Annotated in this window: 116 protein-coding genes and 4 tRNA genes (2 of these 120 only partly in view); 99 read left to right on the forward strand and 21 right to left on the reverse strand. The window is 69.6% G+C overall.

Annotated features, from left to right (window positions below):
- The 9 genes from rarD to SNA_RS37040 form a co-directional block, all read right to left on the reverse strand.
- Positions 1–434, reverse strand: the 5' portion of a protein-coding gene (rarD, locus tag SNA_RS37000) for an EamA family transporter RarD (RefSeq protein ID WP_044368761.1). 532 nt of this gene lie to the left of the window's left edge; only the first 434 of its 966 coding nucleotides appear in the window; it begins with the start codon at positions 432–434; the stop codon falls past the left edge of the window.
- A 277-nt stretch (positions 435–711) separates the two neighbouring features.
- Positions 712–1,809 carry a 2-oxoacid:ferredoxin oxidoreductase subunit beta gene (locus SNA_RS37005; protein ID WP_030069713.1) on the reverse strand — a complete coding sequence of 366 codons (1,098 nt, stop codon included), beginning with the start codon at positions 1,807–1,809 and terminating at the stop codon, positions 712–714.
- Positions 1,802–3,742: a 2-oxoacid:acceptor oxidoreductase subunit alpha gene (locus SNA_RS37010; RefSeq protein WP_030069711.1), complete on the reverse strand. Its 1,941-nt coding sequence runs from the start codon at positions 3,740–3,742 to the stop codon at positions 1,802–1,804. The genes SNA_RS37005 and SNA_RS37010 overlap by 8 nt, the downstream gene beginning before the upstream one ends.
- Positions 3,743–4,071: 329 nt before the next feature.
- Positions 4,072–4,743 (reverse strand): response regulator transcription factor, encoded by a 672-nt coding sequence (locus tag SNA_RS37015; protein WP_030069709.1) that lies wholly within the window; start codon positions 4,741–4,743, stop codon positions 4,072–4,074.
- 211 nt (positions 4,744–4,954) lie between these two features.
- Positions 4,955–6,289 (reverse strand): sensor histidine kinase, encoded by a 1,335-nt coding sequence (locus SNA_RS37020; protein WP_044368763.1) that lies wholly within the window; start codon positions 6,287–6,289, stop codon positions 4,955–4,957.
- 208 nt (positions 6,290–6,497) lie between these two features.
- Positions 6,498–7,754, reverse strand: coding sequence for a sensor histidine kinase (locus tag SNA_RS37025; protein ID WP_078970469.1), 1,257 nt, complete (start codon positions 7,752–7,754; stop codon positions 6,498–6,500).
- A gap of 181 nt (positions 7,755–7,935) precedes the next feature.
- Positions 7,936–8,301, reverse strand: coding sequence for a VOC family protein (locus SNA_RS37030; RefSeq protein WP_030069702.1), 366 nt, complete (start codon positions 8,299–8,301; stop codon positions 7,936–7,938).
- A 207-nt stretch (positions 8,302–8,508) separates the two neighbouring features.
- Complete coding sequence (locus tag SNA_RS38995) at positions 8,509–9,228, reverse strand: ATP-binding protein (RefSeq protein WP_063894114.1); 720 nt, start codon at positions 9,226–9,228, stop codon at positions 8,509–8,511.
- On the reverse strand, positions 9,225–9,467 hold the full coding sequence (locus tag SNA_RS37040; protein WP_052809032.1) for a hypothetical protein: 243 nt from the start codon (positions 9,465–9,467) through the stop codon (positions 9,225–9,227). The genes SNA_RS38995 and SNA_RS37040 overlap by 4 nt, the downstream gene beginning before the upstream one ends.
- A gap of 189 nt (positions 9,468–9,656) precedes the next feature.
- On the opposite strand from SNA_RS37040, the gene SNA_RS37045 reads away from it, so the two are divergent.
- The 25 genes from SNA_RS37045 to SNA_RS37165 all read left to right on the forward strand — a co-directional run bounded on the left by SNA_RS37045 (position 9,657) and on the right by SNA_RS37165 (position 38,042).
- The gene (locus SNA_RS37045) at positions 9,657–10,523 is read left to right on the forward strand and encodes a helix-turn-helix domain-containing protein (RefSeq protein ID WP_030069697.1); all 867 of its coding nucleotides are present in this window, start codon (positions 9,657–9,659) and stop codon (positions 10,521–10,523) included.
- Positions 10,520–10,723, forward strand: a complete 204-nt coding sequence (locus SNA_RS37050) for a DUF397 domain-containing protein (protein ID WP_030069695.1) — start codon at positions 10,520–10,522, stop codon at positions 10,721–10,723. The genes SNA_RS37045 and SNA_RS37050 overlap by 4 nt, the downstream gene beginning before the upstream one ends.
- A 187-nt stretch (positions 10,724–10,910) precedes the next feature.
- The gene (locus SNA_RS37055) at positions 10,911–11,249 is read left to right on the forward strand and encodes a hypothetical protein (RefSeq protein ID WP_030069693.1); all 339 of its coding nucleotides are present in this window, start codon (positions 10,911–10,913) and stop codon (positions 11,247–11,249) included.
- A gap of 93 nt (positions 11,250–11,342) precedes the next feature.
- Positions 11,343–11,654: a pore-forming ESAT-6 family protein gene (locus SNA_RS37060; protein WP_030069691.1), complete on the forward strand. Its 312-nt coding sequence runs from the start codon at positions 11,343–11,345 to the stop codon at positions 11,652–11,654.
- 90 nt (positions 11,655–11,744) lie between these two features.
- Entirely contained in the window at positions 11,745–12,236 is a 492-nt protein-coding gene (locus SNA_RS38775; protein WP_275042046.1) for a DUF6507 family protein, read from the forward strand.
- A gap of 12 nt (positions 12,237–12,248) precedes the next feature.
- Positions 12,249–14,699, forward strand: a complete 2,451-nt coding sequence (locus SNA_RS38780; protein WP_051877526.1) for a hypothetical protein — start codon at positions 12,249–12,251, stop codon at positions 14,697–14,699.
- Positions 14,700–15,173: 474 nt separating this feature from the next.
- Entirely contained in the window at positions 15,174–15,473 is a 300-nt protein-coding gene (locus SNA_RS44580; RefSeq protein WP_078970470.1) for a hypothetical protein, read from the forward strand.
- Positions 15,474–15,496: 23 nt separating this feature from the next.
- On the forward strand, positions 15,497–16,828 hold the full coding sequence (eccD, locus tag SNA_RS37080; RefSeq protein ID WP_030072112.1) for a type VII secretion integral membrane protein EccD: 1,332 nt from the start codon (positions 15,497–15,499) through the stop codon (positions 16,826–16,828).
- A 684-nt stretch (positions 16,829–17,512) separates the two neighbouring features.
- Positions 17,513–18,829 carry a CpaE/TadZ family protein gene (locus SNA_RS37085; protein ID WP_241779993.1) on the forward strand — a complete coding sequence of 439 codons (1,317 nt, stop codon included), beginning with the start codon at positions 17,513–17,515 and terminating at the stop codon, positions 18,827–18,829.
- Positions 18,826–22,926 carry a type VII secretion protein EccCa gene (gene eccCa / locus SNA_RS37090; protein ID WP_078970471.1) on the forward strand — a complete coding sequence of 1,367 codons (4,101 nt, stop codon included), beginning with the start codon at positions 18,826–18,828 and terminating at the stop codon, positions 22,924–22,926. Before SNA_RS37085 ends, eccCa begins: the two co-directional genes overlap by 4 nt.
- A complete protein-coding gene (locus SNA_RS37095; protein WP_044368766.1) occupies positions 22,923–24,413 on the forward strand; it encodes a DUF6177 family protein in 1,491 nt (496 codons plus the stop codon). Before eccCa ends, SNA_RS37095 begins: the two co-directional genes overlap by 4 nt.
- A gap of 185 nt (positions 24,414–24,598) precedes the next feature.
- On the forward strand, positions 24,599–25,000 hold the full coding sequence (locus SNA_RS37100; RefSeq protein ID WP_030062933.1) for an NADH-quinone oxidoreductase subunit A: 402 nt from the start codon (positions 24,599–24,601) through the stop codon (positions 24,998–25,000).
- A complete protein-coding gene (locus SNA_RS37105) occupies positions 24,991–25,641 on the forward strand; it encodes an NADH-quinone oxidoreductase subunit B (RefSeq protein ID WP_030062932.1) in 651 nt (216 codons plus the stop codon). The genes SNA_RS37100 and SNA_RS37105 overlap by 10 nt, the downstream gene beginning before the upstream one ends.
- Positions 25,638–26,834: an NADH-quinone oxidoreductase subunit C gene (locus SNA_RS37110; RefSeq protein WP_052809033.1), complete on the forward strand. Its 1,197-nt coding sequence runs from the start codon at positions 25,638–25,640 to the stop codon at positions 26,832–26,834. Before SNA_RS37105 ends, SNA_RS37110 begins: the two co-directional genes overlap by 4 nt.
- The gene (locus SNA_RS37115) at positions 26,831–27,796 is read left to right on the forward strand and encodes a complex I subunit 1/NuoH family protein (RefSeq protein WP_044368768.1); all 966 of its coding nucleotides are present in this window, start codon (positions 26,831–26,833) and stop codon (positions 27,794–27,796) included. Before SNA_RS37110 ends, SNA_RS37115 begins: the two co-directional genes overlap by 4 nt.
- Complete coding sequence (locus SNA_RS37120) at positions 27,796–28,395, forward strand: NuoI/complex I 23 kDa subunit family protein (protein WP_030062930.1); 600 nt, start codon at positions 27,796–27,798, stop codon at positions 28,393–28,395. The genes SNA_RS37115 and SNA_RS37120 overlap by 1 nt, the downstream gene beginning before the upstream one ends.
- Complete coding sequence (locus tag SNA_RS37125; protein WP_030062929.1) at positions 28,392–29,009, forward strand: NADH-quinone oxidoreductase subunit J family protein; 618 nt, start codon at positions 28,392–28,394, stop codon at positions 29,007–29,009. Before SNA_RS37120 ends, SNA_RS37125 begins: the two co-directional genes overlap by 4 nt.
- On the forward strand, positions 29,009–29,386 hold the full coding sequence (gene nuoK, locus SNA_RS37130; RefSeq protein ID WP_044368769.1) for an NADH-quinone oxidoreductase subunit NuoK: 378 nt from the start codon (positions 29,009–29,011) through the stop codon (positions 29,384–29,386). Before SNA_RS37125 ends, nuoK begins: the two co-directional genes overlap by 1 nt.
- On the forward strand, positions 29,383–31,380 hold the full coding sequence (locus SNA_RS37135) for an NADH-quinone oxidoreductase subunit 5 family protein (RefSeq protein WP_044368771.1): 1,998 nt from the start codon (positions 29,383–29,385) through the stop codon (positions 31,378–31,380). The genes nuoK and SNA_RS37135 overlap by 4 nt, the downstream gene beginning before the upstream one ends.
- Positions 31,381–31,483: 103 nt before the next feature.
- A complete protein-coding gene (locus tag SNA_RS37140) occupies positions 31,484–33,079 on the forward strand; it encodes a complex I subunit 4 family protein (protein WP_030062925.1) in 1,596 nt (531 codons plus the stop codon).
- Positions 33,079–34,644, forward strand: a complete 1,566-nt coding sequence (locus SNA_RS37145; RefSeq protein ID WP_044368774.1) for an NADH-quinone oxidoreductase subunit N — start codon at positions 33,079–33,081, stop codon at positions 34,642–34,644. The genes SNA_RS37140 and SNA_RS37145 overlap by 1 nt, the downstream gene beginning before the upstream one ends.
- A gap of 140 nt (positions 34,645–34,784) precedes the next feature.
- Positions 34,785–35,648, forward strand: coding sequence for a zinc metalloprotease HtpX (htpX, locus tag SNA_RS37150; RefSeq protein ID WP_044368777.1), 864 nt, complete (start codon positions 34,785–34,787; stop codon positions 35,646–35,648).
- 119 nt (positions 35,649–35,767) lie between these two features.
- A complete protein-coding gene (locus SNA_RS37155; protein WP_044368780.1) occupies positions 35,768–37,063 on the forward strand; it encodes a glycosyltransferase in 1,296 nt (431 codons plus the stop codon).
- 214 nt (positions 37,064–37,277) lie between these two features.
- Entirely contained in the window at positions 37,278–37,670 is a 393-nt protein-coding gene (locus SNA_RS37160; RefSeq protein ID WP_030062921.1) for a YccF domain-containing protein, read from the forward strand.
- A 150-nt stretch (positions 37,671–37,820) separates the two neighbouring features.
- A complete protein-coding gene (locus tag SNA_RS37165; RefSeq protein ID WP_030062920.1) occupies positions 37,821–38,042 on the forward strand; it encodes a hypothetical protein in 222 nt (73 codons plus the stop codon).
- Positions 38,043–38,475: 433 nt separating this feature from the next.
- On the opposite strand, the gene SNA_RS38785 is transcribed toward SNA_RS37165, so the two are convergent.
- Both SNA_RS38785 and SNA_RS37175 read right to left on the reverse strand, forming a co-directional pair.
- Positions 38,476–38,952: a hypothetical protein gene (locus SNA_RS38785; RefSeq protein ID WP_030062919.1), complete on the reverse strand. Its 477-nt coding sequence runs from the start codon at positions 38,950–38,952 to the stop codon at positions 38,476–38,478.
- Between the two features lie 466 nt (positions 38,953–39,418).
- The gene (locus tag SNA_RS37175; protein WP_030062918.1) at positions 39,419–39,907 is read right to left on the reverse strand and encodes a YajQ family cyclic di-GMP-binding protein; all 489 of its coding nucleotides are present in this window, start codon (positions 39,905–39,907) and stop codon (positions 39,419–39,421) included.
- Positions 39,908–40,097: 190 nt separating this feature from the next.
- Here SNA_RS37175 and SNA_RS37180 point away from each other — a divergent pair.
- Positions 40,098–40,179 (forward strand) — tRNA-Tyr (locus SNA_RS37180).
- A gap of 321 nt (positions 40,180–40,500) precedes the next feature.
- On the opposite strand, the gene SNA_RS37185 is transcribed toward SNA_RS37180, so the two are convergent.
- Positions 40,501–41,163, reverse strand: a complete 663-nt coding sequence (locus SNA_RS37185; RefSeq protein WP_030062917.1) for an NAD(P)H-binding protein — start codon at positions 41,161–41,163, stop codon at positions 40,501–40,503.
- 104 nt (positions 41,164–41,267) lie between these two features.
- Complete coding sequence (locus SNA_RS37190; protein ID WP_044368783.1) at positions 41,268–42,542, reverse strand: amidohydrolase family protein; 1,275 nt, start codon at positions 42,540–42,542, stop codon at positions 41,268–41,270.
- Between the two features lie 182 nt (positions 42,543–42,724).
- Here SNA_RS37190 and SNA_RS37195 point away from each other — a divergent pair.
- The 6 genes from SNA_RS37195 to SNA_RS37220 all read left to right on the forward strand — a co-directional run bounded on the left by SNA_RS37195 (position 42,725) and on the right by SNA_RS37220 (position 45,281).
- Positions 42,725–42,797: transfer RNA gene (locus SNA_RS37195), tRNA-Thr, on the forward strand.
- A gap of 43 nt (positions 42,798–42,840) precedes the next feature.
- Positions 42,841–42,913 (forward strand) — tRNA-Met (locus SNA_RS37200).
- An 89-nt stretch (positions 42,914–43,002) separates the two neighbouring features.
- Positions 43,003–43,167, forward strand: a complete 165-nt coding sequence (rpmG, locus tag SNA_RS37205) for a 50S ribosomal protein L33 (protein ID WP_003956487.1) — start codon at positions 43,003–43,005, stop codon at positions 43,165–43,167.
- Between the two features lie 101 nt (positions 43,168–43,268).
- Positions 43,269–43,721 (forward strand): MaoC family dehydratase N-terminal domain-containing protein, encoded by a 453-nt coding sequence (locus SNA_RS37210; RefSeq protein WP_030062914.1) that lies wholly within the window; start codon positions 43,269–43,271, stop codon positions 43,719–43,721.
- Position 43,722: 1 nt separating this feature from the next.
- Positions 43,723–44,157 carry a MaoC family dehydratase gene (locus SNA_RS37215; protein ID WP_030062913.1) on the forward strand — a complete coding sequence of 145 codons (435 nt, stop codon included), beginning with the start codon at positions 43,723–43,725 and terminating at the stop codon, positions 44,155–44,157.
- A 68-nt stretch (positions 44,158–44,225) separates the two neighbouring features.
- Positions 44,226–45,281: a UDP-N-acetylmuramate dehydrogenase gene (locus SNA_RS37220; protein ID WP_030062912.1), complete on the forward strand. Its 1,056-nt coding sequence runs from the start codon at positions 44,226–44,228 to the stop codon at positions 45,279–45,281.
- A 94-nt stretch (positions 45,282–45,375) separates the two neighbouring features.
- Here SNA_RS37220 and SNA_RS37225 read toward each other — a convergent pair whose 3' ends face one another.
- Complete coding sequence (locus tag SNA_RS37225; protein WP_044368786.1) at positions 45,376–46,395, reverse strand: adenosine deaminase; 1,020 nt, start codon at positions 46,393–46,395, stop codon at positions 45,376–45,378.
- Between the two features lie 196 nt (positions 46,396–46,591).
- Positions 46,592–47,836, reverse strand: coding sequence for a pyridoxal phosphate-dependent aminotransferase (locus SNA_RS37230; protein WP_030062910.1), 1,245 nt, complete (start codon positions 47,834–47,836; stop codon positions 46,592–46,594).
- 204 nt (positions 47,837–48,040) lie between these two features.
- On the opposite strand from SNA_RS37230, the gene SNA_RS37235 reads away from it, so the two are divergent.
- From SNA_RS37235 to truA, 47 genes are all read left to right on the forward strand, one after another.
- A tRNA-Trp gene (locus tag SNA_RS37235) sits at positions 48,041–48,113 on the forward strand.
- Positions 48,114–48,221: 108 nt separating this feature from the next.
- Complete coding sequence (secE, locus tag SNA_RS37240; RefSeq protein WP_030062909.1) at positions 48,222–48,518, forward strand: preprotein translocase subunit SecE; 297 nt, start codon at positions 48,222–48,224, stop codon at positions 48,516–48,518.
- A 71-nt stretch (positions 48,519–48,589) separates the two neighbouring features.
- Entirely contained in the window at positions 48,590–49,465 is an 876-nt protein-coding gene (gene nusG, locus SNA_RS37245; RefSeq protein ID WP_030062908.1) for a transcription termination/antitermination protein NusG, read from the forward strand.
- Positions 49,466–49,629: 164 nt separating this feature from the next.
- The gene (rplK, locus tag SNA_RS37250; protein ID WP_030062907.1) at positions 49,630–50,064 is read left to right on the forward strand and encodes a 50S ribosomal protein L11; all 435 of its coding nucleotides are present in this window, start codon (positions 49,630–49,632) and stop codon (positions 50,062–50,064) included.
- An 82-nt stretch (positions 50,065–50,146) separates the two neighbouring features.
- Positions 50,147–50,869 (forward strand): 50S ribosomal protein L1, encoded by a 723-nt coding sequence (gene rplA / locus SNA_RS37255; RefSeq protein ID WP_030062906.1) that lies wholly within the window; start codon positions 50,147–50,149, stop codon positions 50,867–50,869.
- Between the two features lie 148 nt (positions 50,870–51,017).
- Entirely contained in the window at positions 51,018–51,848 is an 831-nt protein-coding gene (locus SNA_RS37260) for an SCO4651 family lipoprotein (protein ID WP_051877021.1), read from the forward strand.
- Positions 51,849–52,138: 290 nt separating this feature from the next.
- Entirely contained in the window at positions 52,139–52,666 is a 528-nt protein-coding gene (gene rplJ, locus SNA_RS37265; protein WP_030062904.1) for a 50S ribosomal protein L10, read from the forward strand.
- A 112-nt stretch (positions 52,667–52,778) separates the two neighbouring features.
- Positions 52,779–53,162: a 50S ribosomal protein L7/L12 gene (gene rplL, locus SNA_RS37270; RefSeq protein WP_030062903.1), complete on the forward strand. Its 384-nt coding sequence runs from the start codon at positions 52,779–52,781 to the stop codon at positions 53,160–53,162.
- Positions 53,163–53,790: 628 nt separating this feature from the next.
- Positions 53,791–57,273: a DNA-directed RNA polymerase subunit beta gene (gene rpoB, locus SNA_RS37275; RefSeq protein ID WP_030062902.1), complete on the forward strand. Its 3,483-nt coding sequence runs from the start codon at positions 53,791–53,793 to the stop codon at positions 57,271–57,273.
- Between the two features lie 99 nt (positions 57,274–57,372).
- On the forward strand, positions 57,373–61,272 hold the full coding sequence (locus tag SNA_RS37280) for a DNA-directed RNA polymerase subunit beta' (RefSeq protein ID WP_030062901.1): 3,900 nt from the start codon (positions 57,373–57,375) through the stop codon (positions 61,270–61,272).
- Positions 61,273–61,502: 230 nt separating this feature from the next.
- Entirely contained in the window at positions 61,503–62,000 is a 498-nt protein-coding gene (locus tag SNA_RS37285) for a DUF1707 and DUF4190 domain-containing protein (RefSeq protein WP_030062900.1), read from the forward strand.
- A 377-nt stretch (positions 62,001–62,377) separates the two neighbouring features.
- Positions 62,378–62,749, forward strand: a complete 372-nt coding sequence (gene rpsL, locus SNA_RS37290) for a 30S ribosomal protein S12 (RefSeq protein WP_030062899.1) — start codon at positions 62,378–62,380, stop codon at positions 62,747–62,749.
- Between the two features lie 2 nt (positions 62,750–62,751).
- Positions 62,752–63,222, forward strand: a complete 471-nt coding sequence (gene rpsG / locus SNA_RS37295) for a 30S ribosomal protein S7 (RefSeq protein ID WP_004571813.1) — start codon at positions 62,752–62,754, stop codon at positions 63,220–63,222.
- A gap of 39 nt (positions 63,223–63,261) precedes the next feature.
- On the forward strand, positions 63,262–65,382 hold the full coding sequence (fusA, locus tag SNA_RS37300) for an elongation factor G (RefSeq protein WP_030062898.1): 2,121 nt from the start codon (positions 63,262–63,264) through the stop codon (positions 65,380–65,382).
- 158 nt (positions 65,383–65,540) lie between these two features.
- A complete protein-coding gene (tuf, locus tag SNA_RS37305; protein ID WP_030062897.1) occupies positions 65,541–66,734 on the forward strand; it encodes an elongation factor Tu in 1,194 nt (397 codons plus the stop codon).
- Between the two features lie 420 nt (positions 66,735–67,154).
- Entirely contained in the window at positions 67,155–67,463 is a 309-nt protein-coding gene (gene rpsJ, locus SNA_RS37310; RefSeq protein WP_004571821.1) for a 30S ribosomal protein S10, read from the forward strand.
- An 18-nt stretch (positions 67,464–67,481) separates the two neighbouring features.
- Positions 67,482–68,126 carry a 50S ribosomal protein L3 gene (rplC, locus tag SNA_RS37315; protein WP_030062896.1) on the forward strand — a complete coding sequence of 215 codons (645 nt, stop codon included), beginning with the start codon at positions 67,482–67,484 and terminating at the stop codon, positions 68,124–68,126.
- Positions 68,127–68,134: 8 nt separating this feature from the next.
- Complete coding sequence (rplD, locus tag SNA_RS37320) at positions 68,135–68,791, forward strand: 50S ribosomal protein L4 (RefSeq protein WP_030062895.1); 657 nt, start codon at positions 68,135–68,137, stop codon at positions 68,789–68,791.
- A complete protein-coding gene (rplW, locus tag SNA_RS37325; RefSeq protein WP_030062894.1) occupies positions 68,791–69,114 on the forward strand; it encodes a 50S ribosomal protein L23 in 324 nt (107 codons plus the stop codon). The genes rplD and rplW overlap by 1 nt, the downstream gene beginning before the upstream one ends.
- A gap of 40 nt (positions 69,115–69,154) precedes the next feature.
- The gene (rplB, locus tag SNA_RS37330) at positions 69,155–69,991 is read left to right on the forward strand and encodes a 50S ribosomal protein L2 (protein WP_006604876.1); all 837 of its coding nucleotides are present in this window, start codon (positions 69,155–69,157) and stop codon (positions 69,989–69,991) included.
- 12 nt (positions 69,992–70,003) lie between these two features.
- Positions 70,004–70,285 carry a 30S ribosomal protein S19 gene (rpsS, locus tag SNA_RS37335; protein WP_018090899.1) on the forward strand — a complete coding sequence of 94 codons (282 nt, stop codon included), beginning with the start codon at positions 70,004–70,006 and terminating at the stop codon, positions 70,283–70,285.
- A gap of 43 nt (positions 70,286–70,328) precedes the next feature.
- Positions 70,329–70,676, forward strand: coding sequence for a 50S ribosomal protein L22 (gene rplV, locus SNA_RS37340; RefSeq protein WP_004571827.1), 348 nt, complete (start codon positions 70,329–70,331; stop codon positions 70,674–70,676).
- Positions 70,676–71,494, forward strand: a complete 819-nt coding sequence (gene rpsC / locus SNA_RS37345; RefSeq protein WP_044368795.1) for a 30S ribosomal protein S3 — start codon at positions 70,676–70,678, stop codon at positions 71,492–71,494. The genes rplV and rpsC overlap by 1 nt, the downstream gene beginning before the upstream one ends.
- A 5-nt stretch (positions 71,495–71,499) precedes the next feature.
- On the forward strand, positions 71,500–71,919 hold the full coding sequence (rplP, locus tag SNA_RS37350; protein WP_004571829.1) for a 50S ribosomal protein L16: 420 nt from the start codon (positions 71,500–71,502) through the stop codon (positions 71,917–71,919).
- Positions 71,919–72,143 carry a 50S ribosomal protein L29 gene (rpmC, locus tag SNA_RS37355; RefSeq protein WP_030062893.1) on the forward strand — a complete coding sequence of 75 codons (225 nt, stop codon included), beginning with the start codon at positions 71,919–71,921 and terminating at the stop codon, positions 72,141–72,143. The genes rplP and rpmC overlap by 1 nt, the downstream gene beginning before the upstream one ends.
- Positions 72,143–72,424, forward strand: a complete 282-nt coding sequence (gene rpsQ / locus SNA_RS37360; protein WP_006604882.1) for a 30S ribosomal protein S17 — start codon at positions 72,143–72,145, stop codon at positions 72,422–72,424. Before rpmC ends, rpsQ begins: the two co-directional genes overlap by 1 nt.
- A gap of 99 nt (positions 72,425–72,523) precedes the next feature.
- On the forward strand, positions 72,524–72,892 hold the full coding sequence (rplN, locus tag SNA_RS37365; RefSeq protein ID WP_003998823.1) for a 50S ribosomal protein L14: 369 nt from the start codon (positions 72,524–72,526) through the stop codon (positions 72,890–72,892).
- A gap of 3 nt (positions 72,893–72,895) precedes the next feature.
- On the forward strand, positions 72,896–73,219 hold the full coding sequence (gene rplX / locus SNA_RS37370; RefSeq protein WP_030062892.1) for a 50S ribosomal protein L24: 324 nt from the start codon (positions 72,896–72,898) through the stop codon (positions 73,217–73,219).
- Positions 73,219–73,779 carry a 50S ribosomal protein L5 gene (rplE, locus tag SNA_RS37375; RefSeq protein ID WP_030062891.1) on the forward strand — a complete coding sequence of 187 codons (561 nt, stop codon included), beginning with the start codon at positions 73,219–73,221 and terminating at the stop codon, positions 73,777–73,779. The genes rplX and rplE overlap by 1 nt, the downstream gene beginning before the upstream one ends.
- Before the next feature lie 5 nt (positions 73,780–73,784).
- Positions 73,785–73,970: a type Z 30S ribosomal protein S14 gene (locus SNA_RS37380; RefSeq protein WP_003956452.1), complete on the forward strand. Its 186-nt coding sequence runs from the start codon at positions 73,785–73,787 to the stop codon at positions 73,968–73,970.
- Between the two features lie 238 nt (positions 73,971–74,208).
- On the forward strand, positions 74,209–74,607 hold the full coding sequence (gene rpsH / locus SNA_RS37385; RefSeq protein ID WP_030062890.1) for a 30S ribosomal protein S8: 399 nt from the start codon (positions 74,209–74,211) through the stop codon (positions 74,605–74,607).
- Positions 74,608–74,629: 22 nt separating this feature from the next.
- The gene (rplF, locus tag SNA_RS37390; RefSeq protein ID WP_030062889.1) at positions 74,630–75,169 is read left to right on the forward strand and encodes a 50S ribosomal protein L6; all 540 of its coding nucleotides are present in this window, start codon (positions 74,630–74,632) and stop codon (positions 75,167–75,169) included.
- A 3-nt stretch (positions 75,170–75,172) separates the two neighbouring features.
- Positions 75,173–75,556 (forward strand): 50S ribosomal protein L18, encoded by a 384-nt coding sequence (gene rplR / locus SNA_RS37395; protein ID WP_030062888.1) that lies wholly within the window; start codon positions 75,173–75,175, stop codon positions 75,554–75,556.
- A 46-nt stretch (positions 75,557–75,602) separates the two neighbouring features.
- Entirely contained in the window at positions 75,603–76,205 is a 603-nt protein-coding gene (gene rpsE / locus SNA_RS37400; protein ID WP_006604888.1) for a 30S ribosomal protein S5, read from the forward strand.
- The gene (gene rpmD, locus SNA_RS37405) at positions 76,205–76,387 is read left to right on the forward strand and encodes a 50S ribosomal protein L30 (RefSeq protein WP_030062887.1); all 183 of its coding nucleotides are present in this window, start codon (positions 76,205–76,207) and stop codon (positions 76,385–76,387) included. Before rpsE ends, rpmD begins: the two co-directional genes overlap by 1 nt.
- 1 nt (position 76,388) lies before the next feature.
- Complete coding sequence (gene rplO / locus SNA_RS37410) at positions 76,389–76,844, forward strand: 50S ribosomal protein L15 (protein ID WP_030062886.1); 456 nt, start codon at positions 76,389–76,391, stop codon at positions 76,842–76,844.
- Between the two features lie 227 nt (positions 76,845–77,071).
- Positions 77,072–78,385, forward strand: a complete 1,314-nt coding sequence (secY, locus tag SNA_RS37415; RefSeq protein ID WP_030062885.1) for a preprotein translocase subunit SecY — start codon at positions 77,072–77,074, stop codon at positions 78,383–78,385.
- Complete coding sequence (locus tag SNA_RS37420) at positions 78,385–79,041, forward strand: adenylate kinase (protein ID WP_030062884.1); 657 nt, start codon at positions 78,385–78,387, stop codon at positions 79,039–79,041. The genes secY and SNA_RS37420 overlap by 1 nt, the downstream gene beginning before the upstream one ends.
- A 121-nt stretch (positions 79,042–79,162) precedes the next feature.
- The gene (gene map / locus SNA_RS37425) at positions 79,163–79,999 is read left to right on the forward strand and encodes a type I methionyl aminopeptidase (protein WP_030062883.1); all 837 of its coding nucleotides are present in this window, start codon (positions 79,163–79,165) and stop codon (positions 79,997–79,999) included.
- 198 nt (positions 80,000–80,197) lie between these two features.
- Entirely contained in the window at positions 80,198–80,419 is a 222-nt protein-coding gene (infA, locus tag SNA_RS37430; RefSeq protein ID WP_014047798.1) for a translation initiation factor IF-1, read from the forward strand.
- A gap of 60 nt (positions 80,420–80,479) precedes the next feature.
- Positions 80,480–80,593, forward strand: a complete 114-nt coding sequence (gene rpmJ, locus SNA_RS37435) for a 50S ribosomal protein L36 (RefSeq protein WP_003956441.1) — start codon at positions 80,480–80,482, stop codon at positions 80,591–80,593.
- A 197-nt stretch (positions 80,594–80,790) separates the two neighbouring features.
- Positions 80,791–81,171, forward strand: a complete 381-nt coding sequence (gene rpsM, locus SNA_RS37440; protein ID WP_006604894.1) for a 30S ribosomal protein S13 — start codon at positions 80,791–80,793, stop codon at positions 81,169–81,171.
- Positions 81,172–81,235: 64 nt separating this feature from the next.
- Positions 81,236–81,640: a 30S ribosomal protein S11 gene (rpsK, locus tag SNA_RS37445; protein WP_004571845.1), complete on the forward strand. Its 405-nt coding sequence runs from the start codon at positions 81,236–81,238 to the stop codon at positions 81,638–81,640.
- Between the two features lie 27 nt (positions 81,641–81,667).
- Positions 81,668–82,294 carry a 30S ribosomal protein S4 gene (rpsD, locus tag SNA_RS37450; protein ID WP_030062882.1) on the forward strand — a complete coding sequence of 209 codons (627 nt, stop codon included), beginning with the start codon at positions 81,668–81,670 and terminating at the stop codon, positions 82,292–82,294.
- 115 nt (positions 82,295–82,409) lie between these two features.
- Positions 82,410–83,432: a DNA-directed RNA polymerase subunit alpha gene (locus SNA_RS37455; RefSeq protein ID WP_003956430.1), complete on the forward strand. Its 1,023-nt coding sequence runs from the start codon at positions 82,410–82,412 to the stop codon at positions 83,430–83,432.
- Positions 83,433–83,616: 184 nt separating this feature from the next.
- Positions 83,617–84,081 carry a 50S ribosomal protein L17 gene (gene rplQ / locus SNA_RS37460; protein WP_030062881.1) on the forward strand — a complete coding sequence of 155 codons (465 nt, stop codon included), beginning with the start codon at positions 83,617–83,619 and terminating at the stop codon, positions 84,079–84,081.
- A 123-nt stretch (positions 84,082–84,204) separates the two neighbouring features.
- Positions 84,205–85,065 carry a tRNA pseudouridine(38-40) synthase TruA gene (gene truA / locus SNA_RS37465; protein ID WP_030062880.1) on the forward strand — a complete coding sequence of 287 codons (861 nt, stop codon included), beginning with the start codon at positions 84,205–84,207 and terminating at the stop codon, positions 85,063–85,065.
- Between the two features lie 51 nt (positions 85,066–85,116).
- Here the strand turns inward: truA and SNA_RS37470 are convergent, their stop codons facing one another.
- Positions 85,117–85,989 carry a hypothetical protein gene (locus SNA_RS37470; RefSeq protein WP_044368933.1) on the reverse strand — a complete coding sequence of 291 codons (873 nt, stop codon included), beginning with the start codon at positions 85,987–85,989 and terminating at the stop codon, positions 85,117–85,119.
- A gap of 112 nt (positions 85,990–86,101) precedes the next feature.
- On the opposite strand from SNA_RS37470, the gene SNA_RS37475 reads away from it, so the two are divergent.
- The 4 genes from SNA_RS37475 (at position 86,102) to glmM (ending at position 90,503) form a co-directional block, all read left to right on the forward strand.
- Positions 86,102–87,730, forward strand: a complete 1,629-nt coding sequence (locus tag SNA_RS37475; RefSeq protein WP_030062878.1) for an ABC-F family ATP-binding cassette domain-containing protein — start codon at positions 86,102–86,104, stop codon at positions 87,728–87,730.
- A 244-nt stretch (positions 87,731–87,974) separates the two neighbouring features.
- Positions 87,975–88,418 (forward strand): 50S ribosomal protein L13, encoded by a 444-nt coding sequence (gene rplM, locus SNA_RS37480; RefSeq protein ID WP_030062877.1) that lies wholly within the window; start codon positions 87,975–87,977, stop codon positions 88,416–88,418.
- Between the two features lie 41 nt (positions 88,419–88,459).
- The gene (gene rpsI, locus SNA_RS37485; RefSeq protein WP_030062876.1) at positions 88,460–88,972 is read left to right on the forward strand and encodes a 30S ribosomal protein S9; all 513 of its coding nucleotides are present in this window, start codon (positions 88,460–88,462) and stop codon (positions 88,970–88,972) included.
- A 172-nt stretch (positions 88,973–89,144) separates the two neighbouring features.
- Complete coding sequence (glmM, locus tag SNA_RS37490; RefSeq protein WP_030062875.1) at positions 89,145–90,503, forward strand: phosphoglucosamine mutase; 1,359 nt, start codon at positions 89,145–89,147, stop codon at positions 90,501–90,503.
- A gap of 48 nt (positions 90,504–90,551) precedes the next feature.
- Here glmM and SNA_RS37495 read toward each other — a convergent pair whose 3' ends face one another.
- Positions 90,552–91,502, reverse strand: coding sequence for a DUF389 domain-containing protein (locus SNA_RS37495; RefSeq protein WP_030062874.1), 951 nt, complete (start codon positions 91,500–91,502; stop codon positions 90,552–90,554).
- A 13-nt stretch (positions 91,503–91,515) separates the two neighbouring features.
- On the reverse strand, positions 91,516–92,508 hold the full coding sequence (gene coaA, locus SNA_RS37500; protein ID WP_241779994.1) for a type I pantothenate kinase: 993 nt from the start codon (positions 92,506–92,508) through the stop codon (positions 91,516–91,518).
- 296 nt (positions 92,509–92,804) lie between these two features.
- Between coaA and SNA_RS37505 the strand changes: the two genes are divergently transcribed.
- The 10 genes from SNA_RS37505 to SNA_RS37550 all read left to right on the forward strand — a co-directional run bounded on the left by SNA_RS37505 (position 92,805) and on the right by SNA_RS37550 (position 103,703).
- Positions 92,805–93,074 (forward strand): hypothetical protein, encoded by a 270-nt coding sequence (locus SNA_RS37505; RefSeq protein WP_037788353.1) that lies wholly within the window; start codon positions 92,805–92,807, stop codon positions 93,072–93,074.
- Positions 93,075–93,322: 248 nt separating this feature from the next.
- Positions 93,323–94,936, forward strand: coding sequence for an IS200/IS605 family element transposase accessory protein TnpB (locus tag SNA_RS37510; RefSeq protein WP_030062871.1), 1,614 nt, complete (start codon positions 93,323–93,325; stop codon positions 94,934–94,936).
- A 21-nt stretch (positions 94,937–94,957) separates the two neighbouring features.
- Positions 94,958–96,805, forward strand: coding sequence for a glutamine--fructose-6-phosphate transaminase (isomerizing) (gene glmS, locus SNA_RS37515; protein WP_030062870.1), 1,848 nt, complete (start codon positions 94,958–94,960; stop codon positions 96,803–96,805).
- A gap of 31 nt (positions 96,806–96,836) precedes the next feature.
- Positions 96,837–97,205: a holo-ACP synthase gene (locus SNA_RS37520; RefSeq protein ID WP_030062869.1), complete on the forward strand. Its 369-nt coding sequence runs from the start codon at positions 96,837–96,839 to the stop codon at positions 97,203–97,205.
- Positions 97,206–97,324: 119 nt separating this feature from the next.
- Positions 97,325–98,749, forward strand: a complete 1,425-nt coding sequence (locus SNA_RS37525) for a bifunctional ADP-dependent NAD(P)H-hydrate dehydratase/NAD(P)H-hydrate epimerase (RefSeq protein WP_044368804.1) — start codon at positions 97,325–97,327, stop codon at positions 98,747–98,749.
- A 123-nt stretch (positions 98,750–98,872) separates the two neighbouring features.
- Positions 98,873–99,955, forward strand: a complete 1,083-nt coding sequence (locus tag SNA_RS39000) for a L,D-transpeptidase family protein (RefSeq protein WP_063752389.1) — start codon at positions 98,873–98,875, stop codon at positions 99,953–99,955.
- A 70-nt stretch (positions 99,956–100,025) separates the two neighbouring features.
- Entirely contained in the window at positions 100,026–101,339 is a 1,314-nt protein-coding gene (gene alr / locus SNA_RS37535; RefSeq protein ID WP_078970476.1) for an alanine racemase, read from the forward strand.
- Complete coding sequence (locus tag SNA_RS37540; protein WP_030062864.1) at positions 101,336–102,667, forward strand: alpha/beta fold hydrolase; 1,332 nt, start codon at positions 101,336–101,338, stop codon at positions 102,665–102,667. Before alr ends, SNA_RS37540 begins: the two co-directional genes overlap by 4 nt.
- Before the next feature lie 47 nt (positions 102,668–102,714).
- Positions 102,715–103,248 carry a tRNA (adenosine(37)-N6)-threonylcarbamoyltransferase complex ATPase subunit type 1 TsaE gene (gene tsaE / locus SNA_RS37545; RefSeq protein ID WP_030062863.1) on the forward strand — a complete coding sequence of 178 codons (534 nt, stop codon included), beginning with the start codon at positions 102,715–102,717 and terminating at the stop codon, positions 103,246–103,248.
- Between the two features lie 242 nt (positions 103,249–103,490).
- Complete coding sequence (locus tag SNA_RS37550; protein WP_241779995.1) at positions 103,491–103,703, forward strand: hypothetical protein; 213 nt, start codon at positions 103,491–103,493, stop codon at positions 103,701–103,703.
- A 71-nt stretch (positions 103,704–103,774) separates the two neighbouring features.
- Here the strand turns inward: SNA_RS37550 and SNA_RS37555 are convergent, their stop codons facing one another.
- Positions 103,775–104,341, reverse strand: coding sequence for a hypothetical protein (locus tag SNA_RS37555; protein WP_030062861.1), 567 nt, complete (start codon positions 104,339–104,341; stop codon positions 103,775–103,777).
- 111 nt (positions 104,342–104,452) lie between these two features.
- Between SNA_RS37555 and tsaB the strand changes: the two genes are divergently transcribed.
- The 3 genes from tsaB to tsaD all read left to right on the forward strand — a co-directional run bounded on the left by tsaB (position 104,453) and on the right by tsaD (position 106,798).
- The gene (gene tsaB / locus SNA_RS37560) at positions 104,453–105,112 is read left to right on the forward strand and encodes a tRNA (adenosine(37)-N6)-threonylcarbamoyltransferase complex dimerization subunit type 1 TsaB (protein WP_030062860.1); all 660 of its coding nucleotides are present in this window, start codon (positions 104,453–104,455) and stop codon (positions 105,110–105,112) included.
- Between the two features lie 80 nt (positions 105,113–105,192).
- Entirely contained in the window at positions 105,193–105,699 is a 507-nt protein-coding gene (gene rimI, locus SNA_RS37565) for a ribosomal protein S18-alanine N-acetyltransferase (RefSeq protein WP_044368806.1), read from the forward strand.
- On the forward strand, positions 105,692–106,798 hold the full coding sequence (tsaD, locus tag SNA_RS37570) for a tRNA (adenosine(37)-N6)-threonylcarbamoyltransferase complex transferase subunit TsaD (RefSeq protein WP_030062859.1): 1,107 nt from the start codon (positions 105,692–105,694) through the stop codon (positions 106,796–106,798). Before rimI ends, tsaD begins: the two co-directional genes overlap by 8 nt.
- Before the next feature lie 23 nt (positions 106,799–106,821).
- Here the strand turns inward: tsaD and SNA_RS37575 are convergent, their stop codons facing one another.
- Positions 106,822–108,066, reverse strand: a complete 1,245-nt coding sequence (locus SNA_RS37575; RefSeq protein WP_030062858.1) for a class I SAM-dependent methyltransferase — start codon at positions 108,064–108,066, stop codon at positions 106,822–106,824.
- Between the two features lie 82 nt (positions 108,067–108,148).
- On the opposite strand from SNA_RS37575, the gene SNA_RS37580 reads away from it, so the two are divergent.
- Positions 108,149–109,045 carry a polysaccharide deacetylase family protein gene (locus SNA_RS37580; protein WP_051877019.1) on the forward strand — a complete coding sequence of 299 codons (897 nt, stop codon included), beginning with the start codon at positions 108,149–108,151 and terminating at the stop codon, positions 109,043–109,045.
- On the opposite strand, the gene SNA_RS37585 is transcribed toward SNA_RS37580, so the two are convergent.
- A complete protein-coding gene (locus tag SNA_RS37585) occupies positions 109,036–110,430 on the reverse strand; it encodes an FtsW/RodA/SpoVE family cell cycle protein (RefSeq protein WP_044368811.1) in 1,395 nt (464 codons plus the stop codon). The genes SNA_RS37580 and SNA_RS37585 overlap by 10 nt on opposite strands.
- 480 nt (positions 110,431–110,910) lie before the next feature.
- Between SNA_RS37585 and groES the strand changes: the two genes are divergently transcribed.
- Positions 110,911–111,219: a co-chaperone GroES gene (gene groES, locus SNA_RS37590; RefSeq protein WP_004955293.1), complete on the forward strand. Its 309-nt coding sequence runs from the start codon at positions 110,911–110,913 to the stop codon at positions 111,217–111,219.
- 144 nt (positions 111,220–111,363) lie between these two features.
- Positions 111,364–112,843, forward strand: partial view of a chaperonin GroEL gene (gene groL / locus SNA_RS37595; RefSeq protein ID WP_030062855.1) — the 5' portion only. It continues 143 nt past the right edge of the window; 1,480 of the gene's 1,623 nt are visible here — the first part of the coding sequence; the start codon lies at positions 111,364–111,366; its stop codon lies beyond the right edge, outside the window.

Genomic DNA, 112,843 nt, shown 5'->3' on the forward strand with positions numbered 1-112,843 from the left:
GTCATCACCACGACGGCGAGGGCGCCGATGGCCACCGCCGCCCACTGGAGCGGCCGCAGCCGCTCGCGCAGCACCAGCACGCCGAACGCGATGCTCACCAGCGGGTTGATGAAGTAGCCCAACGAGGCTTCGAGCACGTGCCCGTCGTTGACGGACCAGATGTAGAGGAACCAGTTGGCCGAGATGACCAGGGTGCACACCAGGATCAGCCCGAGGCGCTTGGGCTGACGCAGCAGCGCGGGTATCCAGGCCCAGCGGCGCAGCACGGCCAGGAGGACGATCGCGACGGGCAGCGACCACACCATGCGGTGGGCGAGGATCTCCGACGGCGCGGCGGCGTCCAGCAGATGCCAGTACAGGGGCAGCAGACCCCACATGGTGTACGCGGCCAAGCCGAGGGCGAGTCCCGTGCGCTGATCGTTTCGAGACGGCATATCGCCCTCCCTGTGGTGCGGTGACGACTCAAGGAAGGTAGCGCCGCACGCCGCCGCTGTCATGCCCGTATCGCCATACGGTCATGGCGGGGGGAGCGGCCCGCGAGCGCCTTCGCGAGCGCATCCGCCCTACGGTGACACCGCGCGCCGCGAAATGCGCCGCCTCGGGGCCCGGCGGACGGCCAACCGCAGACGGGCACCCAGCACGCACAGATGCCCGTACGCAACGCCGTAAGACGTTCGCGTACGGGCACCCGTGGAGGTGGCGCAGAGTGGCTCAGCCGACCACGGTCCAGGTGTCGTTGCCGGCGAGCAGGGCGGCGAGGTCGCCCTTGCCTTTCTGCTCGACGGCGGAGTCGAGCTGGTCGGACATGAGGGTGTCGTAGACCGGGCGCTCGACATTGCGCAGCACGCCGATGGGGGTGCGGTGCAGGGTTTCCGGGTCGGCGAGCCGGGAGAGGGCGAAGGCCGTGGTGGGGGAGGCGGCGTGTGCGTCGTGCACCAGCACGCCGTCGGTGCCCTCCTCCAGGACGTCGATGACCTTGAGGTCGCCGGTGGCCGGGTCGCGGACCACGCCCTTGGAGCCCAGGCCGTCCGGAGCCGGGGCGCCGAAGCGGATCGGCTCGCCGTGTTCCAGGCGGATGACCGCCTCCAGGGCCTGGTCCTTGTCCTTGAGGACCTCGAAGGCGCCGTCGTTGAAGATGTTGCAGTTCTGGTAGATCTCCACCAGCGCCGTGCCGGGGTGGGCGGCGGCCGCGCGCAGCACCGAGGTCAGATGCTTGCGGTCGGAGTCGACGGTGCGGGCCACGAACGACGCCTCGGCGCCCAGGGCCAGTGAGACCGGGTTGAACGGTGCGTCCAGCGAGCCCATCGGCGTCGACTTGGTGATCTTGCCGAGCTCGGAGGTCGGGCTGTACTGGCCCTTGGTCAGACCGTAGATGCGGTTGTTGAACAGCAGGATCTTGAGGTTGACGTTGCGCCGCAGGGCGTGGATGAGGTGGTTGCCGCCGATGGAGAGCGCATCGCCGTCACCGGTGACGACCCATACGGACAGATCGCGCCGCGAGGAGGCCAGGCCGGTGGCGATGGCCGGGGCGCGGCCGTGGATGGAGTGCATCCCGTAGGTGTTCATGTAGTACGGGAAGCGGGAGGAGCAGCCGATGCCGGAGACGAAGACGATGTTCTCCTTCGCCAGGCCGAGCTCGGGCATGAAGCCCTGGACGGCGGCGAGGACGGCGTAGTCACCGCAGCCGGGGCACCAGCGCACTTCCTGGTCGGACTTGAAGTCCTTCATGGACTGCTTGGCCTCGGCCTTGGGCACCAGGGAGAGCGCCTCGATCTGTGCGGGCTTCTCCTCCGGGATCGTCTCAGTCATTGATGGCCTCCTTAAGGACCTCCGCGAGCTGCTCGGCCTTGAACGGCATGCCGCTGACCTGGGTGTGCGAGCGCGCGTCGACGAGGTACTTGGCGCGCAGCAGGGTGCTGAGCTGTCCCAGGTTCATCTCCGGCACGACCACCTTGTCGTAACGCCGCAGGACCTCGCCGAGATTCCTCGGGAAGGGGTTGAGATGGCGCAGATGCACCTGCGCGATGCGCTCCCCCGCGCCCCTTACGCGCCGTACCGCCGCGGTGATCGGCCCGTAGGTCGAACCCCAGCCCACGACCAGGGTGTTGGCCTCGCCGGACAGGTCGTCGACCTCCAGGTCGGGGACCTCGATGCCGTCGATCTTGGCCTGGCGGGTGCGCACCATGAAGTCGTGGTTGGCGGGGTCGTAGGAGATGTTGCCCGTGCCGTCCTGCTTCTCGATGCCTCCGATCCGGTGTTCCAGGCCCGGCGTGCCCGGGATGGCCCAGGGTCGGGCGAGGGTGCGCTCATCGCGCTTGTAGGGCCAGAACGCCTCGGTGCCGTCGGCCAGCTCGTGGTTGGGGCCGGAGGCGAACTGGACGCGCAGATCGGGCAGTTCGTCGACCTCGGGAATCCGCCAGGGCTCGGAACCGTTGGCCAGATAGCCGTCGGAGAGCAGGAAGACGGGGGTGCGGTAGGTCAGCGCGATACGGGCCGCATCCAGCGCCGCGTCGAAGCAGTCGGCGGGCGTCTTCGGCGCCACGATCGGCACCGGGGCCTCGCCGTTGCGGCCGTACATCGCCTGGAGCAGGTCGGCCTGCTCGGTCTTGGTGGGCAGGCCCGTCGAGGGGCCGCCGCGCTGGATGTCCACGATCAGCAGCGGCAGCTCCAGGCTGACCGCGAGCCCGATGGTCTCCGACTTCAGCGCCACACCGGGGCCCGAGGTCGTGGTGACCGCCAGCGAGCCGCCGAACGCCGCGCCCAGCGCCGCGCCGATACCCGCGATCTCGTCCTCCGCCTGGAACGTCCGCACACCGAAGTTCTTGTGCTTGGACAGCTCGTGCAGGATGTCGGAGGCCGGGGTGATCGGGTACGAACCGAGGTACAGCGGCAGATCCGCCTGCTTCGAGGCGGCGACCAGCCCGTAGGACAGCGCGAGGTTGCCGGAGATGTTGCGGTACGTGCCGGTCGGGAACGCCTTGGTGGCCGGCGCGACTTCGTAGGACGTCGCGAAGTCCTCCGTCGTCTCACCGAAGTTCCAGCCCGCCCTAAAGGCGGTGACGTTCGCCTCCGCGATATCCGGCTTCTTGGCGAACTTCGCCCGCAGGAACTTCTCGGTGCCCTCCGTCGGCCGGTGGTACATCCACGACAGCAGGCCCAGCGCGAACATGTTCTTGCTGCGCTCGGCCTCCTTGCGGGAGAGGCCGAACTCCTTGAGGGCCTCGATCGTCAGCGTCGTCAGCGGCACCGGGTGGACGTTGTACGCCTCCAGCGAGCCGTCCTCCAGCGGGCTGGTCGCATAACCGACCTTGGCCATCGGGCGCTTGGTGAACTCGTCGGTGTTGACGATGATCTCCGCGCCCCGGGGGACGTCGCCGATGTTCGCCTTCAGCGCCGCCGGGTTCATCGCCACCAGGACGTTCGGGGCGTCACCCGGGGTGAGGATGTCGTGGTCGGCGAAGTGCAGCTGGAAACTGGAGACGCCCGGCAGGGTGCCGGCGGGCGCCCGGATCTCGGCGGGGAAGTTCGGCAGCGTCGACAGGTCGTTGCCGAACGATGCCGTCTCGGAGGTGAACCGGTCGCCGGTGAGCTGCATGCCGTCACCGGAGTCGCCCGCGAAGCGGATGATCACCCGGTCCAGGCGCCGGACTTCCTTGCCCTCCCCACCGTCACCGGGCGCGCGCTGTTCGCCGACAAGCGCACCGTCGGTCTTCTCGGCTGGGCTACTGACCTGGCTGGTCACTGCTTCGGACCTCCCTCGAGGGGTGCGGCTTCCCCGCCGGAGGCAGGGCTCGGGACGCGTCGTACCGACCGGTCGTCCCCTCTCCATCGTACGTGGGTAAGGGTCGCCTTCCCTGGGGCGGTCACATAATGGACGCCGTAATGAGACACCGTACTGGCATGGTTTGTCATGAAATCACCGCCCCCGTCATCCCTTCTTCATGACGCTCCGGACTCGTCCAATGGTTCTAGGTCCGAGGTCCTGGTCCCCGGGCATCCCCTCTGCGGCGCCGCTACGGCACCTCTGCGGCCTGCATGTCTGACAGAGTGTCAGGTATATCAAGACTGGATTCAGGAGCCGAGGTACGTGAGCACCGCCAGCACCCGGCGGTGATCCCCGTCACTCCGGTCCAGGCCCAGCTTGAGGAAGATGTTGCTGACGTGCTTCTCGACCGCACCGTCGCTGACCACCAGCTGCCGGGCGACCGCGGAATTCGTCCGCCCCTCGGCCATCAGCCCCAGCACCTCCCGTTCCCTCGGCGTCAGACGCCCCAGCACGTCCTGCTTACGACTGCGCCCCAGCAGCTGCGCGACCACTTCCGGGTCCAGCGCCGTACCGCCCCCGGCGACCCGGACCACCGCGTCGACGAACTCCCGGACCTCGGCCACCCGGTCCTTGAGCAGATAGCCGATACCCCGGGTGGAGCCGGCCAGCAGCTCCGTGGCGTACTGCTCCTCGACGTACTGCGACAGCACCAGCACGCCCAGCTGCGGGTACTCGCGGCGCAGCCTGATGGCCGCCCGCACCCCTTCGTCGGTGTGCGTCGGCGGCATCCGTACGTCTGCCACCACCACGTCGGGCAGTGCATCCTCGGCCGCCAGCTCCCCGATCACCTTGATCAGCGCTTCGGCGTCTCCGATACCGGCCACGACGTCATGCCCGCGGTCGGTCAGCAACCGCGTCAGCCCCTCCCGCAGCAGCACCGAATCCTCGGCGATGACCACCTGCACCCTGTTCTTCATGGTTCTGGTTCCCCCGCTTCTCGTACAACCCCGGCTGAGGTTCCAGCATTCCAGCAGGGGGGTTGGTGCGGGGGAGCTGTGGATAACTTCCGCTTCCGGTCTCGGCTGCGGGGGTGGAGGCCGGCGGGCAGGCGTCCGTCCCGGCCTCGGTCCCCTCCCGGTCTCGGCCGCGGTCCCAGCCCCGGCCTCGCCCGTAGGGGAGCGGGTGCCCCTACCGTCCCCGCCACGGCAGCTCGGCCGATACCGAGGTCGGGCCCCCGTCCGGGGAATCCACCACCAGCAGGCCGTCCACCGAACCGAGCCGCCCGGCCAGCCCCGCCAGGCGGCCGCCCGCGTCGGTGGTCGCGCCGCCCTGGCCGTCGTCGGTCACCCGCAGTACGATCCGGTCCGCCGCCCGCCAGACGTCGACCGTGGCGCGGGTGGCCCGCGCATGCCGGGAGACGTTCTCCAGCAGCTCGGAGACGGTGACGTAGGCGAGGGCCTCGATCGCGGCGGCGGGCCGTATGGGCAGGTCGACGGAGGCGGCGACCGGCACCGTGCAGCGCGCGGCCAGCGCCGACAGCGCCGGGCCGAGCCCCCGGTCGGTCAGGATCGCCGGATGGATGCCGCGAGCCAGCGCCCGCAGCTCCCGGAGCGCGACCTTCACCTCGCCGTGTGCCTCGTCCACCACCCGCGCGGCGGCCTCCGGGGCGTGCGCCGACTTCTCTCGGGCCAGCTTCTCCTTCGCCAGCTCCAGGTCCCTCGCCAGCGAGGTCAGCCGGGCCTGCGCCCCGTCGTGCAGTTCCCGCTCGATACGCCGCAGATCGGCCGCCGCCGTATCGACCATCACCCCGCGGTCCGACTCCAGCTCCGAGACCCGCCCGGCGAGAGCGGACGGCCCCAGCAGTCCGCGCACCATCACCCGGTCCACCTGCGTCAGCCCGTGGACCAGCCAGGGCCCGGCCAGCACCATCAGCAGCCCGAGGGCGCTGACGCCCCCTATCTCCCCGGGCGAAGCGAGGTAGAAGCCATGGCCGTCGTGGTCGCCCCACACCTGGATGCCGGGCACTCCCAGATACGCGGGGAACGTCCACCGCCACAGCGGATAGCTCAGCAGGGCCCAGCCCACGGACCAGAAGACCGTGGCGAGCACGAAGGAGAACAGCGCCCACGGGAAGTGGAAGAGGCAGTAGAGCAGGTGCCGCCAGGACACACCGCTCTTCAGGACGGCCCCTATCCACCCCAGCGGCCCCGGTTTGGCGGCCCGCACCGGCGCCGGCTCGGCGACCTCCAGCCCCAGCAGCGCACGGGCCCGGCCGCGCTCCACCACCCCCAGCGCCCGGCAGCCCGCCAGCCCGCCGGCCAGCACCACGATGCCCAGGAACGTGATCAGCAGCCCGGCGCCGGTCGCGATCACCGCCACCGCATAGGCAAACAGCAGGGAGGCGATCGGCAGGCTGAGAAACAGATAGAGGAATTCGCGCCAGGCCCACCCGGAGAACGGGGCGCGCAGCCCCACGGGCACGTGGGAGCCGCGGGGTGGGGAGGGTGCGTGTGCGAGGTCCATCGTGTGGTGGTCCGTCCGTCTGTCCGTTGGTGTTCCGCTACGACTGGTGTTCCGCTACGACCAGCGTCCGCGGCCGGCGCCGCCCGCGCCATGAGGCTCAGCACCCTCTTCACCTGGGGTTATCCCCACCATCGCCGGACCTGTGGGCGAATGCTGTGCCGGCCCGTACGGACCGATCCCTCGGCGCGTGCCCGTCACCGCGTGCCCCTCAGCGCGTTTCCGTACGCGCCATACCCACACGCCCCGTCCCCGCCCGCCCCCGCCACGGCAACTCCGCCGTCACCCGCGTCGGCCCGCCCATCGGCGAGTCCAGTACGAACCGCCCGTCCACCGACCCCAGCCGCTCGGCGAGCCCGGCCATCCCGCTCCCGCCGTCCAGCCGCGCCCCGCCCCGCCCGTCGTCCGCCACCCGGATCAGCAGACGGTCCCCGACCCGCCGCACCTCCACCGACGCCCTACGCGCCGCGCTGTGCTTGGAGACGTTCTGGAGCAGCTCGGAGACGGTGAAGTAGATGATCCCCTCGATGGCGGGCGCGGGCCGTTCGGGCAGGTCCACGGAGGCGGCGGTGGGCACCGTGCAGCGCCCGGCCAGCGAGGCCAGCGCCGGGCCGAGCCCCCGGTCGGTCAGGATCGCCGGATGGATGCCACGGGCCAGATCCCGCAGCTCCTGGAGCGCCAGCTTCACCTCGCCGTGCGCCTCGTCGACCATCGCCGCCGCCGCGTCCGGGTCCTCCAGCAGCTTCTCCTTCGCCAGGCCGAGCCCCATGGCCAGCGCCACCAGCCGGGCCTGCGCCCCGTCGTGCAGATCCCGCTCGATACGCCGCAGATCGGCCGCCGCCGTGTCGCTGACCGTCATCCGGTCCGCCTCCAGCTCGGCGATCCGCCGCTCCCACTCGTCGGGGGGCGCCAGCAGTCCACGCACCATCGCCCGGTCCACGTTGGACAGCCAGCGCGCCAACCAGGGCAACGCCGGCCACCCCACGAGAAGCGCGACCAGCGTGACCACGAAGCTGAGTACGGCCCAGGGCAGCCGTACGAACGCGAACAGCGCATGCCGCCAGGCCACCGGATCCTTCACACCCGCCCACAACCAGGGGAAAAACCCCCGCTCGCGCGCTCGCAGCCGACTCGGCTCCTCGATGCGCACCCCGAGCAGGCGCCGCGCCCGCGCCCGTTCCAGCTTCCCGTACCACCGGCACGCCACCAGGCCACTCGCCAGCAGCGGCAGCCCCACGACGGTGACGGACAGCCCGATACCCAGCGCCAGCCAGACCACCAGCACCACGAACGCGAGCACGTTCAGCGGCAGGTTGAGCAGCAGATAACCGATCTCCCGCCACGTCCAGCCGCTGAGCGGTGTGCGCGGCGGCGGAAGCGGGGCGTCGCCTGAGGAGGCGTCAGTGGTGCCGTCGCAGGAGCCGTCAACTCTTCCGTCACCGGCGCTGTTGGGGGAGCGTTCCGTCATACGCCCAGCCTGCCCGGCCGGGGGCCCGGCTGCCATGGGGCGGCCGGGGAGCCGGGGGTGGGGTTTTCCCCATCATGGCTGGGCGGTCCGCCTTCTTCTGAAGCGACCGTCGACGGTGGCGGCGGCCTGCGGTCTCCGTATGCCGTCCTGCCGTCGACAGGTCAGCCTCCTGGACTGGCGCTCACGGCCGATGGCAAACGGCCTCGACGTTGTTCCCGTCGGGGTCGCGGACAAAGGCTCCGTAGTAGGACTCGTGGTATTCCGGCCAAAGCCTGGGCGCGTGCAGGACCTCGGCGCCCGCCGAGAGAGCCGCTGCGTAGAAGCCGTCCACGGCGGAGCGGTCGGCCGCGGAGAACGCTATGTGCAGCTCGCGTGCAGGCGCGGGGTCGGTCGCCGGAACCAGCCACAACGGGTGGCCCGTGACCCCGAAGCTGATGTTCTCGCCGAACTGCTTCTTGCGCTCGCCACCTAACGGAGCGAGCACGGCGTCGTAGAAAGCGGCGCTGGCCGCGATGTCCTGTACCTGGATGGCGACATGATCCAACATGCGTCAACCCTCCTCTTCCGCACGGGGGTTGTCGTGTCATTTTCCCTTCGTCCGCTCGCCGACCGGGCGCAGCGGCACCGGCCCGCGCGGCCCTCTAGCGGGGCAGGGCGTTCGCGAAGGCGAGCACCTCCTTCGAGCACCTCCTTGTTGTAACGGTCCGGATCGCTCATGTAGAGGCCGTGTCCCGCGCCGTGAGGTGGGCTCCCGTCATACGCCCAGCCCGGCGAGGGCGATCTCGGCCCAGACGGTGTGCCCGTCGTCCGTCCTGTCCTGTCCCCACCGCTCGCTCAGCGCCGCGACGATCGGCAGTCCGCGCCCGCGCTCCCGCATCGCGCTCGGCCCTTCGCATACGACCGCCCGGCCTTCTCCCTCGTCGCTCACCCCCACCCTCACCACCGGGCCCGAGCGCGTCAGCTCGACGACGAGGAAACGGCTGTCGCTGTGCTCCAGCGCATTGGCGACCAGCTCTCCGGTGACCGCCTCCAGGTCGTCGGCCGCTCCCCGGGGCAGCCGCCACGACCGCGCCACGTCCCGTACGAAGCGACGGGCGGCGCCCGCGGAGACGAGCTCCCCACCGGGCAGCGAGGCCAGCGCCGAGGCCGTCGGCTCGTCGAGGTCCTCGCCCGACTCGTCGTCATCCGCGGGTGCGAGCCGGATCCCCCGGCTCTCGGCAATGAACAGCGCATCGTGCAGCGCCTCCACCAACTGTGCGCAGAGGCAGCGGAGTTCGGCGACCGCTGCCGGCCCGCACTCCGCGAGGACCCTCCGCCCGTGCCCGAGCACCCTCCCCGCGAGGCCGAGCTGCACGGCCTCGATCCGGTTGGCCAGCCGCGATACGGGTCCGGTGCCGTCGGTGGACAGATAACAGGGCCGTCCGTCTCCGGTGGTCCGGGGCAGCACCCGCACGTCCGGGTCGTCGCCGTTCATCGCGCCGCCTCCGCGACGAGGGTGTGGAGGTAGGGGCGGACCAGCGCGGTGGCGTCGCCGTCGATGGGGATGTCGACGGCGTACGGGCCGGGGCGGCGGATGCGGTGGGTGGTGTTGCAGGCCGGTGGCGTGGGGCGCACGGGGCGGGGTGGGTGTCCGGACGATGTGGCGCGGTGGCGGCCGCGGGGGGCGAAGAGGGTTTGGAGGCGCGTGAGGGTGCGGTGGATGAGGTCGGTCATCTTCTCCACTCCTAGGTTCGGGTTGCGCACAGTGGTCGCATGTGCCCGTGCCGTGACATCTCCTAGCGTGGGAGCCGAAAATTTTCGGCGCAATATTTCGGTGAAAATTTGAGCCTGAAGGGTGAAAGCTGGCATATGCCGAGGGAGTTGACGTGTGTACAGTCGCTCGCGAGAGGTGGTGGTCGACTCATGGCGGACGCCAAGCCGACGCTGATGCGCAGGCGACTGGGGCTCGCGCTCCGGGCCCTCCGTCAACGTTCGGCCCTGAGCCTGCAAGAGGCGGCGGAGCGGCTGGGGATGTCCGGCCCGCCGGTTCTCAGCAAGATCGAGAACGGCAAAATGCGGGTGCAGCCTGCTGCCTTGGATGGATATTTCACCACCTACGGCGTCGCGGACGAGCGGCGGAAGGGCGAGATCCGAACGCTGGCCAGGATGGCGTCCTCGTCGCGCAGTGCGAATCTGTTCAACCAGTACCGCGGTGCCGTTCGTGATCCGTTCGCCGATTACCTGGAGCTGGAGGAAGTAGCCACTCACGCCGACTGGTACGCATCCCAGTTGGTTCCTGGCCTGCTTCAGACCCCCGACTACGCTCTCGCGGTTGTTGAGGGCAGCGGTAAGTGGCATACGGCTCGCGAGGTTCGCACCTTTGTCGAACTCCGTATGCAGCGGCAGCAAGTGCTGCGCCGCGAACGGCCGTTGGAGATGTGGTGCATCCTTGACGAAGCGGCGCTCCGCAGGCAGATGGGAGGTGCTCGGGTCATGGCTGAGCAGCTGCGTCATCTTCTGGAGACCGCGGAGGAAGTCGCTGGCGTGAACGTGCAGGTGCTGCCGTTCAGCACAGGCGCTCACACCGGGATCGACGGAGCCTTCACCGTCTTCCGATTCGACGCCGGCGACCCGCTGGTCGTCGTGGAATCCCTGACCACCTCCCAATATCTGGAGGAGGACGCACATGTGGGGCGCTACGACGTGACCTTCAACCACCTGCGTGCGCGGGCACTCGACACAGTTCCCTCGCGCGACTTCATCCATAAGCTCATCAAGGAGGAAGCGTGACCATCGAGATACGTGCGAGCGCCGCCCAATGGCTCAAGAGCAGCTACAGCTCGGGTGGGGACAACTGCGTCGAGGTAGCAAACCTCCCCGCCCTCAGCCGTGTCGCCGTCCGCGACTCCAAGGACCCGGACGGCCCCGTCCTGGCCTTCCCCACGCCCGCGTTCGCGGCGTTCGTCGGGCGGGTCCGGGGTACCGACTGACGGCCGTCGTCCCCCATAGCGACCGGAAACCGGTGGATTGTCAGTGGCGTCTGGCATGGTGAAGGTGTTGCTTCGTCCGCCGACGCAATCGGTTTGCGTGCGCTGGTGCGGTGCCGGTTGGGTGGTGGACAAGGACGGCAACGTGAGGGGCCAGGGGGCTCGTAGGTCAACGGGGAGGGTGAGCAGCATGGGGCTCAAGTTCGACATGGGCAGCCAGACGCTGTCGACGCTGTCAGGGCAGACGCAGGGGTCGTCGGAGGACCTTGGCGCGCTCGTCAAGCAGCTGGTGGCGGCGGCGCAGCCGTTGGAGGGCAAGTTCAACGGTGCGGGCAAGATCGCCTTCGACAATTTCAAGCGCAATTCGGACGAGATCGCGGCGTCGCTGAACGGTGCTCTGCGGTCGATCCTGGGCGGTCAGAAGGGCATGGACCGGTCGTTCGTCGCCGGTGAGCACGAGGCCGCGGACAACGCACGGCAGTCGATGTCGTCGGCCAACTTCGACGCGGCCCGTTTCTCAGGCCGCTGAGCCGACAGCCCATACACGGCACAGTCAAGGCAAGAACCGGTAGGGGAGCGAGCCCGTGGGGCTGCCGCCGGTTTCCACGGGGAGGATGAGGACATGACGGCTGGCGCGGACCGGCGGAGCTATGACACGGGTGCCTCGGCCGAGGCGCAGACGAATCTGCAGTCGGTGATTGCCCGGCTGGAGTCCCTGATCGGTGAGCGTGACCGCCAGGTGAAGGCGGCCATGGCGGACTTCTCCGCCGATGGGGTGTCCGAGCAGTACCACGGTGCCGAGCAGCGCTGGAACCGTTCGGCGACCGAGGTGCGCTCGATCATCCATCTGCTGCGCTCGACGCTGGAGAAGAACGACGGCACGGCGCACACGGCGTTGCAGCGGGCGAAGGCCGCGGTCGACGGCATCGGCTGACGCCATCGGCGGCATGCGAGCGTCCATCGGTGGTTGAGGTTGCACGTACGGGCAGGGGGGAGCCTGGCCCGGGGGATGGGAGCGGTAGGGATGACGGGGTGGGACCTCACGCCTTCGGGCGTGAACCATGTGCTGGACAAGACCAGCCGCACGGCAGGCGAACTGGGTGAGCAGATCTCCGCGTACGGCGGCCCGAAGGGCGATCTTCTCAAGGCCGCCCACGCGGTGGGCACACTCCAGATGGCAGGTGAGAAGCCGCCGTCCGGTCACCCCGGCCCGGACGGCAAGCCCGCACCGACCGGGCTGCTGGCCAGCGCCCTGGCCGAGTTCGCCGCAAAGACGCAGGACGATCTGACGTTCCTGCTGGCCCGGACGAAGAAGTCGGTGGACGGCGCGGCGAACGCGGCGCGCGAGTACCTCGAGGGCGACGAGCGGATGGCCTCGCATGTGCTGCAACAGGCCGTAAAGGCACCCGACCTGCACCCGCACAAGCACGCCGGCCACGGCCACGGCAGCGCACACGACCACGGCGGTCGGCACGACGACGGCGGCACTCACGCCCATGGCGGCGGCGGAAAGTAGGGGGACTTACACGTGAGCGCCGACCACATCGATCCGTCCGGCATCCTCACCTACACGGGCAACTTGGAAGAGGTGGAAGCGCGCGCCAAGGCGCTGAAGAAGGAAGCGGGCGCGATCCGCGACAAGGGCGCGGATGTCCACTCTTCCTTCCAGGGGCTGCGGGCGTACTACTCGGCGCCGGAGGCGGAGCAGCTGTTCGCCTCGACCAAGCCGGTCGCCACCAAAGCGCATCACTTCGCCGACGAGCTGGAGAAGGTCGGCGCAGCCCTGGACACCTTCGCGGCCGAGGTACGCCCGCTGGTCGCCAGGCTTCACAAACTCGAAGGAGCTGCGTCCCACTTCGTCGCCGACATCAAGCAGGACGAGGACTGGCAGTACGACCCGGTCAAGGTCGCCGTCAACAAGCAGCTGATTCAGGAGGTCTCCGCGACCGTCCAGGCGTTCTGGGCGGCGGAGGTGGCGGCCGCCAACAAGATCACCGCTCTTGTTTCCCACGGCACCCACTGGACCCTTGGCGACGGTACGAAGAAAAAGGGCGGCCACACCTACGGCCTGACCAAGGAAGCGATGTCCTCGGCGGGCGATACGCCGTGGGGCAAGGTCGTCGACCAAAAACGCCACTGGTACGACCCCGGTGCCGTGGTCAGCTGGGTCAAGAACTTCGTCTGGGACGGCACCGTCGTCGACGGCATGTGGGGCACCCTCAAGGGACTGTGGTCGCTGACGCCGTGGGGCGACAACTTCGGCGCCGCGTGGAAGAGCATGGGCCACCTGGCCACCGTGACAACCGTGCCACTCCTGCTGCCCCTGGTTCCCCTGCTCCCCGATGGCAGCGTCAAGTCCTGGATGACGGACAGCATGAAGACGAGCGTTGAGGTCGGCAAGTCCATGGTCGCCTGGGACCAGTGGGACAAGAACTCGGGCCGGGCAGCGGGAGCATCGTTCTTCAACATCGGGACCCTGATCGCCACCCGTGGCGGCAGCGGCGCCGTCAAGACGGGCGCCGAAGCGGCCGGGGCGGGCGCCAAGATCGCCAACGCGGCCGCCCGGGTCGGCAGAGTCACCCACTACATGGACCCGACCACCCACATCGTCAACGCCGTCGGCGCCGCCGCCAAGCTCACCAAACTCGATGCGGCGATCGGCAGCGCCTTCAAGGCCGTCAAAACCAGCACGGCCCTCGACCACCTGCGCGAGACCTTCACCGTCACCGCCAAAACCAGCCCCTCAGGCGCGGTACACCTGCCCAGCGGCCAGCCCGTGCACCTGGACGGCCCCCTCCCGGACCTGCCCCCCGGCAAAACCGCCATCCACCTCGCCGACGGCGCCGGCAAGGTCCCGCCGGGCTCGATGATGTACGACCGCAACACCTTCCTCACCCCGGACAGCAAGGTGGTCGACGCCCACGGCATCCCCAAGACGGGCTCCGACGCGATGGCCGAGCTGTCGGCGAAGAACCGGGCAATTCTGGGCAGCACCCCGCCCGAGAAGGCTGATGTACCAGCAGTTCACGAGCTGGCCCGTGTCGGTGCCGATGTGCCTGCGTGGACCGAGGCCACGGTCCGCGCAGGAGACCTGGGAAACCCGTCTTCAAATGGGCCGGGCGCCGGTGACACCACGGCCAGCGCACAGCACGATGCGCCGAGTCCGAATGGGCCGGGTGAGAGCAACGCACCTGAGAGTATTCCTGGGCACAGTTCGGGAGGGCACTCTTCGCTGGACTCGTCTGTTAGTTCAGGGGGCGTCCATGATCCAGTACATGGCGGAACCAGCGTCGACGGATCAAATGGCGGAAGTTCGGCTGTATCGGATGGGCATACGCCCGATCCTGGCGGCGTTCCTCACGTTCCGGACGGTGATGGCGACGTCGTGGTGCCCGTAGAGGCGTCAAATGAGGGGCACTGGGGCCCGAAAGACGTGGAAGATCAAATTAATAAGCTTGACGATCGGCAAGGTGGCGAGGGCCACGCACCTGGTCGCCACCTCTATCCAAAAGATGATGCCCTGATCCGGCGTTTGGGTACTCCGATGGCCGACGGAAGCGGAAATCTGAAACTATACGGACCGGCCTCTCCTAATGTCGGACACGTGAAGTCGGAAAACAACGTAGATCCGCTGACCGGAACAACGACTGACGGAGTTTCGGGGGGTGTGCACAGGGTTGGCGGGTGTGCCACGCGTTTCGATAATGCGGAAGACCTGGTGAAGGTAGACGCTTATGCCCGCAAGTACATAGCGGAGCACGGAACCCCGCCGAGCCACGAAATCCCTATCTCCGGCATATTGGGCCCGGATGGACATAAGAGGCTGTCTGGATTCTACCGAAACCCGCAAAAGCCAAGCGAATTTCTGCCCGTCGACTTCGAAGGCGGGACGATTAAGGCGGTATACAAGTACAAGAAGGACTACGGGTACTACCTCGTCACGATGTATCCTAATCATGCACCCGGTCGGCATCCATAGCATTGGCGTACTGATGAGTAGAGAATTCGAGAACTTTGTTCAGATCTATCTTGATCTCGAATGTGCGTATGACACAAAGGAGGGATTGCATGACACTCTTCACTCCTTCAAGCCCTCCTATGTGGAGGCCGTCCGGAAAGAGATGGAGGCTGTCCTTGGGGAACGCAGTATGTCCCTGAGTGACTATGAGGGTCTGACGTCTATTGAATTCGAAGATGAGGACTCTCTTTATGAGTACCTGGATGGTATCTACCGGCACTTGTTTGGCGGGCTGAGTCACCAGCCGGCTCCGCCTGTCTAGTTCATGAAACTCGCCTCGGGATCGTCGGGGCAGATGGACCCCGGTGGCTGGCTCCTTTGAGCCGCAGGGCTTCCGTTGCCAAGCTGGATCGCCGACCACGTGGTGGACACCCCGCCGCACCCGCGCCGTATCGTGTCCCCGCAGGGAGCAGGGGAGAGCTGAGGAGGGGCGCCGTGGCGCGGGACTACGACAGTCAGTTGTTGGAGTCGGTTTCCGTGCGGCGGCGGAGGTTGCGGGATGCGTTGATGTTCGGGGGGCAGCGGACTCGGCGGAGTCTGGATGAGAGTTTTGGGAAGGTTTTCGGGGGGATTGCGCTTGCGGCCGTGGTGTGTGCCGGGTGTGTGGGGTGGTCCTTCGTTGCGGCCAAGATGGGGAGCGGGGCGCGGGTTCCCGGGGTGGGTCCGAATCCGGTAGGGGCGACGAGTCCGACGGGTCCCATGGGCGGTAACGCGGGGAATTCTTCGGCATGGTGAGTGTGAGTACGGGAGTGGCGGGGATGGAGTCGGGAGCCGTGCCGCGGACCGTACTGAGTCGGGTGACGCTGGTCGGGGAGCGGCGGCGGGTTGATTTGGTGTTGCCCGCGCAGGAGCCCATTGGCGTGTTGCTGCCGGATATTTTGCGGCTGCTGGGCGACCGGCCGGGCAAGGAGCCGTTGTTGCGGCGGTTGGTGACGGCCGAGGGGGCCGTGCTGTCGCAGGATGACTCGCTGGGATCGGCGAATGTGCCGGACGGAGCGGTGCTGCGTCTCGTGCGGGAGCACGAGACGCCGGCGGCGCCGGTGGTGCATGACGCGACGGATGTCGTTGCCGATGACTTGGATGTGCGGAGCTGGCGTTGGGGGGCGCGGAGCCGGAGCTGGACGGCTGGGGCGGCGAGTGTGGTGCTGGCCTTGGTTGCGGGGACGGCGGCGGCCAGTTGGTACGGGCCGGGTGACGCCGCGGTCTGGCTGGGTGTGGTCGGTGTGCTTGCCGTGGCTGTCGGAGCCATCAGTGGGTGGCTCGGGCGGCGGGCGATGGGGACCGCGTTGGTGCTGGTGGGGGGTGCGCTCGGCGCGCTCGCCGCGTGGGAGGCGGCGTCGACGGGTGCGGTGCGGCTGGCGGGCGTCGGGCTGTCCGTCGCCGCGGTGCTGGCGTTGCTCGGGGTGTGTACGGAGCTGGGGCGCGGTGGGCTCGTCGGGGCGGCGACGGTTGCGTTGGCGGTGGGCGCCTGGGAGGCCGGGCTGGCGGTGACCAGCGTGGCGCGTACGGGCGTTGCGCTGGGCGTGGTGTCGGTGGTCGTGCTCGGATATCTGCCGCGGCTGGCGCTGATGGCGGCCGGGCTGACGCGGCTTGATGATCAGCGGTCCGGTGGTACGCCGGTGAGTCGGCATCAGGTGGCGACCGCTCTCGGGGCGACGCATCGTGGGCTTGCGCTGGCCACCGTTGCCATGGCGCTCTCCGCCGGTGCGGCGGGGGTGCTCGCCCTCGGCCCGGGGGACGGCTGGTCGGTCGCTGCCGGGGCCCTGTTGTGCGTCGTGATGCTGTCGCGGGCCCGTGCCTACCCGCTGGCGGTCGAGGTCGTCGCCCTGCTGGCCGCCGGGACGGCCGTGGGGGTGTGTTTGGTGATGCGATGGGCGGCGGCGGGGACGGGCGATCGTTCGGCCGCGCTGGTCGTGTTGTGTGTGCTGGCGGTGCTGCCGCTCGGGGCGCTCGCGGTGCGGGTGCCGGAGCATGTGCAGGTCCGGCTGCGTCGGCTGGTGAATCTCGTCGAGTCGGTCAGTGTGGTGGCGCTGATCCCGGTGGCCCTCGGGGCGTTCGGGGTCTACAGCCGGCTGCTGCACACGTTCTGAGCCGGAAGGCGGCGAGGGAGCATGGCAGCAGACGGAGACGGAGTACGCGGAGCTGGCGAAGGGAGCGGGCCGGTGCAGGGCGACTGGCAGCGCGATCTGTTGCGCGAGCTCGGTGGGGGAGCGGGGACGAACGCGGGAGCGGGGGGCGAGGGCGGCCCGGCGACGCTCAACCTGTCGGCCGCGGAGATGAAGGCCGCGCTGGCGACCGCGGACATGACCACGGACGCGAACGCTGACGCAGCTGCGGGAACGACCGGGGGCGCAGCTGCGGGAACGACCACGGAAGCGACTGTGGAGGCGGGGGCAGCGACCGCGGAAGCGGGAGGAGCGGCGCCTGCCGCTGCGGGCACCAGTGTGTGGGACAGCCCCACGTCCTCCTCCAGGGCGGAGCCGGTCATGGGCACGGCCGGCGCCGCGGCACCCGGCCGACCCACGCCGTTGACGCCGACGCCGACGCCGACATCGGCATCGGCATCGACGCACACCACCGGGTCCGCGCCGGGCGGTCCGGTGTACCCGCCTGCGCCCCCCGTTCCGCCGTCGGCGCCCTTCGTTCCGCCGCCGGCGCCGCCTGCCGCCGCGCCACAGCAGGACCCTGCGGTCGCGCACCACGCCGTTTCGGTCGCGCATCACGCCGCCCCCGGCCCCATGCCTGCCCCCAACCCCATGCCTGCCCCCAACCCCATGCCTGCCCCCAACCCCATGCCCGCCCCCGTTCCGGCCGCGCGCCCCGCACCGGAAGCCATAGGGGAAACGGCGCCCGCCGCACGCCCTGCACCGCAGGCCGTACCCGAAGCCATACGGGAACCGGCCCCCGCTCCGGCTCCCCACGCCGCGCCTTCCCCGCACCCCGCCGCGCCCACCCCACCCCACGGCTCCGCCCCGCCACGCAACACCACCCCCGCCCGCCGCTCCACCCCCACCCCCGTCTCCGTCCCCGTCGTCCCGCCCGAGCTGGACGCCCTGCGGCACAAACCGCGGCACGGAGACTCCATAACCCAGCGGGCGGGGCGGGCCGTGCGGCGGGCGATCGCCTCGTCGCCCGTGGCCGAGACCGCGGACGTCACCCAGGCCGCGTACGCCATCCAGCAGCCGGTGACCACCGGCCGGCAGCTCTCCGTGACGAGCATCCGGGGCGGCGCGGGCAAATCCACGGTGGCGGCGCTGTTGGCCCTCACCTACGCGCACTACCGCGCCGATCCGGTGCTGGCCCTCGAAGCCGATCCGGCGCTCGGCACGCTGCCGCACCGGCTGGGTGCGCGGGAGGTGCGCTGGTCGGGGACGGACCTGGCCGGGATCGTCGATCCCTCGATGCTGATCACGGACCTGACGGGGTATCTGATTCCGTTCCCGGGCGGTGGCTGGCTGCTGCCCGGGAGTCAGGGCGCCATCGGCACCAGGCTGGAGATCGACACCTACCGGGTCGTGATGACGTCACTGCGGCGGTACTTCGCGACCACCGTCGTCGACTGCGAGACCCTTCCCGCCGAGGTGGCGCGTACCGCCCTGGTGACGACGCAGGCGCGGATCATGGTCTCCCCGGCGACCCCGGAGGGAGTGGCCGCCACCCGCTCGGTCCTGGACTGGGTCGGCGGGGTGCACCCCGGGTTGCTGCCCACGACGGTGGTGGTGCTCAACCAGATCGCACCCGATACCGGGCTCGATACGCGGAAGGCCGCCGACCTGCTGGGCGCCGGCGGCGCAGCGGTGCTGCCGCTTCCGTACGACCGCCATCTCGCGGCGGGCGGGGCGATCCGTACGGAGCTGCTCGGCGAGCGGACGCTCCGGGCGGCCGCGCGGATCGCGGCCGAGGCGATGAACCGCGCGGTCTCCCGAGGACAGCGCCGCCCGGCGCCGGGCCACGGCGCCCCGTCGACGCACGGCACCCCGTCAGGCCCGTCGAGCCCGTCAGGCCCCTCGGCCCCCACAGGTCCGCCGGCCCCCACAGGCCCTTTGGCCCCCTCCACCCCCGCCAACCCCTACGGCGGTCCGCCCCGGTGAGTACGCGTATGGTGCACCGCCCGGCCCGTACCACCCGGCCGCTGCCGGGGCCGGTCGAGCGCAGGATCGAGCCGCCGCCCAACCTTCCCGAGGGCAAGTCCGGTTCGGTGGCGACATCGCTGCTGCCGATGGCCGGCGTGTGCAGTTCGGTCGTGATGATGACCATCGTCCGCAACAGCCAGTTCGCCGCGCTCGGCGCGATCGTGCTGGTGGTGGCGGTGCTCGGGGGCGTGTTACTGCTCTTCTCGCAGCGTGGGCGGGCGCAGCGGCAGCGGCGCACCCAGCGCGAGCGGTATCTGGAGTATCTGGAGGGGCTACGCGAGGAACTGGGCGCCGAGGACCGCGCCCGGCGGGCGGCGGCCCGGGTGCTCGCCCCGCCGCCGGAGGCGCTGTACGACCTGGTGCGCGATCCGGCGCGGCGGTGGGAACGGCGGCGTACGGACGCGGACTTCCTGGAGGTGCGCGTCGGGACCGGCTCGGTGCCCGTCCGCGTGCTCACGGTGGAGCGGCAGGGCAGCAGTGTGCTCACACCGCCCGATCCGTTCATGCTCAATGAGGCGGCCGGGTTGCAGGAGCGGTTCGGTACGGCGTCGGAGATGCCGCTGACGGTTCCGCTCGACCGGGCGGGCAATGTCACCGTCGTCGGCGAACGGGACGCGGTGCTGCGGGCCGTGCGGACGCTCGTCGTGCAGGCGGCGGTCTCGCATGCGCCCGATGACGTGGCGATCGCCGTCGCCTGCCCCGAGGAGCGGCTGGCCGACTGGGAGTGGGCGAAGTGGCTGCCGCATGTGCTGGATCCGACGGAGTGGGACGGTCCGGTCAGCGCCCGTCGTATCGCCACCGGCACCGCGGAGCTGGGCGCCTCTCTCGCCGCCGAGCTGCGCGAGCGCGCGACGTACGCGGCGGAGGTGCGCCGCGGGCTGGCGGGCAAGGACGCCCTCGGGCTGACCAAGAGGCTGCTGGTCATCAGCGACGGGTATGGAGAGGCGGCGCGCGAACTGCCGCGCCCCGATGAGGCGGTGGCGCTCCAGGACATGGGCGTCACCGTGCTGCATCTGGTGGCCGAGCAGGTGGAGGAGCCGGGGGAGGTGTCGCTGCGGGTGACGGTCGCGGGCGGGAGGCCCGGGGGCGTTGCGGTGCAGGACCTGCGGCAGGAAGCGGACCCGGGAACGCCCCCCGTACACGGCACCCTGGACGACGTCACCGCCGCCGGCGCACACGGCCTGGCCCGGATGCTCGCCCCGTTGCGGCTCTCCGCGGAGTCGGCCGCCGCGGGTACCCCGCTGTCCGGCCCGGTGGACTTCACCGAACTGCTGGGCGCGGCGGACCCGCGCGAGCTCGATGTGCCGAGGCTCTGGGAGCCGCGCGGGGAGCAGGCGTTCCTGCGGGTGCCGATCGGGCTGAACGACGACCGCGAGCCGGTGCTGCTCGATCTGAAGGAGTCCGCCGAGCTGGGCATGGGGCCGCACGGGCTGTGTGTCGGGGCCACCGGATCCGGGAAGAGCGAACTGCTGCGCACGCTGGTGCTGGCCCTGGTGGCCGGTCATCCGCCCGAGGACCTGTCGATGGTGCTGGTCGACTACAAGGGCGGTGCCACCTTCGCACCGTTCGCCGCGTTGCCGCATGTCGCGGGCGTGATCACGAACCTGGAGAACCGCGCGGGACTGGTCGAACGCGTCCACACCAGCCTCGCCGGGGAGGTCAGGCGCCGTCAGCAGGTCCTCAAGGACGCAGGCGATCTGCCCGATATCTCCACCTACCGCGCCGCCCGTGCGCAGCGGCCCGAACTGCCGCCGCTGCCGCATCTGTTCGTCGTGATCGACGAATTCGGCGAACTGCTCACCGCAAAGCCCGATTTCATCGATCTGTTCCTCTCCATCGGCCGGATCGGCCGGTCGATCGGGGTGCATCTGCTGCTGTCCAGCCAGCGCATCGAGGGCGGCAAGCTGCAAGGGCTGGACACCTATCTCTCCTACCGGCTGGGGCTGCGGACGTTCTCGCCGGACGAGTCGCGCACCGTGCTGGACACCCCCGACGCCTTCCATCTGCCGCCCATCCCCGGCTTCGGCTATCTGAAGGTCGACACCAGTCACTACGAACGCTTCAAGGCGGGCTATGTCTCGGGGCCCTGCCGCGGCCCGGTGGCGCAGGACGACGCCGACGAGGGCCCGGCCGTGCTGCCGTACCCCGCGTACAACACGCTCGCCGTCCCGGAGTCCGGGACGTCCGGGGGCGGCACCGCGCCCGTGCCCGCGCGGCGGACCGCCGGGCCCAGCCTGCTGTCGGTGATGGTCGGTCAGCTCGCGGACGCGGCGCCGCCGGTACCGCAGATCTGGCTGCCGCCGCTGCCGGACGCCGTTCCGCTGGACGCCGCGGCGGGCCCGCTCGCCATGGACGGCACCCGCGGGATGCAGCTGGCGCGCCGCCCGCACGAGCCGATGCAGGTGCCGCTCGGCCTGCTCGACGATCCGGCCCGGCAGTGGCAGGGGCCCTGGACCGTGGATCTGACGGCCGCGGGCGGGCATCTCGCGGTCATCGGCGGCCCGCAGAGCGGCAAGACGACGCTGCTGCGCACCCTCATGCTGTCCCTCGCGCTCACCCACACCCCGCAGGACGTCGGCATCTACGGGCTCGACCTGGCCGGCGGCGGGCTGCCGGGCATGGCCGGACTGCCGCATGTCGGCGGGATCGCCGGCCGGATGGACCGGGAGCGGGCCGCCCGTACGGTCGAAGAGGTGCGGGCGATGCTCACCGCCCGCGAAGAGCTCTTCCGCGCGCACGGCATCGACTCCGTCGGGCAGCTGCGGCGGATGCGCGCCCGGGGTGCCCTGGACGGCCTGCCCGGTCTCGCGTCCACCGACATCGTGCTGGTCGTGGACGGTTTCGGCGAGCTGCGCGAGGAGTTCGAGGAGCTGGACGAGGCCATCGGCGATCTGCTCAAACGCGGCAGCGGATACGGCATCCACGTGGTGGCCGGGATGCTGCGCTGGAACGACGTACGGATCGCGGCGCAGTCCGCATTCGGCAGCAAGATCGAACTGCGGCTGAACGACCCCGGCGAGTCCATGATCAGCCGGAAGCTGGCCGAGACCCTCGCGCCGGAGGAACGCGGCCGGGCGCTCACCGACGCCAAGCTGTTCGCGCAGGTCGCGCTGCCCCGTATCGATGCCCTCGGCACGGTCGACGACCTCGGCGAGGCGGCCGAAGCGGCGGTACGGACCGTGCGCGCGGCCTGGAGCGGGGAGGAGGCGGCGCCCGTACGCGTACTGCCGGCGCACCTGCCCGCGGCCCGGCTGCCGCTGCCGGCCGAGGAGCCGCGGCGGGTCCCGCTCGGCCTCGACCAGGCGGCGCTGCGGCCGGTCGCCCTCGACCTGTTCGGCCGGGACCAGCATCTGCTGGTCTTCGGCGACGGCGAGTGCGGGAAGACCAATGTGCTGCGGCTGGTGACGCACGGGCTGATCGAGCGCTACGGCGACGACGAACTGGTCTTCGCCGTGATGGATCCGCGGCGCCAACTGCACAGCCTGGTGCCCGAGGAGTACCGCGGCGGGTATGCGCACAACGCGCGCCTGGCGACCGGGCTGTCCTCGGCCATCACCCAGGAACTGCACAAGCGGCTGCCCGACGATGCGGTGCCGCCCGAGGTGCTGGCGGCGGGCGGCGCGACCTTCACGGGCCCGCGCATCGTCGTCCTCGTCGACGACCACGACGTCCTCGCCTCGGCGGGCGCGCAGCCGCTGGAGCCCTTCCTGCCCTATCTGCCGTCCGCCGCGGACATCGGGCTGCACTTCGTCCTCGCCCACCGGGCCGCCGGTGCGTCCCGTGCGCTGTACGAGCCGTTCCTGATGACGCTGCGGGAGAGCGGGACGTCGGCGCTGGTGATGGCCGGTGACCGGGGGGAGGGGCAGCTGTTCCCCGGCGTGTACCCGTCCGACCAGCCCGCCGGGCGCGGTGTGTTCGTTCGGCGCGGCGAGCGCGGCCGTCTCATCCAGACGGCCATGGCGGCTGAGCCGGACCCTGCCCCCGGGGAATCCGGGCGGGCGGCCGAGAGGAATCGGGCGGCCGAGAAGAACCGAGAGGAACGGGCCGGCGCGTGACGACGGATGTGATCGCTCTGACCGAGCGGATGCCGGATGTGTGGGCGGTGGCGGCCGGCCTGATGGCGGGCGGCCCCGACTCCCAGGTGTCCACCGAGGCCGACGGCGCGGTGCTCCAGCTGTCGGACGGCGAGGGCAGGCCGCTGGCCTCCATCGAGGCGCCCCTTCTGGTGCACACACCGGGCGAGGCCGCTCGGCTGCTCGGGCCTGAGTACGCGGCGGTGGGGCAGGGGCGCCCGCTGTGGTGGACGGAGATCCGGGCGGCCACCGGTGCGCGGGGCGCCGACCGGCTCGCCGGGGTCATCGCGAGCCGCCTGGTGGGCCGGCTGGGCGGGGCGGTGTGGCCTCGTACGGCCGCCGTCGAGGAGTACGGGGCGGCGGTCCCCGACGTCGCCGCGACCGACCGGCAGCCCACCGGGCAGCCCGCGGTCGATGTCCTCACCGACCGGGCGGCCGTGATCATCCTCGACCGGCCGGTGGTCGCCATGACGGCCTGGCTGGCGGACGCGGTGCGGGCGACGGCCGGCGAGCGCGCGCTCCAGATCGTCACCCCGCCCGGCGCGCGGCTCACCCTTCCGGTGCGCACGGCGCTGGCCGGGCTCCCCAACCGCTGGGTCGTCCAGGACGGCGAGGGCGGCTACTACGACGGCCTGTCCGGCTCCGCGGTGGAGTGGAAGGACGGGCAGTTCACGGCGGACGGTGTGGTGGCGGACGCGTTCGTCCGCGGGACGTTCGCGGAAGGGGCGCCAAAGCGCGGGGAAACGGCCGCCGGGCCGGGCGGTCCCGCGCCGGGCGGCCAGCTCCTGCTCTCGTTGCGCACCCATCACCCCGCCGACGACGATCTGCTGCTCGGCGGCGCGCTGGAGGACATCTGGCAGCACGTCACCGGTGCCCCGCCGGCCGGCTGGGGCACCGAGGAACCGGCCGCCTCGCGCTGGTCCCGCAAGGAGCTGACGGCCCTGGTCCGCGAGCGCGCGCCCGAGCCCACCTGGCTGGTGGCCGTGGGGCAGCCGGAGCGGCCCGCCGTGGCGACGCTGCGGGTGCGGCGGACGAGCGAGGGCGTGGAGGAGGACGTGACGGTGGCCTTCGGCTTCTCCGGTGAGACGGACGTCCCACTGGGTGAGCTGCCCGCGCTTGCCGAGCGCCTGGTGGTCCGGCACGGCCTGGAATCCCTGCTCGTCCAGCAGCGCGCCGCGCGCCGCGATCTGAGCGTGCCGGCGCAGCTGGAGATCCCGCCGCTGCCGGTGGCGTTCGTCCTGGGGAGCGAGGCGGTCCGCGAGACGGGGGTGGCCCGCGCCCGCCGTTCGCCGCTGCCGGACCCGCCGCAGCAGCTCGGCCCGGCGGCGACGGCCGGTTTCCACTACCCCCTGGGCACGGGCGGCGCGGAGGCCCTGGAGCGGCTCATGGCGTATCTCCGGCCGCCCGGTGCGGCGGACGGCGGGCCCGAAGCCGGAGGCGCTGCCGCCCGCCCCGCGTCCGAGGAGTGAGACACCTCCTGAGACAAACCGGCCCGCCGTCTACGCTGCCGGCCACCCAGGTAGGGCGAAGTGGGGACAAGCCCACCGTCCGCGACGACGCGGCTGCTCAACGGGACGGGGCAGGGCCTAGACTCCGGACCGTAAAGATTGTCGAAAGTCGTTGAACAAGCGCAGTCAGGGAGCGAGGGGCGGACGTGCCGGACACGACCGTACGCACCACCATCGCCGCGGAGTATTTCCAGGGCTATGCGGTCGTGGGACTCATCGCCGTGGTCGGGGTGCTGTTCGTGGCCGTGGCCTTCGGGGCCGGGCGGCTGCTGCGGCCCGTCGTGCCGACGCCCGAGAAGCTGCTGACGTACGAGTGCGGGGTCGACCCGGTCGGCGAGGGCTGGGCACACACCCAGGTCCGCTACTACGTCTACGCCTTCCTCTACGTCATCTTCGCCGTTGACTCGATCTTCCTTTTCCCCTGGGCGACGGTCTTCGCCGCCCCCGGCTTCGGCGCCGTGACGCTGGTGGAGATGTTCATCTTCCTCGGCTTCCTCGCCGTCGGCCTGCTCTACGCATGGAAGAAGGGCGTCCTGGAATGGACGTGACCCCCGCCGCCACCGGATCCGCCGGCCCCGCCGCCGCGTCCGAAGGCGCCGCCCCCCAGTTCCTGCCCGAGCCCCGTCGCCTCGGCACGCTGGCCCGGCTCGCGCCCGAACCGATGAAGGTGGTCCTCAACTGGGGCCGCCGCTACAGCCTGTGGGTCTTCAACTTCGGGCTGGCCTGCTGCGCCATCGAGTTCATCGCCGCCTCCATGGCCCGGCACGACTTCATCCGGCTCGGCGTGATCCCCTTCGCGCCCGGCCCGCGCCAGGCCGACCTGATGGTCGTCTCCGGCACGGTCACCGACAAGATGGCGCCCGCGGTCAAGCGGCTCTACGAGCAGATGCCGGAGCCGAAGTACGTCATCTCCTTCGGCGCCTGCTCCAACTGCGGCGGCCCCTACTGGGACTCGTACTCCGTCACCAAGGGCGTCGACCAGATCATCCCGGTGGACGTCTACGTACCGGGCTGCCCGCCGCGGCCGGAAGCGCTGCTCCAGGGCATCCTCAAGCTTCAGGAGAAGATCGCGCGGGAGTCGCTGGGGGAGCGCTACCGGCACGGCGGTGCCCGGCCCTCGGCCGCGGCGCTGCGCAGCGGGCTGGTCGCGCCGCCCGCCTCCAAGACGGCGGGGGAGGAGGCCCGATGAGCGAGCAGCGGCCCGAGCAGCAGGCCCCGGTCGGCGAACCGGTTGGCGAGCCCGCCGCCGAGCCCGTTGCCGAGGCCGCCCCTGAGCCGGTTGCCGAGCCCGCCCCCGAGCCCGTCGTCGGGTGGCTGCCGCGGCCCGCGAGCGAGATCTTCGGGGCGGGGGCCACGGCCGACGAGGCGTACGAGCTGCTGACGGTCGACGTTCCGGCGGACGGCTGGATCGCCGCCCTGACGGCCGCCCGGGACGGCCTCGGCTGCACCTATTTCGACTGGCTGAGCGCCGTCGACGAGCCCGGCACCGGCTTCCGGATCTGCGCGCACCTCGCGGATGTGGCGCACCCCGGCGGCGTACGCCGGCTGATCGTCCGGACGACCGTGCCGCACGACGCCGCCACGCTGCCCACCGCCGTGGGCGTCTACGCGGGCGCGGGCTGGCACGAACGCGAGACCCACGAGATGTTCGGCGTGGACTTCACCGGCCACCCGCATCTCGTCCCGCTGCTGCTCCCGGACACCTTCGAAGGGCATCCGCTGCGCAAGGACTTCGTGCTGGCGGCGCGGGTCGCCAAGGCATGGCCCGGCGCGAAGGAGCCGGGCGAATCCGAGCACGGCGGGCCCAAGCGGCGGCAGATGCTGCCCCCGGGCGTCCCGGACCCGAACGAATGGGGCCCGCTCAAGGGCCAGCTGCCGCCTGCGCCCGCGCGACCGGCGCGGGGCGCGCGCGCGGCGGGCGCGGCCGCGGGGGAGCGCCCGGCCCGGCGTACCCGTACGGCGGGCGCGGGCTCGGCGAGCCGGCAAGCGGAGGCCCCCGAGGCTCCGGCGGCCGCGGCGCGTGCCGAACGTCCGGAGCGTTCGGCACGGCGCACCCGCTCGGTGAGCGAAGGCTCGACGAGCCAGCAGCAGGCGACGGAAGCCGCGGGGGCTCAGACGCCGGCCGAGGAAGCCACCCCCGCCAAGGCGGCTCCTGCCGAGGCGGCTCCTGCCGAGGCGGCTCCTGCCGAGGCGGCTCCTGCCGAGGCCGCGCCCCCACGCTCCTCGGACGCGCCCTGGCACCACGCCCGCCCGGCCTTCGACGAGCCGGAGCAGAAGCCGGAGCCCGAGCAGAAGCCGGAGCCGGAGCCGGAGAAGCCGAAGCCCGCACCGCAGCCGCAACAGGACCACCCCCAAGACCCGGCAGGAGGCGACCCCGCATGAGTGACACCCTCGGCATCGCGCTGCGCCTGCTCGCCGTCTTCGTCGTGTTCCTGGTGTTCCCGCTGGTCATCGGGCAGACCGAGCACAAGGTCATGGCCCATATGCAGGGCCGCCTCGGCCCCATGTACGCGGGCGGGTTCCACGGCTGGGCGCAGTTGGTGGCCGACGGCGTCAAGTTCGCGCAGAAGGAGGACATCGTCCCGGCGGGCGCCGACCGGCGGATCTTCCAGCTCGCGCCGGCCGTCGCTCTGCTGCCGTACCTCCTGGTCCTGATCGCCATACCGGTCGGCCCGCACGGCGCCGTGGGCCAGGTCGTGGACGCGGGCATCTTCTTCGTGCTCGCCGTCATGGGCGTCGGCGTGCTCGGCTCGCTGATGGCGGGCTGGGCGTCGGCGAACAAGTTCTCGCTGCTCGGCGGCCTGCGAACGGCCGCTCAGCTGCTGGCGTACGAGCTGCCGATGCTGCTCGCCGCCGCCTCCGTCGCGATGGCCGCCGGCACGCTCTCCCTGCCCGGCATCCTGGACGCCTTCCACTGGTGGTGGGTGCCGTGGCAGATCGTCGGCGGCGCCGTCTTCTTCACCGCGGGGCTCGCCGAGCTCCAGCGGCCGCCGTTCGATATGCCGGTCGCCGACTCGGAGATCATCTTCGGCGCGTACACCGAGTACACCGGACTGCGTTTCGCGCTCTTCCTGCTCGCCGAGTACGCGGGCATCGTCGTTCTCTGCGCGCTGACCTCCGTCCTCTTCCTGGGCGGCTGGCACGGCCCGTTCGGCCTCAACGGCCTGGGCTGGCTGTGGACGCTGCTGAAGACCGCCGTCCTCGCCTTCGGCGTCATCTGGCTGCGCGTCACCTACCCGCGGCTGCGCGAGGACCAGCTGCAAAAGCTCGCCTGGACGGTCCTGATCCCGCTCGCCCTCGCCCAGATCGCCCTCACCGGCGTCGTCAAGGTGGTGATCTCCTGATGGGCATCCCCGGACGCGGCCTCGCCAAGGGCCTGGCCGTCACGCTGCGCACGATGACGCGGAAGTCCGTCACCGCGCAGTACCCGGACGTCCAGCCCGACCTCCCGCCGCGCACCCGCGGCGTCATCGGGCTGTTCGAGGAGAACTGCACGGTGTGCATGCTGTGCGCCCGCGAGTGCCCGGACTGGTGCATCTACATCGACTCCCACAAGGAGACGGTGCCGCCCGCCGCACCCGGCGGCCGCGAGCGCAGCCGCAATGTGCTCGACCGTTTCGCCATCGACTTCGCGCTGTGCATGTACTGCGGCATCTGCATCGAGGTCTGCCCCTTCGACGCGCTCTTCTGGTCACCGGAATTCGAGTACGCCGAGACGGACATCCGCGAGCTGACGCATGAGCGCGACCGGCTGCGCGAGTGGATGTGGACGGTGCCCGAGCCGCCCGCGCTCGACCCGGCGGCCGAGGACCCCAAGGAGCTCGCCGCCGCGCGCAAGGCCGCGGACAAACTCGCCGCCCAGCAGGCCGCCGAGGCCGAAGCCGCCGCCCGGCCGGAACCGGCCCAGGACGCCCGGCAGGACACCAAGGAGGAGGGAACGTGACGCTCGCCGCCACCGCAGCCGCGCACGGCTTCCTTTCGCCCACCGGTGTCGAGATCGCCTTCCTCCTGGTCGGCATCGCGACCCTCGGCGCGGCCCTGATCACCGTCACCACCCGCCAACTGGTGCACGCAGCCCTCTGGCTGGTCGTCGCCCTCGGCGGGATCGCCGTGGAATACCTCCTGCTGACCGCCGAATTCATCGCCTGGGTGCAGGTACTGATCTACGTCGGTTCCGTGGTCGTCCTCCTGCTCTTCGGGCTGATGCTGACCAAGGCGCCCATCGGCCGTTCCCCGGACGCCGATTCGGGCAACCGCTGGGCCGCGCTCGTGGTGGCCCTCGCCTCCGCGGGCACGCTGGTCTGGGTCGTCGTGGACGCCTTCCGCGCCACCTGGATCGACCTCGACGGCGCCGTCCAGGGCTCCACCGCGACCTTGGGACGCACCCTCTTCCAGTACTGGGTGCTGCCCTTCGAAGCGCTGTCCGTCCTGCTGCTCGCCGCGCTGGTCGGGGCGATCGTGCTGTCCCGCAAGGGCGGCGAGGGCAAGGCCCCGGCCGCCGACCTGCGCAGCGGCGCCGCCCGCACGGGGACCGCCCCGCGAGAGGAGCAGCACTGATGCATCTCGCCTATCCGGCCGTCCTCGCCGTCCTCCTCTTCTGCACCGGTCTGTACGGCGTGCTCGCGCGCCGCAACGCGATCCTGGTGCTGATGTCCGTCGAGCTGATGCTCAACGCCGTCAACCTCAATCTCGTCGCCTTCGACGTCTGGCTGCGCGACACCCTGCACGCCGGCCAGGCGCTGACCCTCTTCACCATCGCCATCGCCGCCGCCGAGATCGGCATCGGCCTGGCGATCGTGCTGCTCGTCTACCGCAACCGCGGCAGCTCCGACATCGACCGGCTCCGCGATCTCGCGGAGCGGCCGGACGGCGGCGACGCCACGGGCCACGGCGCGCAGCCGCAGCCGGACACCGAGGCGGAGGCCGCCGCGTGACGCTCACGACCACCGCTGTGCTCGTCCCCCTTCTGCCCTTCCTCGGGTCCGTCGCGGGCTTCCTCCTGGGGCGGCGCGCGCCCGGTTTCGTCCGCCCGCTGGCCGTGCTGCCGACGCTCGCCACGGCCGCCCTCGCGGTCTGTGTCGCCGTCGGACAGGGCGGCGGTCCGGCCACCGACGTCGCCACCCGGCTCACGCCGACCGGCTCGATCCCCATCGACCTGGCCCTGCACATCGACGGCTTCGCCGCGCTGATCGGCGTTCTGGTCGGTGTCGTGGCGGCCTGTGTGCAGATCTACTCCACGGGCTATCTGCGCGACGATCCGCGCTACCCCTCCTACGCCGCGCTGGTCTCGCTCTTCACCTCCGCGATGCTGCTCGTCGTCTACACCGGCGACCTGATGGTGCTGCTGGTCGGCTGGGAAGTCATGGGCATCTGCTCGTACTTCCTCGTCGGCCACTACTGGGAGACCGAGGCCGCCCGCGCCGCCTCCCTCAAGGCGTTCCTCGTCACCAAGCTCGGCGACGTCCCCTTCCTCTTCGGCATCTTCGCGCTGGCCGCGGACGCCGGAACGTTCCGGATCACCGGCATCCTCGGCAAGGTCGCCGACGGCGGCCTGCACCATCCGACGCTGATCGCGCTGCTGCTGCTGGGCGGCGTCGCGGGCAAGTCGGCGCAGTTCCCGCTGCACACCTGGCTCCCGGACGCCATGGCCGGCCCCACGCCCGTCTCGGCGCTGATCCACGCCGCGACGATGGTGGCCGCCGGTGTCTATCTCGTCGCCCGGCTGCTGCCCGTCTTCGCCGCCTCCGCGGCCGCGCTGGTCGTGCTCGCCGTCATGGCCGCGATCACCATGGTCGGCTCCGGTCTGGCCGCGCTCGCCCAGGACGACATCAAACGCGTCCTGGCCTATTCGACGGTGGGCCAGCTCGGCTACATGCTCGGCGCGCTGGCCGTCGGCGACCGCGGCGCCGCCGTCTTCCACCTCCTGACGCACGGTGCGTTCAAGGCCCTGCTCTTCCTCGGCGCGGGCGTGATCATCCACGCCGCCGGGACGAACTCGCTGGCCGCGATGTCCCGGATGGGCGGACTGGCCCGGCGGATCCCCGACGCCTACTGGACCGTGACCGTGGCGCTGCTGGCGCTCGCCGCGATCCCGCCGTTCGCCGGCTTCTTCTCCAAGGAAGCCGTCCTGGGCGCCGCCGAACACGCCGCCCACGGGCAGGCACACGGCATTCCCGGCGCGGTCGGCTGGACGGTGCTGATCTCCGGAGTGCTCACCGCCCTCCTCACCGCGGCTTATGCCACCCGCCTGTGGCTGCTCGCCTTCAACGGCCGCGGCGCCGAGGTCCCCGACCACGGCAAGCAGCCGGTCGTCATGAACGCCATGCTGTGGGTCCTCTTCGTCCCGACCGTCGCGCTCGGCCTGGCGGGCCCGTACCTGCCCACCTGGTTCGACGGCCGCTCCCTGAACCCCGCGCTCACCACCTCCGTCGTGGGCACCGGCGTCGCCCTCATCGGCGGCCTGGTCACCTACGCGGCCTGGCGCCACACCAGCGCCCGCGCCGCCCGCGCCCCCCTCGGCGCCGTCGCCGTCGCGCCCGACGCGGCCCCCGGCCTGGCCGAGGAACTGGCCATCGAGAGCCACACCCCCGCCTACGGCGGTATCGCCGGCGCCCCGGACCCGGCCGACCCCGGCCGGGTCCTCCTCGGCCCGCTGCACCGCCACGCGGCCGTCGGCTTCCACCTGGACGCCGTCTACTCCGCGCTGTTCGTCCGGCCCGTACGGGCCGCCGCCCAGCTCGTCCGCTTCCTGGACCGCGAGGTCGTCGACACCTACGTCCGTGGCGCGGGCGCCGCCCCGCGCTGGCTGGGCGCCGCCGTCCGCCGCGCCCAGACCGGCAATGTGCAGACCTACCTCGGCGCCCTGCTCGCGGGCTCGCTCGTGCTGGCCGTCGTCGCGGTCCTCGTCGCCACGGGCACGGGAGCCTGACCGATGGCGCATCACACCCGCGGGGCCGACGCCCCACACCGCCGGCCGAGCGCCGCCCCGAGCACCACCCCGAGGAGGGCCTGACCCCGTGAACCCCACCGCATTGCAGTACCTCCTCGCGGCGGTCGTCGGCCTCCCCCTCCTGGGCGCGGTCGCCGCCCTGCTGCCGTCCCCGCCCGGCCTGAGGGGCCGCAACCCCGACCAGGCCGTACTGCGCCACGGAGTGACCGTCACCGGCGTCGTCCTGGCCGCCGCCCTCGCGCTGGCCGTCGGCTTCGACCGCGGCCACCCCGCCCGTATGCAGGCCACCACCGACCTCAGCTGGATCCCGGCGCTCCGCATCCACCTCCACCTCGGCGTCGACGGCATCTCGCTCCCCCTTCTCGTCCTGACCGCGCTGCTGACCTTCCTCTGCGCCCTCTACAGCTACTTCGCCATGCCAACGGGCCCGTCACCCAAGGCATTTGTCGCCCTGCTGCTCACCCTTGAGGCCGGCACCCTGGCCACCTTCGCCGTCCTCGACCTGATGCTCTTCTTCCTCGCCTTCGAGATGGTCCTCATCCCGATGTACTTCCTCATCGCCCGCTGGGGCGGCGCCGGAAAGCAGGCGGCGGCCTGGAAGTTCATCCTCTACACGCTGCTCGGCTCGGTCGTGATGCTGCTCGGCCTCCTCCTCATCGGCGTGAAATCCGGCACGTTCGACATGGTGGCACTCGCCACTGACAACGGCCCGAAAGCCCAGCTCAGCCACACCGTCCAGCTTCTGGCCGTGCTCGCGATCGGCATCGGACTGGCCGTCAAGTCCCCGATGTGGCCGCTGCACAGCTGGCTGCCCGACGCCCACACCGCGGCCCCCACCGTCGGTTCCGTCCTGCTCGCCGGCGTCCTGCTGAAGATGGGCACCTACGGGTTCGTCCGCATCGCCCTGCCGATCACGCCCGAGGGCATGCACACCTTCGCGCCGTACCTCGCCGCGTTCGCCGCCATCGGCATCATCTACGGATCCCTCGCCTGCCTCGCCCTCGTCCGCAAGGGTGCCGCCGGCGACCTCAAGCGGCTGATCGCCTACAGCTCCGTCGGCCACATGGGCTTCGTCCTGCTCGGCATCGCGACCATGACCCCCACCGGCGTCAACGGCGCGCTGTTCGCCAACATCGCCCACGGCCTGATCACCGGCCTGCTGTTCTTCATGGTCGGCGCCCTCAAGGACCGCACCGGCAGCACCGACCTCGACGCCCTCGCGGGCACCACCGGCGCGGCCCTCTACGGCCGCGCCCCCCGCTTCGGCGGACTGCTCGCCTTCGGTGCCGTCGCCTCCCTGGGCATCCCGGGCCTGGCCGGCTTCTGGGGCGAGATGCTGGCCATGTTCGGCGCCTTCCGCCCGGCCGCGGGCCTGAGCCGCCCCGCCTTCCTGACGTTCATGGTCCTGGCCGGCCTCGGCACCCTGCTGACCGCCGGCTACCTGCTGCTCGTCGTCCGCCGCGTCTGCATGGGCGGCCACCTGACGGCCGAGGCGGCCCCGGGGGAGGAGCCCCTGGCCGTCGAAGGCCCCGCCGTCGCCCTCCCCGACCTCGCGCGCCACGAATACGCGGCCTGGTCCCCCCTCGCCGCCCTCACCGTCCTCGCCGGACTGTGGCCCGCGGCCCTCCTCGGCCTCACCAACCCGGCCGTCCAGCAGCTCCTCGGAGGCGGTAACTGATGAGCCCGACGATCCTTCTGGCCGCCGGGAACCCGCTGGCCTCCCTGGCCCAGTCCGTCGACTGGGTCGCCATCGCGCCGCCCACCATCGCCGCGGCCGTCGCCCTGGCGGTGCTCGTCGCCGATCTCTTCGTGCCCGCCACCAGGAAGCCGCTGCTCGGCTGGGTGGCCATCGTCGGCCTGGTGGCGGCCGCGCTGTCGCTGCTGCCCCTCCTGGACGGCGGCCGGCGCACCTTCTGCCTCACCGGCCACCCCACGGTGTGCAGCTACGTGGCCGACCCGTTCGCCCTGGTCATCCAGTTCCTGGTGCTGGCCGGCGCGCTGCTGACCGCCCTGCTGTCCGTCGACACCCTCAAGGACCACGACCTGCCCGCCGGCGAGTACTGGTTCCTGCTGCTGTCCTCCGCGGCCGGCGCGGCCCTGCTGCCCGCCTCCCGGGACCTCGCCACCCTGGTCATCGCCCTCGAAGTGGCCTCGCTGCCCGCCTTCGCCCTGGTCGGCCTGCGGCGCGGCGACCGGCTCTCCTCCGAGGCGGCCCTGAAGTTCTTCCTCTCCTCGGTGGCCGCCACCGCCGTCATGCTGCTCGGCGTGAGCTTCCTGTACGCCGCCACCGGGAGCCTGCACCTGTCCCGGGTGGCGCACGCCCTCACCCACCTGCCCGACCCCCGCCTGGCCACCCTCGCCGGCGCCGGCGTCGCGCTCTCCCTCGTCGGCTTCGCCTTCAAGACCGCGGCCGCCCCCTTCCACTTCTGGGTCCCCGACACCTACGTCGGCGCGCCGCTGCCCATCGCCGCCTACCTCTCGGTCATCGGCAAGGCGGTCGGCTTCTCCGGCCTGATCCTCATCACCGTCGAGGGCTTCCCCTCGTACGCCGACGTGTGGGGCCCGGCGCTGGCCGTCCTGGCCGCGCTCACCATGACCGTCGGCAACGTCGCCGCCCTGCGCCAGGACCCGCACCGCGCGCACAGCGCCGTACGCCTGCTGGCCTGGTCGTCCGTCGGCCAGGCCGGCTACCTCCTGGTCCCCGTCGCGGCGGCCGGCTACGTCGACAACCCGGGGCACGCCATCGGCTCCACCGTCGCCTACGCCCTCATGTACGGCGTGGTGAACCTCGGCGCCTTCGCCATCGCCGCCCTGGTGGCCCGCAGCCGCCCCGCCAACCGGATCACCGACTACCGGGGCCTGTACGCCCGCCGCCCCCTGGCGGCGCTCGCCCTCGGCTTCTTCCTGCTCTGCCTGGCGGGCCTGCCGCCCGGCATCATCGGCCTCTTCGCCAAGGTCACGGTCTTCTCCTCGGCCGTCGACGCGGGCCTGGCCTGGCTCGCCGTGGTCATGGCCGTCAACGTCGTGATCGCGCTCTACTACTACCTCCAGTGGACGGCGGTCCTCTTCCGGGGCGCCGAGGCGGCAGAGGGAGCCGTGGCCCCGGAGGGACCCGAGGACGCCCCGCGCGCCGCCGTCCCGGCCGCCCTGACCACCGCCATCGCCCTCGCCGCCGTCCTCGGCATCGTCCTCTCCGGCGCCCCGCAGCTCGTCCTGCGCTTCGCCTCCGGGGCGCTCCTGTAGGCCCCGAGCCCTCCACCGGGCACCACGCCGGCCGGGGAACCACCTCCGCCCATCTCGCGTTGACCAGTGCGTAAGGGTCCACTGGTGAGTGGAGAAACGCAGCACAGGGTTCCCCTGCCGCACCGCTTGGAGGGCGTACGGTGCACCGCCGGCACAACGGGCTCAGGACCGCCGTACTCCTCGGGGGCCTGTCCGCCCTCATCATCGTCATCGGCGGCCTCTTCGGCCGTACGGGTCTGATCGTCGCCGTCCTGGTGGCTCTGGCCACCAACGCCTACGCCTACTGGAACAGCGACAAACTCGCCCTGCGGGCCATGCGTGCCCGCCCCGTCGGCGAATTCGAGGCCCCCGCGCTGTACCGCATGGTCCGCGAGCTCTCCACGGCCGCCCGGCAGCCCATGCCCCGCCTGTACATCTCCCCGACCCAGGCCCCCAACGCCTTCGCCACCGGGCGCAACCCCCGCAATGCCGCGGTCTGCTGTACGGACGGCATCCTCCAGCTCCTGGACGAACGCGAACTGCGCGGCGTCATCGGCCATGAGCTCAGCCATGTCTACAACCGCGACATCCTCATCTCCTCGGTGGCCGGCGCGCTCGCCTCCGTGGTGATGTTCCTCGTCAACTTCGCCTGGCTGATCCCGGTGGGACGGTCCGAGGACGACGAGGGCCCCGGCCTCCTGGGCATGCTGCTGATCATGATCCTCGGCCCGGTGGCGGCCTCCCTCATCCAGCTGGCCGTCAGCCGCTCCCGCGAGTACCAGGCCGACGCCTCGGGCGCCCGGCTCACCGGCGACCCGCTGGCCCTCGCCTCGGCCCTGCGCAAGCTGGAGGTGGGCACCCAGCAGCTGCCGCTCCCGCCGGAACCGCGGCTCGAAACGGCGAGCCACATGATGATCGCCAACCCTTTCCGCGCGGGCGAGGGCCTCTCCCGGCTCTTCTCCACCCACCCCCCGATGCACGACCGCATCGCCCGCCTCGAAGACATGGCGGGCCACCGCCCCTGACGACGCCCGTCGTCACCGCGACCGGCCGGGCTCGTTGCTGGTGACATGACCGTTCACACATCGACCCCTGTCGCCGGACCCGGCCTGGCCGCCGCCCCGTCTCCTGCCGTTGCCGTCTCATGAAGGCTTTGCTGGTGACCCATGGCTCGCGCGGCGACGTCCAGCCGTATCTGGCGCTGGCGGGCGGCTTGACGGCGGCCGGTCACGACGTGACGTTGATGGGGCCGTACGCCTTCTCGGAACTGGCCGCCTCGGCAGGGGTGCCCTACGTTCCGATCGCCGATGGCCCCCTTGAGCTTCTCGCGGATCCTGTCGTCCAGAGAGCCAACGAGGATCGCCGCGGGCTTCGGGGCGTGGTGCGGGGAGTCCGGTGGCTCGGGCGTAACCGGCCGCACTACCTGAAGCTCCTGGAAGATCTGACGGCCAAGGTCAAAGGGCAGCCTCGCCCCGACGTTGTGGTGTTCGCACCCTGGATGCCGGCGCATCACCTCGCCGAGTGGCTGAGGGTGCCTGCGGTGCCGGTGTGCCTTCAGCCTGGTTGGGTGCCCACGCCTGACCTGGTCAATCCGCACCTGTCCGGGCGACGGGTGCCCTCGTCCCTGAGCAGGGCCTCCTACGTTTGCGCCGAGTGGCCGGTTCGTCTTCTCTACGCCCCGGCACTTTCCCGTCTGCGCCGCGAATCGCTGGGGCTGTCGGGCCGCGGGAGCAAGCTCAGCATTCTGTCCCGGCCCGACGGAAGGCCGGCCACCGTATTGCAGGCATTCGACCCCTGTGTGCTGCCCGGCACTCCCCGATATCCCCCCACCACACACACCACGGGTTTTTGGCATCAGCCGGCCAAGGGCGAATGGCGCATGCCCGCGGACCTGCGCTCGTTTCTCGATGCGGGCAACCGGCCGGTGTACATCGGATTCGGCAGTATGGCCGGGAGCCGTTCCGCCGAGAGGAGCAGGGCCGTTCTTGCGGCCGTCCGTCAGGCCGGGGTCCGTGCGGTGATCGCCACCGGATGGGGTGGGGTGACGGTTCCCGAAGAGGAGCAGGGCCGAGCCGTCGACGAGGTGTTCTTCGTGGACCAGGCGCCGCACGAACGGCTTTTTGCGCATATGGCCGCGATCGTTCATCACGGCGGCGCCGGAACCACCGCATCGGCCCTGCGATCGGGCCGTCCGCAAGTCGTGTGCCCTTTCACTTTCGACCAGCCGTTCTGGGCGCAGCGAATGCACGCCCTCGGTCTGGCACCGGCACCTTTGGCGCAGTACGACCTCACTGCGGGCCGTTTGGCCGCCTCATTGCACCGTGCGGTGAACGACCGCGAATTGACCGAAGGCGCCGAGCAGTTCGGCCGCCGCATTGCCGCCCGGAACGGGGTGGAAAAGGCCGTCGAGGTACTCGAAACCGTTGTGGCGTCCGTCTAGAACGCGACCCGGAACATGGCCCGGAACGCGACCCGGAACACGGCCCGGAACACGGCCCGGAACACGGCCCGGACACGAAAAGGTCGGGTACGCCCGGCCCCGGTAGTGTGAGAAGAGGTCCGATTGTGGTGCCGTCGCCGCAACGGTCCGCGGCGGAAAGCGCGTCTACCAGCCCAGACCGTTGTTCCGAAGCGCCCGTGGAAGGCTGCCGATCATGAAGCTCATCCTTAACCTCATCTGGCTCGTGCTGAGCGGCTTCTGGCTGGCGATCGGCTATGTCGTCGCAGGCATCATCTGCTGCATTTTGATCGTCACCATTCCCTTCGGGATCGCGTCCTTCCGCATCGCCGGCTACGCCCTGTGGCCCTTCGGCCGCACCACCGTCGAGCGGCGCGACGCCGGCGCCGGATCGGTGGTCGGCAACATCATCTGGCTCGTCTTCGCGGGCTGGTGGCTGGCCCTGGGGCATATCGTCACCGGTGTCGCGCTGTGCGTGACGATCATCGGGATCCCGTTCGGCATCGCCAATTTCAAGATGATCCCGATCTCCCTGCTGCCGCTCGGGCGCGAGATCGTGCCTACCGACCAGCCCTTCGCCACCCGCTGACCACGAAGGGCGGGTGCTCCGGGCACCGCCTCGACCGGCTGGTGATCCAACGAGAAATCGCGTGGGAAATCGCTTTCTGACCTGGGCCTTCACGGAGTGGCAGCGTCAGCGTGGGGTGGATGTCCGCTCACTGGGCGCATACTGACGCTAATGACGAAGCCAGCCGTAACCCGGCGCCATCTGCCCTCCAGCCCCTTCAAGCCCCCGGTCACACCGCCGCTCAAGCAGTTTGCGATGGGCGACCGGGTCACACACGATGAGCACGGCCTCGGCCGGGTCATCGGTATCGAGGACGAGACCGCAGTACTTGTCGACTTCGGTTCGCTACAGGTACGGATCGCCAGCCCGTACGGCAAGTTGACCAAGCTCTGAGACCCGTGCGGCGGTCGGGGCGTCCGAGGATGAACCTCCTCATTCCCGGCGCCGGAACCCATCGCCGCACGGTTCTGCCACCGCAACCGAGAGAGACGACGACCCATCGACACGACTTCGCTGTTCTCCGCACCCGAAACGGTGCTCCCGCACGCCGCGACGACATCGCCACCTCCGACGACGGACCCCTTCCAGCCCCCGGACTTCGACGAGGCCGCCGCAGGGTCTCCCACCACCGCGGCCGTGGACCCCGGCACCCGGGTCCAGCTGCGCGCCCCGTTCACGCCGGTCACGTAGTTCCCGGCAACATCATCCGGATCGTCCTCGCGGGCTGGTGGCTGCCCCTGGGCCGCGAGACCGTCCCCACCGACCAGCCCTTCGCGACCCGCTGACGAAGCCCGCGACGCCGACCGGCCCCGCCCCTCGCGGGCTTCTACGCCCGCGCCCGTACGAGCCCCCGGGGCCCCACGAACCGCTTGAACCCCAGCGGTTCCACACCCTCCAGACCCGCGATGAAGCGCATCACCGCACCGCCCTCCTGGAGGCTGGACTCGACCGTGCGCTGATGGGCGTCCGGATCCGTCCACTCGCTGTAATTGACGACCTTCCGGCCGTCCTCACGGAGATGGAAGTGCGAGGCGAAGGCGCCCGCGCCGCCCTGACGGCCGTCGAAGCGGTCCATCAGGCCGTCGACGAGCCGCCGGGCCGCCTCGTGCCCCGACGTCCGGAAGGCGACCCGTACGACGCAGCCGGGCGTCCCCTGCGCCTCCCCGCCCAGCAGGCTCCGGTACAGCCGAAAGCGCTCCGGGCCCGTATCGCCGACGCCCCCCACGCCGTCCAGGACCGCCGCGATCCGCTCCCGCAGCCCGGTCCCCCCCGGCGTTCCGCACGAATTCCTGGCGCGCCGCATGACTGGTCCACTGGCCGTAATTGAGCACGCTCCGGCCGTCCGTTCCGGTGAACAGCACCCGCGACAGGAAGCCCGCCGGAAGCGGCGTCTCCCTCCACACGCGGGCCACACCGTCCACCACGGCCCGCTGCCGCTCGGGGCCGCCCGCGTCCCACTCGCTGATCAGGACGGCACCGGCATCCGGCCGCCGGACCTCGGGAAACATATCGGCCAGAAGGCCGCCCTGCGCGCTCCGGCCGTTCTTGACTGAAGCCTCTGAAGCCTCTGAAGTCCCTGACGTCTCTGAAGTCATGGCGACACCCTGCAACCTCAACCAAGATCGAGGTCAAGCACCGCCCGTAGAACGGCCCCGAACACACCGGTGGGGCGGGACGCCGAAGCGCACCGCCCCTCCACAGGACGCCGTTTCCCAAACCCCGGAAAACGGACGGTCACCGGCTTCCGGCTACCGCCGACCAGCTACCGCCTACCGGTAGTTCACAAACTGAAGGGCGAAGTCCAGGTCCTTCCCCTTCAGCAGCTGCTGCACCGCCTGGAGGTCGTCCCGGCTCTTCGAGCTGACCCGCAGCTCGTCGCCCTGCACCTGCGCCTTGACGCCCTTCGGGCCCTCATCGCGGATGATCTTGGCGACCTTCTTGGCGTTCTCCTGCGAGATCCCCTCCTCGATCGAGGCGGAGATCCTGTACTCCTTGCCCGACGCCTGCGGCTCGCCGGCGTCCAGCGCCTTCAGCGAGATCCCCCGCTTGACCAGCTTGGTCTCGAAGATGTCGAGTACGGCCTTCACCCGCTCCTCGGCGTTGGCCCGCATCTCGATCTTCTCGCCCGACCAGGCGATCGCGGCGCCCACGCCCTTGAAGTCGTAGCGCTGCGAGATCTCCTTGGCGGCCTGGTTGAGCGCGTTGTCGACCTCCTGCCGCTCGACCTTCGAGACGATGTCGAAACTGGAGTCGGCCATCTTGAGTTGGCTCCTCATACATAGATCCGTCAGGGGCGCGGCCCATCCCGGACCGCCAGCCAAGCCTAGCCACCCGGCCAAGATCCAGCGCTTCGGAATCGAGTGGCGGACCACCCCCAGCCATCGGGTATGGTTTACGTCGTTGCCACGGAGCGCCGCCCCACAGCGGATCTCCCGACAACAAATCCCTGGCGGTGTGCCCGAGCGGCCAAAGGGAGCAGACTGTAAATCTGCCGGCTTCGCCTTCCCAGGTTCGAATCCTGGCGCCGCCACACGGAACAAAGGGCCCGTGACCTGCACTCAAGCAGGTCACGGGCCCTTTGTCGTACATCTGGGCCGTCCGCGGCCTCGCCTCCACCCGTGAGGAATGTGGCCTACCCCGGAATCGAGCCGAGCCAGGCCGGCAACGCTGCGTGACGAAGGCCATACGGCCGCCACGCTGCGCCCGGAAGAGCCGACCGGGGCGTTGCCCGCCGCACACCCGCCGCACACCGCCCCCCCACTCCACCACCCGCACCACCCACTCACCCCGCCAAGTGATGCGACGTCACCTCATCAGTGCCCTATCCGTTCAGTGCCCTATGAGTGCCCCATCAGTGCCCCGCCACGTTCCGCACCGCCTCCGCCGCCGGTACATCGCCCTCGATGAGCTCCAACGTCCGCCCCGCGGTGGCTGGTTGGGCGAGCAGTTCCGCCAGGACGGCGGCCACGTCGTCGCGGGTGACGTCGCCCCGGCCGGTCGCATCGGCCAGGGTCACCAGGCCCGTTCCGGGGTCGTTGGTCAGCCGGCCCGGACGCAGGATCGTCCAGTCGAGCCCGGCGCGGGCCCGTACGTCGGCGTCCGCGGCGCCCTTGGCCCGCAGATACGCGGCGAAGACCGGGTCGGTGCCCTCCGGCGGTTCGCGGTCCGCGCCCATGGAGGAGACGACGAGGAAGCGCCGTACGCCCGCCGCCTCGGCCGCGTCCGCGAACAGCGCCGCCGCGCCGCGGTCCACGGTGTCCTTGCGCTCGGTGCCGCTGCCCGGACCGGCGCCCGCCGCGAACACCGCCGCATCCGCGCCCTCCAGATGCCGCGCGACATCCTCGACCGTCGCCGACTCCAGGTCGCAGACGACCGGTTCGCCGCCCGCGGCCAGCACGTCGCCGGCCTGTTCCGGCCGCCGGATGATGCCCGCGACCTCGTCCCCGCGCCCGGCGAGCAACCGCTCCAGCCGCAGCGCGATCTGACCATGTCCACCTGCGATGACAATGCGCATGATGCCGACCGTACGCCGCACCGTCCGCGCACCGTGCGGGACCGGCCGGTGCGGCGCAAAGCCGTGAGGGGCCCCGGGGCCGCGGAGAGGCGCCTAGGGACGCTCTAGGGACGCTGCGACTGCCGCGGCAGCTCCAGCGCCACCTCCGCCGCCGAGTCGCAGTACTCGCGGACCGCGCTGGTACGGGCCACGACGCGGCCCCGGTGCACCACGACCCGGCTGTAGGCCAGGGAGAGCACCCCGGCGATCCGCTCGCCCCGTACGGCCAACAGCTCGGCAGGAAAGCCCGCCTCGACGCGTACCTCGGGCAGGCCCAGCGTGGCCCGCGCGGCCGCGCTCACCGTCTCGTACGCGGCCTCCGGGGTGGCCTCCCCGAGGGATGCCAGGAGGTAGGCGGCCTCCAACGGATCGCCGCGCCCCACCGGGTTCGCCACATCGCGCAGCGCGCCGCTGCCCGCCGCCACCCGCACCCCGGCGGCGCGCAGCAGCCGTACGGGGGCGGGGCGGGCCACCCGTGAGCCATGGCGTTCCAGGCCGGTGCAGTCGCCCTGCGGCAGGCAGATGACGGCGACATCGGCGGCCGCCAGCTGTTCGGCGACCCGGGCGGCCACGCTGCGCGGCATCCGGGCCATCCCGGCGCACGGCCCCAGGGCCACGCCCGGCCGCAGCCCGCCGGCCATCGCCGCGAAACGGGACAGCCGCGCCGGATCGTCGCCGTCGGTGTGCAGATCCACCGGGCAGCCGTGCTCGCCCGCCACCTCCAGGACCGTCTCGACGTACCCCGCCGGATCCGGGTCGAGGTCCGGGCAGCCGCCGATGACCGTGGCGCCCATCTTGACGGCGTCCCGCAGCATCGCCAGCCCGTCCGCGCCGGCCACCCCGGTCAGCACCCGCGGTACCGCGACCGCCGCCAGATCGGCGAGCCCGCGCAGCGACCGGCGGGCCTGGAGCACCGCCTGGAGCGAGCGCAGCCCTTGGACGTCGCCGATGCGGACATGGCTGCGGGAGGCGGTGGCGCCGTGGCCGAGCTGGAGCAGCGCCGCCTCGGTCGTGCGGCGCTGGACCTCCTCGGGGGAGTCGGAGGCGGGTCCGTCGGTGTCCGCGGTCAGCGCGGTGTCGCAGTGGGCGTGCGGTTCGGCGGGGGCGGGAAGCAGGAGATAGCCCGCGAGGTCGACGCGGGAGCCCTGCGGGGCGAGGCTGCCGGCCGTCCCGACCGCCTCGATGCGTCCGCCGCCCAGCCGCACGTCCACCGTCCGGCCGTCGGCCAGCCGGGCGCCGCACAGGACCAGTGCACCGGCGTCCGACCGGGCCTGCCGGCCGGTGTTCGGCTTGCCCCGTTTTCCCGGCTGAGGCTGCTGCGGTGAACTGCTGTCGGACATCGCGCTCCTCGAAGGCACCGGCGTGCAAGATCACGCAGCGGTTCTCCGAGCGTAGGGCGCAGCCGGGAGAGCTTCGCGCAGGCGCGAAATAGTCGTACCGGTGTGGTGCGGGGGGCCGTTGGTGCGCCGCCGGGATACGGATTTCACCTTTGGCTGCGGGCCGTGTAATGTCTTCATCGCTCGCCCCAATAGCTCAGTCGGCAGAGCGTCTCCATGGTAAGGAGAAGGTCTACGGTTCGATTCCGTATTGGGGCTCTGATGACGAGGTTCCCGCCTTCGGGTGGGTTCCCCGCATCGCAGCGGTGTAGCTCAGTCGGTAGAGCAAGCGGCTCATAATCGCTGTGTCACCGGTTCAAGTCCGGTCACCGCTACTGACAGTAGCCGATTGTGGGGTCGGTCCTCCGATCGGCTACTCTTTTATGCGTTAGTCCGACCATCTGTCCGTCCAAGGAGCACTCACGTGGCTGCCACCGACGTCCGCCCGAAGATCACGCTGGCCTGCGTGGAGTGCAAGGAGCGGAACTACATCACCAAGAAGAACCGGCGCAACAACCCGGACCGTCTTGAGATGAAGAAGCACTGCCCCCGCTGCAACTCGCACACCGCGCACCGCGAGACGCGATAAGCAGGCGCGCTTCTCGTAAAGCACTGTCGTGAGGCCGTCCCCAATTTGGGGGCGGCCTCACGGCGTTGATCACGTACCAGTACAGGGAGGTTGCGAGCCCCATGGCGCTCGACCCGTCTTTTGTCGGACGCACGTACCCGCCCACCGACCCGTACGAGGTCGGCCGGGAAAAGATCCGCGAATTCGCCGAGGCGATCGGGGACGCCAATCCGGCATACACCGATACCGAAGCCGCCAAGGCGCTCGGGCATCTCGATGTGATCGCCCCGCCGACATTTGTGTTCGCCATCACCTTCAAGGCGGCCGGAACGGTCGTCCGGGACCCGCAACTGGGCCTGGACTACAGCCGGGTGGTCCACGGTGACCAGAAGTTCGCCTACACCCGGCCGGTGCGCGCCGGTGACCGACTGACCGTCACCTCCACCATCGAGGCGGTCAAGACGATGGCGGGCAACGACATCATCGACATCCGCGGGGACGTGCACGACGAGGCGGGCGAGCACGTGGTGACCGCCTTCACCAAGCTGGTCGCCCGCGCCGCCAAGGAGGGCTGAGATGAGCGCCAAGATTTCCTACGACGAGGTCGAGGTCGGCACCGAACTCCCGGCGCAGTCCTTTCCCGTGACCCGCGCCACCCTCGTCCAGTACGCGGGCGCCTCCGGCGACTTCAACCCGATCCACTGGAACGAGAAGTTCGCCATAGAGGTCGGGCTGCCCGACGTCATCGCGCACGGCATGTTCACCATGGCCGAGGCGATCCGCGTGGTGACGGACTGGACCGGCGACCCCGGTGCCGTCGCCGAGTACGGCGTGCGCTTCACCAAGCCGGTCATCGTCCCCAACGACGACAACGGCGCGCTGATCGAGGTCAGCGGCAAGGTCGCCGCCAAGCTGGACGACGACGCCCGTACGGTGCGCGTCGACCTCACCGCCACCAGCGCGGGCCAGAAGGTGCTGGGCATGTCCCGCGCCGTGGTCCGGCTGGCCTGAGCCGGTACGGGCACGGGGCGGGGGCGGCCGGAAAGGGATTGTCGGCCCGCCCCCGTACCCTTGGGCGCGTGCAGGAACTCAAGGACGCTCCCCTCGCCCCGCTGACCACCTTCCGCCTCGGTGGCCCGGCGACCCGCCTCGTGACGGCCACCACCGACGACGAGGTGATCGCCGCCGTCCGCGCGGCCGACGACGCCGGCACCCCGCTGCTGATCATCGGCGGTGGCTCCAACCTCGTCATCGGCGACAAGGGCTTCGAGGGCACCGCCCTGCGCATCGCCACCAGCGGCTTCGACCTGGACGGCACGACGCTGACGCTGGCCGCCGGCGAGAACTGGTCCGACGCGGTGGCCCGTACGGTCGAGGCCGGGCTGGCCGGTATCGAGTGCCTGGCCGGCATCCCCGGCTCGGCCGGTGCCACCCCGATCCAGAACGTCGGCGCCTACGGCCAGGAGGTCTCCGCCACGATCACCGAGGTCGTCGCCTACGACCGCCGGGCCGGCGAGACCGTCACCCTCGCCAACGAGGAGTGCGCCTTCTCCTACCGCCACAGCCGCTTCAAGCAGCACCCGGAGCGCTTCGTGGTGCTGCGGGTGCGCTTCGTGCTGGAGGACGCAGGCGGGCTGTCCGCGCCGCTGAAGTACGCCGAGACCGCCCGGACCCTCGGCGTCGAGGCCGGAGACCGGGTCCCGGCGGCCGTCGCCCGTAAGACCGTCCTGGCGCTGCGCGCGGGCAAGGGCATGGTGCTGGACCCGGACGACCACGACACCTGGTCGGCCGGCTCCTTCTTCACCAACCCGGTCCTCACCGATGCCGAGCACACCGCCTTCCTGGAGCGCGTTCGCGACCGCCTCGGCCCCGATGCCGCGCCGCCCGCCTTCCCGGCGGGCGACGGCCTGGTGAAGACCTCCGCCGCCTGGCTGATCGACCGCGCCGGCTTCACCAAGGGCTACGGCGAGGGCCCGGCCCGTATCTCCACCAAGCACACCCTCGCCCTGACCAACCGCGGCACGGCCACCACCGAGGACCTCCTGGCGCTGGCCCGCGAGGTCCGCGACGGCGTCCGCGCGGCCTTCGGGATCACCCTCGTCAACGAGCCCGTGACGGTCGGCGTCAGCCTCTAGACAGCGCGGCCGCCGGGAACGTCACACAGGCCGCCGGAAGCCGCGAGGAGGACGTCTGGAGGCCGTGGCGGGGCCGCCGCGGCCCCGGTGCGGCCTACGCCGCCAGCCAGGCGTCGATGCCCGCCAGCAGCCGTCGCCGCTCGCTCTCGGGCGCCTGGGAGGCGCGGACGGACTGGCGGGCCAGCTCGGCCAGCTCCGTGTCCGAGAAGCCGTGCACACCGCGGGCGATCTCGTACTGCGCGGCCAGCCGCGCGCCGAACAGCAGCGGATCGTCCGCGCCCAGCGCCATCGGCACCCCGGCCTCGAAGAGCGTCCGCAGCGGTACGTCCTCGGGCTTCTCGTACACCCCCAGCGCCACATTCGACGCCGGGCAGACCTCGCAGGTCACCCCGCGGTCGGCCAGCCGCCGCAGCAGCGCGGGATCCTCCGCCGCCCGGACGCCGTGCCCGACCCGCCCGGCATGCAGATCGTCCAGACAGTCCCGTACGCTCGCCGGCCCCGACAGCTCACCGCCGTGCGGCGCCGCCAGCAGACCGCCGGCCCGCGCGATGGCGAAGGCCCGGTCGAAGTCCCGGGCGAAGCCGCGCCGTTCATCGTTGGACAGACCGAAACCGACCACGCCCCGGTCGGCGTAGCGCACCGCGAGCCGGGCGAGCGTACGCGCCTCCAGGGGGTGCTTCATGCGGTTCGCGGCCACCAGGACGCGGATGCCCAGCCCGGTGTCCCGCGAGGCCCGCTCGACCGCGTCCAGGATGATCTCCAGCGCCGGGATCAGCCCGCCCAGCCGCGGCGCGTACGAGGTCGGGTCGACCTGGATCTCCAGCCACTCCGAGCCGTCCCGGACGTCCTCCTCGGCGGCCTCGCGCACCAGCCGCTGGATGTCCTCCGGCCTGCGCAGACAGGACCGGGCGAGGTCGTAGAGCCGCTGGAAGCGGAACCAGCCGCGCTCGTCCGTGGCCCTCAGCCGCGGCGGCTCGCCGCCCTTGAGCGCGTCGGGCAGATGCACGCCGTATTGGTCGGCGAGCTCCAGCAGGGTCGTGGCCCGCATCGAACCCGTGAAGTGCAGGTGCAGGTGGGCCTTTGGCAATTGACGCAGATCACGAATGCGCTCCATTGGCAGATCTTGCCGTACGGAAGCGGTGCGGCGGTAGGGCCCGGCCCCGAACGAAGGGTCTGCCGAAAGCGCGAGCGGGCACCCGGAAGGTTCCGGACGCCCGCTCGAACAACCATCAATTGCGTCACCCACGGCGGCAGCAACCACCTCCGCGAGAGCGATGGGGGTCCCCCCGCGCCTTAAGCGTGGGGGAGGTTCAGCCGCGAGAAACAGCCTCCGCCAGCAGCTTCTGGACCCGCGAGATGCCCTCGACCAGGTCCTCATCGCCCAGCGCATACGAAATCCGCAGGTAGCCGGGGGTACCGAAGGCCTCGCCCGGGACGACGGCGACCTCCGCCTCCTCCAGGATCAGCTCGGCCAGCTCGACGCTGGTCTGCGGGCGCCTGCCGCGGATCTCCTTGCCCAGGAGGTCCTTGACCGACGGGTAGGCGTAGAACGCGCCCTCCGGCTCGGGGCAGAACACACCGTCGATCTCGTTGAGCATCTGCACCATCTTGCGGCGGCGGCGGTCGAAGGCCACCTTCATCTCCTCGACGGCCGTCAGGTCACCGGAGACCGCCGCGATGGCCGCGGCCTGCGCGACGTTGGAGACGTTGGAGGTGGCGTGCGACTGGAGGTTCGCGGCGGCCTTGATGACGTCCTTGGGGCCGATCGCCCAGCCCACCCGCCAGCCGGTCATCGCATACGTCTTGGCCACACCGTTGACGACGATGCACTTGTCGCGCAGCTCGGGCACGACCACCGGCAGCGAGGAGAACTGCGCCTCGCCGTAGACCAGGTGCTCGTAGATCTCGTCGGTCAGTACCCACAGGCCGTGCTCGGCGGCCCAGCGGCCGACCGCCTCGACCTGCTCGCGGGGGTAGACCGAGCCGGTCGGGTTCGACGGCGAGACGAAGACCAGGACCTTGGTCTTGTCCGTACGGGCGGCCTCCAGCTGCTCGACGGTCACCCGGTAGCCGGTCGTCTCATCGGCCACCACCGGGACCGGCACACCGCCCGCGAGCTGGATCGACTCGGGGTAGGTGGTCCAGTACGGGGCCGGGATGATGACCTCGTCGCCCGGGTCGACGATGGCCGCGAACGCCTCGTAGATGGCCTGCTTGCCGCCGTTGGTGACCAGGACGTTGGCGGCCTCGATCTCGTAGCCGGAGTCGCGGCGGGTCTTCTCGACGATCGCGGACTTCAGCTCGGGGAGGCCGCCGGCCGGGGTGTAGCGGTGGAACTTCGGGTTGCGGCAGGCCTCGACGGCCGCCTCGACGATGTAGTCGGGCGTGGGGAAGTCGGGCTCACCGGCGCCGAAGCCGATCACCGGGCGCCCGGCGGCCTTGAGGGCCTTGGCCTTGGCGTCGACGGCGAGGGTGGCGGACTCGGAGATCGCACCGATGCGGGCGGAGACCCGGCGGTCGGTGGGGGACGATGCGGAAGGAGTGGCAGCGCTCATGGAGGCATCGTCGCAGACCGTCCCCGGGCCCGTTGCACGGGTTTGCGGGCGTGGTCCGGGGCGCACCGGGAGCGTTCCGGGAGGTTTCTGTTCGACGCCCGGCGATTGACCACGTACACTCGCTGACCGTTGGCTCCCAACGGGTCGCTGCGCCGCACGCACATAGTGCAGTCGGTCGTATGCGGTAGGTTGGGGGAACCACAAAGGGTCGTAGCTCAATTGGTAGAGCACTGGTCTCCAAAACCAGCGGTTGGGGGTTCAAGTCCCTCCGGCCCTGCTACACGCACTTTCTTCACCAAGGTGCGTGCACGCGTACGTATGAAATGCACCGCCGTGCGGCTCAACCGGGCGCGGCACGGCCACGACCCGGATCAGGTGAGGACGAGTGACGGACGCCCTGGGCTCCATCGACATGCCTGAGCGCGGTCGTTCCGAGGACGAGACCGCGGAATCCCAGAAGAAGCCCCGCCGTGGCGGCAAGCGCGGCAAGAAGGGGCCTTTTGCGCGTCTCGCGCTCTTCTACCGCCAGATCGTGGCGGAGCTCCGCAAGGTCGTGTGGCCCTCGCGCAGCCAGCTGTCGTCGTACACCTCCGTGGTGATCGTCTTCGTGGCCATCATCATTGGTCTCGTAACCGTGATTGACTTGGGAATCAACCGAGTAGTCGGGTACGTCTTCGGCTGATCCCGCGGAGGGTGCCTCTGCGGGTGGCCCTTCGCACGTATAACCCCTTGAAGCAAGGAAGAAGCAGCCACGTGTCTGACCCGAACCTGAACGACGCCGCCAAGCCCGTCGCGGCCGCAGAGGCCGAGGTTGACGAGGCCGTCTCGGCCGAGGTCGAGGGCGATGACACCGCTCTGGAGATCGTCGAGAACGCGGACGGCGCCGATGAGATCGACGCCGAGGACGCTGCTGCCGGCGAGCCCGCCGAAGAGTCCGCGGTCCACGTCGAGGAGGACGCCGAGGCCGTCGCCGAGGCCGCCGAGGACGAGGCCGAGGAGGAGCAGGAGCCGGTCGACCCGGTGGCCGCCCTCCGTGACGAGCTGCGTGGCCTCCCCGGTGAGTGGTACGTCATCCACACCTACGCGGGCTACGAGAACCGCGTGAAGACCAATCTCGAGCAGCGCGCCGTTTCGCTGAACGTCGAGGACTACATCTTCCAGGCCGAGGTGCCGCAGGAAGAGGTCGCCCAGATCAAGAACGGCGAGCGCCGTACCGTCCGCCAGAACAAGCTCCCCGGCTACGTGCTGGTGCGCATGGACCTGACGAACGAGTCCTGGGGCGTGGTGCGCAACACCCCGGGTGTCACCGGCTTCGTCGGCAACGCCTACGATCCCTACCCGCTGACGCTGGACGAGATCGTCAAGATGCTCGCCCCGGAGGCCGAGGAGAAGGCCGCCAAGGAGGCCGCCGCGGCCGAGGGCAAGCCGGCGCCGTCGCGCAAGGTCGAGGTCCAGGTGCTGGACTTCGAGGTGGGCGACTCCGTCACCGTCACCGACGGTCCGTTCGCGACGCTCCAGGCGACGATCAACGAGATCAACGCCGACTCGAAGAAGGTCAAGGGCCTGGTCGAGATCTTCGGCCGGGAGACCCCGGTCGAGCTCAGCTTCGACCAGATCCAGAAGAACTGATTCGCACCAACAGCCACCGGCCGGGTCAGGCGGGCTCGCGAGAGCCTGCCTGACCTGCTCGGTTTTTGGCCGCACGACCATACCCGTTATCGTTGTGCGGTATGCCTCCATCCGGATGACCGGATCGCGGGGCGAATCACCTCTCACTAGGACCCGGAGAGAGCATGCCTCCCAAGAAGAAGAAGGTCACGGGGCTTATCAAGCTCCAGATCAGTGCCGGCGCCGCAAACCCGGCCCCGCCGGTCGGCCCCGCGCTGGGTCAGCACGGCGTCAACATCATGGAGTTCTGCAAGGCCTACAACGCCGCGACCGAGTCGCAGCGTGGCATGGTCGTGCCGGTGGAGATCACGGTCTACGAGGACCGTTCCTTCACCTTCGTCACCAAGACCCCGCCGGCCGCGAAGCTCATCCTGAAGGCCGCGGGCGTGGAGAAGGGCTCCGGCGAGCCGCACAAGACCAAGGTCGCCAAGATCACCCGCGACCAGGTCCGTGAGATCGCCACGACCAAGATGCCCGACCTGAACGCCAACGACCTGGACGCCGCCGAGAAGATCATCGCCGGCACCGCCCGTTCCATGGGCGTCACGGTCGAGGGCTGATCCCCAGCCTTTTCCGGCATTCCGTGGCAGGGCCAGGCGCTGGTCCGCACCACGACTCCACCCCACTGCATCAGGAGCAGAAGTGAAGCGCAGCAAGACTCTTCGCAACGCGGACGCGAAGATCGACCGGGAGCGTCTGTACGCCCCGCTCGAGGCCGTCCGCCTCGCCAAGGAGACCACGTCCGTCAAGTTCGACGCGACCGTCGAGGTCGCCATGCGTCTGGGTGTCGACCCGCGCAAGGCCGACCAGATGGTCCGTGGCACCGTGAACCTCCCGCACGGCACCGGTAAGACCGCCCGGGTCCTGGTCTTCGCGACCGGTGACCGTGCTGCGGCCGCGGAAGCCGCCGGCGCCGACATCGTCGGCTCGGACGAACTGATCGACGAGATCTCCAAGGGCAACCGCCTGAACGAGTTCGACGCCGTCGTCGCCACCCCGGACCTCATGGGCAAGGTCGGCCGCCTCGGCCGCGTGCTCGGTCCGCGTGGTCTGATGCCGAACCCGAAGACCGGCACCGTGACCCCGGACGTGGCCAAGGCCGTGACCGAGATCAAGGGCGGCAAGATCGAGTTCCGCGTGGACAAGCACGCGAACCTCCACTTCATCATCGGCAAGGTGTCCTTCGACGACACCAAGCTGGTGGAGAACTACGCCGCGGCGCTCGAGGAGATCAACCGCCTCAAGCCGTCCGCCGCCAAGGGCCGCTACATCAAGAAGGCGACCGTCACCACCACGATGGGCCCCGGCATCCCGCTGGACGCCAACCGCACCCGCAACCTCCTCGTCGAGGACGAGGCCGTCTGATCTCGCTGATCGGCGCCTCCTAGCGAGCGTATGCACCGTCAGGCCCCGCTTCTCCCTTGTGAGAAGCGGGGCCTGACGCATGCGTTGTCGGTGCTCTGCACTACAGTCACCCCGAGGTCCATAGAGGAAAACTAAGGGGGATCCTCAAGTGCGCAGCACGCGAATCACCGCCGCCGTGGCGGGGGTTGTCATCCTGGTCGGCGGACTCTCCGCCTGTAACGGCAAGAGCGACGACAAGGCCGGCGGCAGCACCGGCGGTAGCAGCAGCAGTGGCGGCAGCAGCGGCGGCAGCGGGGCCCAGGACCCGTCCAAGAGCCCGATCGACGCGCTGAAGGCCGCGCAGACGGCGACCGACGCCAAGAAGTCGGTGAAGCTGGACGGCACCACCAAGACCGCCAACGGCACCCAGACCACCAAGGGCGGGGTGGACTGGAGCGACGGCACGCAGATGCGCGTCGAGGCCACCATGCCCGGCAGCAAGACCGGAAAGCCGATGAAGATGCTGTACACCAAGGACGCGGTGTACATGAACATGGGCATGGCCATCGGCGGCAAGCCGTGGATGAAGTACTCGTACGACGCCCTGGCGAAGCAGACCACCAGCGGCTCGCTGCTGAAGGAAGCCCTCACGACCGCCAACCCGAGCGGCCCGATCGAGTGGATGACCGCGGCCAGCGACCTCAAGGTCGTCGGCAAGGAAGACGTCCGCGGCGTCCAGGCGACCCACTACACCGGGACGATCACGACGGACGTGCAGGCCAAGAGGCTGAGCCCGCAGGCCCAGGCGGCCATCAAGAAGCAGCTGGCGCAGTCCAAGGTGAAGAGCGAGACGCTCGACATCTGGATCGACTCCAACAACCTGCTGGTCAAGAAGCAGGAGAAGTTCGGCGCCACCACCGGCGAGGTGTACTACACGGGCTACGGCACCAAGGTCGACATGACCCCGCCGCCCGCGAGCCAGGTCATGGAACACCACTGACCGGCCGGGAGCGGGGCGTCGAGGCGCCCCGCTCCTTCCGATTTGCCTGACGGCGGGACTCTCCCGTACCGTACGCAGGAAGCCAAAGACCGCTGGTTGTCTCCGCGCGTCCGATAACGGGCGTGTGGTGGCCGAAGGATCCGCTAGCTGCGGACGGCCTGCGCAGGTGTCAGTGGAAGTACTCCCAGACGGTTCGCCGTTCGAGTCCGCCCCGTGCGCCTGCGCCGGGGCGTTTGTTTTGCCCAGCCCCTTCTGCGCGGTCCTCATCACCCGGAAGGAGGCCGAGGCTCATGGCGACGTCCGACAAGATCGCAGCTGTTGAGGAGATCACGGAGAAGCTCCGTAACTCCAACGCGGCTGTTGTGACCTCTTACACCGGACTGACTGTGGCGCAGCTCAAGCAGCTGCGTCGTTCGCTCGGCGAGAACGCTCAGTACCGTGTGGTGAAGAACACGCTGACCAAGATCGCGGCCAATGAGGCCGGGATTCAGCTGGACGAGCACCTCAGTGGCTCGACGGCTGTCGCCTTTGTGACCGGTGACCCGGTCGAGGCGGCGAAGGGTCTGCGTGACTTCGCCAAGGACAACCCCTCTCTCGTCATCAAGGGCGGTGTCCTTGAAGGCAAGGCGCTGTCCGCCGACGAGATCAAGAAGCTTGCGGACCTCGAGTCCCGCGAGGTTCTGCTCGCCAAGCTGGCGGGCGCCATGAAGGGCAAGCAGTCCCAGGCTGCCGCGCTCTTCCAGGCGCTTCCCTCGAAGTTCGTCCGCACCGCGGAGGCGCTTCGTGCCAAGCAGGCCGAGCAGGGCGGTGCCGAGTAATTCGGCTCGCACATTGATCGCCGCCGTCTAGGCGACGGTCACAGCGGGCCCGACGTACGCCCGCCTCACATGTACATCCGGCACCAGCCGAATTAGTGGAAGGACCGCCACCATGGCGAAGCTCACCCAGGACGAGCTGCTCGAGCAGTTTGAAGGCATGACCCTCATCGAGCTCTCCGAGTTCGTGAAGGCGTTCGAGGAGAAGTTCGACGTCACCGCTGCCGCCCCGGCCGCCGTTGCCGTTGCCGGCCCGGGTGCCCCGGCCGCCGAGGCTGCTGAGGAGCAGGACGAGTTCGACGTCATCCTCACCGGCGCCGGTGACAAGAAGATCCAGGTCATCAAGGTCGTGCGCGAGCTGACCTCCCTGGGTCTGAAGGAGGCCAAGGACCTCGTCGACGGCACCCCGAAGCCGGTCCTCGAGAAGGTCGCCAAGGACGCCGCGGAGAAGGCCGCCGAGGCCCTCAAGGGCGCCGGCGCCTCCGTCGAGGTCAAGTGACCCCACTGAGCCTCGGGCTCACGTCCTGAGCGCCTGAGGGCGCACCTGGACAACTGCGAAGGGCGATCACCCATGCGGGTGGTCGCCCTTCGGCATGCTCGCCACGGCTGCATTGCCTCGCGCCGGAGTGCGAGTATGGTGATCTTCGTTGCCCGGACGTGGCCCCATGTGACGATCTCCCCGAGGTGCGGGGCCTTGACGAACCGCACGCGGCGCGCAATTCTCGGGACGCGACGCTGAAGCGATCCAGGGTTCGAGGCATGGATCGCGGACGAAGAGGGAAGCATCGGTGTGCGCCACTGGCGCAGGGCTTTCGGCAGGCGCAGGGCATTGGGCGAAGAGATGAACAACGAGGGGCCGCTCCGGCGAGGAGGACAGGCCCTCCCGGAGGGAGAAGATCGGTATCACGGCGTTGAACCGGTCTCCGGAAACTCGCTCTGGACATCAGTGTGCCAAGTGGCTACACTGACCCTTTGCGCTGCCTGTTAGCTGCTCCCTGCCCGTCACCAGGGGCATACCCGAGCCCGAGCATTGCTGAATGATACGCCCTGACCTGGGGTTTCTCTCACTTTGTTCGTTCGGGACCGGTACGCGCGTAGTGAGTCCGAGCCCTCGGAAGGACCCCCTCTTGGCCGCCTCGCGCAACGCCTCGACTGCCAATACGAACAACGGCGACAGCACTGCCCCGCTGCGCATCTCTTTTGCGAAGATCAAGGAGCCCCTCGGGGTTCCGAACCTCCTTGCGCTGCAGACCGAAAGCTTCGACTGGCTGCTCGGCAATGCCGCATGGAAGGGTCGCGTCGAGGCTGCGCTGGAGAGTGGGCAGGAAGTCCCCACCAAGTCCGGTCTCGAAGAGATCTTTGAGGAGATCTCGCCGATCGAGGACTTCTCCGGGTCGATGTCGCTGACGTTCCGCGATCACCGCTTCGAACCCCCGAAGAACTCGATCGACGAGTGCAAGGAGCGCGACTTCACGTACGCCGCTCCGCTGTTCGTCACCGCCGAGTTCACCAACAACGAGACCGGCGAGATCAAGTCTCAGACGGTCTTCATGGGCGACTTCCCGCTCATGACGAACAAGGGCACCTTCTGCATCAACGGCACCGAGCGTGTCGTCGTCTCGCAGCTGGTCCGCTCGCCGGGTGTGTACTTCGACAGCTCCATCGACAAGACGTCCGACAAGGACATCTTCTCCGCCAAGATCATCCCGTCCCGGGGTGCCTGGCTGGAGATGGAGATCGACAAGCGCGACATGGTCGGTGTGCGCATCGACCGCAAGCGTAAGCAGTCCGTGACCGTCCTGCTCAAGGCGCTCGGGTGGACCACCGAGCAGATCCTCGAGGAGTTCGGCGAGTACGAGTCCATGCGCGCCACCCTGGAGAAGGACCACACCCAGGGCCAGGACGACGCGCTGCTGGACATCTACCGCAAGCTGCGTCCGGGCGAGCCGCCGACGCGTGAGGCCGCGCAGACGCTGCTGGAGAACCTCTACTTCAACCCCAAGCGCTACGACCTCGCCAAGGTCGGCCGCTACAAGGTCAACAAGAAGCTCGGCGGCGACGAGCCGCTGGACGCCGGTGTGCTCACCACCGACGACGTCATCGCCACGATCAAGTACCTGGTGAAGCTGCACGCCGGGGAGACCGAGACGATGGGGGAGTCGGGCCGGACGATCGTCGTCGAGACCGACGACATCGACCACTTCGGCAACCGCCGTCTGCGCAACGTCGGCGAGCTCATCCAGAACCAGGTCCGTACGGGTCTCGCCCGTATGGAGCGCGTCGTGCGCGAGCGCATGACCACCCAGGACGTCGAGGCGATCACGCCGCAGACCCTGATCAACATCCGGCCGGTCGTCGCCTCCATCAAGGAGTTCTTCGGCACCAGCCAGCTGTCGCAGTTCATGGACCAGACCAACCCGCTGTCGGGTCTGACCCACAAGCGCCGTCTGTCGGCGCTGGGCCCCGGTGGTCTCTCCCGTGAGCGGGCCGGCCTGGACGTCCGTGACGTGCACCCCTCGCACTACGGCCGCATGTGCCCGATCGAGACCCCTGAAGGTCCCAACATCGGTCTGATCGGCTCGCTGGCCTCCTACGGCCGGGTCAACGTCTTCGGCTTCATCGAGACGCCGTACCGCAAGGTCGTCGACGGCCAGGTCACCGAGGAGGTGGACTACCTCACCGCCGATGAGGAGGACCGCTTCCTGATCGCGCAGGCCAACGCCAAGCTCTCCGAGGACATGCGGTTCTCCGAGCAGCGTGTGCTGGTCCGCCGTCGTGGCGGCGAGGTCGACCTCGTCCCCGCCGACGAGGTGGACTTCATGGACGTCTCGCCGCGCCAGATGGTGTCGGCCGCGACCGCCATGATCCCGTTCCTCGAGCACGACGACGCCAACCGCGCGCTCATGGGATCGAACATGATGCGCCAGGCCGTTCCGCTGATCAAGGCGGAGTCGCCGCTGGTCGGCACCGGTATGGAGTACCGCTGCGCGGTCGACGCCGGCGACGTCATCAAGGCCGAGAAGGACGGTGTGGTCCAGGAGGTCTCCGCGGACTACATCACCGTCGCCAACGACGACGGCACGTACACCACGTACCGCGTCGCCAAGTTCACCCGCTCCAACCAGGGCACCTCCTTCAACCAGAAGGTCGTCGTGGACGAGGGCGCGCGCGTCATCGAGGGCCAGGTCCTCGCCGACGGTCCGTCCACCGAAGAGGGCGAGATGGCCCTCGGCAAGAACCTGCTCGTGGCGTTCATGCCGTGGGAGGGTCACAACTACGAGGACGCGATCATCCTGTCGCAGCGCCTCGTGCAGGACGACGTCCTCTCCTCGATCCACATCGAGGAGCACGAGGTCGACGCCCGTGACACCAAGCTCGGCCCCGAGGAGATCACCCGGGACATCCCGAACGTCTCCGAGGAGGTCCTCTCCGACCTCGACGAGCGCGGCATCATCCGGATCGGTGCCGAGGTCGTGGCCGGCGACATCCTCGTCGGCAAGGTCACGCCCAAGGGTGAGACCGAGCTGACCCCCGAGGAGCGCCTGCTCCGCGCGATCTTCGGTGAGAAGGCGCGCGAGGTGCGCGACACCTCGCTGAAGGTGCCGCACGGTGAGATCGGCAAGGTCATCGGCGTCCGCGTCTTCGACCGCGAGGAGGGCGACGAGCTGCCCCCGGGCGTGAACCAGCTGGTCCGCGTCTACGTCGCCCAGAAGCGCAAGATCACGGACGGCGACAAGCTCGCCGGCCGCCACGGCAACAAGGGTGTCATCTCGAAGATCCTGCCGGTCGAGGACATGCCGTTCCTGGAGGACGGCACCCCGGTCGACATCATCCTCAACCCGCTGGGTGTCCCGTCCCGAATGAACCCGGGGCAGGTCCTGGAGATCCACCTCGGCTGGCTCGCCAGCCAGGGCTGGAAGGTCGAGGGGTCCGAGGACTGGCAGCAGCGGCTCCAGGCGATCGGCGCCGACAACGTTGCGCCGAACACCAACGTCGCCACCCCGGTCTTCGACGGTGCGCGCGAGGACGAGCTGGCGGGTCTGTTCGACTCGACGCTCCCCAACCGCGACGGCGAGCGGATGGTCAAGTCCTCCGGCAAGGCCCAGCTGTTCGACGGCCGCTCCGGCGAGCCGTTCCCGGACCCGATCTCGGTCGGGTACATGTACATCCTCAAGCTCCACCACCTGGTCGACGACAAGCTGCACGCCCGCTCGACCGGTCCGTACTCGATGATCACCCAGCAGCCGCTGGGTGGTAAGGCTCAGTTCGGTGGCCAGCGCTTCGGTGAGATGGAGGTGTGGGCGCTGGAGGCTTACGGCGCCGCATACGCCCTCCAGGAGCTGCTGACCATCAAGTCCGACGACGTCACCGGCCGCGTGAAGGTCTACGAGGCCATCGTCAAGGGCGAGAACATCCCCGAGCCCGGCATCCCCGAGTCCTTCAAGGTGCTCATCAAGGAGATGCAGTCCCTGTGCCTCAACGTGGAGGTGCTGTCCTCGGACGGCATGTCCATCGAGATGCGCGACACCGACGAGGACGTCTTCCGCGCTGCGGAGGAGCTCGGCATCGACCTGTCCCGGCGCGAGCCGAGCAGCGTCGAAGAGGTCTGACGGGAGTTTGGCCGGGGAGCCCGTGAGGGTTCCCCGGCCGGCCCCAAGACCCCCGTTTCAGACCCCAAGACTTACAACCCTGAGAGGGATTGACGCATAGTGCTCGACGTCAACTTCTTCGATGAGCTCCGGATCGGTCTGGCCACCGCTGACGACATCCGTCAGTGGAGCCACGGCGAGGTCAAGAAGCCCGAGACCATCAACTACCGCACCCTCAAGCCCGAAAAGGACGGACTCTTCTGCGAGAAGATCTTCGGTCCGACCCGGGACTGGGAGTGCTACTGCGGTAAGTACAAGCGCGTCCGCTTCAAGGGCATCATCTGCGAGCGCTGCGGCGTCGAGGTCACTCGCGCCAAGGTGCGTCGTGAGCGGATGGGCCACATCGAGCTGGCCGCTCCCGTTACCCACATCTGGTACTTCAAGGGCGTCCCGAGCCGGCTGGGCTACCTGCTGGACCTCGCGCCCAAGGACCTCGAGAAGGTCATCTACTTCGCCGCGTACATGATCACGTACGTGGACGAGGAGCGCCGCACCCGCGATCTGCCCTCGCTGGAGGCCCACGTCTCCGTCGAGCGCCAGCAGATCGAGCAGCGCCGTGACTCCGACCTGGAGGCCCGCGCCAAGAAGCTCGAGACCGACCTGGCCGAGCTGGAGGCCGAGGGCGCCAAGGCCGATGTGCGCCGCAAGGTGCGCGAGGGCGCCGAGCGTGAGATGAAGCAGCTGCGCGACCGTGCGCAGCGCGAGATCGACCGTCTCGACGAGGTCTGGAACCGCTTCAAGAACCTCAAGGTCCAGGACCTGGAGGGCGACGAGCTGCTCTACCGCGAGCTGCGGGACCGCTTCGGCACGTACTTCGACGGTTCGATGGGTGCCGCTGCCCTGCAGAAGCGCCTGGAGACCTTCGACCTCGAGGAGGAGGCCGAGCGCCTCCGCGAGATCATCCGTACCGGCAAGGGCCAGAAGAAGACCCGTGCGCTCAAGCGCCTCAAGGTCGTCTCCGCCTTCCTGCAGACCCGCAACAGCCCCAAGGGCATGGTGCTGGACTGCATCCCGGTGATCCCGCCGGACCTGCGTCCGATGGTGCAGCTGGACGGTGGCCGCTTCGCGACCTCCGACCTGAACGACCTGTACCGCCGCGTCATCAACCGCAACAACCGCCTGAAGCGGCTTCTCGACCTCGGCGCGCCCGAGATCATCGTGAACAACGAGAAGCGCATGCTCCAGGAGGCCGTCGACGCGCTCTTCGACAACGGCCGTCGTGGCCGCCCGGTGACGGGCCCCGGCAACCGTCCGCTGAAGTCGCTGTCCGACATGCTCAAGGGCAAGCAGGGCCGCTTCCGTCAGAACCTGCTCGGTAAGCGAGTCGACTACTCGGCGCGTTCCGTCATCGTCGTCGGCCCGCAGCTCAAGCTGCACCAGTGCGGTCTGCCCAAGGCCATGGCGCTGGAGCTCTTCAAGCCGTTCGTGATGAAGCGTCTGGTGGACCTCAACCACGCGCAGAACATCAAGTCGGCCAAGCGGATGGTCGAGCGCGGCCGCACCGTCGTGTACGACGTCCTCGAAGAGGTCATCGCCGAGCACCCGGTGCTGCTGAACCGTGCGCCCACCCTGCACCGCCTCGGCATCCAGGCCTTCGAGCCGCAGCTGGTCGAGGGCAAGGCCATTCAGATTCACCCGCTCGTCTGCACCGCGTTCAACGCGGACTTCGACGGTGACCAGATGGCCGTGCACCTGCCGCTGTCCGCGGAGGCGCAGGCCGAGGCCCGCATCCTGATGCTGTCCTCGAACAACATCCTCAAGCCGGCCGACGGCCGTCCGGTCACCATGCCGACCCAGGACATGGTGCTCGGCCTCTTCTTCCTCACCACGGATGAAGAGGAGCGCAAGGTCATCGGCGAGGGCCGCGCGTTCGGCTCGGCCGCCGAGGCGATCATGGCGTTCGACGCCAAGGAGCTCTCGCTCCAGGCGAAGGTCGACATCCGCTTCCCGATCGGTACGGTTCCGCCCCGTGGCTGGACCCCGCCGGTTCCGGAGGAGGGCGAGCCCGAGTGGCAGCAGGGTGACAGCTTCCGGCTGCGTACGACCCTGGGCCGCGCGCTCTTCAACGAGCTGCTGCCCGAGGACTACCCGTTCGTCGACTACTCGGTGGGCAAGAAGCAGCTCTCCGCGATCGTCAACGACCTGGCCGAGCGCTACCCGAAGGTCATCGTGGCGGCGACGCTCGACAACCTGAAGGCGGCCGGTTTCCACTGGGCGACCCGTTCCGGCGTCACCGTCGCCGTTTCGGACATCGTCGTGCCGGAGGCCAAGAAGGCCATCGTCGCGGGCTACGAGGCCCAGGACGAGAAGGTCCAGAAGCAGTACGAGCGCGGTCTGATCACCAAGGACGAGCGCACTCAGGAACTGATCAACATCTGGACCAAGGCGACCAACGAGGTCGCCGAGGCGATGAACGAGAACTTCCCCAAGACGAACCCCATCTTCATGATGGTTGACTCGGGTGCCCGAGGAAACATGATGCAGATGCGGCAGATCGCCGGTATGCGTGGTCTGGTGTCGAACGCGAAGAACGAGACCATCCCGCGTCCGATCAAGGCGTCGTTCCGCGAGGGTCTGTCCGTGCTGGAGTACTTCATCTCCACCCACGGTGCCCGTAAGGGTCTGGCGGACACCGCCCTTCGTACCGCCGACTCCGGTTACCTGACCCGTCGTCTGGTCGACGTCTCCCAGGACGTCATCATTCGCGAGGAGGACTGCGGCACCGAGCGCGGCCTCAAGCTGCGGATCGCCTCGAAGGACGCCTCCGGCGTGCTGCGCAAGGCGGACGACGTCGAGTCCAGCGTCTACGCCCGCATGCTGGCCGAGGATGTCGTCGTCGACGGCAAGGTCGTCGCCCCGGCGAACGTCGACCTCGGTGACGTGCTCATCGACGCGCTGGTCGCCAACGGCGTCGAGGAGGTCAAGACCCGCTCGGTCCTGACCTGTGAGTCGGCGGTCGGCACCTGTGCCTACTGCTACGGCCGTTCGCTGGCCACCGGCAAGCTGGTCGACATCGGTGAGGCGGTCGGCATCATCGCCGCCCAGTCCATCGGTGAGCCCGGCACCCAGCTGACGATGCGTACCTTCCACACCGGTGGTGTGGCCGGTGACGACATCACCCTGGGTCTGCCGCGTGTCGTCGAGCTCTTCGAGGCCCGTACGCCCAAGGGTGTCGCCCCGATCTCGGAGGCGGCCGGCCGCGTCCGGATCGAGGAGACCGAGAAGACCAAGAAGGTCGTCGTCACCCCGGACGACGGCAGCGACGAGATGGCGTACGGCGTCTCCAAGCGTGCCCGTCTCCTGGTGGGCGAGGGCGACCACGTGACGGTCGGCCAGCCGATGACCGTGGGTGCCGTCAACCCGCACGACGTGCTGCGGATCCTCGGCCAGCGTGCCGTCCAGGTCCACCTGGTCGGCGAGGTCCAGAAGGTCTACAACAGCCAGGGCGTGGCGATCCACGACAAGCACATCGAGATCATCATCCGGCAGATGCTGCGCCGCGTGACGATCATCGAGTCCGGCGATGCGGAGCTGCTGCCGGGCGAGCTCGTGGAGCGCACGAAGTTCGAGGGCGAGAACCGTCGCGTCGTGGCGGAAGGCGGCCACCCGGCCTCCGGCCGTCCGCAGCTGATGGGTATCACCAAGGCTTCGCTGGCGACGGAATCCTGGCTGTCGGCCGCCTCCTTCCAGGAGACGACCCGAGTGCTGACGGACGCGGCGATCAACGCCAAGTCCGACTCGCTCATCGGCCTCAAGGAGAACGTCATCATCGGTAAGCTCATCCCGGCCGGTACGGGCCTGTCCCGCTACCGCAACATCCGGGTCGAGCCCACCGAGGAGGCCAAGGCCGCGATGTACTCGGCCGTCGGTTACGACGACATCGACTACTCGCCCTTCGGCACCGGCTCCGGCCAGGCGGTCCCGCTGGAGGACTACGACTACGGTCCGTACAACCAGTAAGCCCGGTCCGTACGGTTCGCCCGTACGGCAAGCGACAGGGCGGTCACCCCGGTGGGGTGGCCGCCCTGCGGCGTGTGGGGCGTTCGGCCGGGCGAGGGAACTTGTCCTCCCATCTCTGCGTCTGTGATGAGAAGATGGGGAGAACTGTCGAGCGGGGGGAGGTTCGCGAAGTGGCATTCCAGCCGTGGCAGGGTGGGCAGCCCGTCCAGCCGGCGAATCAGATGCCGGCGATGCGTGCCTCGCACGCGGATCGCGAGCGTGCGGTCGATGTGCTCAAGGCCGGATTCGCCGAAGGGCGGCTCCAGCAGGCCGAGTACGAGCAGCGGATGGGCCGGGCGTATCAGGCGCAGACCCATGCCGAGCTCCAGATGCTGGTGGCGGATCTGCCGCAGGGGCCGGTGCCGCAGGCACAGTTCCAGCCGCGGCCGGTGGTGCCGCCGACGTTCATGCCGATGCCCGTGCAGATGCCGATGCAGATGCCCATGCCGATGCACACCAACAGCTCGGCGACCGGCGCACTGGTCTGCGGGATTCTTTCGCCGATGACCTGGGGGCTGTCGTCGATCCCGGCGGTCATTCTCGGCCACAAGGCGCGCGCCGAGATCCGCCGTACGGGCGAGCGCGGCGACGGTCAGGCGATCGCGGGCATCGTGATCGGCTGGCTGGGCATCGGCGGCTGGGCGCTGTTCCTGCTGCTGCTGGTGCTGATGGGGGTCGCGGGGCACTGACCGCCGTGACGGCCGCGGGCCGGCGGCGGTGTCCGCGGACGGCGTTCCGCCTTCTTCCCCAATACGTGCGATGCCACTACGGTGGCCGCATCGCCGTGACGAGTCCGGCGTGTCCTTCGCGTATGCATTTGTTTTGACCGTAGCCCATGCGGTAGGTACGCTCTGACCTTGTGCCTGGGGTGTCCCTGGCCTGCCGTGCGCGCATCCTCCTCAGGTTTCATCCTGGGAGTGCCGAGAGCGCGGAAGCCGGGTCTCGACACCGCAATCTGTCGCCTCTCTCGCTTGCGAGGGACCGGTCTACAGGATTCGACACACCCGACCGCGTGGGTCGGTGACGTTCCAGGTTAGTTGTACCGAGACAAGAAACCGGAGAAACGGTGCCTACGATCCAGCAGCTGGTCCGAAAGGGCCGCCAGGACAAGGTCGAGAAGAACAAGACACCCGCACTGGCGGGCTCGCCGCAGCGTCGTGGTACGTGCACTCGTGTGTTCACGACCACCCCGAAGAAGCCGAACTCGGCCCTCCGCAAGGTTGCGCGAGTCAAGCTGAGCAGTGGGATCGAGGTCACTGCCTACGTCCCGGGTGAGGGGCACAACCTGCAGGAGCACTCGATCGTGCTCGTGCGTGGTGGCCGTGTGAAGGACCTGCCGGGTGTTCGCTACAAGATCATCCGCGGCTCCCTCGACACGCAGGGCGTCAAGAACCGTAAGCAGGCTCGCAGCCGCTACGGCGCCAAGAAGGAGAAGTAAGAATGCCTCGTAAGGGCCCCGCCCCGAAGCGCCCGGTCATCATCGACCCGGTCTACGGTTCTCCTCTGGTGACCTCCCTGATCAACAAGGTGCTGCTGAACGGCAAGCGCTCCACCGCCGAGCGCATCGTTTACGGCGCCATGGAGGGTCTGCGCGAGAAGACCGGTAACGACCCGGTCATCACGCTCAAGCGCGCGCTTGAGAACATCAAGCCGACCCTTGAGGTCAAGTCCCGCCGTGTCGGTGGCGCCACCTACCAGGTTCCGGTCGAGGTCAAGCCCGGCCGCGCCGCCACCCTGTCGCTCCGCTGGCTCGTGGGCTACTCCCGCGCCCGCCGCGAGAAGACCATGACCGAGCGCCTCATGAACGAACTGCTCGACGCCTCCAACGGCCTCGGCGCTTCGGTCAAGAAGCGCGAGGACACGCACAAGATGGCCGAGTCCAACAAGGCCTTCGCGCACTACCGCTGGTAGTCGCAACCCACATCGAGACCGAGAGAAGATTGAGCCGATATGGCCACCACTTCGCTTGACCTGGCCAAGGTCCGCAACATCGGGATCATGGCCCACATCGACGCGGGCAAGACGACCACCACCGAGCGGATCCTGTTCTACACCGGTGTCTCTTACAAGATCGGTGAAGTCCACGACGGCGCTGCCACGATGGACTGGATGGAGCAGGAGCAGGAGCGCGGCATCACGATCACGTCTGCCGCGACGACCTGCCACTGGCCGCTGGAAGACGTCGATCACACCATCAACATCATCGACACCCCGGGTCACGTCGACTTCACCGTCGAGGTGGAGCGCTCCCTGCGCGTGCTCGACGGTGCCGTGACGGTGTTCGACGGCGTCGCCGGTGTTGAGCCCCAGTCCGAGACCGTTTGGCGTCAGGCGGACCGCTACGGCGTTCCCCGCATCTGCTTCGTCAACAAGCTCGACCGGACCGGCGCGGAGTTCCACCGCTGCGTCGACATGATCACGGACCGCCTCGGCGCGGTGCCGCTGGTCATGCAGCTGCCGATCGGCACCGAGATGGACTTCAAGGGCGTCGTCGACCTCGTGAAGATGAAGGCCCTGGTGTGGTCCGCCGAGGCCGCCAAGGGTGAGATGTACGACACCGTCGACATCCCCGACACTCACACCGAGGCCGCCGACGAGTGGCGCGGCAAGCTGCTCGAGGCCGTCGCGGAGAACGACGAAGCCATGATGGAGCTCTACCTCGAGGGCCAGGAGCCCACCGAGGAGCAGCTCTACGAGGCGATCCGTCGTATCACCATCGCCTCCGGCAAGTCCGACACCACGACCGTCACCCCGGTCTTCTGCGGTACCGCGTTCAAGAACAAGGGCGTCCAGCCCCTGCTCGACGCGGTGGTGCGCTACCTGCCCTCCCCGCTGGACGTCGAGGCCATCGAGGGCCACGCCGTCAACGACGCGGAGCAGGTCGTCACGCGCAAGCCGTCCGAGGAAGAGCCGCTGTCGGCGCTGGCGTTCAAGATTGCGAGCGACCCCCACCTGGGCAAGCTCACCTTCATCCGGGTGTACTCGGGCCGCCTTGAGGCCGGCTCGCAGGTGCAGAACTCGGTGAAGGGCAAGAAGGAGCGCATCGGCAAGATCTACCGGATGCACGCGAACAAGCGTGAGGAGATCGAGTCGGTGGGTGCCGGTGACATCGTCGCCGTCATGGGTCTGAAGCAGACCACCACCGGTGAGACCCTCTGCGACTCCGCGCACCCGGTGATCCTGGAGTCCATGGACTTCCCGGCCCCGGTCATCCAGGTCGCCATCGAGCCCAAGTCGAAGGGCGACCAGGAGAAGCTGGCGGTCGCGATCCAGCGCCTCGCTGAAGAGGACCCCTCGTTCCAGGTGCACACCGACGAGGAGACCGGCCAGACCATCATCGCGGGTATGGGCGAGCTGCACCTCGACGTGCTGGTCGACCGTATGCGCCGTGAGTTCCGGGTCGAGGCCAACGTCGGCAAGCCGCAGGTCGCCTACCGCGAGACCCTGCGCAAGGCCGTCGAGCGTCTGGACTACACGCACAAGAAGCAGACCGGTGGTTCCGGTCAGTTCGCGAAGGTGCAGATCGCGCTCGCGCCTCTCGAGGGCGACGGGTACGAGTTCGAGAACAAGGTCACCGGTGGCCGTATCCCGCGGGAGTACATCCCGTCCGTGGACGCGGGCTGCCAGGAGGCCATGGAGTTCGGCGTTCTCGCCGGCTACCCGCTGACCGGCGTCAAGGTCACCCTTCTCGACGGTGCCTTCCACGAGGTCGACTCCTCGGAAATGGCCTTCAAGATCGCCGGCTCGATGGCCTTCAAGGAGGCCGCTCGCAAGGCCTCCCCGGCCCTGCTCGAGCCGATGATGAAGGTCGAGGTCACCACGCCCGAGGACTACATGGGCGATGTGATCGGCGACATCAACTCCCGCCGTGGTCAGATCCAGTCCATGGAGGAGCGCAGCGGCGCCAAGCTCGTCACGGGCCTGGTTCCCCTTTCGGAGATGTTCGGCTACGTCGGAGACCTCCGCAGCAAGACGTCGGGTCGCGCAAGCTACTCGATGCAGTTCGACTCCTACGCCGAGGTTCCCCGGAACGTCGCCGAGGAGATCATCGCGAAGGCCAAGGGCGAGTAGTCCCGTCTCCCGAGAGCCGGAACACGCTTTAGGCTTGACACCGTCTGACGGGGTAATCCCCGCAATCCGTGAGGATTGCCCCGTCAGCCGGCACCCCAGCAAAGATCACCTGGCGCCGATGAGTAAGGCGTACAGAACCACTCCACAGGAGGACCCCAGTGGCGAAGGCGAAGTTCGAGCGGACTAAGCCGCACGTCAACATCGGCACCATCGGTCACATTGACCACGGTAAGACGACCCTCACGGCCGCCATTACCAAGGTGCTGCATGACGCGTACCCGGACCTGAACGAGGCCTCGGCCTTCGACCAGATCGACAAGGCTCCTGAGGAGCGCCAGCGCGGTATCACCATCTCCATCGCGCACGTCGAGTACCAGACCGAGTCGCGTCACTACGCCCACGTCGACTGCCCCGGTCACGCGGACTACATCAAGAACATGATCACCGGTGCGGCGCAGATGGACGGCGCCATCCTGGTGGTCGCCGCCACCGACGGCCCGATGCCGCAGACCAAGGAGCACGTGCTCCTGGCCCGCCAGGTCGGCGTTCCGTACATCGTTGTCGCCCTGAACAAGGCCGACATGGTGGACGACGAGGAGATCCTGGAGCTCGTCGAGCTCGAGGTCCGTGAGCTCCTCTCCGAGTACGAGTTCCCGGGCGACGACGTTCCGGTCGTCAAGGTCTCGGCGCTCAAGGCGCTCGAGGGCGACAAGGAGTGGGGCAACTCCGTCCTCGAGCTGATGAAGGCCGTCGACGAGTCGATCCCGCAGCCCGAGCGTGACGTCGACAAGCCGTTCCTGATGCCGATCGAGGACGTCTTCACGATCACCGGCCGTGGCACCGTTGTCACCGGTCGTATCGAGCGTGGTGTCCTCAAGGTCAACGAGACCGTCGACATCATCGGCATCAAGACCGAGAAGACCACCACCACGGTCACCGGTATCGAGATGTTCCGGAAGCTCCTCGACGAGGGCCAGGCCGGTGAGAACGTCGGTCTGCTGCTTCGCGGTATCAAGCGCGAGGACGTCGAGCGCGGCCAGGTCATCATCAAGCCGGGCTCGGTCACCCCGCACACCGAGTTCGAGGCGCAGGCCTACATCCTGTCCAAGGACGAGGGTGGCCGCCACACGCCGTTCTTCAACAACTACCGTCCGCAGTTCTACTTCCGTACGACTGACGTGACCGGTGTTGTGACCCTCCCCGAGGGCACCGAGATGGTCATGCCGGGCGACAACACCGAGATGTCGGTCAGCCTGATCCAGCCGGTCGCCATGGAGGAGGGCCTGAAGTTCGCCATCCGTGAGGGTGGCCGGACCGTCGGCGCCGGCCAGGTCACCAAGATCAACAAGTAATTCTGTTGATCGGGGAGACCCGGTAGTAGCTCAACAAGGAGCCCCGTCCACCATCAGGTGGGCGGGGCTCCTTGACAGTTCGGCCCCGATTGGCCTTACGCGTCCCGGGTATGGCACACTGTCCAGGTTGCTCGGTTGAGTGCCGATGCTGCGCGCCTCCCGCCGGGAGGACCGGAAGCGAGTCCCAGGTATTCGTCGTCCCTTCTCAGGGGCGGAAGTACGGGAATCTTCCGGGAAGCGTCAGCGGGGTGCCTCGGCCAGGCGCCCGGCGGGTGTTCTTCCCCCACTTTCTCCTTCTTGAAGGATCTCTTTGCGGAGATTTACGAGAAGGGGCGCGACACGCCCGACCGCGTGGGTCGGAGAAGAACGCGAACCTTCCGGGTCCCAGAGCGTTACGAGAGACAGGACTACGAAGTAGCCATGGCGGGACAGAAGATCCGCATCCGGCTCAAGGCCTACGACCACGAGGTCATCGACACTTCGGCGAAGAAGATCGTCGAGACGGTGACCCGCACTGGTGCGTCGGTCGCGGGCCCGGTGCCGCTGCCCACTGAAAAGAACGTGTACTGCGTCATCAAGTCGCCGCACAAGTACAAGGACTCGCGCGAGCACTTCGAGATGCGCACGCACAAGCGCCTGATCGACATCCTCGACCCGACGCCGAAGACCGTTGACTCCCTGATGCGACTCGACCTCCCGGCCGGTGTCGACATCGAGATCAAGCTCTGAAGGCCGGTGATCTGAGAGATGGCTAAGCAGATCAAGGGCATCCTGGGCGAGAAGCTCGGCATGACGCAGGTGTGGGACGAGAACAACCGTGTTGTTCCGGTCACCGTCGTCAAGGCCGGGCCCTGTGTCGTTACCCAGGTGCGCACCAATGACCAGGACGGTTACGACTCCGTCCAGATCGCCTTCGGCGAGATCGACCCGCGCAAGGTGAACAAGCCCCTCAAGGGCCACTTCGCCAAGGCCGACGTCACCCCCCGTCGTCACCTCGTCGAGGTCCGTACCGCTGACGCCAGCGAGTACTCCCTCGGCCAGGAGCTGACCGCCGAGACCTTCGAGTCCGGCGTCAAGGTGGACGTGACCGGCAAGAGCAAGGGCAAGGGCTTCGCCGGTGTCATGAAGCGTCATGGCTTCCACGGCGGCAAGGCCTCGCACGGTGCCCACCGCGTGCACCGCAAGCCTGGCTCCATCGGTGGCTGCGCCACCCCGGGCCGCGTGTTCAAGGGCATGCGGATGGCCGGCCGTATGGGCAATGAGCGGGTCACCACCCAGAACCTGACCGTCCACGCCGTTGACGCGGAGAAGGGTCTGCTGCTCATCAAGGGCGCAGTTCCTGGTCCGAACGGCGGCCTCGTCCTGGTCCGTACCGCGGCCAAGGGGGCCTGAGGTAACCGATGAGCACCATTGACATCCTTTCGCCGGCAGGCGACAAGGCCGGGACCGTCGAGCTCCCCACGGAGATCTTCGACGTCGAGAAGATCAGCATCCCGCTGATCCACCAGGTCGTTGTCGCACAGCTGGCCGCTGCCCGTCAGGGCACGCACAAGACCAAGACTCGCGGCGAGGTCCGCGGCGGTGGCAAGAAGCCTTACCGCCAGAAGGGCACCGGCCGCGCGCGCCAGGGTTCGACCCGTGCGCCGCAGTTCGCCGGCGGTGGCGTCGTCCACGGCCCCGTGCCGCGTGACTACTCGCAGCGGACCCCGAAGAAGATGAAGGCCGCGGCCCTGCGCCACGCCCTCACCGACCGGGCCCGCAACAGCCGCATCCACGTCGTTTCCGGCGTGGTGGAGGGCGCGGTGTCCACCAAGGCCGCCAAGACGCTGTTCGGCAAGATCTCGGAGCGCAAGAACCTGCTCCTGGTCGTCGACCGCGCCGACGAGGCCGCGTGGCTCTCCGCCCGCAACCTGCCCCAGGTTCACATCCTGGAGCCGGGCCAGCTGAACACGTACGACGTGCTCGTCTCCGACGACGTGGTCTTCACCAAGGCCGCCTTCGAGTCCTTCGTGTCTGGCCCCAAGGCCAACGCTGAGACCGAAGGGAGCGACGCCTGATGACTGAGGCCGTCGTCACCAGCAAGACCTTCACGGACCCCCGTGACGTGCTGAAGAAGCCCGTCGTGTCCGAGAAGAGCTACGCGCTGCTGGACGAGAACAAGTACACGTTCATCGTCGACCCGCGCGCCAACAAGACCCAGATCAAGCAGGCCGTCGAGGCGGTCTTCTCGGTCAAGGTCACCGGGGTCAACACGATCAACCGGCAGGGCAAGCGCAAGCGCACCCGCACCGGTTTCGGTAAGCGCGCGAACACCAAGCGTGCCATCGTGACCCTCGCCGAGGGCGACCGTATCGACATCTTCGGCGGTCCGACCGCCTAAGGGCGGTCCGGATCGTCCGAAATCGGACGAGGACTGAGAAATGGGTATCCGCAAGTACAAGCCGACGACCCCGGGCCGTCGTGGCTCCAGCGTCGCCGACTTTGTCGAGATCACGCGGTCCACGCCGGAGAAGTCGCTGGTCCGCCCGCTGCACAGCAAGGGCGGCCGTAACAACGCCGGTCGTGTGACCGTTCGCCACCAGGGCGGTGGCCACAAGCGCGCCTACCGAGTGATCGACTTCCGTCGTCACGACAAGGACGGCGTGCCGGCCAAGGTCGCGCACATCGAGTACGACCCGAACCGCACCGCGCGCATCGCGCTGCTGCACTACGCAGACGGTGAGAAGCGCTACATCATCGCGCCCCGCGGCCTGGCCCAGGGTGCTCGGATTGAGAACGGCCCTGGCGCCGACATCAAGCCGGGCAACAACCTGCCGCTGCGCCACATCCCCGTGGGTACGACGATCCACGCGATCGAGCTGCGTCCGGGCGGCGGTGCGAAGTTCGCCCGCTCGGCCGGTGCCTCCGTGCAGCTGCTGGCGAAGGAGGGCGCAATGGCCCACCTTCGTATGCCGTCCGGTGAGATCCGCCTGGTCGACGTCCGCTGCCGCGCCACTGTTGGCGAGGTCGGCAACGCCGAGCAGTCGAACATCAACTGGGGCAAGGCCGGCCGTATGCGCTGGAAGGGCGTCCGCCCGACCGTGCGTGGTGTCGTGATGAACCCGGTCGACCACCCGCACGGTGGTGGTGAGGGCAAGACCTCCGGTGGTCGCCACCCGGTCTCGCCCTGGGGCCAGAAGGAGGGTCGTACTCGCTCGCCGAAGAAGGCAAGCAACAAGTACATCGTCCGCCGCCGCAAGACGAACAAGAAGCGCTAGGAGCGGGTTTAGATGCCGCGCAGTCTCAAGAAGGGGCCCTTCGTCGACGACCACCTTTCCAAGAAGGTGGACGTTCAGAACGATGCAGGCACCAAGAACGTCATCAAGACCTGGTCCCGCCGCTCCATGATCGTCCCGGCCATGCTCGGCCACACGATCGCGGTGCACGACGGCCGCAAGCACGTCCCGGTGTTCGTCACCGAGTCGATGGTCGGCCACAAGCTCGGCGAGTTTGCGCCGACCCGCACCTTCCGCGGCCACGAGAAGGACGACCGCAAGTCGCGGCGTCGTTGATCGGCGGAGTGCGAAGACTATGACTGACACCGAAGGGACAACCATGGAAGCCAGGGCCCAGGCGCGGTACATCCGCGTCACGCCCATGAAGGCCCGCCGCGTGGTGGACCTTATCCGTGGCATGGATGCCACGGAGGCTCAGGCGGTCCTGCGTTTCGCCCCGCAGGCCGCGAGCGTGCCGGTTGGCAAGGTGCTGGACAGCGCCATTGCCAACGCCGCGCACAACTACGACCACACGGACGCCTCCTCGCTGGTTATCAGCGAGGCGTACGTCGACGAGGGCCCGACCCTGAAGCGGTTCCGTCCGCGTGCTCAGGGCCGTGCCTACCGGATCCGCAAGCGGACCAGCCACATCACCGTGGTCGTCAGCAGCAAGGAAGGAACCCGGTAATGGGCCAGAAGGTAAACCCGCACGGGTTCCGGCTCGGCATCACCACCGACTTCAAGTCGCGTTGGTACGCCGACAAGCTGTACAAGGACTACGTCAAGGAAGACGTCGCCATTCGTCGCATGATGACGAAGGGCATGGAGCGCGCCGGTATCTCGAAGGTTGAGATCGAGCGCACCCGTGAGCGCGTCCGCGTTGACATCCACACCGCTCGTCCGGGCATCGTCATCGGCCGCCGCGGCGCCGAGGCCGACCGCATCCGCGGCGAGCTGGAGAAGCTGACCGGCAAGCAGGTTCAGCTGAACATCCTCGAGGTCAAGAACCCCGAGACCGATGCTCAGCTGGTCGCCCAGGCCGTCGCCGAGCAGCTGTCCTCCCGCGTCTCCTTCCGTCGCGCCATGCGTAAGAGCATGCAGTCGACGATGAAGGCCGGCGCCAAGGGCATCAAGATCCAGTGCGGTGGCCGTCTCGGCGGCGCCGAGATGTCCCGCTCGGAGTTCTACCGCGAGGGCCGTGTGCCCCTGCACACGCTCCGCGCGAACGTCGACTACGGCTTCTTCGAGGCCAAGACCACCTTCGGTCGCATCGGCGTGAAGGTCTGGATCTACAAGGGCGACGTCAAGAACATCGCCGAGGTGCGCGCGGAGAACGCCGCGGCCCGTGCGGGTAACCGCCCGGCCCGTGGTGGCAACGAGCGCCCCCGTCGCGGTGGCGAGCGTGGCGGCCGCGGCCGCAAGCCGCAGCAGAGCGCCGCAGCCGAGGCCCCCAAGGCCGAGGCCGCTGCCGCTGCTCCGGCGGAGACCCCCGGAACGGAGGCCTGACCGACATGCTGATCCCTCGCAGGGTCAAGCACCGCAAGCAGCACCACCCGAAGCGCAACGGCATGGCCAAGGGTGGCACCGAGCTGGCCTTCGGTGAGTACGGAATCCAGGCCGTCACCCCGGCCTACGTGACGAACCGGCAGATCGAGTCCGCTCGTATTGCCATGACCCGTCACATCAAGCGTGGCGGCAAGGTCTGGATCAACATTTACCCGGACCGCCCGCTGACGAAGAAGCCTGCCGAGACCCGCATGGGTTCCGGTAAGGGTTCTCCGGAGTGGTGGGTCGCGAACGTCAAGCCCGGTCGGGTGATGTTCGAGCTGTCCTTCCCGAACGAGAAGGTTGCTAAGGAGGCGCTGACCCGCGCCGCCCACAAGCTTCCGATGAAGTGCCGCATCGTTCGGCGCGAGGCAGGTGAATCGTGATGTCGGCCGTTACCAAGGCGTCCGAGCTGCGCGAGCTGAACGACGAGGACCTCGTCGCCAAGCTCCGTGAGGCCAAGGAAGAGCTGTTCAACCTCCGCTTCCAGGCGGCGACCGGACAGCTCGAGAACCACGGCCGGCTGAAGGCCGTCCGCAAGGACATCGCCCGGATCTACACCCTGATGCGTGAGCGTGAGCTGGGCATCGAGACGGTGGAGAGCGCCTGATGAGCGAGAAGAATGTGACTGAGACGAACGAGCGCGGTTTCCGCAAGACCCGTGAGGGTCTCGTCGTCAGCGACAAGATGGACAAGACCGTCGTCGTCGCTGTCGAGGACCGTGTCAAGCACGCGCTGTACGGCAAGGTCATCCGCCGTACCAACAAGCTCAAGGCGCACGACGAGCAGAACGCTGCCGGTGTCGGCGACCGCGTCCTCCTGATGGAGACCCGGCCGCTGTCCGCCACCAAGCGCTGGCGCATCGTCGAGATCCTCGAGAAGGCCAAGTAATCCCTCCTAGGGGGACCCCCTAGGAACAGTTCCGCCAGGCTCGGCAGGTGTTTCACGTGAAACACCTGCCGGGAACCGGCAGACATTCAGGAGATAGACGTGATCCAGCAGGAGTCGCGACTGCGTGTCGCCGACAACACTGGTGCGAAGGAGATCCTTTGCATCCGTGTTCTCGGTGGTTCCGGTCGCCGCTACGCGGGCATCGGTGACGTCATTGTCGCCACCGTGAAGGACGCGATCCCCGGTGGCAACGTGAAGAAGGGTGACGTCGTCAAGGCCGTCATCGTTCGCACCGTCAAGGAGCGCCGCCGTCCCGACGGCTCGTACATCCGCTTCGATGAGAACGCGGCCGTCATCCTCAAGAACGATGGCGACCCCCGCGGCACCCGTATCTTCGGCCCCGTGGGCCGTGAGCTGCGCGAGAAGAAGTTCATGAAGATCATCTCCCTCGCGCCGGAGGTGCTGTAACCGATGAAGATCAAGAAGGGCGACCTGGTCCAGGTCATCACCGGTAAGGACAAGGGCAAGCAGGGCAAGGTCATCCAGGCCTTCCCCCGCGAGGACCGCGTCCTGGTCGAGGGTGTCAACCGGGTCAAGAAGCACACCAAGGCCGGTCAGACGGCTCGTGGCTCGAAGACCGGCGGCATCGTGACGACCGAGGCCCCCATCCACGTCAGCAACGTTCAGCTGGTTGTGGAGAAGGACGGCAACAAGGTTGTCACCCGCGTCGGGTACCGCTTCGACGACGAAGGCAACAAGATCCGCGTTGCCAAGCGGACCGGTGAGGACATCTGATGACTGCCACCACCAACGCGCCGCGGCTGAAGCAGCGCTACCGCGAAGAGATCGCCGGGAAGCTGAAGGACGAGTTCTCCTACGAGAACGTCATGCAGATCCCCGGCCTGACCAAGATCGTGGTCAACATGGGTGTGGGCGACGCCGCCCGCGACTCCAAGCTGATCGAGGGTGCCATCAAGGACCTCACCACGATCACCGGTCAGAAGCCGGCCGTCACCAAGGCCCGTAAGTCCATCGCGCAGTTCAAGCTGCGTGAGGGCCAGCCGATCGGTGCCCACGTCACCCTCCGCGGTGACCGCATGTGGGAGTTCCTGGACCGCCTGCTGTCGCTCGCGCTGCCGCGCATCCGCGACTTCCGTGGTCTGTCCCCCAAGCAGTTCGACGGTCGGGGCAACTACACCTTCGGTCTCACGGAGCAGGTCATGTTCCACGAGATCGACCAGGACAAGATCGACCGCACCCGGGGTATGGACATCACCGTGGTCACCACGGCGACCAACGACGATGAGGGCCGCGCCCTCCTTCGTCACCTCGGCTTCCCGTTCAAGGAGGCGTGAGCGAGATGGCGAAGAAGGCTCTGATCGCGAAGGCTGCTCGCAAGCCCAAGTTCGGTGTGCGTGCGTACACCCGCTGCCAGCGCTGCGGCCGTCCCCACTCCGTTTACCGCAAGTTCGGCCTGTGCCGCGTGTGCCTTCGTGAGATGGCTCACCGTGGCGAGCTGCCGGGCGTGACCAAGAGCTCCTGGTAATCCCCCAGTTGGGATTCCCTGGAGACTCTCGGTAAGCACCCGGTCGGCGGGCGCCCGTCCCTTTTTCCCGTAGGGTGGAAGGGTTTGGGCGCCCCGCCGCCCGAGACCGACCGCGGGCCAAGCCCGCAAACGTCGCTTACTACGCCGTAGGTCCCCGCGCCGCACCCGTCCCGACTCTGATCGGGGAGAGGGATGGCGCACATAGGAAACCCCGGCGAGAGAGGCCGAAGGCCAATTCATGACCATGACTGATCCCATCGCAGACATGCTGACCCGTCTGCGTAACGCGAACTCGGCGTACCACGACACCGTCGTGATGCCGCACAGCAAGATCAAGTCGCACATCGCGGAGATCCTCCAGCAGGAGGGTTACATCACCGGCTGGAACGTCGAGGACGCCGAGGTCGGCAAGAACCTCACCCTCGAGCTGAAGTTCGGCCCGAACCGCGAGCGCTCGATCGCCGGCATCAAGCGGATCTCGAAGCCGGGCCTGCGGGTCTACGCAAAGTCCACCAACCTGCCGAAGGTCCTCGGCGGCCTGGGCGTGGCGATCATCTCCACGTCCCACGGTCTCCTGACCGGCCAGCAGGCCAGCAAGAAGGGCGTGGGTGGGGAAGTCCTCGCCTACGTCTGGTAACCAGGGAACGGAGGAAAAGCTAATGTCGCGTATTGGCAAGCTGCCCATCCAGGTTCCCGCTGGTGTGGACGTCACCATCGAGGGCCGCACGGTCAACGTGAAGGGTCCCAAGGGCTCCCTTTCGCACACCGTCGCCGCGCCCATCGAGGTCGCCAAGGGTGAGGACGGCGTCATCGCCGTCACCCGCCCGAACGACGAGCGTCAGAACAAGGCCCTGCACGGCCTGTCCCGCACGCTGGTGGCGAACATGATCACCGGCGTGACCCAGGGCTACAGCAAGGCGCTCGAGATCAGCGGTGTCGGCTACCGCGTCCAGGCGAAGGGCTCCAACCTGGAGTTCGCGCTGGGCTACAGCCACCCCATCGTCGTCGAGGCTCCTGAGGGCATCTCCTTCAAGGTCGAGTCCCCGACCAAGCTCAGCGTCGAGGGCATCGACAAGCAGAAGGTCGGCGAGGTTGCGGCGAACATCCGCAAGCTGCGCAAGCCTGACCCGTACAAGGCCAAGGGCGTCAAGTACGCCGGCGAGGTCATCCGCCGCAAGGTCGGAAAGGCTGGTAAGTAAGCCATGGCATACGGTGTGAAGATCGCTAAGGGCGACGCCTACAAGCGCGCTGCCGCGAAGCGTCGCCACATCCGCATCCGTAAGCGGATTTCGGGTACGGCGGAGCGTCCGCGCCTGGTTGTGACGCGGTCCAACCGCGGCATCGTCGCCCAGGTCATCGACGACATCGCGGGCCACACGCTGGCCTCGGCGTCGACCCTGGACGCGTCGATCCGTGGCGGCGAGGGCGACAAGAGCGCCCAGGCCCAGAAGGTTGGCGCCCTGGTTGCCGAGCGTGCCAAGGCCGCCGGTGTCGAGGCCGTCGTGTTCGACCGTGGTGGCAAGCAGTACGCCGGGCGGATTGCCGCTCTGGCCGACGCCGCCCGCGAGGCCGGGCTGAAGTTCTAAGCCCCGGTTCCGGAGCTAGCGGACGTAACAGAGAGAGGTAAATCCAATGGCTGGACCCCAGCGCCGCGGAAGCGGTGCCGGTGGCGGCGAGCGGCGGGACCGGAAGGGTCGCGACGGTGGCGCTGCCGCCGAGAAGACCGCCTACGTTGAGCGCGTTGTCGCGATCAACCGCGTCGCCAAGGTTGTCAAGGGTGGTCGCCGTTTCAGCTTCACCGCGCTGGTCGTGGTGGGCGACGGTGACGGCACCGTAGGTGTCGGTTACGGCAAGGCCAAGGAAGTTCCGGCTGCCATCGCCAAGGGCGTGGAAGAGGCCAAGAAGAACTTCTTCAAGGTCCCCCGTATCCAGGGCACCATCCCGCACCCCATCCAGGGCGAGAAGGCTGCGGGCGTCGTCCTGCTCAAGCCGGCTTCCCCCGGTACCGGTGTGATCGCCGGTGGCCCGGTGCGCGCCGTCCTGGAGTGCGCGGGCATCCACGACGTGCTGAGCAAGTCGCTCGGTTCGTCGAACCCGATCAACATCGTGCACGCCACGGTGACCGCGCTTCAGGGCCTTCAGCGCCCCGAGGAGATCGCGGCCCGTCGTGGCCTGCCGCTGGAGGACGTTGCTCCCGCCGCTCTGCTGCGGGCGCGTGCTGGGGTGACCGCGTAATGGCGCACCTCAAGATCACGCAGACGAAGTCCTACATCGGTAGCAAGCAGAACCACCGCGACACCCTTCGTTCGCTGGGCCTCAAGCGGCTCCACGACGTGGTTGTCAAGGAGGACCGCCCCGAGTTCCGCGGCATGGTGCACACCGTCCGCCACCTCGTGACGGTTGAGGAGGTCGACTGACATGGCGGAGCAGAACCCGCTGAAGGTCCACAACCTCCGTCCTGCCCCGGGCGCCAAGACCGCCAAGACCCGTGTGGGTCGTGGTGAGGCGTCCAAGGGTAAGACCGCTGGTCGTGGTACCAAGGGCACGAAGGCCCGTTACCAGGTTCCGGAGCGCTTCGAGGGTGGGCAGATGCCCCTCCACATGCGCCTCCCGAAGCTGAAGGGCTTCAAGAACCCCGCCCACAAGCAGTTCCAGGTCGTGAACCTGGCCAAGCTGGCCGAGCTCTACCCGCAGGGTGGCGAGGTCACGGTGGCCGACCTGGTTGCCAAGGGCGCGGTGCGCAAGAACGAGCTCGTCAAGGTCCTGGGCCAGGGCGAGATCTCCGTGGCGCTGCAGGTTTCGGTTGACGCCGTTTCCGGCTCCGCCAAGGAGAAGATCGCCGCCGCCGGCGGCACCGTCACCGAGCTCATCTGAGTTCGTTGGTTCAACTGACCGGGGATGCCCATTGATTGGGGCATCCCCGGTTGGTCGTTCCACGGGGGGTACGGTCGCCGGTAAGGTGGCAGGCACTGTTGTTTTCCGGGGCTATGTCCCGGACCCCCGCCGCACCGGCCCGTCCGGTGCGGTACTGGCCGCCAAGTATCCGTCGATCCTCAAGACCGTCACCTCTCGCACATGAGGCGGGAGGCGCAGGAGGCACCGTGCTCACCGCGTTCGCCCGAGCGTTCAAGACGCCCGACCTGCGCAAGAAGCTGCTGTTCACATTGGGCATCGTCGTGCTCTACCGGATCGGCGCACATGTCCCGGTCCCCGGGGTGAACTACGCGAACGTCGAGACCTGCATGAAGCAGGCCGGCGGAAACAGCGGGTTGTTCGCCCTGGTGAACATGTTCAGCGGTGGTGCGCTGCTCCAGATCACGATCTTCGCGCTGGGGATCATGCCGTACATCACGGCGAGCATCATCCTCCAGCTGCTGACCGTGGTGATCCCCCGCCTGGAGGCCCTGAAGAAAGAGGGGCAGTCCGGCCAGGCGAAGATCACCCAGTACACCCGGTATCTGACGGTGGCGCTCGCCATCATGCAGGGCACCGGCCTGGTGGCCACCGCCCGCAGCGGTGCGCTCTTCCGGAACTGCCCGGTCTCCACCGAGATCGTGCCCAACGACTCCATCTTCACCACCATCACGATGGTGATCACGATGACCGCCGGTACGGGCCTGATCATGTGGCTCGGTGAGCTGGTCACCGACCGCGGTATCGGCAACGGCATGTCGATCCTGATGTTCATCTCGATCGCCGCCGGCTTCCCGGGCGCGTTGTGGCAGATCAAGCTCACCGGCAAGCTGGCCGACGGCTGGATCGAGTTCTTCGGTGTGATCGCGGTGGGTCTGGCGATGGTCGCCCTGGTGGTCTTCGTCGAGCAGGCGCAACGGCGCATTCCGGTGCAGTACGCGAAGCGGATGATCGGGCGCCGGTCCTATGGCGGTACGTCCACGTACATCCCGCTGAAGGTGAATCAGGCGGGTGTGATTCCCGTCATCTTCGCGTCATCGCTGCTCTACATTCCGGCCCTGATCGCTCAGTTCAGCGGGTCGAAGGCGGCGTGGGCGACGTGGATTGCCACCAACTTCACCAAGGGAAATCACCCGGTTTACATCGTTACGTACTTCCTGCTGATCGTGTTTTTCGCCTTCTTCTACGTCGCCATCAGCTTCAACCCCGAAGAAGTTGCGGACAACATGAAGAAGTATGGTGGCTTCATCCCGGGTATCCGGGCTGGTCGCCCGACGGCTGAGTACCTCAGCTACGTGCTCAACCGGATCACGTGGCCGGGCTCGCTGTACCTGGGGCTGATCGCACTCGTACCAACAGTGGCGTTGGTGCTGTTCAACGCGAACCAGAACTTCCCGTTCGGCGGGACGAGCATCCTCATCATCGTGGGTGTGGGTCTGGAAACCGTGAAGCAGATCGAGAGTCAGCTTCAGCAGCGCAATTACGAAGGGTTCCTCCGCTGATGCGAATCGTCCTCGTCGGACCTCCGGGGGCCGGTAAGGGTACGCAGGCCGCGTACCTTGCCAAGAACCTCGCGATCCCGCACATCTCCACGGGGGACCTGTTCCGCGCGAACATCAGTCAGAGCACGGCTCTGGGGCGCGAGGCCAAGTCCTACATGGACGCGGGACAGCTCGTACCGGACTCGGTGACCATCGCCATGGCCGAGGACCGTATGGGCCACGCCGACGCGGCCAACGGCTTCCTGCTCGACGGCTTCCCGCGCAACATCGGCCAGGCCGAATCGCTGGACGACTACCTCAAGGGCCACGACCTCAAGCTGGACGCGGTGCTGGACCTGGAGGTCCCCGAGGACGAGGTCGTCAAGCGGATCGCCGGCCGGCGGATCTGCCGCAAGGACAGCAGCCACGTCTTCCACGCGGAGTACAACAAGCCCAAGGCCGAGGGCGTCTGTGACGTCTGCGGCGGCGAGCTGTACCAGCGCGACGACGACAGCGAGGACACCGTCCGCAAGCGGCTCGAGGTCTACCACACGCAGACCGAGCCGATCATCGACTACTACAAGGCCCAGGATCTGGTCGTCACGATCCCGGCGCTCGGCAAGGTCTCCGAGGTCACCGAGCGCGCGATGGCCGCGCTCAAGGCCCTGAGCGAGTAGCAGACAGACGGTCCGAATACGGCCGCGGTGCCCCGACGGGTACCGCGGCCGTATCGTGTATGGGGCGGTCGCGACGGTGGCCGGACAAGCTTTGTCATCGGCTCAGGAAGGCGTTGCCGTAATGCTGGAGATCAAGAACCCCGCGCAGATCGCGAAGATGCGCGAGGCGGGGCTGGTGGTCGCGGCCATTCACGCGGCGACCCGCCAGGTCGCGGTGCCGGGGGCCACGACCAAGGATCTGGACGATGCGTCGCGCAAGGTGCTGGCCGAGCACGGGGCGAAGTCGAACTTCCTCGGGTACGGCGGATTCCCCGCGACGATCTGCACCTCGGTGAACGACGTCGTGGTCCACGGCATCCCCGACACCGAGACCGTCCTGGCGGACGGCGACATCATCTCCATCGACTGCGGCGCGATCATCGACGGCTGGCACGGCGACGCGGCCTACACCGCCTTCGTCGGCTCCGGGCACTCCGCGGAGCTGGTCGAGCTCAGCCGGGTGACCGAGGAGTCCATGTGGGCGGGGATCGCGGCCGTCACCAAGGGCAATCGCCTCGTCGACATCTCCAAGGCGATCGAGGGTTACATCCGCCGCCAGCCGCGCCCCTCCAGCGGGAAGTACGGCATCGTCGAGGACTACGGCGGCCACGGCATCGGCTCGCAGATGCACATGGACCCGCATCTGCTGAACTACGTCGAGCGCAAGCGCGGCCGCGGCCCCAAGCTGGTGCCCGGCTTCTGCATCGCGATCGAGCCGATGGTCAATCTCGGCACGGCCAAAACGCATGTCCTCGAGGACGACTGGACGGTCAAGACCAACGACGGCAGCTGGTCCTCGCACTGGGAGCACTCCGTCGCGCTGACCGAGGACGGTCCGCTGGTGCTGACCGCCCCCGACGGCGGCAAGGCCAAGCTGGCGGAGATGGGGATCACGGCGGCGCCGGACCCTCTGGCCTGAGCCGGATGGAGCCCTTGCGGCGTAAGGATCACCGCCGATGGGCAATAATCCTGGATTCGTCTTTTCACAGGCACTGACGTAGACTGACGCGTCGGCTCTCGTGCATCCGTATGCCTGCCTTCAAGGTAGGAGACATCGTTGAAAGGTGTCACGGACATTACGAGAGTCGATCAAGGTAGCCGATTCGAAAGGCGAAGCGTGGCCAAGAAGCAAGGTGCCATCGAGATCGAGGGCACCGTGATCGAGTCTCTGCCGAACGCGATGTTCCGAGTAGAGCTCCAGAACGGTCACAAGGTCCTCGCGCACATCAGCGGCAAGATGCGGATGCACTACATCCGTATCCTCCCGGATGACCGGGTCGTGGTGGAGCTTTCCCCGTACGACCTGACGCGTGGCCGGATCGTCTACCGCTACAAGTAGATCTTGTCGGCGCCCCGCTCCCGTGGGGTGACGGCACTGACCCGGAGAACCTCACATCCCATGAAGGTCAAGCCGAGCGTCAAGAAGATCTGCGACAAGTGCAAGGTGATCCGCCGCCACGGCCGGGTCATGGTCATCTGCGACAACCTGCGCCACAAGCAGCGCCAGGGCTGACGCACGCCGACCACCTGCAATTTCGCAGTTCGCGCGACGCAATCACATACGTACATACGCAGTCACCCGACCCCCCGCCTCACCGCGTGGGGACGACACCCCCGGCTCGGAGGCCGGGGACCCGGCTCGTAATTCTGAAGAGTCTTACGGGAACGGTGCTGCGGAAGACCTCCGAATAGCCATCAGGAGCCACATCAATGGCACGCCTCGCAGGCGTTGATCTCCCGCGCGAAAAGCGTGTGGAGGTCGCCCTCACCTACGTCTTCGGTATCGGGCGGACGCTCTCGCAGCAGACCCTCGCCGCCACCGGCGTGAACCCGGACACCCGGGTCCGCGACCTGGCCGAGGAAGACCTGGTCAAGATCCGCGAGTACGTCGACAACAACCTCAAGACCGAGGGTGACCTCCGTCGCGAGATCCAGGCCGACATCCGCCGCAAGGTCGAGATCGGCTGCTACCAGGGTCTGCGTCACCGCCGCGGTCTGCCGGTGCACGGTCAGCGCACCAGCACGAACGCCCGTACCCGCAAGGGTCCGCGTCGCGCGATCGCCGGCAAGAAGAAGCCGGGCAAGAAGTAGTCCTCAGCAGGACGCTTACCAGCGGTCTTCGCTGTAGGACCGACCACCTCCACGGGAGAAATTCATGCCTCCGAAGGGCCGTACGGCCGGCGCCAAGAAGGTGCGCCGCAAGGAGAAGAAGAACGTCGCCCACGGGCACGCTCACATCAAGAGCACGTTCAACAACACGATCGTTTCGATCACGGACCCCACGGGCAACGTGATCTCTTGGGCCTCTGCCGGCCACGTCGGCTTCAAGGGCTCGCGCAAGTCCACCCCCTTCGCCGCGCAGATGGCCGCCGAGTCGGCCGCCCGCCGCGCGCAGGAGCACGGCATGCGCAAGGTCGACGTCTTCGTCAAGGGTCCCGGCTCCGGCCGTGAGACCGCGATCCGCTCCCTCCAGGCCACCGGCCTCGAGGTCGGCTCGATCCAGGACGTCACCCCCACCCCGCACAACGGATGCCGCCCGCCCAAGCGCCGCCGCGTCTGACCCACTGAAGTAGGAGAAAACTAGACAATGGCGCGTTACACCGGGGCCGACTGCAAGCGTTGCCGTCGGGAGAAGCAGAAGCTGTTCCTCAAGGGCAGCAAGTGCGAGAGCGCAAAGTGCCCGATCGAGATCCGTCCTTACCCCCCGGGTGAGCACGGTCGCGGGCGCACCAAGGACAGCGAGTACCTGCTCCAGCTTCGTGAGAAGCAGAAGTGCAGCCGTATCTACGGTGTCCTTGAGAAGCAGTTCGTGAACTACTACAAGGAAGCGAACCAGAAGTCCGGCAAGACCGGTGAGAACCTTCTGCGCATCCTTGAGACCCGCCTCGACAACGTGATCTACCGGGCCGGCTTCGCCAAGTCCCGCGACCACGCCCGTCAGCTGGTCCGTCACGGACACGTCAACGTCAACGGCCGCAAGACCGACATCCCGTCGGCCCGCGTGTCCGTCAACGACATCATCGAGGTCCGCGAGAAGTCCCGGAACCTGACCCCCTTCCAGGTGGCTCAGGCCGAGGCCGGCGAGAAGACCGTTCCGGCGTGGCTGGAGGCGATCCCCGGGCAGCTGCGGGTCCTCGTGCACAGCCTGCCCGAGCGCCAGGTGATCGACACCCAGGTGCAGGAGCAGCTGATCGTTGAGCTCTACTCCAAGTAAGAGCTGAGCGGAATTGGTGTGGGCGGTACGGAGCCGATGGCGCCGTACCGCCCGTACCCTTTGAAGTACAGCGGGCGTCAAATAGCGGGCGCCCACGACTGAAGGATCAAAGAACATGCTGATTGCTCAGCGTCCCTCTCTGACCGAAGAGGTCGTCGACGAATACCGCTCCCGGTTCGTGATCGAGCCGCTGGAGCCGGGCTTCGGCTACACCCTCGGCAACTCCCTGCGTCGTACGCTCCTCTCCTCGATTCCGGGTGCGGCGGTCACGTCCATCCGCATCGACGGTGTCCTGCACGAGTTCACCACCGTGCCGGGCGTCAAGGAGGACGTCACCGACCTGATCCTCAACATCAAGCAGCTGGTCGTCTCCTCGGAGCACGACGAGCCGGTCGTGATGTACCTGCGCAAGCAGGGCCCGGGTCTGGTCACCGCCGCCGACATCGCGCCGCCGGCCGGTGTCGAGGTGCACAACCCGGACCTGGTCCTCGCCACGCTCAACGGCAAGGGCAAGCTGGAGATGGAGCTGACCGTCGAGCGCGGTCGCGGCTACGTCTCCGCCGTCCAGAACAAGCAGGTGGGCCAGGAGATCGGCCGGATCCCGGTCGACTCCATCTACTCGCCGGTGCTCAAGGTCACCTACAAGGTCGAGGCGACCCGTGTCGAGCAGCGCACCGACTTCGACAAGCTGATCGTCGACGTCGAGACCAAGCAGGCCATGCGGCCGCGTGACGCCATGGCGTCGGCCGGTAAGACCCTGGTCGAGCTGTTCGGCCTGGCCCGCGAGCTGAACATCGACGCCGAGGGCATCGACATGGGTCCGTCCCCGACGGACGCCGCCCTGGCCGCCGATCTGGCGCTGCCGATCGAGGAGCTGGAGCTCACCGTTCGGTCGTACAACTGCCTCAAGCGCGAGGGCATCCACTCCGTGGGTGAGCTCGTTGCGCGCTCCGAGGCGGACCTGCTCGACATTCGTAACTTCGGTGCGAAGTCGATCGACGAGGTCAAGGCGAAGCTGGCCGGGATGGGCCTGGCGCTCAAGGACAGCCCGCCCGGATTCGACCCGACCGCCGCGGCCGATGCCTTTGGTGCCGACGACGACGCGGATGCCGGGTTCGTCGAGACCGAGCAGTACTAGGCGCTCCGCGAGGACCGTCTTTGGCTGCGGGCCGGCTGTGGCTGGTCGCGCAGTTCCCCGCGCCCCTTACGGGGCGCGGCCCCTCCGGGCCCCACTGGGGCCCGGATCTCCGACAGGCGACCGCCTGCTCGGATACTGACCCCGGTACCTGATACGGCCGGGGCAGACACCAAGGAGAAACACCATGCCGAAGCCTTCCAAGGGTGCCCGTCTGGGCGGCAGCGCGTCGCACGAGAAGGCGATGCTGCGCAACCTGGCGACCAGCCTCTTCGAGCACGGCCGCATCACGACGACCGAGGCCAAGGCCCGTCGTCTGCGTCCGTACGCCGAGCGTCTGGTGACCAAGGCGAAGAAGGGCGACCTTCACAACCGCCGTCAGGTCATGCAGCTGATCTCGGACAAGAGCGTCGTCCACACGCTCTTCACCGAGATCGCCCCGCGGTTCTCGGAGCGTCCGGGTGGCTACACCCGTATCACCAAGATCGGTAACCGTCGTGGCGACAACGCCCCGATGGCGGTCATCGAGCTGGTCGAGGGCGAGATCGCCAAGAAGGCCACCGTCGCCGAGGCCGAGGCCGCGACCAAGCGTGCGGTGAAGGAGTCCGAGGCCGCGGCCGAGGCTCCCGCCGAGGAGTCCAAGGACGCCTGAGGCCCTTCTCCGCGCAAGCGGAGGTAGACCCTGACGCCTGAGGCACTGCCTGGCTGTGAGCGGGTCCGTTCCTTCGGGGACGGGCCCGCTTCGCGTTGCCGGGGGCCTGAGAGGATTGCTTACGTGAGTGACGAGGTAGAGCCCGGGTACGTCCGGGTGCGGCTGGACCTTTCCTATGACGGCACGGAATTCTCCGGCTGGGCCAAGCAGGCCCGGGGGCAGCGGACCGTCCAGGGGGAGATCGAGGACGCGCTGCGGACCGTGACCCGGTCCGGGGAGACGACGTACGAGCTCACGGTCGCCGGGCGGACGGACGCCGGGGTGCATGCGCGCGGGCAGGTGGCGCATGTGGATCTGCCGGCGGAGCTGTGGGCCGAGCACCGGGAGAAGCTGCTGAAGCGGCTGGCCGGGCGGCTGCCCAAGGATGTGCGGGTGTGGTCGCTGACCGAGGCGCCCGAGGGCTTCAATGCGCGCTTCTCGGCGATCTGGCGGCGGTATGCGTACCGGGTGACCGATCACCACGGGGGCGTGGATCCGCTGCTGCGCGGCCATGTGCTCTGGCACGACTGGCCGCTCGATGTGGATGCCATGAACGCGGCGGCCCGCGGGCTGCTGGGGGAGCACGACTTCGCGGCGTACTGCAAGAAGCGCGAGGGCGCCACGACCATCCGTACGCTCCAGGAGCTGAGCCTTGAGCGGGGTGCGGACGGGATCGTCACCGCCACGGTCCGGGCCGATGCCTTCTGCCACAACATGGTGCGCTCGCTGATCGGTGCGCTGCTGTTCGTCGGCGACGGGCACCGGCCGCCGGAGTGGCCGGCGAAGGTGCTGGCGGCGGGGGTGCGGGACTCCGCGGTGCATGTCGTCCGGCCGCACGGGCTGACCTTGGAGGAGGTCGGCTATCCGGCGGACGAGCTGCTCATGGCGCGGAACAAGGAAGCGCGCAACCGGCGCTCGCTGCCGGTGCGGGGCGGCTGCTGCTGAGCGGCCGCGGGGGAGTGGCGCCGCCCGCAGCGGCGGCGCCACCGGACGGCGTCAGCCCTGCGCCTTGGCCTTGCGCTGGGCTTCCTTGAGCTGCTGCGCGGCGACCTTGGCGGCCTGGTCCTTGCCGCGCTGGGTGATCCGGGCCCAGGTGTACGAGGCGGTGTCCCGGCCGATCTGCTGGGCCTTGGTCTCGGAGGCGGTCGTCGCCTTGCCGTTGTCGTAGCCGGCGATGGTGAAGTAGGCGTAGCGGCCGTTGGTGTTGACCGCGGTACGGCACCGGGTGGCCTGGCAGAACGTGTCGGGGACGCCGCCGCCGGCGAGCGGGGCGACATTGCCCGACTTCCACGCGTTCATGACCTTGGTGGCCTTGGCCGGGGAGGCGAAGACCGCGACGCCGACCGTGGCGGAGACGCCGCCCTTGGAGTAGGTGGCGCGCAGCAGTTTGGTGCAGCCGTTGTGGGCCAGCAGGGAGCCGAGCGCGCCCTGGCTGCCCGAGGTGCAGTCGCCGCTGGTGGCGGTGTTCGTCCGCGGGTAGCTGTGCTCGCCGATGACCATGGTCTTGTCGGGGAAGAGCGTGGCGGGGGTGAGCGGCGCCCGGTCCTTGGCGGGGTCGGTGATGTAGTCGCGCGGGTTGGGCGGGGGCGGCACCGAGACGTCGGGGAAGGACGGCTTGTCGTCCGGTGCGGTGGCCTCGCCGGATGCCGCGGGCTTGGCGGTCGGGTTGCCGCCGGGCGAGCCGCCGGTGCTGTTGACGACCGCGAGGGTCACGATGCCGGCGACGGCGAGCGCCGCCAGCGCACCGCCGCCGATCAGCATCCAGCGTTTCCGCCGGGAGGCCGATTCGCTCTCGTCGGCCAGTGCGGCCCAGTCCGGAGTCCCAGATCCCCCGGGGCCGTCGAACGGCCCCCCTTGCCCAAAGCTCATGCCGCGCATCCTAACGACCGTCCGGGCACGGGTTGGCGGCGCTCCGGTGGCCCCTTCGTAACGTTCGGAAACGAGTTGGAGGAATACCCGCACGCCCCTGACAATTCCGCCCATGGGACATCTGGAAGCCGGGCACCTGGAGTACTACCTGCCGGACGGGAGGGCCCTGCTGGGCGACGTCTCCTTCAGGGTGGGCGAGGGGGCGTCGGTCGCGCTGGTGGGCGCGAACGGCGCGGGCAAGACGACGTTGCTGCGGCTGATCGCGGGGGAGCTGGAACCGCACGGCGGGTCGGTGACGGTGAGCGGCGGGCTGGGCGTGATGCCGCAGTTCGTGGGGTCCGTACGGGACGACCGTACGGTGCGTGACCTGCTGGTCTCCGTCGCCCAGCCGCGGATCCGGGAGGCCGCGGCCGCGGTGGACGCCGCCGAGCTGGCGATCATGACGGCCGACGACGAGGCCGCGCAGATGGCCTACGCCCAGGCGCTCAGCGACTGGGCCGAGGCGCGCGGATACGAGGCCGAGACGGTCTGGGACATCTGCACCATGGCGGCGCTGGGGATGCCGTACGAGAAGGCCCAGTGGCGGCAGGTGCGCACGCTCAGCGGCGGCGAGCAGAAGCGGCTGGTCCTGGAGTCGCTGCTGCGCGGCACGGACGAGGTGCTGCTGCTGGACGAGCCGGACAACTATCTGGACGTCCCCGGCAAGCGCTGGCTGGAGGAGCAGCTCCAGCAGACCCGTAAGACGGTGCTGTTCGTCTCGCACGACCGGGAGCTGCTGGCCCGCGCCGCGGAGAAGATCATCAGCGTCGAGCCGGGCCCGGCGGGTTCCGACGTCTGGGTGCACGGCGGCGGTTTCGCCACCTACCACCAGGCGCGCAAGGAGCGCTTCGCCCGTTTCGAGGAGCTGCGGCGGCGCTGGGACGAGAAGCATGCCCAGCTCAAGAAGCTGGTGGTCACGCTGCGGCAGGCGGCCTCGGTCAGCCATGAGATGGCCTCGCGGTACGCCGCCGCGCAGACCCGGCTGCGCAAGTTCGAGGAGGCCGGCCCGCCGCCGGAGCCGCCGCGCGAGCAGGAGATCACCATGCGGCTGCGCGGCGGCCGTACCGGCGTACGGGCGGTGACCTGCGAGAACCTGGAGCTGACCGGGCTGATGAAGCCGTTCTCGCTGGAGATCTTCTACGGCGAGCGGGTGGCTGTCCTGGGCTCCAACGGCTCCGGCAAGTCGCACTTCCTGCGGCTGCTGGCCGGGGACCCGGACAATCCGGTGGCCCACCAGGGCGCCTGGAAGCTGGGCGCCCGCGTCGTCCCCGGCCACTTCGCGCAGACCCACGCCCACCCCGAGCTGCTGGGCCGCACCCTGCTCGACATCCTGTGGACCGAGCACGCCAAGAACAAGGGCCAGGCGATGTCCGCGCTGCGCCGCTACGAGCTGGAGAAACAGGCCGAGCAGCGCTTCGACCGCCTCTCCGGCGGCCAGCAGGCCCGCTTCCAGATCCTGCTCCTGGAGCTGTCCGGCACTACCGCCCTGCTCCTGGACGAACCGACCGACAACCTGGACCTGGAGAGCGCGGAGGCGTTGCAGGAGGGCCTGGAGGCGTACGAGGGGACGGTGCTCGCGGTCACGCACGACCGGTGGTTCGCGAAGGGCTTCGACCGGTTCCTGGTGTTCGGGGCGGACGGGGTGGTGCGGGAGACGGCGGAGCCGGTGTGGGACGAGCGCAGGGTGGAGCGGGAGCGGTAGGGCCGTGGGCGGTCGTACGCTGGTTCGGGACGCGTTTTGACCCGTGTGGGGTCGTCTCGGTATCCTGCTGGTTCGTTATGCGTATTGGCTTGCTCTATCTCACGTGAGGGGCCCTTACGCCGGCTCACCGGGCCGATGACCGGCGGCGGACGATCGGGTTGCGTCACCCGTAGTGCCGCTCTGCTGTGTGATCAGGCCAGGTGTCCAGTACAGGACCCATCACTTTCGAAGCGAAGGCTAAGACGTGCGTACGTTCAGCCCCAAGCCCGGCGATGTTCAGCGCCAGTGGCACATCATTGACGCGCAGGACGTAGTCCTGGGCCGTCTGGCCAGCCAGGCCGCCTCTCTCCTGCGGGGCAAGCACAAGCCGGTTTACGCCCCTCACGTTGACACCGGTGACTTCGTCATCATCATCAACGCCGACAAGGTGCACCTCTCCGGCAACAAGCGCACCCAGAAGATGGCCTACCGCCACTCCGGCTTCCCGGGCGGTCTGCGCTCGGTGCGCTACGACGAGCTCCTCGACAAGAACCCCGAGAAGGCCGTCGAGAAGGCCATCAAGGGCATGCTCCCCAAGAACACCCTGGGCCGTCAGATGCTCTCGAAGCTGAAGGTCTACGCGGGCGCCGAGCACCCGCACGCTGCGCAGCAGCCGGTCCCGTTCGAGATCACCCAGGTCGCGCAGTAAGTCCGGCCACCCCCTAAGACGAAAAGAATCTGAGGAGCATCGTGGCTGAGACCACCGCCGAGACCCCGCTCGAAGAGGCCGAGGTCGAGCAGTACACCAGCGAGTCCGAGGCGCCGCTGGAGGGTGAGTACACCTCCGAGTCGATGGCGTCCCGCTTCGGCGACCCGCAGCCGGCCGCCGGCCTGGGCCGCCGCAAGAACGCCATTGCCCGCGTCCGGATCGTCCCGGGCACCGGCCAGTGGAAGATCAACGGCCGCACCCTTGAGGGCTACTTCCCCAACAAGGTGCACCAGCAGGAAGTCAACGAGCCCTTCAAGGTGCTCGAGCTCGACAACCGCTACGACGTCATCGCCCGCATCTCCGGCGGCGGCATCTCCGGCCAGGCCGGTGCGCTGCGCCTGGGCGTGGCCCGTGCGCTGAACGAGGCCGACGTCGACAACAACCGCGGCGCCCTGAAGAAGGCCGGGTTCCTCAAGCGTGACGACCGTGCGGTCGAGCGCAAGAAGGCCGGTCTGAAGAAGGCCCGCAAGGCGCCGCAGTACAGCAAGCGCTAATCACGCTCGCTGCACCGTGCAGCTCTCGTCGAACGCCCCGGTGGCACTCCCGTGCGCCGGGGCGTTCGGCTATCCGGGACCGGACGCGTACGGCTGTGGCCCATCCCTGAGGCCAGGGGCGTATACCTGGACGCAAAGCCCTGGTCCAAGCTCAGACACTCGGAGGACACCAGTGGGACGACTCTTCGGCACGGACGGTGTGCGCGGCGTCGCCAATGCGGATCTGACGGCGGAGCTGGCGCTCGGCCTGTCGGTCGCGGCGGCGCATGTACTGGCGGAAGCCGGGACTTTTGAGGGGCACCGGCCGGTGGCCGTGGTCGGGCGCGATCCACGGGCGTCGGGGGAGTTCCTGGAGGCCGCGGTCGTCGCCGGACTGGCCAGCGCCGGGGTGGACGTCCTGCGGGTGGGGGTGCTGCCGACGCCGGCGGTGGCGTATCTGACCGGCTCGCTCGGCGCGGACCTCGGCGTGATGCTCTCCGCCAGCCACAACCCGATGCCCGACAACGGCATCAAGTTCTTCGCCCGCGGCGGGCACAAGCTCGCCGACGAGCTGGAGGACCGCATCGAGCAGACCTACCGCGCGCACAGCTCCGGCGAGCCGTGGGAGCGGCCGACCGGTGACGGCGTGGGCCGGGTCACCGTCTACGACGAGGGCTTCGACAACTACGTCGCGCATCTGGTCGGCGTGCTGCCCAACCGCCTCGACGGGCTGACCATCGTCATCGACGGGGCGCACGGCGCGGCGGCGCGGGTCTCGCCCGAGGCGTTCGCGCGGGCCGGCGCCGAGGTCGTCACCATCGGCACCGAACCCGACGGCCTGAACATCAACGACGGCTGCGGCTCCACCCACCTCGACAAGCTGCGGGCCGCGGTCGTCGAGCACCGCGCGGACCTGGGCGTCGCACACGACGGCGATGCCGACCGCTGCCTGGCCGTGGACGGCGACGGCAACGAGGTCGACGGCGACCAGATCCTGGCCGTGCTCGCGCTGGGCATGCGCGAGGCCGGGACGCTGCGCAAGAACACCGTCGTCGCCACCGTCATGTCCAACCTGGGCTTCAAGCTGGCCCTGGAGCGCGAGGGCATCGACATCGTCCAGACGGCGGTCGGCGACCGTTACGTCCTGGAGGAGATGAAGGCGCACGGCTTGGCACTGGGCGGCGAGCAGTCCGGGCACGTCATCGTCCTCGACCACGCCACCACCGGCGACGGCACGCTGACCGGCCTGATGCTGGCGGCCCGGGTCGCCGCCACCGGCCGGTCGCTGGCCGAGCTGGCCCGGGTCATGGAGCGCCTGCCGCAGATCCTGATCAATGTGCCGGACGTCGACAAGTCCCGGGTGGCCACCTCCCCGGAGCTGACCGCCGCGGTCGCCGAGGCGGAGCGCGAACTGGGCGCCACCGGCCGGGTGCTGCTGCGCCCGTCCGGCACCGAGCCGCTGGTACGGGTGATGGTCGAGGCCGCCGACATCGAGCAGGCGCGGACCATCGCCGGCCGGCTCGCGGATGTGGTCAAGTCCGCGCTGGGATAGTCCGCGACGGACAGTCCCCACCGGGACGGTGATGTCCGACCGGCCCCGCTAGCGCCGCTGCGCGCGCTCGGCGGGGCCGCTGTCGTGCCGGGCCCACAGGAATTTCTGGAGGGCGAGGGTGAGGGTGCCCGCGATCACGATGCCGGCCAGGTTCAGCAGGAGCTGACCGGCCGATCCCCAGGTCTGGGGGTAGTCGCCGTAGCTGAAGGCGACAGCGGCGTTCGCGGCCGCCGGGACGGTCGTCACGGAGATGGCCACGCCCACCAGGGCGCCCGATTTCGCCGAGGTCAGCGAGAGGGTGCCCGCGATCCCGGCCAGGAAGGCCACCACGAACGACATCAGGTCCGGCTTCCAGATGAAGGACGTGTTGGGGCGGGCGCTCTCGACCTTGTGCTTCGTGAACAGCCCCACCGCGTCCATGAAGAAGCTGAAGCCGACGGTCAGCACCATGGCGACGGCGAAGCCGACGGCCAGCGCGGTCAGGGAGCGCCAGGCCAGCCGGGGCGCCCGTTGCACCAGCGCCGTGCACAGGCCGGCCAGCGGGCCGAACTCCGGCCCCACCGCCATCGCCCCCACGATCAGGACGGCGTTGTCCAGCACCACACCGCACGCCGCGATCAGCGTCGCCAGGGCCAGGAATGCCAGATAGGTGACCGAAAGCGTCGACTCCTCGTGGGTCTCGTCGGTCAGCGACTCCCACAGCACGGCGTCGGCGCCCTCGCCCGGCGCCTCCTCCTCCGCCCGGTCGGCGCGCACCGACAGCGACAGATCGATGTCCTCGACGGCGATCGACCCGTGCTGGTCCAGGCCCATCTCCCGCAGGCGGGCCAGCACCCCGTCCCCGGCCTCCCGGGCCACATCGCACAGCACCACATCGCCCTGCGGATCCCGGGCGGCGCCGGTCAGTACCGCCAGATGGGCCGTGCCGACGGTCTCGTCCAGCAGCCGCAGGACCTCCTCCGTACGGTCCGCGGGAACTATCAGTCGCAGATGCAGCATCTGGTGCGCACTCCTAAAGCTTGCGCAGCGACAGCCGCTGCACCTTGTGGTCCGGTCCCTTGCGCAGCACCAGGTTGGCGCGGCCGCGGGTGGGAGCCACATTCTGCTGGAGATTGGGCTTGTTGATGGTGCGCCACATCATGCGGCAGTAGTCCAGCGCCTCCTCCTCGGAGACCTGGGTGTACTTGCGGAAGTACGAGAACGGGTTCTGGAAGGCGGTTGCGCGCAGTTTGCGGAAGCGGCCGAGGTACCACTGCTCGATGTCCTCGGTGCGCGCGTCCACGTAGACGGAGAAGTCGAAGAAGTCGGCGAGCCCGAGGCGGGTGCGGCCGTCCTTGCCGGGCAGGGCGGGCTGGAGGACGTTGAGGCCCTCGACGATGAGGATGTCGGGGCGGTGCACGGTCAGCTGCTCGCCGGGCACGATGTCGTAGATGAGGTGGGAGTACACCGGGGCGGTCACCTCCGCCTTGCCCGCCTTCACATCCGCCACGAAGCGGGTCAGCGCCCGGCGGTCGTACGACTCGGGGAAGCCCTTGCGGGACATCAGCCCGCGCCGGTGCAGTTCGGCGTTGGGGAAGAGGAAGCCGTCCGTGGTGATCAGCTCGACCCGCGGGTGCTCCGGCCAGCGCGCGAGCAGCGCCTGCAACAGCCGTGCGGTGGTGGACTTGCCGACCGCCACGCTGCCCGCGACCCCTATGACGAACGGCGTGCCGGGCTGTGGGCCCCCGCCCGCATCGCCCAGGAAGGTGTTCAGGGCGCCGCGCAGATTGCTGGTCGCCCCCACGTACAGATTCAGCAGCCGCGACAGCGGCAGATAGACGTCCCGTACCTCTTCCAGGTCGATGACGTCACCCAGGCCGCGCAGCCGTTCGACCTCATCGGCCGTCAGCGGCAGTGGTGTCTTCTCCCGCAGGGCGCTCCACTGAGCGCGCGTCAGATCGACGTACGGGGAACTCTCGGCGCGGCGTCGCTGCTGCGCATCGGTCGTCAGGGGCACGCGCCCCATTGTGCGCAGCCGGGCCGCCGGGTCTCGCGCGGGGGCCGGACAAGGGGTGTCGCGGATGCGGAGGCCACCCCGCCGTGGCCGGGGTCGGCCACCTCCAGGCGCTGCACCACAAGTTCATGCCGGATTTACCGGCCCGTGCCGCTGAGGCGCTTCACTGAGCACGCTGTGCGGGGCCCGGACGGGGGTATCGCGGGGATCGGGGCGGTTCGTCCCGAGGTTGTCGTGAGTGCCTGTACCCGACGGATATTGCCCGGTACGGTCGCTGGAGGACGAGACAGGTGAGACAGGGGGTCGGCGTGCGCACGCGCCTGTTGGGACGGCTTCGGGCACGGTCCGAGGAGAAGCACCATGGCCTGGCGGCGAACGACGCCGCCGCGGCCGCTTTTGCCTCCCGGATCCGCGCGGAACTGGCCGAGGACCTCCCCGAGGACGACCTCGACGAGGACCTCGCCGACATTCTGGCGACCTATGAGCGCGGCAGCCGGCCCGGTACGGATGAGGATGAGGACGAGGAGTTCCTGGAGACGGTGCGGGAGGCGCTGGAGCGGATAGAGCGGGGGTACTAGGGCGCTTCCACCGGGTCGGCGACGGCCCGTGCACCCCGCCGCGGGCCGCGCGGAAGAGGGGGGGAGCTGCTGTCGGTTGAGTGCGTACGAGTGTGTTCTGGCGTGTGTGCGTGCGTGCTCGGGTTGCGGCTGTGTGAGGCTTGGAGGGAGGGAACGGAAGTTCCCTGATCGAACGCGTGACGTTTTCCAGGCGTGGTCGTTGAACGTGGGTGACGGGCACGTTCGGGCCGCGCGGGAGGGGTTTCGGGGTGGGTGTGCTGCGTAAGATGTCAGCGCCGTTCGTTGCCCTCGGGTCGTCCGGCGTCGCCATCCGCACCCGCCTCAAGCACCTCACGCCCGAGGACGAGGGAGTCTTGCGTGTGGTGGGTGCGCACCTGGGCTTGCTTGCTTCCCGCGACCTCAGGCGGCGGTGTGCCGATGGGCTGGAGCACTCCAGCGATACGTGGGCCGAGCGCAAGCGTGCCCTGACCGGGGAGTCCTCCTCCCGCTGGGCCGGATCGATCACCAAGGTCAACCACGACCAGTGGGCACTGTCCCGCAGGGCTCAACTCGCCCATATCCAAGGGCTGGAAGCGGGCATGAAAACGATCGAGCACCGGTTGTCCCTGCCGGTCGGCGAGCGCGGCTCGAAACGTGCTCCAGGCGGGTACCGCAGCCGGCAAGAGTGGTTTGCCAAGACCCGGCGCCTGCACGTGCTGGAGGACCAGCTGACCGCTGAGCGGGCCGACCGCGAAGCCGGACGCGTCCGCGTCGTACGGGGCGGCAAGAAGCTGGCCCGAGGCCGTCACCATCTCGAAGCCGCCCAGCTCACCGCAGAGCAGTGGCGCCAGCGCTGGGAAGCCTCCCGCTGGTTCCTCGCTGCTGACGGCGAGAGCGGGAAGCGGTTCGGGAACGAGACGGTCCGCGTTACCCCCGACGGCGAAGTCTCTCTCAAACTGCCCGCTCCGCTCGCTCACCTGGCCAACGCCCGAAACGGCCGGTACGTGTTCGCCGCCCGTGTGCACTTTCATCACCGGGGTGATCAGTGGGCCGACCGTGTGTCCGCTCACCGGGCCGTCGCGTACCGCATCCACCTCGACGTCGAGCGCTCACGCTGGTATCTCACCGCCTCGTGGACGATCCCGCCGGTCAAGACCGTGCCCCTCGCCCGGGCCCGCAAGGGCGGCATGGTCGGCGTCGATGCGAACGCCGATCACCTGGCCGCATGGCGGCTCGACGAGCACGGCAACCCGTGCGGCGCGCCGAGCCGGTTCTTCTTCGACCTGGATGGGGCGGCCTCCTTTCGGGACGCCCAGGTGCGGCACGCCCTGATCCGGCTGCTGCACTGGGCTCAGCGACACAACCTGTCGATCGCGATCGAAGACCTCGACTTCGGCGCGGAGAAGACCCGCGAGAAGCACGGACGGCGCAAGCGGTTCCGCAACCTGATCTCCGGCATGCCCGTGAGCAAACTGAGGGCCCGGCTGGTGTCGATGGCCGCCGAACTCGGCATCACCATCGTCGCCGTCGACCCGGCCTACACCTCCCAGTGGGGCGCGCAGCACTGGCGTAAGCCCCTCACCAGCAAGACCAGGAAGACCACCCGTCACGACGCGGCGAGCGTCGCGATCGGACGACGCGCCCTCGGGCACCGTATCCGGCGACGGACGGCACCGCCCCACGACGACCAGAGCGATCGTCGTGGGCATCGGACCGCCCAGGCCGGAGGCGGCGCCCGGGGGCGTGAGGGAACCTGCCCCCGCATTCCCGGACCACGGACACGATCCGATGGCGCTGTATGCGGAGCGAAAGCGGGGGACCAGGACGCTCAACACCGTTCGGAGCGTCCGGCTGAGCCCGTGCAACTCATGCTCAGTCTTTAGGAACGGTCGTAGGCTGCCTCCATGTGCGGAATCGTGGGTTATGTGGGAGGGCAGTCCGCCCTCGACGTCGTGCTGGCCGGGCTGAAACGGCTGGAGTACCGCGGGTATGACTCGGCGGGGGTGGCCGTGCTGGCCGACGGAGGGCTGGCGGCGGCCAAGAAGGCGGGGAAGCTGGCCAATCTGGAGAAGGAGCTGGCGGACCGTCCGCTGCCCACGGGGTCGACCGGGATCGGGCACACCCGGTGGGCCACGCACGGCGCGCCGACGGACGAGAACGCCCATCCCCATCTGGACAACGCGGGGCGGGTGTCGGTCGTCCACAACGGGATCATCGAGAACTTCGCCGCGCTGCGGTCCGAACTGGCCGACCGCGGGCATGTCCTGGCGTCCGAGACGGACACCGAGGTCGTGGCGCATCTGCTCGCCGAGGCGTATTCGTCGTGCGGCGAGCTGCCCGAGGCGATGCGGCAGGTGTGCCGGCGGCTGGAGGGGGCGTTCACGCTGGTGGCGGTGCATGCGGATGCGCCGGATCTGGTGGTCGGGGCGCGCCGGAACTCGCCGCTGGTGGTCGGGATCGGGGAGGACGAGGCGTTTCTCGCCTCCGATGTCGCGGCGTTCATCGCGCACACCCGTGAGGCCATCGAACTGGGCCAGGACCAGGTCGTGGAGCTGCGCCGGGACGGCGTCACGGTGACGGACTTCGAGGGGGCGCCGGCGCCGGTGCGGGCGTATCACGTCGACTGGGACGCCTCGGCCGCCGAGAAGGACGGCCATGACTACTTCATGCTCAAGGAGATCGCGGAGCAGCCGAAGGCCGTGGCCGACACGCTGCTGGGCCGTATCGACGGCTCCGGGGTGCTCTCCCTGGACGAGGTGCGTATTTCCGGGGAGGTGCTGCGGGAGGTCGACAAGGTCGTCATCGTGGCCTGCGGTACGGCCTATCACGCGGGAATGATCGCCAAATACGCGATCGAGCACTGGACGCGGATTCCGTGTGAAACGGAGTTGGCGAGCGAATTCCGCTACCGCGATCCCATTCTCGACCGGCGGACTCTGGTGATCGCCATCAGCCAGTCCGGCGAGACGATGGACACGCTGATGGCGCTGCGGCACGCCCGCGAACAGGGCGCGAAGGTGCTCGCCATCTGCAATACGAACGGCTCGACCATTCCGCGGGAATCGGATGCGGTGCTCTACACGCATGCCGGTCCGGAGGTCGCGGTGGCGTCGACCAAGGCGTTCCTGACGCAGCTGGTGGCGTGCTATCTCGTGGCCCTCTACCTCGCACAGGTGCGGGGCAACAAATGGGGCGACGAAATCCGGGACGTGGTGTGCGAGCTGGCGGCCATGGGCGAGAAGGTCCAGGAAGTGCTGGGGACCATGGAGCCGGTGCGCGAACTGGCACGGGGCCTGGCCGACAAGAACACCGTGCTGTTCCTGGGGCGGCACGTCGGCTATCCGGTGGCGCTGGAAGGCGCGCTCAAGCTCAAGGAACTCGCGTATATGCACGCGGAGGGCTTCGCGGCCGGTGAGCTCAAGCACGGGCCCATCGCGCTGATCGAGGACGATGTGCCGGTCGTGGTGGTCGTGCCGTCGCCGCGCGGGCGTTCCGTGCTCCACGACAAGATCGTCTCGAACATCCAGGAAATCCGGGCCCGCGGGGCGCGCACCATCGTCATCGCGGAGGAGGGCGACGAGGCGGTGGCCCCGTACGCCGATCACCTCGTACGGATTCCGCGGACGCCGGTGCTGCTCCAGCCGCTGGTGGCCTCCGTACCGCTCCAGGTGTTCGCCTGCGAGCTGGCCACGGCGCGCGGCAACGAGGTCGACCAGCCCCGCAATCTCGCCAAGTCGGTGACGGTGGAATGACGGGGCGGACGAGCGAGCGGCGGGGGCGCGGGTGATTATCGGGGTCGGGATCGATGTCGCCGAGATCGACCGGTTCGGGGCGGCGCTGGAGCGCACGCCGGAACTGGCCCAACGGCTCTTCATCGAGGCGGAGTTGATGCTGTCCAGCGGGGAGCGGCGGGGCGTCGCCTCCCTGGCGGCGCGGTTCGCGGCCAAGGAGGCGGTGGCCAAGGCGCTCGGCGCGCCCGGCGGGCTGCACTGGACGGATGCGGAGGTCTACGTCGAGGACAGCGGCCGGCCGCGGCTGCGGGTGCGCGGCACGGTCGCGGCCTGCGCGGCCGAACTCGGCGTGCGCTCCTGGCATGTGTCACTCAGTCACGATGCGGGCGTGGCCTCGGCGGTGGTGATCGCCGAGGGGTGAGCCCCGGTGCGGGGGCCAGGGCCTGTCCGATGGGTCGGCGTGGGCCCGCTACGCCCACCCATCGGACAGGCCCTGGCGTGTGACGAGCCCCGCCGTGGCCGCGGTGTGAGACTGGCCCCATGAGGACTGCCTACAGCGTTCAGACCGTACGGGCCGCCGAGCGCGAGCTGATGGCGCGGCTGCCGGAGGGGGCCCTGATGCAGCGGGCGGCGGCCGGACTGGCCGTGGCCTGCGCGGAGTTGCTGGGCAGGGTGTCCGGCAGCCGGGTGACGCTGCTGGTGGGCAGCGGGGACAACGGCGGGGACGCGCTGTACGCCGGGGCCCGGCTGGCGCGGCGCGGCGCCGGAGTGGTGGCCGTGCTGCTGTCGCCGGAACGCGCGCACCGGGGCGGCCTGGCCGCGCTGCGGGCGGCCGGCGGGCGGGTCTCGGACGATGCGCGGCGCGATCTGGGCCGGGCCGATCTGGTGGTGGACGGGATCGTGGGGATCGGGGGGCGCGGCGGACTGCGTGCCGAGGCCGCCCAACTCCTGGACGCGGTGGGCGAGTCGGCGCTTGTGGTGGCCGTCGATCTGCCCAGCGGGGTGGACGCGGACAGCGGCGAGGTGGCCGGGGACGCCGTCAGCGCCGATGCGACGGTGACGTTCGGGGCGTACAAACCGGGGCTGCTGATCGATCCGGCGCGGGAGCGGGCGGGGGCGCTGCGCCTGGTGGACATCGGGCTGACGCTGCCGCGGGACGCCGAGGTGGCGGCGTTGCAGCATGCGGACGTGGCGGAGCTGCTGCCGCGCCCGGCGGCCGAGAGCGACAAGTACCGGCGGGGCGTGGTCGGCGTCGTCGCCGGTTCCGCGCGCTATCCGGGGGCGGCGGTGCTGGCCGTGGCCGGTGCCCTGCGCGGCGGTGCGGGGGCGGTGCGGTACGTGGGTCCGGCCGCCGATGCGGTGCTGGCGCGCTTCCCGGAGACGCTGGTGCACGCCGGGCCGCCGCACCGGGCGGGGCGGGTGCAGGCGTGGGTGATCGGGCCGGGGCTGGGGGACGAGTCGGCGGCGCTGGACGACGTCCTGGCGGCGGAGGTGCCAGTGCTGGTGGACGCGGACGGGCTGCGGTTCCTGACGCCGGAGCGGGTACGCCGCCGCAGCGCCGGCACCTTGCTGACCCCGCACGCCGGGGAGGCCGCCGCGCTGCTCGGGTGCGGTCGCGAGCGGATCGAGGCGGCCCGGCTGCGCTCCGTACGGGAGCTGGCCGCGCGCTACGGGGCGACGGTGCTGCTCAAGGGCTCGACGACCCTGGTGGCGGGCGCCTTTGGCCCCGTACGGGTCAACCCGACCGGGACCGGCTGGCTCGCCACGGCGGGCAGCGGCGATGTGCTGTCCGGGGTGACCGGCTCGCTGCTGGCCGCGGGGCTGCCGCCGCTGGACGCGGGCTCGGTGGGGGCGTATCTGCACGGTCTGGCCGCCCGCCGCGCCGCCGGCCCGACGGGCGCGCCGATCCTGGCCACGGAGGTGGCCGACCACCTGGGGGAGGCGTGGCGGGACGTGTGGGACTGACAGCGGGACGGGGGGACGGAAAGAGGGGCCCGTTACGCCCCGCGGGGGAACGCCACGGGCCACCAGGGCGAACCTGCCGGGCGGCGGGCGGTGCGGGCGTCGGCTCACGGGATGGGTGAGTGCATGAACCGCACCCTCCCGGCGCTGCTGGTCGGCGCCTCGCTGCTCACGTTTGTCGCCGTGCCCGCGGCCGCCGCGCGCCCGACTCCCGTAGTGCACCCGGCCGGCGTCGGCCGGTCCGTGGCGCGTCTGGCCGCCTCCGGGGCGCAGGCCGTCGCCCTCCCGCCGTCCCGGGCCCGGGGCGCCGCGCAGCCGCTGTCCCGTATGCGCTTCGCGCGGGCGGCCGCCGCCGACGCGCAGCCCCTGCCGCAGCCGCACGGCATCACGCCCCGGCCGCACCCGCCCGCCGACGACGCCTCCGGGCTGGTCCCCGGCCTCCCGCAGCACGACCCGTACCAGCAGCAGGGGGAGCAGCAGAAGCTGCCCGACCGCGCCCTGCCGCCGAACATCCCGCGCGGCCATATCCCCCAGGAGCCGGAGCCGGAGCGGCCGCTGGGGCCCGTCCGGCACATCGAGCTGGTGCCGCGGTCCGAGGTGCAGGGCGAGGGCGGTGCGAAGGTGCGGTGCAGCACCTCGACCGGGCCCGCCCAGAAGGCGGTCGAGGAATTCCTGGAGCGGCAGCCGGACGGCACGCAGTCCCCCGAGGACTGCCAGGCGATCCGTTCCTTCCAGCGGGCCCACCAGATCGAGCCCGCGACCGGCTTCGCCGGTCCGGTCACCGGCGCCATGGTGCGACTGCTGCGGGCCCAGAAGGACCCCAACCACGACCAGCGGTGCCCGGAGCGCACCGTGCGGGTGGTCTGCGTGGACCTGAACCGGCAGATCGTGTGGGTGCAGCAGGACGGCGAGGTGATCTTCCGCCCGGTGGCCGTGCGCTCCGGCCGGCCGACCATGGAGACCCGTACCGGCACGTACCGGATCTACTGGCGCCACAAGAACCACATCTCGTCGCTCTACCACACGCCGATGCCGTTCGCGCAGTTCTTCGACGGCGGGGAGGCGCTGCACGGCGTCTACGACGACGTCTATGCGGGCAGCGGTTCGCACGGCTGCATCAACCTCCAGTGGGAGGACTCGGAAAAGCTCTGGGGACTGCTCGACAGGAACGACCTCGTGTACGTCTGGGGTCACAAGACCGGCGTGTGAGGGACGGGTGACGCGCCTTTTCGTGCCGGTGGCCCGGGACGGCGCGGGCCCGCCTGCGACACTGAGGGGGATGAACGAGACAGCGAAGCGGGCCCGCGCCGTGATCGACCTCGCCGCCGTGCGGTCGAATGTGCGTACGCTGCGAGGCCGCGCACCCGGTGCAGAGCTGATGGCCGTCGTCAAGTCCGACGGCTACGGACACGGCGCGGTGCCCTGTGCCCGCGCCGCCCGTCAGGCCGGAGCGGCCTGGCTGGGCACCGCCCTGCCCGAGGAGGCGTTCGCGCTGCGCGCGGCCGGTGACGCCGGGCGGGTGCTGTGCTGGCTGTGGACACCGGGCGGCCCGTGGGCCCGGGCCATCGAGCAGGACATCGATGTGACGGTCAGTGGTATGTGGGCGCTGCGCGAGGTCACCGAGGCGGCCCGCGCCTCGGGCCGTACGGCTCGCGTCCAGCTCAAGACCGACAGCGGGCTGGGCCGCAACGGCTGCCAGCCCGCCGACTGGCCCGAGCTGACCGCGGCGGCCGCCAAGGCCGAGGCCGACGGCGCCGTGCGGATCACCGGAGTGTGGTCCCACTTCGCCTGCGCCGATGAGCCCGGCCACCCCTCCATCGCGCTCCAGCTGGCCGCCTTCCAGGACGCGCTGGCGGTCGCGGAGGCCGCCGGGCTGCGCCCCGAGGTACGGCATCTGGCCAACACCCCGGCGCTGCTCACCCTCCCCGAGTCGCACTACGACCTGGTGCGCGCCGGTATCGGCATCTACGGCGTCTCGCCCAGCCCCGACCTGGGCACCCCCCAGGACTTCGGGCTGCGCCCCGCGATGACCCTGGAGGCGTCGCTGGCCTCGGTCAAACGCGCCCCGGGCGGCCATGGCGTCTCCTACGGGCACCACTACACGACCCCCGGGGAGACCACCCTCGCGCTGGTCCCGCTCGGCTATGCCGACGGCATCCCGCGGCACGCCTCCGGCACCGGCCCGGTGCTGGTGGCGGGCAAATGGCGCACCGTCGCCGGACGGGTGGCGATGGACCAGTTCGTGGTCGATCTGGACGGGGACGGCGCCGAGCCGGGCGATACGGCGGTGCTGTTCGGGCCGGGCGACCGCGGCGAGCCGATCGCCGAGGACTGGGCCCTTGCGGCCGGCACCATCGGGTACGAGATCGTCACCAGGATCGGCTCGCGGGTGCCGCGGCTGTATGTGGACACCGAGGCCCCGGACGGCCCGGCTCCGGATGCCGGCGGCACGCAGCGCACCGGTGACGTGAATGTGCCGGTCGCGAAGGCGCCCGTGCGGAATACACCTGACATGGATGCGGCCGGCATGGATACATGTGCGGTGGAGACCGATGCCGAAGGGGATCCGACGCGTACGGGGGGTGCGGTATGAACGACGGCCAGGACGTGGCCGCCAAGGCGCTGGAGACGGCGGCCGATTCGGTGGGCAACTGGGCGCGGGCCGGGCGGAACGCGGGCATCGCGGGCGCGGCGATCGGCGTGATCGCGGCGGGTGCGGCGGCCGGGGTGGCGATAGAGCGACTGACGGTGGGCCGCGGGATGCGGCGGCGGGCCCGGCTGGCGCTGGACGCCGAGGGCCCGTACGGCACCCTGCGCGGCACCCCGTCCTCGGCGATCGCCGAGGACGGCACCGAGCTGTACTACGAGGTGGACGAGCCGGGCGAGCTGCCGGGCGCGGCGGGCAACGGCGGCAAGCCGGCCAAGAACGCGAAGAACGGCAAGGGCGCCAAGGGCGCGAGGAACGGCAAGGACGACGCCCGCGCCCTGCCGGCCGGAGCGGGCACGCAGGGCGTCCGCAAAAGACTGCTGACGGCGCTGGGCCGCCGCGCGGTGGCCCCGACCGTCGTCTTCAGCCACGGCTACTGCCTGACCCAGGACTCCTGGCACTTCCAGCGCGCCGCGCTGCGCGGCATCGTCCGCACCGTCCACTGGGACCAGCGCAGCCACGGCCGCTCGGCGCGCGGCCACGGCCAGATCGACGGTACGGATCCGGTCACCATCGATCTGCTGGGCCGGGATCTGAAGGCGGTGCTGGACGCCGCGGTGCCCGAGGGGCCGATCGTGCTGGTCGGGCACTCCATGGGCGGGATGACGGTGATGGCGCTGGCCGACCAGTTCCCCGAGTTCGTCGCGGAGCGGGTGGCCGGGGTGGCGTTGATCGGCACCTCGGCGGGCCGGCTGAGCGAGGTGTCCTACGGGCTGCCGTCGATGGGCGTCAAAGCGTTCCACGCCCTGGCTCCGGGCCTGCTCAAGGCGCTGGGCTCGCAGAGCGAGATCGTCGAGCGGGGGCGGCGGGCCACCGCCGATCTGTTCGCCGGGCTGATCAAGCGGTATTCGTTCGGGACGCCCGAGGAGGTGGACCCGGGGGTCGCACGGTTCGCCGAGCGGCTGATCGAGGCGACCCCGATCGATGTGGTCGCCGAGTTCTATCCGGCCTTCGCCGTCCATGACAAGACCGAGGCGGTGGTGTCCTACGACGCCAAACCGGCGCTGGTGCTCGCCGGGGAGCGGGATCTGATCACCCCCGCCGACCACAGCCGCACCATCGCCGAGCTGCTGCCGCACGCCGAACATCTGGAGGTCCCCGGCGCCGGGCATCTGGTGATGCTGGAGCGGCCCGAGCTGGTCAACGACCAGCTGGTGTCGCTGGTGGAACGGGCCGGCGCGGCGGCCCGCGGATCGCGCTCGGCCCGGGCCTGAGAGCCGGGTCGGGGACCGGGGCGCGTGTGGGCCGTACCATTTGCGGCATGAGTACCACCGGCGCGGTTGCCCATGTCACCGTCAAGTCTCCCGTCCAGATGCAGGAGTTGGGCCGCAGGCTGGCCTCCTTGCTGCGCCCCGGCGATCTGGTGCTGCTCACCGGTGAGCTGGGCGCGGGCAAGACGACGCTGACCCGCGGCCTGGGCGAGGGCCTGGGCGTACGCGGCGCGGTGACCTCGCCCACCTTCGTCATCGCCCGGGTGCACCCCTCGCTGACCGGCGGGCCCGCCCTGGTGCACGTCGACGCCTACCGCCTGGGCGGCGGGCTCGACGAGATGGAGGACCTGGACCTCGATGTCTCGCTGCCGGAGTCGGTGGTGGTCGTGGAATGGGGCGACGGCAAGGTCGAGGACCTGTCCGAGGACCGGCTGCATGTCGTGATCGGGCGCGCGGTGGGCGCTGACGGGCCGGCCCTCGATGCGCCCCCTGAGGCCGAGGCGGACGATGTGCGCGAGGTGACGGTCACCGGGATCGGGGGGCGCTGGACGGATGCCGGGCTGGGCCGCCTGGAGAACGGCTGACGCCCGGCAGTCCGGCCTCTCGTGGCTGCTCCGGCCCGCGGCGCACGCCCGTCACCCCCGTAGCGGGCCCCGTTGCCCGTAGTTTCCGACAACGCGTCGGCATGATGTTGCGCCGGTGGTGCCGCGCGTGGTCACATGGGTGGGGAGAGTCCCGGTTAGGTCAGCCTAAGTTGCCGGCCTGGCCGCTGCCGCTTGTTCCAGGAGCCCGGGAGGCGTCCATGTCGGCCCATCAGCCTTCCCCCATGCCTGACGGGCGCGGGGGCATCCCCGGCCCGGCGGACGGGCGCGCCGACCGTGCGGCGCCCGACCAGCCGCCGACGATGAACCAGCTGCTGGCGGCGTGTGCCGCGGCCAGCGCCGTCTCCACACCGCCCGATGCCGCGGCGGAGGGCCGTACCGACCGGCAGCCCGAGAAGGAAAGCCCCGCGTCCACCAAGGGCCGCGACGCCGCATAGCCCATAGGGGCGAAGCCGGACAACGGCCGGGCGACGCGCCGGGCGCCCCCTCGGCCCCTCAGGCCGCCCCCTCAGGCGACCACGACGACCTTCGTACCGATCAGCGCGAAGTCCCACATCGCCTTGCCGTCGGCCCGGTACTCCCGCACCCCGCCGGTCCGCTTGGTCGGAGACGGCTTCGGAACGGACCCGTCGACCACCGCGCTGAAGCCGATCACCACGCCGTCGGTCTTGGCGAACAGCACCACATGCTCGATGGCGAGGCCGTCCGAGCCGGTCAGGCTCACCGAGCGCTGGGTGACCCGGTAGCTCCCGGCCGCCGGGCTGACCGTGCTGGGCGTGACCTGGTACGTCCGCAGCGCCTTGCCCTGCGCGTTCACCAGCCACACCCGCTTGGCGCCCAGGGAGTAGACCACCCGCCGGCCGGTGCCGGATGCGGCCGGGACGGCCGCGGGGGGCGGGGTGCGGTCCTTCTTCGCGGAGCGGCCGTGCTGCGCGGTGTGCCCGGCGCCCTTGTTCTCGCCGCGGGCCGTGAAGTGGTCCGGGGCGGACGCCGAGGCCTGGTAGCCGAGGAAGCCGACCACGGCCAGGGCGGCCGCGGTCAGAGCGGTGACGATCGTGCTGCTCTTAGCGGGCACCGCTGTGCCACCTTTCCGCCGCCGGGCATACGTACGGGCCGACGGTAGCACCGCAGCGGGCGGCACCGGCCGACGCACCTGACCCCTCCGGCCGCGCCGTAGGCTTAAGGCGTGCTGCTGCTTGCTCTTGACACCGCCACCCCCGCCGTCACCGTCGCCCTGCACGACGGCTCCCGTGTCCTGGCCGAGTCCCGCCAGGTCGACGCCCGCCGGCACGGCGAGCTGCTGCTGCCCGCCGTCGATGCGGTCCTGGCCCAGGCCGGCCGGAAGCTCGACGCGGTCAGCGACATCGTGGTCGGCGTCGGGCCCGGCCCGTACACCGGCCTGCGCGTCGGCCTGGTCACGGCCGCGACCTTCGGGTCCGTCCTCGGTGTCCCCGTGCACGGCCTGTGCTCGCTCGACGGCATCGCCCACGCCTCCGGCCTGGAGGAGCCCTTCGTGGTGGCGACGGACGCCCGCCGCAAGGAGGTCTACTGGGCCAGATACGACAACGCCCGCACGAGGGTGACCGAGCCCGCCGTGGACCGCCCCGCCGATATCGCCGACCAGATGGCCGGGGTGCCGGCCGTGGGCGCGGGCGCCCTGCTCTACGACGAGGTCTTCACCGGCGTCCGGCGCGAGGGCCCCGAGCACCAGTCCGCGGGCGCGCTCGCCTCCCTCGCCGCCGAAATGCTCGCGGCCGGCGAGGAGTTCCTGCCCGACCGGCCGCTGTACCTGCGCCGCCCCGACGCCCAGGTCCCCGCCAACTACAAGGTGGTCACCCCCAAGTGACGTCCCACCCGTCGCCCGACCACCGCCCCTCAACGGCGTCACTGCGCGACGGCATCCCTCAATCTCCTGTTCTGCGCGAGATGCGCTGGTGGGACATTGAACCGGTGCTGGCGCTGGAACTCGATCTGTTCCCCGAGGACGCGTGGTCGGAGGGGATGTTCTGGTCGGAGCTGGCCCATGCGCGCGGCGCGGCCGCCACCCGCCGCTACCTCGTCGCCGAACTGGCCGGCCGCCTCGTCGGCTACGGCGGCCTGTGCGCCATCGACGGCACCGGCGACATCCAGACCATCGCCACGGCCCGCGACCAGTGGGGCACCGGCCTCGGCGCCCGCCTGCTGACCGCCCTGCTCTCGGCCGCCACCGCCTTCGAATGCCGCGAGGTGCTGCTGGAGGTACGGGTGGACAACCTCCGCGCACAGCGCCTCTACGAGCGCTTCGGCTTCGAACCGATCGGCTTCCGGCGCGGCTACTACCAGCCGGGCAACGTCGACGCCCTGGTCATGCGCCTGATCACCGCGGCCGCCGAGCCGACCGCATCCCCCGCAGATCCCGTCCAAGGAACCCAAGGAAACCCGACCCATGGCTGACGAACCGCTCGTCCTCGGCATCGAGACCTCCTGCGACGAGACCGGAGTCGGCATCGTCCGAGGCCACACCCTGCTGGCCGACGCGGTCGCCTCCAGCGTCGACGAACACGCCCGCTTCGGCGGCGTCGTCCCCGAGGTGGCCTCGCGGGCGCACCTGGAGGCGATGGTCCCCACCATCCAACGGGCCCTGAAGGACGCCGGGGTGGCGGCGAGCGACCTCGACGGCATCGCGGTCACCGCGGGCCCCGGCCTCGCGGGCGCGCTGCTGGTCGGCGTCTCGGCCGCCAAGGCGTACGCCTACGCCCTGGGCAAGCCGCTCTACGGCGTCAACCACCTGGCCTCGCACATCTGCGTCGACCAGCTCGAACACGGCGCGCTGCCGGAGCCGACCATGGCTCTGCTGGTCTCCGGCGGCCACTCCTCGCTCCTGCTGGCCCCCGACATCACCTCGGACGTCCGCCCGCTGGGCTCGACCATCGACGACGCGGCCGGCGAGGCGTTCGACAAGATCGCGCGCGTCCTCCACCTCGGCTTCCCCGGCGGCCCGGTCATCGACCGCTACGCCCGCGAGGGCGACCCGGACGCCATCCGCTTCCCGCGCGGGCTGACCGGCCCCCGCGACCCGGTCTACGACTTCTCCTTCTCCGGCCTGAAGACCGCGGTCGCCCGCTGGATCGAGGCCAAGCGGGCGGCCGGCGAGGACGTCCCGGTGGCGGATGTCTCGGCGTCCTTCCAGGAGGCCGTGGTGGACGTGCTGACCCGCAAGGCCGTACGGGCCTGCAAGGACCACGGCGTCGACCACCTGATGATCGGCGGCGGCGTCGCGGCCAACTCCCGCCTGCGCGCCCTGGCCCAGCACCGCTGCGAGGCCGCCGGTATCACCCTGCGGGTCCCGCGGCCCAAGCTGTGCACCGACAACGGCGCGATGGTCGCGGCCCTGGGCGCGGAGATGGTGGCCCGCAACCGGCCGTCCTCGGACTGGGGGCTGTCGGCGGACTCGTCGCTGCCGGTCACGGAGACGCATGTGCCGGGGGAGGGCCACCATGGGCATGGCCACGATCACGTGCACGAGCTGAGCAGCCAGAACCTCTACCCCTGAGCTCCCTCACCGCCCACCCGGGATCACGCCCGAACCGGGCTCCCCAGCAGCATGCTCGGCCTGCCCGCCACCCGCGTGAGGATGATCGTGCAGGAGTTCACCCCTTCCAGGCGGAGCTTCTTGCGGAGCTCCTCCGGGGAGACCGCCGACCCCCGTTTCTTGATCTCCGCGATGCCGATGCCGCGTTCGCGCAGCAGGGCGCGCAGCTTCTTGACGTTGAAGGGGAGGACGTCGGTGATCTCGTAGGCGGTGGCGTACGGGGTCGGCGTCAGCTCGTCGGCCGTGATGTAGGCGATGGTCGGGTCGATCAGGCGGCCGCCGACCTGCTGTGCCACGTCGGCCACCAGGTGGGCCCGGATGACGGCGCCGTCCGGTTCGTACAGCCAGCGGCCGACGGGGCCGACAGGGGGGCGGTGCGAAGCACCTCCGGCCGGGGTGGTGGTCGGGCGACGGGCGGGCGGGTCGGGCAGGGCGGCGCCGAGCAGGGTGGCGCCGCCGGGCAGGAGGGTGGCGCGGCGGCCGCCGGGGCGGGCGCCGTGGCCGAACCAGACCACCGCCTCCTTGACGTCGCCCCTGTCGGAGATCCACTCGGTCTCGGCGTCGTCCGGGAGCGCCTCGTGCGGGACGCCGGGGGCGATCTTCAGCGCGGCATGGGGGGCCGTACGGGCCGCCTCGACCGCCCAGGAGAGCGGCGGGGAGTAGGACTCGGGGTCGAAGATCCGGCCGCCCCGCACCCCGCTCCGCCGCGCCGGGTCGACGAACACCGCGTCGTATCCGGCGGTGTCGATCTCCGTCACATCCGCGCAGCGCACCTCGATCCGGTCGGCCAGCCCCAGGGCCTCGGCGTTGGCGCGGGCGGCGGCGCAGGCCAGGGGGTCGCGGTCGACGGCGAGAACGCAGATCCCGGCACGGGCCAGGGCGAGGGCGTCGCCGCCGATGCCGGAGCACAGGTCGGCCAGCGTACGGACGCCGAGCGCGGCGAGCCGGGCGGCGCGGTGGGCGGCCACCGTGGCGCGGGTGGACTGCTCGACCCCGTTCGGCGTGAAGTACATCCGCCGGGCGTCGTCCCCGAACTTCGCCGCCGCGCGCTGCCGCAGCCGCGCCTGGCCGAGCGCGGCGGACACCAGGGGCGCGGGGTGGCTGCGGCGCAGCCGGGTCGCGACGGCCAGGTCGTCGGCCGGGTCATGGTCGCGCAGGGCGGTCAGCAGCTCCTGTCCCTCGGGGGCGAGCAGCGCGGAGAAGGTGTCGAGGTCGGTCACCTGCCCCATTGTGGGCCAGTCGGCTGACCGCTCCGGCGTGGCGGGTTGTGTCGCCGTCCTACGGCGTCGGCCCGATGCCAAGATCCGAGTTATGCAGATTGTCAGATTTTTCCGAACCGGTGCGGTGCGCGGCACCGCCGTGCACGCGGGTACGGACGAGGGTGCGGCCACGGGGGCCGCCGCCAGGGCTCGGGGCCTGGCGGCCCTCTCCGTACTCGGACTGCTGGCCGCCGGCTGCGGCGTGCACGGCGAGGACCTGCTGGACAACGTGCCGGCCGGTCCCGCCGTCGTCGCGCCCGACGCCCGAGCACTGCACTCCCAGGCCCGCAGGATGGTCGACGCCCATGTGCGGCAGGTGACGGCGGCGCAGCACTACGGGCTGCCCGGGGCGCCGTTCAGCGAACCGCGGCCGCCGGCCTTCAAGCCGTTCCTGAGGACCGAGCCGAAGCTCGCCCGGGGCGACGGGGAGGGCCTGCCCGCGGTGATCACCCGGGTGCCGACCCGCGCCAAGGTGGTGTTCCTGACGGTCGACGACGGCGCCGCCAAGGACCCCGCGTTCGTCCGGGTGATGCGGGAACTCGGCGTGCCCTTCACGGCGTTGCCCACCTCGCACGGGCACCCGCTGGACCACCTGCGCCCCGCCGAGCAGCACACCGCGATCTGCCGCCAGCAGGACGCCCTGCGGGGCGGCGGCGGAGAGCGGCCGCGCCTGTTCCGGCCGCCGTTCGGCGCCTACAGCCGCGACACCCTGAAGATGGCGGCCGCCTGCGGCGCCAAGGTCGTACCGCTGTGGAACGAGGAGGCGTCCCCCGGCAAGGTCGCCTACCGCGAGCACGACCACCGGCTGCACCCCGGCGACATCGTCCTGCTCCGCTTCGACGTCCACGTCGGCCAGCACCGTCCGCTGCTGGCGGCGGCCGCGCTGCGCGCCCTGCGCACCGCCCATGACCAGGGCTTCGCCGTCGGGCAGCTGGAGGACTACGTCTGAGACACCCGGCGCCCCGCCCGGCGCTGCCGCGCGCCCTCCGGCTCGCGGCGGCGCTGGGCGGTGTCGCTGATGCGCAGCAGCAGGCCGACCATCACCCAGTTCGCGACGAGCGACGAGCCGCCCTTGGCGAGGAAGGGCAGCGCCTTGCCGGTGAGCGGGATCAGACCGGTGACGCCGCCGGAGACGACGAAGACCTGGAGCATCAGCGCGCCGGCGAGGCCGACGGCCAGCAGCTTGCCGAAGGGGTCGCGGGAGGACAGGGCCACCCGCAGCCCGCGCTGGGCGAGCAGTACGTAGAGCATCAGGACGGCCATCAGCCCGGCCAGACCCAGCTCCTCGCCGACGGTGGTGAGGATGAAGTCGCTGTTGGCGGCGAACCGGATCAGTTCGGGATGGCCCTGGCCCAGCCCGGTGCCGCCGACGCCCCCGGTGCCGAAGCTGAAGAGGGCTTCGCCCAGTTGCTGCGACAGTCCGGCCTTCATTCCCTCGGGGGTGAAGGCGGCCATGGGGTCCAGCCAGGCGGTGACCCGGCCGTGCACATGCGGCTCCAGCGAGCCGACGGCCCCCGCACCCACCACGGCCATCAGCAGGCCGCAGACCACCCAGCTGGTGCGCTCGGTCGCCACGTACAGCATGATCACGAACACCCCGAAGAAGATCAGCGAGGTGCCCAGGTCCCGTTCGAAGATCAGCACCAGGAGGCTGATGGACCAGATGGTGAAGATCGGCCCGAGCTGCCGCCCCGGGGGCAGCTGGACGCCCAGGACGCGGCGGCCGGTCAGCGCCAGGGCGTTGCGGTTGAGCGTCAGATAGCCGGCGAAGAAGACCGCGATCGCGATCTTGACGAATTCGCCGGGCTGGAGCGAGAGCGGCCCGATGAAGATCCAGCGCTTGGCGCCGTAGGTGTCGCCGTGGGAGAACGCCGGGGCCATCAGCAGCACCAGGGCGACCGCCATCGTCAGATAGAGGTAGCGCTGGAGCCGCCGGTAGTCGCGCAGCAGGATCAGCACCCCGACGCAGGCCGCCACCCCGATCCCGGTCCACACCAGTTGGCCGGTGGCCGCCGGTGGTGTCCGGAGCCCGGGGTGTGCCTTGTAGGTGATGTCCAGGCGGCTCAGCAGGACCAGCCCGAGCCCGGTCAGCAGCGTCGTCAGCGGCAGGATCAGCGGGTCGGCGCGGGACGCGAAGCGGCGCAGCACCAGGTGCGGCAGCCAGGCGACCGAAAACATGACGACGGTGAAGAGGGGCAGGCCGGACGGTATCCGGCCGGTCATCGACAGCCCGGCGTAGGCGTAGCCGAAGACGGCGATCAGCACGACGAGGGCGAGCAGCCAGGCCTCGGTCCGGCGGCGGTCCGGAGCCTGGGCGAGAGCGGCGAAGGTCATGGTGCTCTCGACATCGCTCTCCCTTCTCCGGACAGCCCGGAAAGCGCTGGTCGGTCCGCGCACGCGAGTCCTCCGCTGTGGGGTCTCCCCTGGTCAGGAGACCTCGGGGGAAGGGGTACGTCGTCGGTCTACATCGTCCGGCATGCGGCCGAAGGCCCTGGTGGCAGGGCCCGGTTCCGGTTCAGCAGTCCCGGAAGGAGACGTGGGCGCGGTGCGTACGGTTGCCACCGATGCGAGAGGTGTGTCCGATTTCCTGCACCTCGCGGCCGGTATTCGCCCTGCCCGGGCGACAGGCCGGGACCCCGATTGGCACTCCGCTTGACCGAGTGCTAACCGCGTCATAGTGTCAGCGTTGGCACTCTCCAGCGGGGAGTGCCAACTATGCGCGACGGGCAGGTCCGGCACCCGCGACGACGGATCCACCTGGTCGCCACCTCAGACAGTTAACCCCGTGAGATCTCCGAAGGGGGAGGTCGGATCGTGACGACCGCCAGCTCCAAGGTTGCCATCAAGCCGCTTGAGGACCGCATTGTGGTCCAGCCGCTCGACGCCGAGCAGACCACGGCTTCGGGCCTGGTCATCCCGGACACCGCGAAGGAGAAGCCCCAGGAGGGCGCTGTCCTCGCCGTGGGCCCGGGCCGCTTCGAGAACGGCGAGCGCCTGCCGCTCGACGTCAAGGTCGGTGACGTCGTTCTCTACAGCAAGTACGGCGGCACCGAGGTGAAGTACAACGGCGACGAGTACCTCGTCCTCTCGGCCCGCGACGTGCTCGCGATCATCGAGAAGTAATTCACCGAGTTCTGCCCTGATCTGCGCCCCTGGTTCCCGCGTTCTCACCGACCGGGGCAGGGGCGCAGTTCGTATGAGCGACATGAGCGATAGCGGTCACGGCGGCGAGGCCGACGATCGCAACGAGAGGACTTGAAGCAACTCATGGCGAAGATCCTGAAGTTCGACGAAGACGCCCGTCGCGCCCTTGAGCGCGGCGTCAACAAGCTTGCCGACACGGTCAAGGTGACGATCGGCCCCAAGGGCCGCAACGTCGTCATCGACAAGAAGTTCGGCGCCCCGACCATCACCAACGACGGTGTCACCATCGCCCGCGAGGTCGAGGTCGAGGACCCGTACGAGAACCTGGGCGCCCAGCTCGTCAAGGAGGTGGCGACCAAGACCAACGACATCGCGGGTGACGGCACCACCACCGCCACGGTGCTGGCCCAGGCGCTGGTCCGCGAGGGCCTGCGCAACGTCGCCGCGGGTGCCTCCCCGGCCGCCCTGAAGAAGGGCATCGACGCGGCGGTCAAGGCCGTCTCCGACGAGCTGCTGGCCACCGCCCGCCCGATCGACGACAAGTCCGACATCGCCGCCGTGGCCGCGCTGTCCGCGCAGGACAAGCAGGTCGGCGAGCTGATCGCCGAGGCGATGGACAAGGTCGGCAAGGACGGTGTCATCACCGTCGAGGAGTCCAACACCTTCGGTCTGGAGCTGGACTTCACCGAGGGCATGGCCTTCGACAAGGGTTACCTGTCGCCCTACATGGTCACCGACCAGGAGCGGATGGAGGCCGTCCTCGAGGACCCCTACATCCTCATCCACCAGGGCAAGATCGCCTCGATCCAGGACCTGCTCCCGCTGCTGGAGAAGGTCATCCAGGCGGGCGGCTCCAAGCCCCTCCTGATCATCGCCGAGGACGTCGAGGGCGAGGCCCTGTCCACCCTCGTCGTCAACAAGATCCGCGGCACCTTCAACGCGGTGGCCGTCAAGGCCCCCGGCTTCGGTGACCGCCGCAAGGCGATGCTCGGCGACATGGCCACCCTCACCGGTGCCACCGTCATCGCCGAGGAGGTCGGCCTCAAGCTCGACCAGGCCGGTCTGGACGTGCTGGGCAGCGCCCGCCGTGTGACCGTCACCAAGGACGACACCACCATCGTCGACGGTGGCGGCAACTCCGAGGACGTCGTCGGCCGCGTCAACCAGATCAAGGCCGAGATCGAGTCCACCGACTCGGACTGGGACCGCGAGAAGCTCCAGGAGCGCCTGGCCAAGCTCGCCGGCGGCGTCTGCGTCATCCGCGTGGGTGCGGCCACCGAGGTCGAGCTCAAGGAGAAGAAGCACCGTCTGGAGGACGCCATCTCCGCGACCCGCGCCGCGGTCGAGGAGGGCATCGTCTCCGGTGGTGGCTCCGCGCTCGTCCACGCCGTCAAGGTCCTGGACGGCAACCTCGGCAAGGAGGGCGACGAGGCCACCGGTGTCGCCGTCGTCCGCCGCGCCGCCGTCGAGCCGCTGCGCTGGATCGCCGAGAACGCGGGCCTCGAGGGCTACGTGATCACCGCCAAGGTCGCCGAGCAGGACAAGGGCCAGGGCTTCAACGCCGCCACCGGCGAGTACGGCGACCTGGTCAAGGCCGGCGTCA

This window comes from Streptomyces natalensis ATCC 27448, from assembly GCF_000935125.1.
Lineage (GTDB): Bacteria > Actinomycetota > Actinomycetes > Streptomycetales > Streptomycetaceae > Streptomyces > Streptomyces natalensis.

Bases quoted from the DNA above. Each gene is read 5' to 3' on its own strand.
- rplD (WP_030062895.1), top strand. From the start codon at position 68,135: ATGAGCACCATTGACATCCTTTCGCCGGCAGGCGACAAGGCCGGGACC.
- SNA_RS37475 (WP_030062878.1), top strand. From the start codon at position 86,102: ATGGGACATCTGGAAGCCGGGCACCTGGAGTACTACCTGCCGGACGGG.
- SNA_RS37045 (WP_030069697.1), top strand. From the start codon at position 9,657: ATGGCGGACGCCAAGCCGACGCTGATGCGCAGGCGACTGGGGCTCGCG.
- rplC (WP_030062896.1), top strand. From the start codon at position 67,482: ATGGCTAAGCAGATCAAGGGCATCCTGGGCGAGAAGCTCGGCATGACG.
- SNA_RS37020 (WP_044368763.1), bottom strand. From the start codon at position 6,289: ATGGACCTCGCACACGCACCCTCCCCACCCCGCGGCTCCCACGTGCCC.
- map (WP_030062883.1), top strand. From the start codon at position 79,163: ATGCTGGAGATCAAGAACCCCGCGCAGATCGCGAAGATGCGCGAGGCG.
- rpsE (WP_006604888.1), top strand. From the start codon at position 75,603: ATGGCTGGACCCCAGCGCCGCGGAAGCGGTGCCGGTGGCGGCGAGCGG.
- SNA_RS37055 (WP_030069693.1), top strand. From the start codon at position 10,911: ATGGGGCTCAAGTTCGACATGGGCAGCCAGACGCTGTCGACGCTGTCA.
- rpsC (WP_044368795.1), top strand. From the start codon at position 70,676: ATGGGCCAGAAGGTAAACCCGCACGGGTTCCGGCTCGGCATCACCACC.
- SNA_RS37525 (WP_044368804.1), top strand. From the start codon at position 97,325: ATGAGGACTGCCTACAGCGTTCAGACCGTACGGGCCGCCGAGCGCGAG.
- rplJ (WP_030062904.1), top strand. From the start codon at position 52,139: ATGGCGACGTCCGACAAGATCGCAGCTGTTGAGGAGATCACGGAGAAG.
- rpmC (WP_030062893.1), top strand. From the start codon at position 71,919: ATGTCGGCCGTTACCAAGGCGTCCGAGCTGCGCGAGCTGAACGACGAG.
- rplB (WP_006604876.1), top strand. From the start codon at position 69,155: ATGGGTATCCGCAAGTACAAGCCGACGACCCCGGGCCGTCGTGGCTCC.
- rpsQ (WP_006604882.1), top strand. From the start codon at position 72,143: ATGAGCGAGAAGAATGTGACTGAGACGAACGAGCGCGGTTTCCGCAAG.
- SNA_RS37160 (WP_030062921.1), top strand. From the start codon at position 37,278: ATGAAGCTCATCCTTAACCTCATCTGGCTCGTGCTGAGCGGCTTCTGG.
- SNA_RS39000 (WP_063752389.1), top strand. From the start codon at position 98,873: ATGAACCGCACCCTCCCGGCGCTGCTGGTCGGCGCCTCGCTGCTCACG.
- rimI (WP_044368806.1), top strand. From the start codon at position 105,193: ATGCGCTGGTGGGACATTGAACCGGTGCTGGCGCTGGAACTCGATCTG.
- rpsJ (WP_004571821.1), top strand. From the start codon at position 67,155: ATGGCGGGACAGAAGATCCGCATCCGGCTCAAGGCCTACGACCACGAG.
- SNA_RS37120 (WP_030062930.1), top strand. From the start codon at position 27,796: ATGGGCATCCCCGGACGCGGCCTCGCCAAGGGCCTGGCCGTCACGCTG.
- SNA_RS37495 (WP_030062874.1), bottom strand. From the start codon at position 91,502: ATGCTGCATCTGCGACTGATAGTTCCCGCGGACCGTACGGAGGAGGTC.
- tsaD (WP_030062859.1), top strand. From the start codon at position 105,692: ATGGCTGACGAACCGCTCGTCCTCGGCATCGAGACCTCCTGCGACGAG.
- rpsG (WP_004571813.1), top strand. From the start codon at position 62,752: ATGCCTCGTAAGGGCCCCGCCCCGAAGCGCCCGGTCATCATCGACCCG.
- SNA_RS37060 (WP_030069691.1), top strand. From the start codon at position 11,343: ATGACGGCTGGCGCGGACCGGCGGAGCTATGACACGGGTGCCTCGGCC.
- SNA_RS37025 (WP_078970469.1), bottom strand. From the start codon at position 7,754: ATGACGGAACGCTCCCCCAACAGCGCCGGTGACGGAAGAGTTGACGGC.
- SNA_RS38775 (WP_275042046.1), top strand. From the start codon at position 11,745: ATGACGGGGTGGGACCTCACGCCTTCGGGCGTGAACCATGTGCTGGAC.
- SNA_RS37285 (WP_030062900.1), top strand. From the start codon at position 61,503: ATGCGTGCCTCGCACGCGGATCGCGAGCGTGCGGTCGATGTGCTCAAG.
- glmS (WP_030062870.1), top strand. From the start codon at position 94,958: ATGTGCGGAATCGTGGGTTATGTGGGAGGGCAGTCCGCCCTCGACGTC.
- SNA_RS37115 (WP_044368768.1), top strand. From the start codon at position 26,831: ATGAGTGACACCCTCGGCATCGCGCTGCGCCTGCTCGCCGTCTTCGTC.
- SNA_RS37105 (WP_030062932.1), top strand. From the start codon at position 24,991: ATGGACGTGACCCCCGCCGCCACCGGATCCGCCGGCCCCGCCGCCGCG.
- SNA_RS37575 (WP_030062858.1), bottom strand. From the start codon at position 108,066: ATGGGGCAGGTGACCGACCTCGACACCTTCTCCGCGCTGCTCGCCCCC.
- rplW (WP_030062894.1), top strand. From the start codon at position 68,791: ATGACTGAGGCCGTCGTCACCAGCAAGACCTTCACGGACCCCCGTGAC.
- rpmD (WP_030062887.1), top strand. From the start codon at position 76,205: ATGGCGCACCTCAAGATCACGCAGACGAAGTCCTACATCGGTAGCAAG.
- SNA_RS38785 (WP_030062919.1), bottom strand. From the start codon at position 38,952: ATGCGGCGCGCCAGGAATTCGTGCGGAACGCCGGGGGGGACCGGGCTG.
- rpsS (WP_018090899.1), top strand. From the start codon at position 70,004: ATGCCGCGCAGTCTCAAGAAGGGGCCCTTCGTCGACGACCACCTTTCC.
- SNA_RS37225 (WP_044368786.1), bottom strand. From the start codon at position 46,395: ATGGAGCGCATTCGTGATCTGCGTCAATTGCCAAAGGCCCACCTGCAC.
- eccD (WP_030072112.1), top strand. From the start codon at position 15,497: ATGGAGTCGGGAGCCGTGCCGCGGACCGTACTGAGTCGGGTGACGCTG.
- rplQ (WP_030062881.1), top strand. From the start codon at position 83,617: ATGCCGAAGCCTTCCAAGGGTGCCCGTCTGGGCGGCAGCGCGTCGCAC.
- rpsH (WP_030062890.1), top strand. From the start codon at position 74,209: ATGACCATGACTGATCCCATCGCAGACATGCTGACCCGTCTGCGTAAC.
- rplE (WP_030062891.1), top strand. From the start codon at position 73,219: ATGACTGCCACCACCAACGCGCCGCGGCTGAAGCAGCGCTACCGCGAA.
- rplF (WP_030062889.1), top strand. From the start codon at position 74,630: ATGTCGCGTATTGGCAAGCTGCCCATCCAGGTTCCCGCTGGTGTGGAC.
- SNA_RS37190 (WP_044368783.1), bottom strand. From the start codon at position 42,542: ATGTCCGACAGCAGTTCACCGCAGCAGCCTCAGCCGGGAAAACGGGGC.
- rplK (WP_030062907.1), top strand. From the start codon at position 49,630: ATGCCTCCCAAGAAGAAGAAGGTCACGGGGCTTATCAAGCTCCAGATC.
- rplV (WP_004571827.1), top strand. From the start codon at position 70,329: ATGGAAGCCAGGGCCCAGGCGCGGTACATCCGCGTCACGCCCATGAAG.
- SNA_RS38995 (WP_063894114.1), bottom strand. From the start codon at position 9,228: ATGAACGGCGACGACCCGGACGTGCGGGTGCTGCCCCGGACCACCGGA.
- SNA_RS37540 (WP_030062864.1), top strand. From the start codon at position 101,336: ATGAACGACGGCCAGGACGTGGCCGCCAAGGCGCTGGAGACGGCGGCC.
- SNA_RS37155 (WP_044368780.1), top strand. From the start codon at position 35,768: ATGAAGGCTTTGCTGGTGACCCATGGCTCGCGCGGCGACGTCCAGCCG.
- nuoK (WP_044368769.1), top strand. From the start codon at position 29,009: ATGCATCTCGCCTATCCGGCCGTCCTCGCCGTCCTCCTCTTCTGCACC.
- rpmJ (WP_003956441.1), top strand. From the start codon at position 80,480: ATGAAGGTCAAGCCGAGCGTCAAGAAGATCTGCGACAAGTGCAAGGTG.
- alr (WP_078970476.1), top strand. From the start codon at position 100,026: ATGAACGAGACAGCGAAGCGGGCCCGCGCCGTGATCGACCTCGCCGCC.
- coaA (WP_241779994.1), bottom strand. From the start codon at position 92,508: ATGGGGCGCGTGCCCCTGACGACCGATGCGCAGCAGCGACGCCGCGCC.
- SNA_RS37110 (WP_052809033.1), top strand. From the start codon at position 25,638: ATGAGCGAGCAGCGGCCCGAGCAGCAGGCCCCGGTCGGCGAACCGGTT.
- SNA_RS37005 (WP_030069713.1), bottom strand. From the start codon at position 1,809: ATGACTGAGACGATCCCGGAGGAGAAGCCCGCACAGATCGAGGCGCTC.
- SNA_RS37550 (WP_241779995.1), top strand. From the start codon at position 103,491: ATGCCTGACGGGCGCGGGGGCATCCCCGGCCCGGCGGACGGGCGCGCC.
- rplO (WP_030062886.1), top strand. From the start codon at position 76,389: ATGGCGGAGCAGAACCCGCTGAAGGTCCACAACCTCCGTCCTGCCCCG.
- SNA_RS37185 (WP_030062917.1), bottom strand. From the start codon at position 41,163: ATGCGCATTGTCATCGCAGGTGGACATGGTCAGATCGCGCTGCGGCTG.
- SNA_RS37165 (WP_030062920.1), top strand. From the start codon at position 37,821: ATGACGAAGCCAGCCGTAACCCGGCGCCATCTGCCCTCCAGCCCCTTC.
- rplP (WP_004571829.1), top strand. From the start codon at position 71,500: ATGCTGATCCCTCGCAGGGTCAAGCACCGCAAGCAGCACCACCCGAAG.
- rplL (WP_030062903.1), top strand. From the start codon at position 52,779: ATGGCGAAGCTCACCCAGGACGAGCTGCTCGAGCAGTTTGAAGGCATG.
- rplX (WP_030062892.1), top strand. From the start codon at position 72,896: ATGAAGATCAAGAAGGGCGACCTGGTCCAGGTCATCACCGGTAAGGAC.
- SNA_RS37580 (WP_051877019.1), top strand. From the start codon at position 108,149: ATGCAGATTGTCAGATTTTTCCGAACCGGTGCGGTGCGCGGCACCGCC.
- SNA_RS37215 (WP_030062913.1), top strand. From the start codon at position 43,723: ATGAGCGCCAAGATTTCCTACGACGAGGTCGAGGTCGGCACCGAACTC.
- rplR (WP_030062888.1), top strand. From the start codon at position 75,173: ATGGCATACGGTGTGAAGATCGCTAAGGGCGACGCCTACAAGCGCGCT.
- SNA_RS37420 (WP_030062884.1), top strand. From the start codon at position 78,385: ATGCGAATCGTCCTCGTCGGACCTCCGGGGGCCGGTAAGGGTACGCAG.
- SNA_RS37175 (WP_030062918.1), bottom strand. From the start codon at position 39,907: ATGGCCGACTCCAGTTTCGACATCGTCTCGAAGGTCGAGCGGCAGGAG.
- SNA_RS37380 (WP_003956452.1), top strand. From the start codon at position 73,785: ATGGCGAAGAAGGCTCTGATCGCGAAGGCTGCTCGCAAGCCCAAGTTC.
- SNA_RS37015 (WP_030069709.1), bottom strand. From the start codon at position 4,743: ATGAAGAACAGGGTGCAGGTGGTCATCGCCGAGGATTCGGTGCTGCTG.
- SNA_RS37585 (WP_044368811.1), bottom strand. From the start codon at position 110,430: ATGACCTTCGCCGCTCTCGCCCAGGCTCCGGACCGCCGCCGGACCGAG.
- SNA_RS37210 (WP_030062914.1), top strand. From the start codon at position 43,269: ATGGCGCTCGACCCGTCTTTTGTCGGACGCACGTACCCGCCCACCGAC.
- SNA_RS37470 (WP_044368933.1), bottom strand. From the start codon at position 85,989: ATGAGCTTTGGGCAAGGGGGGCCGTTCGACGGCCCCGGGGGATCTGGG.
- rpsK (WP_004571845.1), top strand. From the start codon at position 81,236: ATGCCTCCGAAGGGCCGTACGGCCGGCGCCAAGAAGGTGCGCCGCAAG.
- rpsM (WP_006604894.1), top strand. From the start codon at position 80,791: ATGGCACGCCTCGCAGGCGTTGATCTCCCGCGCGAAAAGCGTGTGGAG.
- SNA_RS37085 (WP_241779993.1), top strand. From the start codon at position 17,513: ATGCCTGCCCCCAACCCCATGCCCGCCCCCGTTCCGGCCGCGCGCCCC.
- SNA_RS37030 (WP_030069702.1), bottom strand. From the start codon at position 8,301: ATGTTGGATCATGTCGCCATCCAGGTACAGGACATCGCGGCCAGCGCC.
- SNA_RS37455 (WP_003956430.1), top strand. From the start codon at position 82,410: ATGCTGATTGCTCAGCGTCCCTCTCTGACCGAAGAGGTCGTCGACGAA.
- SNA_RS37040 (WP_052809032.1), bottom strand. From the start codon at position 9,467: ATGACCGACCTCATCCACCGCACCCTCACGCGCCTCCAAACCCTCTTC.
- tsaE (WP_030062863.1), top strand. From the start codon at position 102,715: ATGAGTACCACCGGCGCGGTTGCCCATGTCACCGTCAAGTCTCCCGTC.
- SNA_RS37230 (WP_030062910.1), bottom strand. From the start codon at position 47,836: ATGAGCGCTGCCACTCCTTCCGCATCGTCCCCCACCGACCGCCGGGTC.
- fusA (WP_030062898.1), top strand. From the start codon at position 63,262: ATGGCCACCACTTCGCTTGACCTGGCCAAGGTCCGCAACATCGGGATC.
- rpsD (WP_030062882.1), top strand. From the start codon at position 81,668: ATGGCGCGTTACACCGGGGCCGACTGCAAGCGTTGCCGTCGGGAGAAG.
- SNA_RS37145 (WP_044368774.1), top strand. From the start codon at position 33,079: ATGAGCCCGACGATCCTTCTGGCCGCCGGGAACCCGCTGGCCTCCCTG.